The organism is Tenacibaculum sp. ZH5_bin.1 (assembly GCF_042865525.1).
GTDB lineage: Bacteria > Bacteroidota > Bacteroidia > Flavobacteriales > Flavobacteriaceae > Polaribacter > Polaribacter mesophilus.
Genome location: NZ_JBEGIO010000001.1, coordinates 520,619 through 635,961 on the forward strand (window position 1 = coordinate 520,619; position 115,343 = coordinate 635,961).

The 115,343-nt window shown below is 31.6% G+C and carries 105 protein-coding genes and 1 tRNA gene (1 of these 106 cut by a window edge); 59 read left to right on the forward strand and 47 right to left on the reverse strand.

Features of this window, described 5'->3' with window-relative positions:
- Positions 1-40: 40 nt before the first annotated feature.
- Positions 41-1,219 (forward strand): acyl-CoA dehydrogenase family protein, encoded by a 1,179-nt coding sequence (locus ABHQ57_RS02360; RefSeq protein WP_047788017.1) that lies wholly within the window; start codon positions 41-43, stop codon positions 1,217-1,219.
- A gap of 84 nt (positions 1,220-1,303) precedes the next feature.
- Here the strand turns inward: ABHQ57_RS02360 and ABHQ57_RS02365 are convergent, their stop codons facing one another.
- From ABHQ57_RS02365 to ABHQ57_RS02395, 7 genes are all read right to left on the reverse strand, one after another.
- Positions 1,304-1,438 (reverse strand): hypothetical protein, encoded by a 135-nt coding sequence (locus tag ABHQ57_RS02365; RefSeq protein ID WP_255724753.1) that lies wholly within the window; start codon positions 1,436-1,438, stop codon positions 1,304-1,306.
- A gap of 100 nt (positions 1,439-1,538) precedes the next feature.
- Positions 1,539-2,093, reverse strand: coding sequence for a pyridoxamine 5'-phosphate oxidase family protein (locus ABHQ57_RS02370; RefSeq protein ID WP_159611148.1), 555 nt, complete (start codon positions 2,091-2,093; stop codon positions 1,539-1,541).
- Between the two features lie 11 nt (positions 2,094-2,104).
- Positions 2,105-3,589 carry a glycerol kinase GlpK gene (glpK, locus tag ABHQ57_RS02375; protein ID WP_167712622.1) on the reverse strand — a complete coding sequence of 495 codons (1,485 nt, stop codon included), beginning with the start codon at positions 3,587-3,589 and terminating at the stop codon, positions 2,105-2,107.
- A gap of 711 nt (positions 3,590-4,300) precedes the next feature.
- Positions 4,301-4,978: a response regulator gene (locus tag ABHQ57_RS02380; RefSeq protein WP_167712623.1), complete on the reverse strand. Its 678-nt coding sequence runs from the start codon at positions 4,976-4,978 to the stop codon at positions 4,301-4,303.
- Positions 4,947-6,848 carry a tetratricopeptide repeat-containing sensor histidine kinase gene (locus tag ABHQ57_RS02385; RefSeq protein ID WP_167712624.1) on the reverse strand — a complete coding sequence of 634 codons (1,902 nt, stop codon included), beginning with the start codon at positions 6,846-6,848 and terminating at the stop codon, positions 4,947-4,949. Before ABHQ57_RS02385 ends, ABHQ57_RS02380 begins: the two co-directional genes overlap by 32 nt.
- 58 nt (positions 6,849-6,906) lie before the next feature.
- A complete protein-coding gene (locus ABHQ57_RS02390; protein ID WP_262886538.1) occupies positions 6,907-7,035 on the reverse strand; it encodes a hypothetical protein in 129 nt (42 codons plus the stop codon).
- Positions 7,036-7,267: 232 nt separating this feature from the next.
- Entirely contained in the window at positions 7,268-7,798 is a 531-nt protein-coding gene (locus tag ABHQ57_RS02395; RefSeq protein ID WP_167712625.1) for an RNA methyltransferase, read from the reverse strand.
- 104 nt (positions 7,799-7,902) lie between these two features.
- Here ABHQ57_RS02395 and mutS point away from each other — a divergent pair, with 104 nt between their 5' ends.
- Entirely contained in the window at positions 7,903-10,512 is a 2,610-nt protein-coding gene (gene mutS / locus ABHQ57_RS02400; RefSeq protein WP_167712626.1) for a DNA mismatch repair protein MutS, read from the forward strand.
- A gap of 8 nt (positions 10,513-10,520) precedes the next feature.
- On the opposite strand, the gene folE is transcribed toward mutS, so the two are convergent.
- Complete coding sequence (folE, locus tag ABHQ57_RS02405) at positions 10,521-11,180, reverse strand: GTP cyclohydrolase I FolE (RefSeq protein WP_167712627.1); 660 nt, start codon at positions 11,178-11,180, stop codon at positions 10,521-10,523.
- Between the two features lie 12 nt (positions 11,181-11,192).
- Entirely contained in the window at positions 11,193-11,594 is a 402-nt protein-coding gene (locus tag ABHQ57_RS02410; protein ID WP_159488638.1) for a MerC domain-containing protein, read from the reverse strand.
- Positions 11,595-11,673: 79 nt separating this feature from the next.
- Between ABHQ57_RS02410 and ABHQ57_RS02415 the strand changes: the two genes are divergently transcribed.
- From ABHQ57_RS02415 to ABHQ57_RS02425, 3 genes are all read left to right on the forward strand, one after another.
- Positions 11,674-12,051, forward strand: a complete 378-nt coding sequence (locus ABHQ57_RS02415; RefSeq protein WP_167712628.1) for a Fur family transcriptional regulator — start codon at positions 11,674-11,676, stop codon at positions 12,049-12,051.
- A gap of 71 nt (positions 12,052-12,122) precedes the next feature.
- Positions 12,123-13,457, forward strand: coding sequence for an MATE family efflux transporter (locus ABHQ57_RS02420; protein ID WP_167712629.1), 1,335 nt, complete (start codon positions 12,123-12,125; stop codon positions 13,455-13,457).
- Between the two features lie 24 nt (positions 13,458-13,481).
- A complete protein-coding gene (locus ABHQ57_RS02425; RefSeq protein ID WP_167712630.1) occupies positions 13,482-14,249 on the forward strand; it encodes an enoyl-CoA hydratase/isomerase family protein in 768 nt (255 codons plus the stop codon).
- A 73-nt stretch (positions 14,250-14,322) separates the two neighbouring features.
- Here the strand turns inward: ABHQ57_RS02425 and ABHQ57_RS02430 are convergent, their stop codons facing one another.
- Complete coding sequence (locus ABHQ57_RS02430; RefSeq protein WP_047788005.1) at positions 14,323-15,192, reverse strand: sterol desaturase family protein; 870 nt, start codon at positions 15,190-15,192, stop codon at positions 14,323-14,325.
- 265 nt (positions 15,193-15,457) lie between these two features.
- On the reverse strand, positions 15,458-16,327 hold the full coding sequence (locus ABHQ57_RS02435) for a GyrI-like domain-containing protein (protein ID WP_167712631.1): 870 nt from the start codon (positions 16,325-16,327) through the stop codon (positions 15,458-15,460).
- A gap of 155 nt (positions 16,328-16,482) precedes the next feature.
- Between ABHQ57_RS02435 and ABHQ57_RS02440 the strand changes: the two genes are divergently transcribed.
- From ABHQ57_RS02440 to ABHQ57_RS02450, 3 genes are all read left to right on the forward strand, one after another.
- The gene (locus tag ABHQ57_RS02440; protein WP_167712632.1) at positions 16,483-16,857 is read left to right on the forward strand and encodes a lipocalin family protein; all 375 of its coding nucleotides are present in this window, start codon (positions 16,483-16,485) and stop codon (positions 16,855-16,857) included.
- Between the two features lie 3 nt (positions 16,858-16,860).
- On the forward strand, positions 16,861-17,406 hold the full coding sequence (locus ABHQ57_RS02445; protein WP_073182319.1) for a hypothetical protein: 546 nt from the start codon (positions 16,861-16,863) through the stop codon (positions 17,404-17,406).
- A gap of 267 nt (positions 17,407-17,673) precedes the next feature.
- The gene (locus ABHQ57_RS02450; protein WP_167712633.1) at positions 17,674-18,123 is read left to right on the forward strand and encodes a 6-carboxytetrahydropterin synthase; all 450 of its coding nucleotides are present in this window, start codon (positions 17,674-17,676) and stop codon (positions 18,121-18,123) included.
- 31 nt (positions 18,124-18,154) lie between these two features.
- Here ABHQ57_RS02450 and pth read toward each other — a convergent pair whose 3' ends face one another.
- From pth to ABHQ57_RS02465, 3 genes are all read right to left on the reverse strand, one after another.
- The gene (gene pth, locus ABHQ57_RS02455; protein ID WP_167712634.1) at positions 18,155-18,721 is read right to left on the reverse strand and encodes an aminoacyl-tRNA hydrolase; all 567 of its coding nucleotides are present in this window, start codon (positions 18,719-18,721) and stop codon (positions 18,155-18,157) included.
- Between the two features lie 137 nt (positions 18,722-18,858).
- A complete protein-coding gene (locus tag ABHQ57_RS02460) occupies positions 18,859-19,434 on the reverse strand; it encodes a 50S ribosomal protein L25/general stress protein Ctc (protein ID WP_047788000.1) in 576 nt (191 codons plus the stop codon).
- Positions 19,435-19,455: 21 nt separating this feature from the next.
- Positions 19,456-20,397: a ribose-phosphate pyrophosphokinase gene (locus ABHQ57_RS02465; protein WP_389862168.1), complete on the reverse strand. Its 942-nt coding sequence runs from the start codon at positions 20,395-20,397 to the stop codon at positions 19,456-19,458.
- 111 nt (positions 20,398-20,508) lie between these two features.
- Here ABHQ57_RS02465 and ABHQ57_RS02470 point away from each other — a divergent pair.
- Positions 20,509-20,592: transfer RNA gene (locus ABHQ57_RS02470), tRNA-Leu, on the forward strand.
- Between the two features lie 183 nt (positions 20,593-20,775).
- Positions 20,776-23,058, forward strand: coding sequence for a catalase/peroxidase HPI (katG, locus tag ABHQ57_RS02475; protein WP_167712674.1), 2,283 nt, complete (start codon positions 20,776-20,778; stop codon positions 23,056-23,058).
- Between the two features lie 99 nt (positions 23,059-23,157).
- On the opposite strand, the gene ABHQ57_RS02480 is transcribed toward katG, so the two are convergent.
- The 5 genes from ABHQ57_RS02480 to moaA form a co-directional block, all read right to left on the reverse strand.
- Positions 23,158-24,276, reverse strand: coding sequence for an NTP transferase domain-containing protein (locus tag ABHQ57_RS02480; protein ID WP_167712675.1), 1,119 nt, complete (start codon positions 24,274-24,276; stop codon positions 23,158-23,160).
- Entirely contained in the window at positions 24,269-24,745 is a 477-nt protein-coding gene (gene moaC / locus ABHQ57_RS02485) for a cyclic pyranopterin monophosphate synthase MoaC (protein ID WP_159611128.1), read from the reverse strand. The genes ABHQ57_RS02480 and moaC overlap by 8 nt, the downstream gene beginning before the upstream one ends.
- 143 nt (positions 24,746-24,888) lie before the next feature.
- Entirely contained in the window at positions 24,889-25,128 is a 240-nt protein-coding gene (locus ABHQ57_RS02490; protein ID WP_317039771.1) for a four helix bundle protein, read from the reverse strand.
- Positions 25,129-25,162: 34 nt separating this feature from the next.
- Complete coding sequence (locus tag ABHQ57_RS02495) at positions 25,163-26,359, reverse strand: molybdopterin molybdotransferase MoeA (protein WP_167712676.1); 1,197 nt, start codon at positions 26,357-26,359, stop codon at positions 25,163-25,165.
- Between the two features lie 68 nt (positions 26,360-26,427).
- The gene (gene moaA / locus ABHQ57_RS02500; protein ID WP_082118587.1) at positions 26,428-27,417 is read right to left on the reverse strand and encodes a GTP 3',8-cyclase MoaA; all 990 of its coding nucleotides are present in this window, start codon (positions 27,415-27,417) and stop codon (positions 26,428-26,430) included.
- Positions 27,418-27,483: 66 nt separating this feature from the next.
- On the opposite strand from moaA, the gene uvrC reads away from it, so the two are divergent.
- Together uvrC and ABHQ57_RS02510 are read left to right on the forward strand one after the other, a co-directional pair.
- Complete coding sequence (uvrC, locus tag ABHQ57_RS02505; protein ID WP_167712677.1) at positions 27,484-29,280, forward strand: excinuclease ABC subunit UvrC; 1,797 nt, start codon at positions 27,484-27,486, stop codon at positions 29,278-29,280.
- The gene (locus tag ABHQ57_RS02510) at positions 29,277-31,466 is read left to right on the forward strand and encodes a patatin-like phospholipase family protein (protein WP_073182312.1); all 2,190 of its coding nucleotides are present in this window, start codon (positions 29,277-29,279) and stop codon (positions 31,464-31,466) included. Before uvrC ends, ABHQ57_RS02510 begins: the two co-directional genes overlap by 4 nt.
- 58 nt (positions 31,467-31,524) lie before the next feature.
- Here ABHQ57_RS02510 and ABHQ57_RS02515 read toward each other — a convergent pair whose 3' ends face one another.
- From ABHQ57_RS02515 to ABHQ57_RS02540, 6 genes are all read right to left on the reverse strand, one after another.
- Complete coding sequence (locus ABHQ57_RS02515; protein WP_047787991.1) at positions 31,525-33,069, reverse strand: ribonuclease E/G; 1,545 nt, start codon at positions 33,067-33,069, stop codon at positions 31,525-31,527.
- A 293-nt stretch (positions 33,070-33,362) separates the two neighbouring features.
- Positions 33,363-33,653 (reverse strand): HU family DNA-binding protein, encoded by a 291-nt coding sequence (locus ABHQ57_RS02520; RefSeq protein ID WP_047787990.1) that lies wholly within the window; start codon positions 33,651-33,653, stop codon positions 33,363-33,365.
- A gap of 136 nt (positions 33,654-33,789) precedes the next feature.
- Positions 33,790-35,028: a DUF4302 domain-containing protein gene (locus tag ABHQ57_RS02525; protein ID WP_167712678.1), complete on the reverse strand. Its 1,239-nt coding sequence runs from the start codon at positions 35,026-35,028 to the stop codon at positions 33,790-33,792.
- Between the two features lie 5 nt (positions 35,029-35,033).
- Positions 35,034-36,008, reverse strand: coding sequence for a substrate import-associated zinc metallohydrolase lipoprotein (locus ABHQ57_RS02530; RefSeq protein WP_167712679.1), 975 nt, complete (start codon positions 36,006-36,008; stop codon positions 35,034-35,036).
- Between the two features lie 10 nt (positions 36,009-36,018).
- Positions 36,019-37,506 carry a RagB/SusD family nutrient uptake outer membrane protein gene (locus ABHQ57_RS02535; protein ID WP_167712681.1) on the reverse strand — a complete coding sequence of 496 codons (1,488 nt, stop codon included), beginning with the start codon at positions 37,504-37,506 and terminating at the stop codon, positions 36,019-36,021.
- A 12-nt stretch (positions 37,507-37,518) separates the two neighbouring features.
- A complete protein-coding gene (locus ABHQ57_RS02540; protein ID WP_167712684.1) occupies positions 37,519-40,854 on the reverse strand; it encodes a SusC/RagA family TonB-linked outer membrane protein in 3,336 nt (1,111 codons plus the stop codon).
- A 210-nt stretch (positions 40,855-41,064) separates the two neighbouring features.
- Here ABHQ57_RS02540 and mutY point away from each other — a divergent pair, with 210 nt between their 5' ends.
- From mutY to gldD, 4 genes are read left to right on the forward strand one after another with little or no spacing between them, the layout of a single operon-like run.
- The gene (gene mutY, locus ABHQ57_RS02545; protein ID WP_167712686.1) at positions 41,065-42,105 is read left to right on the forward strand and encodes an A/G-specific adenine glycosylase; all 1,041 of its coding nucleotides are present in this window, start codon (positions 41,065-41,067) and stop codon (positions 42,103-42,105) included.
- Positions 42,106-42,142: 37 nt separating this feature from the next.
- Positions 42,143-42,580 carry a single-stranded DNA-binding protein gene (locus ABHQ57_RS02550; protein WP_073182306.1) on the forward strand — a complete coding sequence of 146 codons (438 nt, stop codon included), beginning with the start codon at positions 42,143-42,145 and terminating at the stop codon, positions 42,578-42,580.
- 19 nt (positions 42,581-42,599) lie between these two features.
- Positions 42,600-43,901, forward strand: coding sequence for a gliding motility-associated protein GldE (gldE, locus tag ABHQ57_RS02555; RefSeq protein ID WP_047787983.1), 1,302 nt, complete (start codon positions 42,600-42,602; stop codon positions 43,899-43,901).
- Positions 43,894-44,448: a gliding motility lipoprotein GldD gene (gldD, locus tag ABHQ57_RS02560; protein ID WP_167712688.1), complete on the forward strand. Its 555-nt coding sequence runs from the start codon at positions 43,894-43,896 to the stop codon at positions 44,446-44,448. The genes gldE and gldD overlap by 8 nt, the downstream gene beginning before the upstream one ends.
- A 1-nt stretch (position 44,449) precedes the next feature.
- On the opposite strand, the gene ABHQ57_RS02565 is transcribed toward gldD, so the two are convergent.
- Together ABHQ57_RS02565 and ABHQ57_RS02570 are read right to left on the reverse strand one after the other, a co-directional pair.
- Entirely contained in the window at positions 44,450-45,475 is a 1,026-nt protein-coding gene (locus ABHQ57_RS02565; RefSeq protein WP_167712690.1) for a heme A synthase, read from the reverse strand.
- A gap of 115 nt (positions 45,476-45,590) precedes the next feature.
- Positions 45,591-45,959 carry a cation transporter gene (locus ABHQ57_RS02570; RefSeq protein ID WP_231128367.1) on the reverse strand — a complete coding sequence of 123 codons (369 nt, stop codon included), beginning with the start codon at positions 45,957-45,959 and terminating at the stop codon, positions 45,591-45,593.
- Between the two features lie 89 nt (positions 45,960-46,048).
- On the opposite strand from ABHQ57_RS02570, the gene ABHQ57_RS02575 reads away from it, so the two are divergent.
- Positions 46,049-46,921, forward strand: coding sequence for a DMT family transporter (locus ABHQ57_RS02575; protein ID WP_047787979.1), 873 nt, complete (start codon positions 46,049-46,051; stop codon positions 46,919-46,921).
- Between the two features lie 82 nt (positions 46,922-47,003).
- On the opposite strand, the gene ABHQ57_RS02580 is transcribed toward ABHQ57_RS02575, so the two are convergent.
- Positions 47,004-49,058, reverse strand: a complete 2,055-nt coding sequence (locus tag ABHQ57_RS02580) for an insulinase family protein (protein WP_159611117.1) — start codon at positions 49,056-49,058, stop codon at positions 47,004-47,006.
- A 21-nt stretch (positions 49,059-49,079) separates the two neighbouring features.
- Positions 49,080-50,396 carry a pitrilysin family protein gene (locus ABHQ57_RS02585; RefSeq protein ID WP_073182303.1) on the reverse strand — a complete coding sequence of 439 codons (1,317 nt, stop codon included), beginning with the start codon at positions 50,394-50,396 and terminating at the stop codon, positions 49,080-49,082.
- 206 nt (positions 50,397-50,602) lie between these two features.
- Here ABHQ57_RS02585 and rplU point away from each other — a divergent pair, with 206 nt between their 5' ends.
- The 4 genes from rplU (at position 50,603) to ABHQ57_RS02605 (ending at position 54,410) form a co-directional block, all read left to right on the forward strand.
- The gene (gene rplU, locus ABHQ57_RS02590; protein ID WP_047787976.1) at positions 50,603-51,088 is read left to right on the forward strand and encodes a 50S ribosomal protein L21; all 486 of its coding nucleotides are present in this window, start codon (positions 50,603-50,605) and stop codon (positions 51,086-51,088) included.
- Between the two features lie 22 nt (positions 51,089-51,110).
- Positions 51,111-51,371, forward strand: coding sequence for a 50S ribosomal protein L27 (rpmA, locus tag ABHQ57_RS02595; RefSeq protein ID WP_028891690.1), 261 nt, complete (start codon positions 51,111-51,113; stop codon positions 51,369-51,371).
- Positions 51,372-51,749: 378 nt separating this feature from the next.
- Positions 51,750-52,487 carry a LytTR family DNA-binding domain-containing protein gene (locus tag ABHQ57_RS02600; protein ID WP_047787975.1) on the forward strand — a complete coding sequence of 246 codons (738 nt, stop codon included), beginning with the start codon at positions 51,750-51,752 and terminating at the stop codon, positions 52,485-52,487.
- Positions 52,488-54,410: a tetratricopeptide repeat protein gene (locus ABHQ57_RS02605; protein WP_159611116.1), complete on the forward strand. Its 1,923-nt coding sequence runs from the start codon at positions 52,488-52,490 to the stop codon at positions 54,408-54,410.
- Here ABHQ57_RS02605 and dinB read toward each other — a convergent pair.
- The 4 genes from dinB to ABHQ57_RS02625 form a co-directional block, all read right to left on the reverse strand.
- Entirely contained in the window at positions 54,407-55,489 is a 1,083-nt protein-coding gene (gene dinB, locus ABHQ57_RS02610; protein WP_159611115.1) for a DNA polymerase IV, read from the reverse strand. The genes ABHQ57_RS02605 and dinB overlap by 4 nt on opposite strands.
- 73 nt (positions 55,490-55,562) lie before the next feature.
- Positions 55,563-55,793, reverse strand: coding sequence for a ferredoxin (locus tag ABHQ57_RS02615; RefSeq protein WP_047787972.1), 231 nt, complete (start codon positions 55,791-55,793; stop codon positions 55,563-55,565).
- On the reverse strand, positions 55,793-57,040 hold the full coding sequence (locus ABHQ57_RS02620; RefSeq protein ID WP_167712692.1) for a peptidase U32 family protein: 1,248 nt from the start codon (positions 57,038-57,040) through the stop codon (positions 55,793-55,795). The genes ABHQ57_RS02615 and ABHQ57_RS02620 overlap by 1 nt, the downstream gene beginning before the upstream one ends.
- Positions 57,040-58,071 carry a rhodanese-related sulfurtransferase gene (locus tag ABHQ57_RS02625; protein ID WP_159508813.1) on the reverse strand — a complete coding sequence of 344 codons (1,032 nt, stop codon included), beginning with the start codon at positions 58,069-58,071 and terminating at the stop codon, positions 57,040-57,042. The genes ABHQ57_RS02620 and ABHQ57_RS02625 overlap by 1 nt, the downstream gene beginning before the upstream one ends.
- Positions 58,072-58,296: 225 nt before the next feature.
- Here ABHQ57_RS02625 and ABHQ57_RS02630 point away from each other — a divergent pair, with 225 nt between their 5' ends.
- Together ABHQ57_RS02630 and ABHQ57_RS02635 are read left to right on the forward strand one after the other, a co-directional pair.
- Positions 58,297-59,304 carry an aspartate-semialdehyde dehydrogenase gene (locus tag ABHQ57_RS02630; protein ID WP_167712694.1) on the forward strand — a complete coding sequence of 336 codons (1,008 nt, stop codon included), beginning with the start codon at positions 58,297-58,299 and terminating at the stop codon, positions 59,302-59,304.
- A gap of 65 nt (positions 59,305-59,369) precedes the next feature.
- Positions 59,370-60,023, forward strand: a complete 654-nt coding sequence (locus ABHQ57_RS02635; RefSeq protein WP_167712696.1) for an HD domain-containing protein — start codon at positions 59,370-59,372, stop codon at positions 60,021-60,023.
- A gap of 199 nt (positions 60,024-60,222) precedes the next feature.
- Here the strand turns inward: ABHQ57_RS02635 and ABHQ57_RS02640 are convergent, their stop codons facing one another.
- Genes ABHQ57_RS02640 through ABHQ57_RS02655 form a run of 4 tightly spaced genes read right to left on the reverse strand, consistent with a single transcriptional unit; the run spans position 60,223 to position 64,100 of the window.
- A complete protein-coding gene (locus tag ABHQ57_RS02640) occupies positions 60,223-61,005 on the reverse strand; it encodes an enoyl-CoA hydratase/isomerase family protein (RefSeq protein WP_167712698.1) in 783 nt (260 codons plus the stop codon).
- A gap of 7 nt (positions 61,006-61,012) precedes the next feature.
- Positions 61,013-62,425, reverse strand: coding sequence for an ATP-binding protein (locus ABHQ57_RS02645; protein ID WP_167712700.1), 1,413 nt, complete (start codon positions 62,423-62,425; stop codon positions 61,013-61,015).
- Positions 62,426-62,475: 50 nt separating this feature from the next.
- Positions 62,476-62,946 carry a hypothetical protein gene (locus tag ABHQ57_RS02650; RefSeq protein WP_047787965.1) on the reverse strand — a complete coding sequence of 157 codons (471 nt, stop codon included), beginning with the start codon at positions 62,944-62,946 and terminating at the stop codon, positions 62,476-62,478.
- 2 nt (positions 62,947-62,948) lie between these two features.
- Positions 62,949-64,100: a DNA polymerase III subunit delta' gene (locus tag ABHQ57_RS02655; RefSeq protein WP_167712702.1), complete on the reverse strand. Its 1,152-nt coding sequence runs from the start codon at positions 64,098-64,100 to the stop codon at positions 62,949-62,951.
- 119 nt (positions 64,101-64,219) lie between these two features.
- Between ABHQ57_RS02655 and ABHQ57_RS02660 the strand changes: the two genes are divergently transcribed.
- The 3 genes from ABHQ57_RS02660 to ABHQ57_RS02670 all read left to right on the forward strand — a co-directional run bounded on the left by ABHQ57_RS02660 (position 64,220) and on the right by ABHQ57_RS02670 (position 67,274).
- A complete protein-coding gene (locus tag ABHQ57_RS02660) occupies positions 64,220-64,444 on the forward strand; it encodes a FeoA family protein (RefSeq protein ID WP_047787963.1) in 225 nt (74 codons plus the stop codon).
- A gap of 3 nt (positions 64,445-64,447) precedes the next feature.
- Positions 64,448-66,553, forward strand: a complete 2,106-nt coding sequence (gene feoB / locus ABHQ57_RS02665; RefSeq protein ID WP_196781599.1) for a ferrous iron transport protein B — start codon at positions 64,448-64,450, stop codon at positions 66,551-66,553.
- A gap of 217 nt (positions 66,554-66,770) precedes the next feature.
- On the forward strand, positions 66,771-67,274 hold the full coding sequence (locus ABHQ57_RS02670) for a DUF3575 domain-containing protein (protein ID WP_159508821.1): 504 nt from the start codon (positions 66,771-66,773) through the stop codon (positions 67,272-67,274).
- A gap of 80 nt (positions 67,275-67,354) precedes the next feature.
- Here the strand turns inward: ABHQ57_RS02670 and brnQ are convergent, their stop codons facing one another.
- Entirely contained in the window at positions 67,355-68,641 is a 1,287-nt protein-coding gene (gene brnQ, locus ABHQ57_RS02675) for a branched-chain amino acid transport system II carrier protein (protein ID WP_167712704.1), read from the reverse strand.
- Between the two features lie 39 nt (positions 68,642-68,680).
- Here brnQ and ABHQ57_RS02680 point away from each other — a divergent pair, with 39 nt between their 5' ends.
- Both ABHQ57_RS02680 and upp read left to right on the forward strand, forming a co-directional pair.
- Positions 68,681-69,454 carry an alpha/beta fold hydrolase gene (locus tag ABHQ57_RS02680; RefSeq protein ID WP_167712706.1) on the forward strand — a complete coding sequence of 258 codons (774 nt, stop codon included), beginning with the start codon at positions 68,681-68,683 and terminating at the stop codon, positions 69,452-69,454.
- Positions 69,455-69,496: 42 nt separating this feature from the next.
- Positions 69,497-70,150, forward strand: a complete 654-nt coding sequence (gene upp, locus ABHQ57_RS02685) for a uracil phosphoribosyltransferase (RefSeq protein ID WP_167712708.1) — start codon at positions 69,497-69,499, stop codon at positions 70,148-70,150.
- A gap of 1 nt (position 70,151) precedes the next feature.
- Here the strand turns inward: upp and ABHQ57_RS02690 are convergent, their stop codons facing one another.
- Positions 70,152-71,057 (reverse strand): DUF6427 family protein, encoded by a 906-nt coding sequence (locus tag ABHQ57_RS02690; protein WP_167712710.1) that lies wholly within the window; start codon positions 71,055-71,057, stop codon positions 70,152-70,154.
- A gap of 42 nt (positions 71,058-71,099) precedes the next feature.
- On the opposite strand from ABHQ57_RS02690, the gene ABHQ57_RS02695 reads away from it, so the two are divergent.
- The 20 genes from ABHQ57_RS02695 (at position 71,100) to ABHQ57_RS02790 (ending at position 90,612) form a co-directional block, all read left to right on the forward strand.
- A complete protein-coding gene (locus ABHQ57_RS02695) occupies positions 71,100-71,321 on the forward strand; it encodes a hypothetical protein (protein WP_047787956.1) in 222 nt (73 codons plus the stop codon).
- 12 nt (positions 71,322-71,333) lie between these two features.
- The gene (gene trmB, locus ABHQ57_RS02700; RefSeq protein WP_167712712.1) at positions 71,334-72,005 is read left to right on the forward strand and encodes a tRNA (guanosine(46)-N7)-methyltransferase TrmB; all 672 of its coding nucleotides are present in this window, start codon (positions 71,334-71,336) and stop codon (positions 72,003-72,005) included.
- A gap of 200 nt (positions 72,006-72,205) precedes the next feature.
- A complete protein-coding gene (locus tag ABHQ57_RS02705) occupies positions 72,206-72,529 on the forward strand; it encodes an MGMT family protein (protein WP_073182287.1) in 324 nt (107 codons plus the stop codon).
- Entirely contained in the window at positions 72,526-73,071 is a 546-nt protein-coding gene (locus ABHQ57_RS02710) for a DUF4269 domain-containing protein (protein ID WP_389862199.1), read from the forward strand. Before ABHQ57_RS02705 ends, ABHQ57_RS02710 begins: the two co-directional genes overlap by 4 nt.
- A gap of 175 nt (positions 73,072-73,246) precedes the next feature.
- Positions 73,247-74,377, forward strand: coding sequence for an Mrp/NBP35 family ATP-binding protein (locus ABHQ57_RS02715; RefSeq protein ID WP_047787952.1), 1,131 nt, complete (start codon positions 73,247-73,249; stop codon positions 74,375-74,377).
- Positions 74,378-74,383: 6 nt separating this feature from the next.
- Positions 74,384-74,620: a NifU family protein gene (locus tag ABHQ57_RS02720; RefSeq protein WP_047787951.1), complete on the forward strand. Its 237-nt coding sequence runs from the start codon at positions 74,384-74,386 to the stop codon at positions 74,618-74,620.
- A gap of 182 nt (positions 74,621-74,802) precedes the next feature.
- Entirely contained in the window at positions 74,803-75,858 is a 1,056-nt protein-coding gene (locus ABHQ57_RS02725) for an NAD(P)/FAD-dependent oxidoreductase (protein ID WP_253679353.1), read from the forward strand.
- A 2-nt stretch (positions 75,859-75,860) separates the two neighbouring features.
- Complete coding sequence (locus tag ABHQ57_RS02730; protein WP_073182285.1) at positions 75,861-76,757, forward strand: sterol desaturase family protein; 897 nt, start codon at positions 75,861-75,863, stop codon at positions 76,755-76,757.
- Positions 76,758-76,763: 6 nt separating this feature from the next.
- A complete protein-coding gene (locus tag ABHQ57_RS02735) occupies positions 76,764-77,096 on the forward strand; it encodes a 2Fe-2S iron-sulfur cluster-binding protein (protein ID WP_073182284.1) in 333 nt (110 codons plus the stop codon).
- Between the two features lie 168 nt (positions 77,097-77,264).
- Positions 77,265-78,773 (forward strand): aspartate aminotransferase family protein, encoded by a 1,509-nt coding sequence (locus tag ABHQ57_RS02740; RefSeq protein WP_047787947.1) that lies wholly within the window; start codon positions 77,265-77,267, stop codon positions 78,771-78,773.
- Positions 78,774-78,778: 5 nt separating this feature from the next.
- Positions 78,779-80,101, forward strand: coding sequence for a lysine N(6)-hydroxylase/L-ornithine N(5)-oxygenase family protein (locus ABHQ57_RS02745; protein WP_167712718.1), 1,323 nt, complete (start codon positions 78,779-78,781; stop codon positions 80,099-80,101).
- Positions 80,088-81,281 carry an MFS transporter gene (locus ABHQ57_RS02750; RefSeq protein ID WP_231128368.1) on the forward strand — a complete coding sequence of 398 codons (1,194 nt, stop codon included), beginning with the start codon at positions 80,088-80,090 and terminating at the stop codon, positions 81,279-81,281. Before ABHQ57_RS02745 ends, ABHQ57_RS02750 begins: the two co-directional genes overlap by 14 nt.
- A gap of 3 nt (positions 81,282-81,284) precedes the next feature.
- Positions 81,285-83,702, forward strand: coding sequence for a GNAT family N-acetyltransferase (locus ABHQ57_RS02755; protein WP_167712720.1), 2,418 nt, complete (start codon positions 81,285-81,287; stop codon positions 83,700-83,702).
- A 2-nt stretch (positions 83,703-83,704) separates the two neighbouring features.
- Positions 83,705-84,295 (forward strand): GNAT family N-acetyltransferase, encoded by a 591-nt coding sequence (locus ABHQ57_RS02760; RefSeq protein WP_159611090.1) that lies wholly within the window; start codon positions 83,705-83,707, stop codon positions 84,293-84,295.
- Positions 84,285-86,105, forward strand: a complete 1,821-nt coding sequence (locus tag ABHQ57_RS02765; protein WP_167712721.1) for an IucA/IucC family siderophore biosynthesis protein — start codon at positions 84,285-84,287, stop codon at positions 86,103-86,105. Before ABHQ57_RS02760 ends, ABHQ57_RS02765 begins: the two co-directional genes overlap by 11 nt.
- A gap of 1 nt (position 86,106) precedes the next feature.
- The gene (locus tag ABHQ57_RS02770; RefSeq protein ID WP_159508839.1) at positions 86,107-86,691 is read left to right on the forward strand and encodes a nitroreductase; all 585 of its coding nucleotides are present in this window, start codon (positions 86,107-86,109) and stop codon (positions 86,689-86,691) included.
- Positions 86,692-86,694: 3 nt separating this feature from the next.
- Positions 86,695-87,804 (forward strand): heparan-alpha-glucosaminide N-acetyltransferase domain-containing protein, encoded by a 1,110-nt coding sequence (locus ABHQ57_RS02775; protein WP_047787941.1) that lies wholly within the window; start codon positions 86,695-86,697, stop codon positions 87,802-87,804.
- 2 nt (positions 87,805-87,806) lie between these two features.
- On the forward strand, positions 87,807-88,832 hold the full coding sequence (locus ABHQ57_RS02780; RefSeq protein WP_167712723.1) for an alpha/beta hydrolase: 1,026 nt from the start codon (positions 87,807-87,809) through the stop codon (positions 88,830-88,832).
- A gap of 7 nt (positions 88,833-88,839) precedes the next feature.
- Positions 88,840-89,769 (forward strand): sterol desaturase family protein, encoded by a 930-nt coding sequence (locus ABHQ57_RS02785; RefSeq protein ID WP_196781600.1) that lies wholly within the window; start codon positions 88,840-88,842, stop codon positions 89,767-89,769.
- Between the two features lie 12 nt (positions 89,770-89,781).
- Entirely contained in the window at positions 89,782-90,612 is an 831-nt protein-coding gene (locus ABHQ57_RS02790) for a crotonase/enoyl-CoA hydratase family protein (RefSeq protein ID WP_231128369.1), read from the forward strand.
- Position 90,613: 1 nt separating this feature from the next.
- Here the strand turns inward: ABHQ57_RS02790 and ABHQ57_RS02795 are convergent, their stop codons facing one another.
- The 7 genes from ABHQ57_RS02795 to ABHQ57_RS02825 all read right to left on the reverse strand — a co-directional run bounded on the left by ABHQ57_RS02795 (position 90,614) and on the right by ABHQ57_RS02825 (position 100,044).
- On the reverse strand, positions 90,614-91,576 hold the full coding sequence (locus ABHQ57_RS02795) for an AraC family transcriptional regulator (RefSeq protein WP_167712725.1): 963 nt from the start codon (positions 91,574-91,576) through the stop codon (positions 90,614-90,616).
- Between the two features lie 49 nt (positions 91,577-91,625).
- Complete coding sequence (locus ABHQ57_RS02800; RefSeq protein WP_167712727.1) at positions 91,626-93,689, reverse strand: PepSY domain-containing protein; 2,064 nt, start codon at positions 93,687-93,689, stop codon at positions 91,626-91,628.
- Positions 93,689-93,991, reverse strand: coding sequence for a hypothetical protein (locus ABHQ57_RS02805; RefSeq protein WP_047787938.1), 303 nt, complete (start codon positions 93,989-93,991; stop codon positions 93,689-93,691). Before ABHQ57_RS02805 ends, ABHQ57_RS02800 begins: the two co-directional genes overlap by 1 nt.
- Before the next feature lies 1 nt (position 93,992).
- Complete coding sequence (locus ABHQ57_RS02810; RefSeq protein ID WP_047787937.1) at positions 93,993-94,322, reverse strand: hypothetical protein; 330 nt, start codon at positions 94,320-94,322, stop codon at positions 93,993-93,995.
- Between the two features lie 88 nt (positions 94,323-94,410).
- The gene (locus tag ABHQ57_RS02815; protein WP_167712729.1) at positions 94,411-96,816 is read right to left on the reverse strand and encodes a TonB-dependent receptor; all 2,406 of its coding nucleotides are present in this window, start codon (positions 96,814-96,816) and stop codon (positions 94,411-94,413) included.
- Between the two features lie 100 nt (positions 96,817-96,916).
- Positions 96,917-97,645 (reverse strand): DUF4198 domain-containing protein, encoded by a 729-nt coding sequence (locus ABHQ57_RS02820; RefSeq protein WP_167712731.1) that lies wholly within the window; start codon positions 97,643-97,645, stop codon positions 96,917-96,919.
- A gap of 50 nt (positions 97,646-97,695) precedes the next feature.
- Positions 97,696-100,044, reverse strand: coding sequence for a TonB-dependent receptor domain-containing protein (locus ABHQ57_RS02825; protein ID WP_167712733.1), 2,349 nt, complete (start codon positions 100,042-100,044; stop codon positions 97,696-97,698).
- Positions 100,045-100,403: 359 nt separating this feature from the next.
- On the opposite strand from ABHQ57_RS02825, the gene ABHQ57_RS02830 reads away from it, so the two are divergent.
- The 10 genes from ABHQ57_RS02830 (at position 100,404) to ABHQ57_RS02875 (ending at position 112,960) form a co-directional block, all read left to right on the forward strand.
- Complete coding sequence (locus ABHQ57_RS02830; protein WP_047787933.1) at positions 100,404-101,561, forward strand: homogentisate 1,2-dioxygenase; 1,158 nt, start codon at positions 100,404-100,406, stop codon at positions 101,559-101,561.
- 76 nt (positions 101,562-101,637) lie between these two features.
- A complete protein-coding gene (gene hppD, locus ABHQ57_RS02835; protein WP_253679373.1) occupies positions 101,638-102,798 on the forward strand; it encodes a 4-hydroxyphenylpyruvate dioxygenase in 1,161 nt (386 codons plus the stop codon).
- A 190-nt stretch (positions 102,799-102,988) separates the two neighbouring features.
- Complete coding sequence (locus ABHQ57_RS02840) at positions 102,989-103,906, forward strand: tryptophan 2,3-dioxygenase family protein (protein ID WP_047787931.1); 918 nt, start codon at positions 102,989-102,991, stop codon at positions 103,904-103,906.
- A 102-nt stretch (positions 103,907-104,008) separates the two neighbouring features.
- Positions 104,009-104,785, forward strand: coding sequence for a DUF3108 domain-containing protein (locus ABHQ57_RS02845; protein WP_073182275.1), 777 nt, complete (start codon positions 104,009-104,011; stop codon positions 104,783-104,785).
- Positions 104,786-104,879: 94 nt separating this feature from the next.
- Positions 104,880-106,160: a peptidoglycan DD-metalloendopeptidase family protein gene (locus ABHQ57_RS02850; RefSeq protein ID WP_159508859.1), complete on the forward strand. Its 1,281-nt coding sequence runs from the start codon at positions 104,880-104,882 to the stop codon at positions 106,158-106,160.
- Positions 106,161-106,162: 2 nt separating this feature from the next.
- Complete coding sequence (gene pgi, locus ABHQ57_RS02855) at positions 106,163-107,734, forward strand: glucose-6-phosphate isomerase (protein ID WP_159508861.1); 1,572 nt, start codon at positions 106,163-106,165, stop codon at positions 107,732-107,734.
- A 217-nt stretch (positions 107,735-107,951) separates the two neighbouring features.
- Positions 107,952-110,549: a carboxypeptidase-like regulatory domain-containing protein gene (locus tag ABHQ57_RS02860; RefSeq protein ID WP_047787927.1), complete on the forward strand. Its 2,598-nt coding sequence runs from the start codon at positions 107,952-107,954 to the stop codon at positions 110,547-110,549.
- A 102-nt stretch (positions 110,550-110,651) separates the two neighbouring features.
- Entirely contained in the window at positions 110,652-111,074 is a 423-nt protein-coding gene (locus tag ABHQ57_RS02865) for a hypothetical protein (RefSeq protein ID WP_047787926.1), read from the forward strand.
- A gap of 139 nt (positions 111,075-111,213) precedes the next feature.
- Positions 111,214-111,942 (forward strand): lysophospholipid acyltransferase family protein, encoded by a 729-nt coding sequence (locus ABHQ57_RS02870; RefSeq protein WP_389862220.1) that lies wholly within the window; start codon positions 111,214-111,216, stop codon positions 111,940-111,942.
- A gap of 37 nt (positions 111,943-111,979) precedes the next feature.
- The gene (locus tag ABHQ57_RS02875) at positions 111,980-112,960 is read left to right on the forward strand and encodes an acyl-ACP desaturase (RefSeq protein WP_047787924.1); all 981 of its coding nucleotides are present in this window, start codon (positions 111,980-111,982) and stop codon (positions 112,958-112,960) included.
- Between the two features lie 100 nt (positions 112,961-113,060).
- Here ABHQ57_RS02875 and ABHQ57_RS02880 read toward each other — a convergent pair whose 3' ends face one another.
- Positions 113,061-113,849 carry an amidohydrolase gene (locus ABHQ57_RS02880; protein ID WP_281980117.1) on the reverse strand — a complete coding sequence of 263 codons (789 nt, stop codon included), beginning with the start codon at positions 113,847-113,849 and terminating at the stop codon, positions 113,061-113,063.
- Positions 113,850-113,917: 68 nt separating this feature from the next.
- Here ABHQ57_RS02880 and ABHQ57_RS02885 point away from each other — a divergent pair, with 68 nt between their 5' ends.
- Positions 113,918-115,343 carry the 5' portion of a PD-(D/E)XK nuclease family protein gene (locus ABHQ57_RS02885; protein WP_389862222.1) on the forward strand. The gene runs 1,331 nt beyond the window's last position, so 1,426 of the gene's 2,757 nt are visible here — the first part of the coding sequence; the start codon lies at positions 113,918-113,920; its stop codon lies beyond the right edge, outside the window.

A 115,343-nucleotide genomic window follows, 5' to 3' on the forward strand; every position in this document is an offset into this window, starting at 1 on the left:
CTCTTATACAATTAGTAAAAATTAATTTTAAAACATATTTATGAAGTCTGATTTATTTCAAGCGCCAGATTATTATCAAGTAGACGATTTATTAACTGATGAACATAAACTTATTCGTGATACAGCTCGTGAATGGGTTAAGAAAAACTTGTCTCCAATTATAGAAGAATATGCACAACGTGCTGAGTTTCCAAAGGAATTAATTAACGGATTGGCAGAAGTGGGAGCTTTTGGATCTTATATCCCTGAAGAGTACGGAGGTGCTGGGTTAGACCAAATTTCTTACGGGTTAATTATGCAAGAGCTAGAAAGAGGTGATAGTGGAATTCGATCTACTGCTTCAGTACAGTCTTCTCTTGTTATGGGGCCTATTTATAACTACGGAACGGAAGCTCAACGACAAAAATATTTACCAAAATTAGCTTCTGGTGAATGGATGGGGAGTTTTGGGTTAACAGAACCTAATCATGGTAGTAACCCTGGAGGAATGGAGACTAAGTTTAAAGACATGGGAGACCATTACTTGTTAAATGGAGCAAAGATGTGGATTTCAAATGCACCAATTTGTGATGTAGCAGTTGTATGGGCAAAAAATGAAGAAGGTCGTATTCATGGTTTGATAGTAGAACGTGGTATGGAAGGTTTTTCTACACCAGAAACTCACAACAAGTGGTCGTTAAGAGCATCCATTACTGGGGAGTTAATTTTTGATAATGTAAAAGTTCCAAAAGAAAACTTATTACCTAATAAATCTGGGTTAGGAGCGCCATTGTTGTGTCTTGATTCTGCACGTTATGGCATTGCTTGGGGGGCTATTGGTGCTGCGATGGATTGTTACGATACAGCGTTACGTTATGCGAAAGAACGTACACAATTTGGAAAACCAATAGGACAGTTTCAGTTACAACAAAAAAAGCTAGCGGAAATGATTACCGAAATTACCAAAGCGCAGTTACTAACATGGCGATTGGGAGTATTAAAAAATGAGGGTCGTGCAACATCAGCACAAATATCTATGGCGAAACGAAACAATGTGGACATGGCATTAAAAATAGCACGTGAAGCAAGACAAGTGTTAGGTGCAATGGGTATTTCTGGAGAATATTCAATTATGAGGCATGCAATGAATTTAGAAAGTGTAATAACCTACGAAGGAACACACGATGTACATTTATTAATCACAGGATTGGATATCACAGGATTAAACGCATTCAAATAAAAAGAAGAAGAAGCACTCAAACGTTAAACCACTAACACATTATTAAAGAGTGCTTCTTCAATCAACTATTAAAACTAAATTTACCTACTCTTTCTTCTTGCCACCATTAACAAGAATTAAAAGAGCGGTTATTAAACCTATACAAACCAAACCGAAAATAACCATCATAATGGTTCCGTTTGTCCAAGATACCATTGGGATGTTCATTAATTGTACCATTTCTTCTTATACTTTACTGTCTCAAAAGTACAAGCATAGTTTAAGTAAAAACATGATTTTTATCAGGATTTTGAAAAAAGAAGATATTTTTTTAAATAATTTAAGAAGATGTTTCTTCTTTTAATAAAGAATCAAAGCCATCGATACTAGTTTGGTTTCTGTCATTCCAATATTGTTTAATTCCTTCTTCACCTTTTTCAATAGCCCAATCATTTAATTGATTTCGTTCTCCTTGGTATTCATAAAAAGGAATAGACATTCCACAAGAGGTTTGTACACTTTCAACAGAAACAATAAATATTTGACGAGTACCTGGAAGATTAGGAAATAACTTGACATAATTCTCCCATTTATTATAAGTTGGAAGAATTTCTTCTGCTCTTCCGTATAGTCTTAGTATGTTTGGAGCTCCTTCAAAAGCACAAAACATAATTGTTATTCGGTTATCAGCTAACAAATGTGCAGAGGTTTCATTACCGCTTCCTGTAACACTTAACCAAGCTACTGTATTTTCGTTAAGTATCCTAAAGGTATCCATTCCTTTAGGAGAAAGATTAATTCGTCCTTCTTTTGCTGCTGTAGCAACAAAAAAGAGCTTTTGTGCTTCAATAAACTGTTGAATTCTAGTTGTTATTTTATCGTAAAACTTTGCCATGATTTTTATTTTTAATCAATCCAATCTTTAGTACGTTCAACAGCTTTTTGCCAAGTACGGTATAATTTTTCTCTTTTTTGTTTAGAGAAAGAAGGAGTAAATGTTTTATCTATTTTTCTTTTGTTAACAATATCGTTTTGTTGCCAAAAACCAACACAGAAACCGGCCAAATAAGCAGCTCCCATTACGGTGGTCTCAATTTCTTCAGGACGCTCTACAGCTACATTTAAGATATCTGCCTGAAATTGCATCAGTAAATTATTAGTACATGCTCCGCCATCTACTTTTAAAGAAGAGAGTTGAAGCATGCTATCTTTTTGCATAACATCTAAAATATCTTTGGTTTGATAAGCTAATGATTGTAATGTGGCTTTAATTAAGTGATTTTTTCCTGTATCACGAGTCAAACCAAAAACAGCACCTCTAGCGTACATATCCCAATACGGAGCGCCCAAGCCAGCAAAAGCAGGAACTACGTAAACAGGGTTTTCTTCGGTAACTTCTTCAGCAAAAAGTTCACTTTCCTCTGCATTATTGATAATTTGTAGTCCATCTCGTAACCATTGAATTGCTGAACCAGCAACAAAAACACTTCCTTCAAGAGCGTAATACACTTTGTTGTTAATTCCCCAAGCAATTGTAGAAATTAAACCATTTTCAGAATATTCTAAGTTTTCACCTGTGTTCATTAACATAAAACACCCTGTTCCGTAGGTGTTTTTTGCTTCTCCTTTTTTAAAACATGCTTGTCCAAATAAAGCAGATTGCTGATCTCCTGCTATTCCAGCAATTGGAATTTGAACTCCCTCTAATTCGTAGTTTCCAAAATGAAAAGATGAGGGTTTTACTTCAGGTAACATTGAAATTGGAATGTTTAGTTCTTTTACTAAAGTTTCATCCCAACACAAGTTTTTTATGTCGTATAGCATGGTACGTGAGGCATTACTATAGTCTGTTGCATGAACTTTTTTATTGGTTAAGTTCCATAAAAGCCAAGAATCAATAGTTCCAAATAACAAATTTCCTTTTTCAGCTTCTTTTTGAGCTCCCTTTACATGATTTAAGATCCAATGAATTTTAGTTGCAGAAAAATAACTGTCAATTACCAGTCCAGTAGTTTTACGCACATAGTTTTCGAGTCCAGTTTCTTTGAGTAACTCACAAGTATCAGCTGTTCTTTTATCTTGCCAAACAATAGCATTGTATATTGGTTTACCTGTGTTTTTATTCCAAACTACAGTTGTTTCACGCTGATTAGTAATACCTATTCCTGCTATTTGTGAAGGTGATATTTGAGCCTGCTCAATAGCTTGTTGTAAGGTTTTTAACTGAGTTTGTAAAATTTCATTAGCATCATGTTCTACCCAACCAGGTTGTGGAAATATTTGTTGAAACTCTTGTTGAGTTTTGGCAATAATCTTTTCCTCTTTATTAAGAATTACGGTACGACAACTAGTTGTTCCTTGGTCTAGAGCAATAATATATTTTTGAGTCATTTAGGCATAAAATGATTGAACGCCTAATTTACAATTTTAGTAATGGTAATAAAAAAAACCTTCTAGAATTTCTAGAAGGTTTACACGTTTAAGTTTGGTTAATTAACTTTTAGTGTCTTAGAGCATATCCAGCACCTTTACCGAATTCGGCTAGAACTGAAAGTAAAGTGTTAAAACCTCTGCTCATTTTACGTAATAGTAGTTTCCCCATTTTTAAAATGATTTAATTAATTCCCCTTTAATTAATTGTCATTAAATAATGAACATGTCAAATATATGCTGATAATCAGGAGTATAAAAAGGGATTTCCGAAGTTAAAAGTGCAATTTTCCGAAATAGCATAAAAAAAACCTTCTAGAATTTCTAGAAGGTTCATTATTCCCCTTAAATGTCTTTTTCCAATTAATCTTGAAAAGAAGATGCCACAAATGTAAAGAGAGATTAAAGGTTAAAAAAGGGTATTTCCGCAAAAAAACGTGTGGTTTTCCGCAAGAGAAAAAATAAGTCAATTTTACAATAGCATATTTTAGGGCGAGATAGATAGCATAAAAAAGCCTTTAAATATTTAAAGGCTTTTTTTACATTCTCTCTCTTTTCAAGATTCTTCCCAACAATGGTTTGAATTCCATTGCGAAATTACTGTTTAGTTGTAATTTGTAAAATGGGATAACCGCAAAAATAAATGTGTATTTCCGCAAAAAGAGGTTAAGCTTAATCTATAATTCCTAATTCTTTTGCTTTTAATACCAGGTCTGTATTATTATTGGCTTGTAAGTCTGTTCTTAGTTTAGATAGTTTGCTTTCTATGGATCTGACTTTTATTAATGATCCATCGTCCTTTTTAATTAAGCCTTCTAAGTTAGAAATTTTAGAATGTTTAGGTAGCTCTTTTAAAATTTGGATGGCAATATCATCCATTTGTATTTCAACTAAAGCCCTTTTTAAGAGTTTTTGGTGAATTTCATGCGTATAGTATATTTCACCTTTTAACATTTTTTGAATAGCAAAGGTTAGTTCATCTGTGCTACACTTTCCCTTTAAAATATAGGCAGAAGGGTTTAAATTATGTATAACATTAAAAATTCTGTTTGTTTCAGAGTGTCCTGTAATTACACCTACTTTAATAGGAATTGCTTCTTTAAGTATAGATTTTATAAAAGCTTCTCCTCCATCTAAAATAACATTTTTGTTTTGGTTGTCAAAGCTCAGGTCGGTAAAAACGATATGAAATGGATTTTCGCTTAAACTTGATTTTATTTTAGAAAAAGCTTCATCGCATGAATTAGCTGTTTCAATTTCTAAGTTATCTATATCTTTTAGATATGAAAGAATTCCTTCCAAAATCAATTGATGATCATCAACTAAAAGTATTTTTGTTTGTCCAGCCATTTAAGGGTATTTGAATACTGGTTTGGGTTCCTTTACCTACTTCACTATTAATAGTTAATTTACCATTTAACTCTTCAATGCGTTCTTGTAGGTTTTGTAAACCAATTCCTTTTTTATTAACGGTGGTATTAAAGCCAATACCATTATCAATAATACCCAAATGTACGTATTTTTTACGTACAGAAAAATTGATAGTTATTTTACTCGCTTTTGCGTGTTTTTTACAGTTCTGTATACTTTCGCGAATACTTAAGTAAAGTAAACGTTTAATAGAATTATTAATTGTCGTCCAATCGTAGTTTTGCAATCCATTCACTTTTATTTTAAAATCAGGTTCAAAATAATCACTCACTAAATTGATAATTTGATTTTTAAAGGAAACTTTATCAAAACTAACACTACTTAGTTGATGTGATAAATTACGCACATTTTCTTTTACTGCATCTAATTTTTGAGCTTCCTCTAATAAGTTAGATTTCTCTAATTTACGATGTAGTAAACGTAAATCACCAGCAACCTCATCATGTAAAGATTTAGCTATTTGTTTACGTTCATGTTCTCTTGCCTGAATTCTTTCTAACTGGGCTTGATAGAGTAGTTTTCTTTTTCTGTTAAAATAAAACAGTATTCCTACTCCAAATAACAATAAACTAAGAACGAACAATAACCAACCTATAGTTTTTTGTTGTTTGTGTTGAAGTATTTCTGCTTGTTTTTGTTGATTCTCCGTTTTTAAAACTACATTTTCTTTTTCTTTCTTATCGGTTTCGTATCTAATTTTAGCAAACTGATTTTTTAACCTGCGTTCATTTTGGAATAGACTATCATTTAAGGTAATATATTCTTCTAAATATTGTTTTGATTGTTCTCCGCTAGTTAAATCTGAAAGGTTTTTTAAAGCCTCTAACCAACGTTTATTGTTATGAGTTTGTTTGGCATATTTTAAGGCTTCTTTAGAATGATGTAATGCTTTTTTAGTATGATTTAGGTCTTTATAGTAATTTGAAAGGTTAAAGTGAACCATACTTAGCCCACCAAAGTTACTTAACTTCTCCCTTATTAGTAAGACTTCTTTATATTGTAGTAATACTTTTCCTTTATTGCCTAACGAATAATTACTAAAGGCTAAATTTTCTAATAGTAAACTATATTGTAAGGAAAACTTTTCTTTAATACTGTCTAGAGAAAGACCTTCATTAAAGTAAGTAATGGCTTTTTTATGTTGATTCTGACTTTGAAATAATAAACCTAAGTTATTTGTAATGTATAAATATGTTAAGTATTTCCTCTCTGTTTTTTGGGTTAATTTATTTTTCAGTAGAGCGTTTTTGTAATATTTAAAAGAATCGTCCACATTATTTAATTCACGGGACACAAGACCTAAATTATTATAAACACTTTCTAAATAAATGGTAGAATTAATGGGCTCTAGATATTGTAAAGCTTCGATTGAACTTACTTCACTACCTAAAAAATCTTTGGCTTCACGTTGCAAATTAGCTAAACTAAGCAAACGTCTTCCGACTGCTAAAGAATCATTTATTTTTTTAGAGATGTCTTTTGAAAGATGGTAATAATAAAAAGCACTGTCATTAGTATAAGTAAGCTTATTTTGTAAAGCTTTAAAATGATAATATTTGGCAAGTAAAATAGAGTCCTTTGTTTCTTTGTAAAAAGAATCGATATGTGTGGTGATTTTTTTTAACAGAGGAAGTTTATTATTAAAGTAAGCTTGTCTTCCAGCTTCTATTAGCGAGTCTCTCTTAGAGAAATAGTCCCTGTTTTCTTGAGCAAAAAGAAAAGAAGAATAAAACAGGAGAATACAAAGAATACTTTTCATTGCTAATAAAATAAAACCATTACTTTTCAAAAGTAATGGTTTTAATCATATGTTGTATGTAAAGTTAGTCGACTAAGTAATTTTACACTTAATCACCACCAGTATTTCCTCCATCATTTCCGGTGCCGCCAGTGTTGTTTCCACCACCAGTTGTAGGGTTGTCCACTGTATCAGGGCTTAAATTCATTGCTGTTTCTTTTAAGTGCTTGTTTTCCATGTTAAATAGGGTTTTTAATTACAAAATAACTTTTGGGGATGGGGGTAATCAAGTGTCTAATATAGTAGGTTTTTAGGATAAATTCAAAAATTTAACACTCTACTTTAAAAGAATGATATTGTCATTGCGAATCTTTCGACTGTCGCTCAAGACAGGCTAAAGTGAAGTAATCTTTGAATTATGAACTCTAAATAAGTAAATTACTTAGTTATTATTGTTGCTAATAATGATGTTACTTTTTCATTTTGGTAAACAAATCCCATAAAACCACACCGCAACTTACCGAAATATTTAACGAGTGTTTGGTTCCTAATTGCGGAATTTCAATACAGGTGTCGGAAGCAGAAACAACCTTTTGTTGTACACCTTTTACTTCATTTCCAAACACTACTGCGTATTTTTGGTCAGTTTCAGGGGTAAAAGTATCTAACATTGTACTATTTTCAGCTTGTTCCACAGATAAGACCTTTACATTTTCTGCTTGTAATTTTTCAACCAAGTCTATAGTATTTTCAACATATTCCCAATCTACAGATTCAGTGGCACCTAAAGCCGTTTTATGAATTTCTTTGTTAGGGGGCGTAGCAGTGATACCACACAAGTAAATTTTTTCAATTAAAAAAGCATCCGAAGTTCTAAAAACAGAACCTACATTATTCAAACTACGAATATTATCCAATACTACAATGATGGGAGTTTTGTTAGTTTGCTTAAACTCTTCAACTGTTTTCCTGCCTAGTTCGCTGTTTTTTAATTTTCTCATAAAGTGGTTTTCAGGTTCAAAAGTTTAAAGTTGTGGATAACTTGAAACAAAAGAAACTCTAAACTTTTCTATCTTCGCAAAACTAACCCAAAAAATCTAGAAACTTGGCAAAAACAAAGGCAAAAAAGGTAACTCCATTAATGCAGCAGTATAACGGAATCAAGGCAAAATATCCGGATGCGATGTTATTATTTAGAGTAGGCGATTTTTATGAAACCTTTGGAGAAGATGCTGTAAAAGCGTCAGAAGTTTTAGGTATTATTTTAACCAAAAGAGGAAGTGGCAGCGAAAGTGAAACAGCATTGGCAGGGTTTCCGCACCATTCTTTAAATACGTATTTGCCTAAATTAGTAAAATCTGGATTGCGTGTTGCTATTTGTGATCAGTTAGAAGATCCAAAAATGACTAAGAAGATTGTGAAACGGGGAGTGACGGAACTGGTAACTCCTGGAGTTGCGTTGAACGATGAGGTATTACAATCGAAGTCGAATAACTTTTTAGCAGCAGTTCATTTTGGGAAAAAGCTATTAGGAGTTTCGTTTTTAGATGTGTCTACTGGAGAATTCCTCATCGCACAAGGAAATGAAGAGTACATCGATAAGCTTTTACAAAACTTTGCGCCAAGTGAAGTTTTGGTAGAAAAAAAATACAAGCAACGATTTTTAGAAGCTTTTACCAATCGTTTTCATGCTTTTTATTTGGATGATTGGGTGTTTCAAAAAGAATATGGTGATGAATTACTTCGAAATCATTTTAAGGTAAAAACGTTAAAAGGATTTGGAGTTGAAGAGTTAGAATATGGAATTGTGGCAGGTGGTGCAGCAATGTACTATTTATCGGAAACACAACACAACAAAATAGAACACATACAATCTATTAGCAGAATTGCTGAGGATAAGTATGTGTGGATGGATCGTTTTACTGTAAAAAACTTAGAGTTATACGGAGGTAATTCTGTGAATTCGGTTTCATTATTGGATGTAATTGATAAAACGATTTCTCCAATGGGAGGGCGTTTGTTAAAACGTTGGTTAGCCCTTCCGTTAAAAGATTTAGACCAAATTCAGCAGCGACACGAATTAGTGAAGTTTTTAATTGATAACGATACTTTTTCTGAAACTGTAACCTACCAATTAAAACAAATTTCTGATATCGAACGATTGATATCGAAAGTTGCGACAGGAAAAGTATCTCCAAGAGAAGTCATCTTGTTAAAAAATTCGTTAAAAGCGATTCTTCCGATAAAAGAATCCGCAGAAAGCAGCGAAAACGCTGCCGTTAGGTTATTAGGAGAAAAAATTAATACTTGTGATGAATTAATTGATAAAATTACCGAGACTGTTTTAGAAGAAGCCCCTGTAAATATAAATAAAGGAAATGCGATTGCAAACGGAGTTTCAGAAGAGTTAGATGAATTGCGTAACATTTCAAACTCTGGAAAAGAGTATTTAGATACGATGCTAGCTCGTGAAACAGAACGTACAGGGATTCCGAGTTTAAAAATTGCGTTTAATAATGTTTTTGGATACTATATTGAAGTTAGAAATACGCATAAAGATAAAGTTCCTGAAGAGTGGATTCGTAAGCAAACTCTAGTGAATGCAGAGCGTTACATTACTGAAGAATTAAAAGAATACGAAGCAAAAATTTTAGGAGCAGAAGAGAAAATTCAGCAATTAGAAACGGAGATTTTTGCCAAGTTAGTACAGTACATTATAGGCTTTGTACAACCAGTACAACAAAATGCACAAAATGTAGCTAAGATTGATGTGTTGCAATCTTTCGCAACCTTAGCTACCGAGAATAATTATGTGCGCCCTTTAATGGACGATAGTACCGATATTGAAATCAAAAATGGTCGCCACCCGGTTATTGAAAAACAATTACCAATAGGCGAAGAATACATAGCGAACGATGTGGTGCTGAACCGTAATCAGCAACAAATTATAATGATCACAGGTCCTAACATGTCGGGTAAATCGGCAATTTTACGTCAAACAGCTTTGATTGTATTATTGGCACAAATGGGAAGTTATGTTCCTGCTCAAAATGCTCGAATAGGTATGGTGGATAAGATTTTTACCAGAGTAGGTGCGAGTGATAATATTTCGATGGGAGAGTCGACATTCATGGTTGAAATGAATGAAACTGCATCGATCTTAAATAACATTTCAGACCGTAGTTTGGTGTTATTAGATGAAATTGGAAGAGGAACGTCTACTTATGATGGAATTTCTATTGCTTGGGCAATTTCGGAATACTTACACGAACACCCATCGAAAGCAAAAACACTATTTGCAACGCATTATCACGAGTTAAACGAAATGACTTCCACGTTTGAACGTATTAAGAATTTTAATGTATCGGTAAAAGAGTTAGATAATAGTATTATTTTCTTACGTAAGTTAGTAGCTGGAGGAAGTAATCATAGTTTTGGAATTCACGTGGCGAAATTAGCAGGAATGCCAAGTATGGTAATTCATAGAGCAAACAAAATTCTAAAAGAGTTAGAAAACTCACATTCACACAAGGAGGTAAAAGAAACCTTGAAAGAAGCACAGCATGAAGATATGCAAATGAGCTTTTTTCAGTTAGATGATCCGTTGTTAGAAGATATTCGAGAAGAAATTTTAACTACAAACATCGATACACTAACACCTATTGAAGCTTTAATGAAGCTGAATGAAATAAAACGAATGTTAACGAAGAAGTAATAGGTTAATTATTCTCTATTTTCAAACTCACAAATTTTAAAAAACTCATTACGAACAGCTAAATCATTAAAACTTCCTCCGTACTCAATAGTTGTTGTGTAACTATTCTTGTCTTTAATTCCGCGAGAAGAAACACATAGGTGCTTTGCATTCACCAGTACAATTACATCTTCCGTTTCCAAAGTTTCTTGTAAATCTGTTAAGATTTGTAAACATAATCGCTCTTGTACCTGTGGTCTGTGTGAATAATAATCTACTAAACGATTAATTTTCGAAAGCCCGATAACCCTATTTTTTGGAATATAACCAATATGTGCATAGCCACTAATAGGAAGAAAATGGTGTTCACATGAAGAATCGATAGTAATGTTTTGTTCCACTAACATTTTACTATAACCGTATTTATTATCAAAAGTAGAAATTTTGGGTTTATTAGCTGGGTTCAATCCATAAAACAATTCTTTAACATACATTTTAGCAAAACGATAAGGTGTCCCAGACAAACTATCATCTGTTAAATCCAAACCGAGCTCCTCCATTATTTTTGCAAAATGACCTTGAATATTTACAATCTTTTCTTCGTCTGATTTATCAAAAGCGTTTGGTGTTAAAGGTGTTTTAATATTTGTTAAAATGTGATTATCACCTATGTAATCATGCTTGTTCATTACTTAAACTATTTAATTATTAGCGCAACAAGTGTTGTTTGCACATTGACAATACTTTCTATTATATATATGTAGAAACACTAAACCTAATGATGGTACATAAATACTTTCTTCAGGTAATTTCATGGCTTGTGTATATTCGTTTAAAATGATTATAAACAAAATCAAAAACGTAATCCAAAGAGCATACTGCATCCATTTTTTTGAAGTAGTTTGAACGGATTTTTGAATAGCAAAAAATGAAATGACTAGAAATAAAACGTCTATACTTTTCCACCAAAAAGGAACTGCTTCATGACTACAACAAGCAGCATGAGATTGTATAACAAACAGAAAAGGTGTAAATACGCAATGTACCAAACATAGACCGCTCGACAAAGCTCCTAATGTATCTGATTTTTGTTTGAGTACCATTGATTTTCTTAATTTAGTATTTTGAAAAGCAAAAGTACGTTATTTTTTTAATTGCAACAATGTTGCATTAATTAGTTTTATGGGAGTTATTAGGAAAACAAAAGCAGTAAAAAAATTATTAAGCTTATTTGAGTCTGGAGTCTCAGCAATTGCTGCTGTTGATTTAGTAAGTAAATTAAATGACGAAATGAATAAAACTACGGTTTATAGAGTTTTGGATCGTCTGGAAAACGATGGCGTTATACATTCTTTTATGGGGAAAGGAGGTGTAAAATGGTATGCTAAATGTACTAGTTGTTCTTCGCATCATCATAATGATATACATCCTCATTTTCAATGTACTGACTGCAAAAAAGTAACATGTTTATCAGTTGATATTTCAATTCCTCAGGTTGAAAATCATATCATAGAGAGTGCTACTGTTTTTTTAACAGGTAAATGTGAGATTTGCTCTTAAATAACATTAATAAAACAATACACTGCAATTTCATTTTCCAACTTCAATAATAGTTATTTTTGTTAACTATTATGCAACACAACATTAGTTTTAAACACATAAATAAATTAGCAATGCCTGCATTAATTGCAGGTGTTGCTGAACCGTTACTTTCTACCACAGATTTAGCCATCGTAGGTAACATTGAGCACAATGCTACCGAAAGTATTGCTGCGATTGGTATTGTAGGGGCTTTTTTATCCATGTTAATTTGGGTATTTGGGCAAACACGTAGCGGAATTTCTTCTATCGTTTCTCAATATTTAGGAGCTGATAAACTTGACGAAATAAAAAACCTACCAGCACAAGCTATTGTTATTGTGTTAGGAGTAAGTGCGCTTATTTTAGGAATCAGTTACCCTTTTGCAAAAGAAATTTTTGAGTTGTATAATGCTTCAGGAACCATTTTAGACTATTCTATTTCGTATTACAAAATTCGTGTTTTCGGATTCCCGTTTACGCTTTTTACGATTGCTGTTTTTGGTACGTTTAGAGGGTTGCAAAACACGTATTATCCGATGGTAATAGCACTCATAGGTACGTTTATTAATATAGGGTTGGATGTTGTATTGGTATATGGAATAGAAGGCTTGATTCCTGCAATGCATATTCAAGGTGCAGCCTATGCAAGTGTTGTAGCACAAGCTACTATGGCAATAATTTCGGCGGTATTATTGTTAAAGAAGACAGATATTCCATTAAGGTTCAGCCTGCCTCTTAATGCTGAAATACCAAAGTTTATAAACATGGTTTTAAATTTATTTGTGCGAACTATAGCGTTAAATGTTGCTTTATATTTTGGTACTTCCTATGCTACTGATTATGGCGACGCTTATATCGCAGCTTATACGATTGGTTTCAATTTATGGCTTATGGGCGCTTTTATGATTGACGGCTACTCTTCTGCAGGAAATATATTATCAGGAAAATTATTAGGAGCAAAAGCATATAAAACCTTAGTCATGTTAGGAAATCGATTAATTACATACGGATTCCTTTTCGGACTCTTACTCACAGTTGTAGGTTTTGTTTTATATCAATTTATAGGAAAAGTATTCACGAAAGAACCTGAGGTTTTACAACAATTTTACAATACTTTTTGGATTATTTTACTCATGCAGCCTGTATGTTCTATCGCTTTTATTTATGACGGAATGTTTAAAGGTATGGGAGAAATGAAGTACTTACGAAACGTTTTATTATTAGCAACAGGATTCGTATTTGTCCCAACCTTATTATTTTTTGATTCACTAGATTATAAACTGTATGCTATTTGGATTGCTTTTTTCCTGTGGATGATTGCTAGAGGAACTCCATTAATTATAAAGTTTAGAAGAAAGTTTTTACCACTTGCTCAAAAAACGTAATTTTGAGCAAACAACAATAAACAAATGACTACAACTAGAGAAAACGGAAGTTTATATACACATATTGAAAATAAGATTGCTACGGTTGAATTTGGGCATCCAGCAAGTAACTCCTTTCCAAGTGTGTTATTAGAACGTTTAGCAAATGAATTTGATAAGCTTTCAATTAATAATGAAGTTTCAGTAATTGTACTAAAATCAGAAGGAGAACGAGCTTTTTGTGCTGGAGCTTCTTTTGATGAATTGGTAGCAATTGATAATTTAGAAGATGGGAAAGCTTTTTTCTCAGGATTTGCGAATGTTATTAATGCGATGCGACGTTGTTCGAAGCTAGTTGTTGGTAGAGTACAAGGAAAAACTGTGGGTGGTGGAGTTGGATTAGCAGCTGCTTGTGATTATGTATTAGCTACAGAGCACGCTTCTATTAAACTTTCTGAGTTTACGATAGGTATTGGTCCGTTTGTAATTGCTCCTGCCGTAGAACGCAAAATAAGCGTAAGCGGATTGGCAGAGTTAACCTTAGATGCAACGAGCTGGAAAAATGCGTATTGGGCGAAAGAAAAAGGGTTGTATGCGCGTGTTTTTGAAACACAAAGTGAATTAGATAAAGAGGTTGAAATCTTATCAGAAAAATTAGCTTCGTATAACCCAGAAGCATTGGTTGAAATGAAAAGAGCGTTGTGGATTGGAACGGAACACTGGGAAGAACTGTTAATAGAACGTGCAGAGACTTCTGGAAAGCTTGTTTTATCCGAGTTTACCAAAAAAGCCTTAGAAAAATTTAAGAAGTAAAAAAGTACGGTATTAGGTATAAACTTTAAACTAACTAATACCGTTCCAAATATATAGTAAGCTTAAGCTGAACTTATTTACTTTTAAAATAATCAGGCTTCCAAATTAGGTTTCCAAAAATTATTTTTAGCTTATGTTTTAGTGTTTTACATCTTTTTACTTCTTTGTAAATATTAATATATTCTATAAAATTAATTTTAATAGGGTTGTTAGTTTTTATATTCTTTGTAAGCCCATAAACTACTTTTTCTTGTTCTCTTTGAAATGTTCCAAAAAGTTTATCCCATATAATAAAAACACCTCCGTAATTTTTATCTAAATACTTTCGGTTAGATCCATGATGTACTCTATGATTGGATGGTGTGTTGAATATTTCATCTAACCACCCTAACTTACCAATTCGCTCCGTATGAATCCATGTTTGAAATTGTGCGACTAATATTAATCCTACAATAGCCTGAAATGGTGAAAAACCTATCAGTACCATCGGTATTAAAAAAGCCCATTCAAACAATCCTTCTACAATACTTAATCGCATAGAAATAGTTAAGTTATAATCTTCTGAAGAATGGTGAACACTATGGCTAGCCCATAATATTCGATGTTCATGCTCTAAACGATGCATCCAATAATACGTTACATCTGCTATAATAAAAGCTAGGATCCATGTATATACATTACTAGGAATCGTTATTGGTGTTATCCAATGAAAAGGCATTAAACAAATTACACCAATCGATCCTATAATTGTTTTTTCTATAAGTTGATTCATAAAAAAAATAGATATATTGGCTAAGGTATCTTTCCATTTTCTCTTTTTTCTAAACAGCACATCAATAATTATTTCTAATACTATTAAACTTGTATTAAATAAAAAAAAGTAACCGATATACAACATGATTGTAGACTCTTCAAAAAGTGATATTAATTTAGCAAAACTCATTTCTTAACTTTTTTAGTTATGTATTCAGGAATAGGACAAGAAAACCAAAATAGAATTGTTTCCTTGAGAAAAGCCAATTATACAAGCCCAGAAGAAGATAAAAATCTATGTACTAATACTTGTGTAATTTGTAACTTTTCATGTGTTTTATTTGTTTAATAACACAAAAGTAGGCTGGAAAATGTAGGTGTGTTTGTTTATTTAGGACAAAGAGGAAGTATAAATTTCAAAGAAAAAATATTAATTTTTATTTGTTGGTTTTGCGTTAAACAATAGGAATGTAAATTTCTGTAATTAATTCTTCTTGAGGAGTATTTTTATCGTCATTTAAATAAAACTCTAAAATTGGTGCGTCCGAAAACTCTAATTGTATATCATACATCCAATGTGAATAAATTGTATTGTATGTTTCAAAACAGCTTTCATGACTTCCTTTATGAACAAACTTGGCATATTTTTGAGAAGTAACTTCTTTAACTTTAAACATTCCTTTAACTTCAATTTTTTGTACTTCTGTAAGCATAATCCCTGCATTATACCTACAATTAACAAATTCTGTTATTTCATCATCATCCAAAATTTCACCAACAATAATAGTTTTATCAGTTAATAAATCATGCTTATCAGCATACTTTAAAAGCTGTTTCCATGTTCTTTCAATCCCTTTTATATCTTCATAAGTTCCTTGATATTGTAAATACAACATTTGAAATGATGGTATAATTTCAATTTCAAATTGTAATAAAGAATCATTTTTTTTATTAGGTTCTTCTAAAATTTGATTCGTAATTTTTTGTTGAAATGTATAAGAGCTTTTAAAGCTAGAAGGTGTACAGCGAAAATGTTTTTTAAAAGCTTTACTAAAAGCTGCCACATCACTATACCCAACTTCTAGGGCAATATCTGAAATTTCAATATCTGAAAATTTTAAATACTGTGCAGCTTTTTCTAGTTTTCTTCTTTTAAGAAATTGACCAATAGTTTCATGTTGTAACGCTAAAAATATTCTATTGATATTTCGATAAGAGTAAAAGGAAATATCTTCTATTTCATGTGTGTGAATTGATGTTTTAAAACGCTTTTCTAAAAAATCTAACAACTTATTATATCGCTCTATTTGTGTTGAGTTTTTCATTTGTGATGCTTTATCCATCAAAATTACAATAGGTTCTTACTTTATAGTTTGTCTATTTACGACAAAAGGTAATAAAATAATCATTGTCTTAAATAAACAAACTCACATTTTACTTGCCTTATACTTTTACCTGGAATTTAATAACCACTTGTAATATGTATCGAATTGTTTTACTTGTCTTCTTGTTTTTAATATCTCTATCTCTTTTTTCTCAAAAAAGTCTAAAATCTAAATTAATTGGAAAATGGCGCATTCAAAACTATGAGGTATTTGGTGAAGTGCATCAACCTTCTTTAAAAGAGAGTAATGATTATATCTTATTTAAAACTAACATGTTTTTTGAAGCCTTCTCTGAAGGATATCATGATAAAGGAACTTGGAGACTAAACGGGGAGACTAAAATATCTCTGATAGTAGATAATAATGAAATTTTAGATGCTACTGTATTACAAATTACCTCAGATTTTTTAACTATAAAGTACAACACTAAAGAATTAAACTACATTATTTTTCACTATAAAAAACAATAAAATATGCGTTGCTTATTTTGGTTAATTTTTTTTGTTAGCTTCGTTCATGCTCAAAACCCTAGCATAAGTAATAAAAAAGCTCCAAGAACTATTCATATACTTTCTTACAATACTGTTTTTAGTAAACACTATAAAGGATTTAAAATAAAATACTCTGAGTTTTCAGATACAGAGGAGGATTTTATAATTCCAACTGTATTTTCATTCAATAACTATCAATTAAAACCCAACCTTTTAAAGAGTAAGGGGTATAAAAGTTTTAATCAGTTTTTATTAGGAGCTGGTTTAGATGGGTTTATTAAATTTTACAAAGGTATTTATGTAGGTGTTGGTATAAATGTTCCTTTTGGATATGAAACAACTAGGGGTCTGAATAACGAAAAAAAATCCAAACTCTTAATTGGGCTTGAATCTAAACAAGGAATAAGGTTAATTCCTTGGGAAGAGCTAGGTATAGTTTTAGGTATAAATTACAAACAGCATTTTATCAATTCTAACGTATTAAATAAAGAATTTAACCTTGAATTGGAGTTAGGTGTTAATTTTTAAAGATTTTATTCTCTAGAGAGTGAAAAAATAATAGCATTTAAAATCAAATTCGTACTTTCGGCGAATAAAAGTAAAATATTATGGGTGGAGATTATTTATTTGCCATTTTAGCGGCGGGTGTAGCTGTAGTTTATTTCTTTAATAAATACAGAGCAAACAAAAAGTTTAAAAGAAAATAAGAGTCAATACACATCTTTAGTTGTCATTTAAGGCAGGTTAAAAGAGAAGTAATTTTTTAAGTTTATTTCACTTTAGAGATAGATATTTATGAGTAAGATTCGAATTACCAAGCAGTTTACTTTTGAAACTGGACATGCGTTGTATGGTTATGATGGAAAATGTAAAAATGTTCATGGGCATAGTTACAAGCTTTCGGTTACTGTGATAGGCTCTCCAATTACTGATACATCCAATGTGAAGTACGGAATGGTAATTGATTTTGGAGATTTAAAGAAGATTGTAAAAGAAGAGATTGTAGATGTATTTGACCATGCTACGGTATTCAATAAGAATACTCCCCATGTAGAGTTAGCTAAAGAGTTAAAAGACCGTGGACATCATGTTATTTTAGTAGACTATCAACCAACAAGCGAAATGATGGTGGTTGATTTTGCTAAGAAAATTCAAAAAAGGCTTCCAGAAAACATAAAATTACACGGCATTAAGCTACAAGAAACAGATACTAGTTTTGCTGAGTGGTATGCTTCTGATAATTAATTTTTGAATAAGTTAACGGTGTAAAACGTAATTATTTTCCGTTAAACTCATTCATGGTATTAGCTAAACCAGCTGTAATAAAAGAAGTAATCGCTTTTACAGAAAAAGGAATACGCTCAATCATTGCGCTTTCTTCATCAGGATTCCATTTGCCTAAAACGTAATCTACTTGACGACCTTTACTATATTCAGCTCCTACACCGAAGCGAAAACGAGGATAAGCACCTGTATTAAACTTATCTTGGATGTCTTTTAGACCGTTATGTCCGCCAGAACTTCCTTTTCCTTTGATACGAATTTTTCCAAAATCAATATTTAGGTCATCAGTAATAATTAACAAGTTTTCAACTTGAATGTTTTCTTTTTGCATCCAGTATTTAACCGCTTTACCACTTAAATTCATATAAGTATTAGGTTTTAAAACAAGTACTGTTTTACCCTTAATTTTAAGTTTAGCTATATCTCCTAACTTTTCGGTTTCAAAAGAGCCTTCATGCTCTTTAACAAAAGCATCTGCGATTTTAAAACCTATATTGTGACGTGTATTGTCATATTTTTCGCCAATATTACCTAAGCCTACAATTAAAAATTTCTTCATAGAATCGTCTTCTTTATCTGTTAATTGTTTTGTAGAAAAACCAAATAATTGTTTAAAAAAAGGTGTAATAATCATACATCAAAAATAAAAAAAGCGCTACACATGGTAACGCTTTTGTATGATTATTGTTTTGCAGTCTATGCTTCAGCCTCAGCTGCTGCTTTAGCGGCGTTACGAGACATACGAACTTGAGCAACCACTGTGTTATCTGGGTGTAATAACGTATAGTTGTCATTCTTTAACTCAGTAACATATAATTTATTACCAATTTCTAACTCAGTAATATTAGCTTCAATAAAATCTGGTAAGTTAGCTGGTAATGCTTTTACTTTTAATTTACGTAAGTTGTGACGTAAAGCACCACCTACCATAACACCTTTAGAAGATCCTACTAAACGTACAGGAATATCCATAGTCACAGCCTTGTCTTCAAATAATTGGTAAAAGTCTACGTGTAAAATGCTATCATTTACTGGGTGAAACTGTATGTCTTGTAATACAGCGCTATATGTTACACCATCTAATTCAATCGTAGCAGTAAATACGTCTGGAGTATATACTAATGGCTTGAACGATTTTTCTTCAGCTGAAAAGTGAACAGGCTTGTCTCCTCCGTATAATACGCAAGGAACCTTTCCAGCATTACGTAAGGCTTTTGTTGCTTTTTTACCTACGCTTTCTCTTTGAGATCCTTTGATTGTAATTGATTTCATTACTTTGTTTATTAAATTTATTTACATTAAAAACTTATCGCTAATAGATGTATTGTCTTGAACTTTATGCATCACATCAGCAAATAAAGCGGCGCAAGATACAACTTTTATTTTAGAAATACTCTTTTTTAAAGGAATTGTATCTGAAACGATTAGCTCTGTCAACTGTGAATTTTGAATTCTTTCGTAGGCATTTCCTGAAAGAATTGGGTGTGTACAAATAGCACGTACACTTTTTGCACCACGTTCCATCATTAAATCGGCTGCCTTTGTAAGTGTTCCTCCTGTATCAATCATGTCATCAACAAGAATTACATTTTTACCTTCTACTTCACCAATGAGTTCCATATGAGCAATTACATTGGCTTTTTGACGCTGCTTGTAGCAAATAACAACATCACTTTCCAAGTATTTGGAATAAGCATAAGCTCTTTTTGAACCTCCCATATCAGGAGAAGCAATCGTTAAATTATCAAGCTTTAAACTTTTAACATATGGTAAAAAAATTGTAGAAGCATATAAATGATCTACTGGCTTTTCAAAGAAACCTTGAATTTGATCAGCATGTAAATCCATGGTCATAATTCTAGTTGCACCTGCAGTTTCTAATAATTTAGCCACTAATTTAGCGCCAATTGCTACACGAGGCTTGTCTTTTCTGTCTTGACGAGCCCAACCAAAATAAGGCATTACAGCGGTAATATGTCTTGCCGATGCACGTTTTGCAGCATCACACATTAATAACATTTCCATTAAGTTATCAGTAGAAGGAAAGGTTGATCCAACGATGAAAACTCTTCTTCCTCTGATTGATTCTTCAAAAGCTGGTTGGAATTCACCATCACTAAAATGTGTGGTAATTACATTTCCTAGTCTGGTTCCGTAGGCACTGGCAATTTCCTCTGCTAGTTCAATACTTTGTGAACACGCAAAGATTTTTGGGCTTAATTGATTTGTAGCCATTTACAAAAAAATATTTTTAGTTAGTGTTGTTGTTGGGGCAAAAATAAAACTATTTTAAGAGTTTAAAAGATATTTTAAATGAAATATTTTATAGATTTGCACTCACCAAAAGCCAAAGTGGTGGAATTGGTAGACACGTCGGATTCAAAATCCGATGCTCGCAAGGGCGTGTGGGTTCGAGTCCCACCTTTGGTACAAAAGCACACTATTTTTTAAAAAAATAGTGTGCTTTTTTTATGCGCCTAATTTAAAAGTAGAGAATTACCACTTGCTCAAAAATAAATCTAAACTACATTAATATAAATTATTTCTATTTAAAATCTAAAAAACATAATTATTTCAAATATAGATTTGCTGAAAATCAATTAATAATTTATAATGAAAAAAATAATCTTAAGCGTAGTAACAGCTTCTTTGCTTTTTTCTTGCAGTGGTAAACAAAACCATGGAGAAGAAAAAGAAAAGGGAGGATGTCCTTTTGGTTTTGACAAAGGACACAAAAAAGAACAGTTAAAAGAAACTAAGTCAAACAAAGATTGGTGGCCCAATAAGTTAGATTTAGATGTACTTGCACAAAACTCGGAATTATCGAATCCGATGGGTGAAGAATTTAATTATGCTGATGAATTTAATAAGCTAGATTATGTAGCGTTAAAGGCAGACCTAACTAAGCTAATGACAGATTCTCAAGATTGGTGGCCTGCTGATTACGGACACTACGGACCTTTATTTATTCGTATGGCGTGGCATAGCGCCGGAACATACCGTACAGGAGATGGTAGAGGAGGAACCCGTATGGGAATTCAGCGTTTTGCTCCACAAAATAGTTGGCCAGATAATGCTAACCTAGATAAAGCTAGAAGATTGTTATGGCCTATTAAACAAAAGTACGGCAAGAAAATTTCTTGGGCTGATTTGATGATTTTAACAGGAAATGTAGCTATAGAGTCTATGGGATTAAAAACTATAGGGTTTGCAGGAGGAAGAGAAGATGTTTGGGTACCACAAGAGGATGTGTATTGGGGTTCTGAATCAGGCTGGTTAGAAAGCAGAAGGTTAAATGAGGATGGAGAGCTAGATTTAGAAGTAGAAAACCCTCTAGCAGCTGTACAAATGGGATTGATTTATGTAAACCCTGAAGGTCCAGATGGAAACCCAGACCCAGTAGCATCAGCAAAAAACATACGTATTTCATTTGGTAGAATGGGAATGAATGATGAAGAAACAGTTGCTTTAATAGCAGGGGGACATACCTTCGGAAAAACTCATGGAGCAGGACCAGCTGATAACGTAGGGCCTTCACCAGAGGCTGCTGGCATTGAAGAACAAGGATTAGGATGGAAAAGTAGCTACAAATCAGGAAAAGGGAAAGACGCTATTACTTCTGGGTTAGAAGTTATTTGGACGCCTACGCCTACTCGTTGGAGTCATGCTTTTTTAAATACGTTATTTGATAATGAATGGGAACTAACCAAGAGTCCTGCAGGAGCACATCAATGGGTAGCAAAAGACGTTGGAGAGGTTTTTCCAGATGCTTTTGATAAAAATAAGAGACATAGACCTACGATGTTAACTTCAGATTTAGCTTTAAAGTTTGACTCTGAATATAAGAAAGTTTGTGAGAAGTTTTTAGAAGACCCATTATCTTTTGATAAAGCCTTTGCTCGTGCATGGTTTAAATTAACCCACAGAGATATGGGGCCTAAAACAACATACTTAGGATCAGATATTCCACAAGAAGAATTTATTTGGCAAGATCCTATTCCTATACGTACTCATAAACTGATAACCGAAGCAGATATCAATTCTCTTAAAAAAGAAATTTTAAATTCGGGAATTCCTTATAATCAGTTAATAGAAACAGCTTGGGCTTCAGCGTCTTCTTATAGAGGTTCAGACAGAAGAGGAGGAGCAAATGGAGCTCGTATTCGTTTAGAACCACAAGTTAATTGGGAAAGTAATAATCCAGCGCAATTAAAAAAGGTGTTGGCAGTTTATGAGAAAATTCAAAATAAATTCAATGAATCGTTAAAGGAGAAAAAAGTTTCCATGGCTGATCTAATTGTTTTAGGAGGATCCGCAGCAGTAGAAAAGGCAGCAGAAAGAGCAGGATTTTCAATAAAAGTTCCTTTTAATCCTGGTAGAATGGATGCTACGCAAGAACAAACCGATGTAAAATCTTTTGCTGTTTTAGAACCAATGGCTGATGGTTTTAGAAACTATCAAAAAAAGAAATACACACTTAAACCAGAAGAATTGTTAGTTGATAAAGCACAATTATTAACTCTAACAGCTCCTGAAATGACGGTGTTGGTTGGTGGTATGCGAGCTTTAAATGCAAATTATGATAGTTCAAAAAAAGGAGTTTTTACAACCCAACTAGGAGTGTTGACAAACGACTTCTTTATAAATCTGTTGGATATGAATACGTATTGGGAGCCTATCTCTGAAGAACAATTAATTTTTGAAGGAAAAGATAGAGTTACAAATGAGGTAAAATGGACAGCAACTAGAGCAGATTTAATTTTTGGATCTAATTCTGAATTAAGAGCTTTAGCTGAGGTATATGCGAGTAATGATGCAAAAGAAAAGTTTGCAAAAGATTTTATTGCAGCTTGGGTTAAGGTGATGAACCTAGATAGGTTTGATTTGAAGTCTTAAATAATACAGTACAAGAAGGAAATATTATAAATATATAAACCTATACCAAGATGTTTCTGGTATAGGTTTTCTTATTAAATCTAATTTTGTTTGTAGCTTTTAAGAGTTAACCTCTTTTATAGCTTCTTTATAATCTTCTGGAGTGTTGATGTTTCTAATTAAATTATCATCAACCTCAATAATTTCAACATCAGAATTAATTAACATTTTACGAGGACACGAATAACCTTGTGCTAAATAGGCTAATAATTTTCCGTAAGCTTTTGGTTCGTATATTGTGATTAAAGGTTCAGGAAATTCTTTGTTTTTTCCTTTAACTGTAGTTGCTATTTTAGATGGATTTCTTTTTTGTAATAATAATTGAATAAGCTCATTATTTACAAATGGAATATCTGTAGCCATTACCAACCATGCTGAGTTTGGATTTTTTTGAAAAGCAGAACAAATACCTCCAAAAGGTCCTAGATTTAAAAAGGTATCGTGAATTTCCTTTGTCGTTTCTGGTGAGGTAGATAAATCTCTTACAGAGTAAAAAGTTTCTAAATTGTTGTTTTCTAGTAACTCTTTTACATGTTCTTTTTGAGGCTTTTTATAGTACAATAATTCCGATTTGTCACGACCCATTCGAGTACTTTTCCCGCCTATTAAAACCAACCCTTTTACAGGAGCAATATTTTCTTTAATGAGATTATGTATATGATTAGATATTTTATCAATCTCATTAATCGTATAAGAGGTGCTATTTTTGATGTTTGGAAAACGTTCTAACAAACAATCAAAATATCTTGAGTTTTTATTCAACTTAACTATAAACTGAATGTTTGTTAATTGATCTAACCTTTTTTTTACAGAAGCTTCTTTCTCATCATCTAAAATCAAAATTTGTTTCGCCCCTTGGTAATGATTTCCATTAATAAAGACAAAATCGTGATTGTAAAACTGTAAACGTTGTTCGTACTTGTTTACAGGTGAAGAAGTGTTTATTTGTAAATTTCCTTCATGATGAAAGGTATATTCAGCTAACGTATTTTGTTCGACATCTTTAGCATGTGAAACATCAAAATATCCTAAATTGTATTGTGATAATTTTGCAGAAACTTTATGAACCAAATCAGTAATAATTCCACATTTGGTTCCTAAGATAGCTACTTCATTAGGCGCAAAATTATCATTATACTTCTTAACTAAATTTGTATGTTTAGTATGTTTTTTATCCATTTTTAATATCCGATTTACCACCAGTTTTCTCTACCAATTTCACTTCTTGAATCACCATTTTTTGACTAATAGCTTTACACATATCGTAAATGGTTAAACAAGTTGCAGAAGCTCCTGTAAGCGCTTCCATTTCTACTCCTGTTTTTCCTTCAATGGTTACTTTACAAAAAACCACTACATACTCATCGTCTACAATATTGATGTCGATATCCACTCCATTGATTAACAAAGGATGACACATTGGAATAATATCAGAGGTTTTTTTCACTGCTTGAATTCCAGCAATGATAGCGGTTTGAAAAACAGGTCCTTTTTTAGTGATGAGTTCATCATTTTTAAAATGACTCACAATTTCTGAACCTAAAAACATAGTAGCTTTAGCAATGGCTGTACGTTTCGTGATTTTTTTATCAGAAACATTTACCATTTTAGGTTGATTTTGTTCGTTTATATGGGAAAAGTTGCTCACTCTGTATAAATTTTAAATGTTGAGTTTTTAATTTTTAGTTAAACTCTGTTGTGATGTTTTTACAATTGCTGTTAATAGCCTAATTAGCTCGTGAATGTCCGAAAGTATATCTGTAATATCAATATTTGTTAAGTCACTTTCTTTTAATAAACGTAACCAATATTAGTTTCTCTAGCTTCTTTTGAAGAAATAGACATTTTAGAAATAAAGTCTCTCTTACTTTGACCAGCTAAAGCCTCTTCTATATTTGCTCCTATTGAAGTTCCACTTCTTAAAAGCTGTTTTGAAATTATAAACTCTTTTTCTTGTTGTAGTTTTTTGTACAGAGAAATTATTTTTAAAGAGAATTGAAAACTCTTGCCTTGAACAATACTTTCCTTCATTTTAAATTTTTAACTCAAAACTAAACATTAATAATTAAAAACCCCGATACGTTAGTATCGGAAAAACACTTCCTTTTTTAAATTCTATCTCTTCAGTTTTTGAGAGTTCAATAAAACTATCAGCTTCAACCAAACTAGCTAAATCACCAGAACCATTTCCTTGTATTGGAGTTGCATATACTTGTCCGTTTTCCGAGGTTAATTTTACTTGTAAAAAACAGCTTAGATTAGGTTTAAAAGTAATGTTTTTTGCTAAAGTTGCTGTTTGTTTTTCTTGTTGTACACCTATAGATTTATAATACCAAGGATAAAAATAGACCAAACAATTTACAAAGGTTGAAACTGGATTTCCAGGAAAAGCAAACACTTTGCAGTTATCGGTAACACCAGCCCAAAAAGGTTTTCCTGGTCTTTGTGAAACTCTATGGAATAATTTTTTAACACCCAATTCATCTAAAACTTCGGGTAAAAAATCAAACTTACCTTTACTAACAGCACCACTAAATAAAAGCACGTCATATTCTTGTAGAAAAGACGCTATATTTTCTTTTAAAATTTGTTTTTCATCAGTAATATGAGCTGTATCTGCTGGGATTTTTAAATCGTTCAATAAGGAAACTAATGTGTATACATTGCTTCTACGAATTTGGTGGTTTAACGGATATTCATTTACATCAACCAATTCATCACCTGTAGAAACAATCATTACTTTAGGTTGTTTGGCAACTTTAACAGTGGCTTTACCTACAGTAGCTAAAACCCCTATTTCAGCAGCAGAAATTATAGTGTTCTTTTTTATTAGAATTGTACCTTCACTTTTATCAGAACCCTGTATGTGTATGTTTTGTCCTTCTTTAATTTCATCAATAGTAATAGTAGCTACTAGCGTATTAATATCAACATCTTCATAGCGAATTACCGTATCAGTATTGTTAGGTAATACAGCTCCTGTCATTACCTCATAACAGTTGGCGGCATTATCTAGTGTTTGTTGTGGACTTCCAGCAGCTTGGATTCCTTCAATTTTAAAATCGCGAACACCGTGCTCAAAAAAACGATGATTGATAGCAATACCATCCATTGCCACTCGGTTGAATGGAGGAAAATCTCTATCAGCAACAATATCTTCCTTTAAAACTCTTCCGACAGCTTCTAAAAAAGGAATTTCTTCAATTCCGAAATCTTGTGTGTTTTCTAAAACTATATGTTTGGCTTCTTCTACTGTTATCATATGTTAAAGTGTAACTGTTAAAAAGTTTAATTGTTACATTTTCAAATTATCTAATTGATACATTGAAATTACCCCCCAATGGTACTCATACTTTCGGTTACGTTTCCTTTTCTATTTGCTTCAGCCACAAAACCATTTTCAGGCTTTTCTTTTATCAATGATAAAAACAAGGCTTTTAAATCTTCATTGCTTGCACCATTTCTAATAAAGTCACGTAGGTTGAAAACGCCATCATCAAACAGGCAATTTTTAAAAGTTCCTGTTGAGGTAATCCTAATTCGGTTGCAATCATTACAAATAGTACGAGTGAATGCAGGGATTATCCCTATAGTTCCCTTATGATTCTCTATTGAAAAATTTCTAGAAGTAGATGATTTTTTTGAGGGGAGCTTAGTTACAGTGAACTGAGACTGGATTTCATCTAAGATTTTGTGGTAGTTCCAAACTTCTTCTGCATTTCGTTGTCCTTTTCCATTAAAAGGCATTTCTTCAATAAAACGAACTGCAATATCCTTGTCTTTAGTAAGCTGCACAAAATTGTTAATTTCATCAGTGTTAAATCCAGACTGAACAACTACATTCAGTTTTAAATTCAACGAACTTTTTTCTAATAACTCAAAGGTTTTATATACTTCTGGGAAAACATCTCTACGGGTAATTTTAGCAAACTTTTCAGGGTGTAAACTATCAATGCTTAAATTGATATTCTTTACCTTTTTAAGGTTTTCTATCGTTTTGATGTGTTTGGAAATAAGCGCTCCGTTGGTCGTGATATTAATATCCTCTAACAAATCATTATACGATAACATTTCTAAAAAAGAAACAAAATCTTTTCTAACAAAAGGTTCTCCACCTGTTAAACGAACTTTGTTAACACCCAACTCAGTAAGTACTCGAATTATTCGGTACATTTCTTTGTAGGTAAGTAGCTCTTTTCTTGGAACAATATCAATTCCTTGAGCAGGCATACAATATTGACAACGTAAGTTACAGCGGTCGGTTACTGCTAAACGAACGTAGCTAATTTGTCTTCCAAAATTATCTATGAGTTTGCTCATATTGTAAAGGTAGTAAAACTAAAAATCATACCCTTTTAAAAGGGTAAAAAATCGTATTTTCGTAGTATGCCAACATCACTCGAACTTCAAGTACAAACACTACCGAACTCGCCAGGAGTTTATCAATATTTTGATAAAGATGATACAATTATTTATGTTGGAAAAGCGAAGAATTTAAAGAAACGAGTTTCATCGTACTTTACTAAAAATCATGAGAATGGTAAAACACGAGTTCTAGTAAAAAAAATTGTTAGAATAGAGCATGTGGTGGTTGATACTGAAACAGATGCGCTACTTCTTGAAAATAATCTTATAAAGAAGTATAAACCTAGATACAATGTTTTGTTAAAAGATGATAAAACATATCCGTGGATTTGTATAAAGAAAGAGCGATTTCCTCGTATATTTTCTACAAGAAGAGTTGTTAAAGATGGATCGGAGTATTTTGGACCTTATACTAATGTACGAACTGTATATGCATTGTTAGACTTGATTAAAGAACTATATCCGCTACGCACTTGTAATTATGATTTAAGTCAAGAAAAGATTGATGCTGATAAGTATAAAGTTTGTTTAGAATATCATTTAGGTAATTGTAAAGGCCCTTGTGAAGCATACCAAAGTGAAGAGGATTATTTAGAGGACATCAGAGCAATTCGAAATATCATAAAAGGAAATTTTAAAGAAAGTTTACAGCAGTTTGAAAAAATAATGTTTGATTTAGCTGCAGATATGCGATTTGAAGAAGCACAAAAAATCAAAGAAAAGTTAGCTTCTTTACAAAACTATCAAGCTAAATCAACTATAGTAAATCCATCAATTAATAATGTAGATGTGTTTTCTATTATTTCTGACGAGTCGCATGGATATGCAAACTTTTTCAAGATAATGAACGGTTCAATTGTACAATCCTATACCACAGAAATTAAGAAAAAACTAGAAGAGACAGATAAAGAACTTTTAGAGTTGTTTATTATTGAAACTCGTCAACGATTTAACTCGTTATCAAGAGAAATTTTTGTTCCTTTTAAAGTAAATGTTGGTAAAGATATTAAAGTAACCATACCTAAATTAGGAGACAAAAAGCGTATTGTTGAATTGTCTGAACGTAATGCAAAGTTTTATCGTCAAGAACAGTTTAAGCAAATAAAGATTGTAGACCCTGATCGTCATGTAAAAAGAATCATGGCACAAATGCAAAAAGATTTAAGACTAAGAAAAGAACCACGTCATATTGAATGTTTTGATAACTCAAACATACAAGGAACAAACCCTGTTGCTGCGTGTGTGGTTTTTAAAGATGGAAAACCGAGTAAAAAAGACTATCGTCATTTTAATATTAAAACAGTTGAAGGCCCTGATGATTTTGCTTCTATGGAAGAAGTCGTATATCGAAGATATAAACGATTATTAGATGAAAATCAACCACTACCACAGTTAATAGTGATTGATGGAGGTAAAGGACAGTTATCTTCAGCCTTAAAGAGTTTAGATGCTTTAGGTTTAAGGGGTAAAATAGCTATAATTGGTATTGCAAAAAGATTAGAAGAAATTTTTTACCCTGGAGACCCTATTCCGCTATATCTAGATAAAAAATCAGAAACACTTAAAATAATTCAGTACCTACGTAACGAAGCTCACCGTTTTGGAATTACTTTCCATAGAAACAAAAGAAGTAAAAGTGCTATACAATCAGAATTAGAGCAAATTCCAGATGTAGGAAAGCAAACTATTACAAACTTACTACGTAAGTTTAAATCAGCTAAAAGAGTAAAATCAGCTACTTTTGAAGAATTAAAAGAAGTGGTTGGGAATGCTAGGGCTCAAAAAATATACAAACACTATCATAAAAAAGGGAAATGAAAAAGTTATTAATTTTATTACTGCTGCCAACATTTATGTTGGCGCAAAACCAACCTAAAGTAGGACTGGTATTAAGTGGTGGAGGTGCAAAAGGGATTGCGCACATAGGGATTTTAAAAGAGCTTGAAAAAGCAGGTGTACAAATAGATTATATAGGTGGTACAAGTATGGGGTCTATAGTAGGAGGCTTATATGCTTCTGGTTATACAGCCAAACAAATAGAAGAGGCTGTCTTAGAAACTAATTTTATAGATTTATTACAAGATAAAGTTTCTAGAAGACAAAAGCCTTTTTTTAATAAAGAACATGGAGAAAAATATGCTGTTTCGTTACCTATAAAAAAAGGAAGTTTAGGCTTGCCTTTGGGTTTGTCAAAAGGGCAAAACGTGTTGAATTTTTTAACAGAGTTATTAGCGCCAGTTGATGATATTACAGATTTTTCTAAACTACCAATACCTTTTTATTGTATAGGAACAAATATAGAAACAGGTGAAGAAGAAGTGTTAGAGAATGGCTCATTACCGTTGGCTTTAAGAGCAAGTGCTGCTTTTCCTTCGTTGTTAAATCCAGTAGATATAGACAATAAATTATTGGTTGATGGCGGTGTAGTTAATAACTTTCCTGTTGATGTAATGAAAAAGAAAGGTGTTGATATAATTATTGGAGTTAGTGTACAAGGAGAATTATTGAAAAGAGAAGAATTAACTTCTGTGGCCTCTCTGTTAATGCAAATAATTAATTTTCAAATGTATCAGAAATCAGACCAACAGGTTAAATTGTTAGATGTTTACATAAAACCAAATGTAATTGACTACAGTGTTATTTCGTTTGATGCTAAGAAAGAAATTTTAGAAGAAGGAGAAAAAACAGCTAAAATGTATAGAGTGGTTTTTGATAGTATTGCTAAGATGCAAACCAAAAAGAATAGAAGACTAAAAATATCACCAAAAAGAAAAAGGTTTTTAGTTGATAGAATTATTATAAAGGGTAATAAAAACTATACTAATAATTATATTTTAGGAAAGCTACAGCTACGTGAAGGAGATAGTGTGTCTTACAAAGAAATTTCTAAAAAAATAAACACATTAACAGCTTCAAAAAACTTTAAAAGAATAGATTATCATTTTGAAAAATCTTTTCAAGGAAAAAAATTAGAGATAACTGTAAAGGAAGAAAAAATACAATCTTTTTTAAGACTAGGTTTACATTATGATTTACTATACAAATCAGCAGTACTACTTAATTATAATCATAAAAAGCTGCTTTTCCAGAATGATGAACTTTCATTAGATGTAGGAGTTGGTGATAAAATAAGGTATAATTTAGAGTATTTCATTGATAATGGGTTATCTCCAAGTTATGGAATAAGAACAAGGTATAATACTTTTAATAGTGATTTTTTATATAATAAAGGGATTATAAATGGAAAGTATAGAGATTTTTCAACCTCTTTATATTTGCAAACAACATTTGATAAAAAGTTTGCAATAGGTGTAGGAACAGAACATAAAAACATTAATGCAAGAACAAAAAACATTTCTACTGAAGGAAAAGAAGATTTTTTTGATAAAAGCAATTATATAAACACTTTCGCTTTTTTAAAATTAGACACCTATAACAAAGAGATGTTTCCAACAAAAGGGTTTTATGCAGATATAGGTTTTAAGTGGTTTATATGGTCTGATAGAGATAATAGACTGGATGAATTAATACAAGGTAGTGAACCTTTCCATCAGTTTTCACAATTGGGTGGTACGTTGGGGTTTGCAACTACTTTTTATGATAAATTGACATTTCAATATACTTCACAAGCAGGATATACACTCGGAAAAAAATCGTTTGAAATATTTGACTATCGTTTGGGCGGATATAATCAAAATTATATTAATAATTTTATTCCAATGTATGGATACGATACAGGTGGGCTAAACAATCAGTCTTATTTAAGATCTGAATTTAACTTACGCTATGAGGTTTATAAAAAACATTATGCAATGTTTATAGCAAATTATGCTCGTGTTGAAGAAGATATATTTGAGGATGGAGATTTGTTTAAAAACACCAAATCAGGATATGCTATAGGGTACAGTGTAGAAACATTTTTAGGTCCTATAGAATTAAAATACACATGGTCTCCTGATCATTCAGATCATTATTGGTTGTTTAATTTAGGTTTTTGGTTCTAAAAATAAAAAAATCCCATATCAAAACGATATGGGATTTTTATTTCATAATAAGATTGCCTTACTTACTTTTTTTGTTTTTTTTCAAATAAAACTTATACTGTAAGTATTGGTAAGCATCTCGAGGTAATATTTTAATCCACTTTTTGTGTTGAATAAACCACTTAAAACGAATTGAATTAACGCCTTTTGTTAAATAGGCAGCTATAAACGGATGAACATTTAATGTGATTTCTTTATATTTTTTGCCGCTATTAAGTATACGTTCTAATTCTGATTCTATTTTATCTAATAAAACAATAGGAGCTTCAACTTCTCCGTTTTTATTAGGGTTTGGTTCACGTGTTTTTATTTCTAATTCAGGTCGTACACGTTGTCTTGTAATTTGTACTAAGCCAAACTTACTTGGAGGTAAAATTTTATGTTTAGTACGGTCTAAAGACATTGCATCTTTTAAATGTTGATATAGTTTTTGTCTATTTTCTGCAGACTTCATATCAATAAAGTCAACAACAATAATTCCACCCATGTCTCGTAATTGTAATTGACGAGCTATTTCACTGGCAGCAATTAAATTGACTTCTAAAGCAGTTTCTTCTTGGTTTAAGGATTTGTTAGAGCGATTACCGCTATTTACATCTATAACATGTAAAGCTTCTGTATGCTCAATAACTAAATAAGCTCCTTTACTCATTGAAACTGTTTTTCCAAACGATGTTTTAATTTGTCGTTCAATACCATATTTTTCAAAAATAGGAACATCAGAACGATGATGTCTTACAATATTTTCCTTTTCAGGATATATTTCTTGTAAGTACTCTTTAATTTCAACTTTTAAGGTTTCATCGTTGGTTACAATACTTGTAAAAGAATCGTTCATAACATCTCTTAAAATAGAAGATGCTCTGTTTAATTCGCTTAATATTTTTGTAGGAGTATTATTATTAGCTATGCGTTTGCACATAGTTTTCCATCTATCAAGTGAGTTTTGTAAATCTTTGTCAAGTTCTGCTACCTTTTTACCTTCGGCAACAGTACGTAAAATAAGTCCAAACCCTTTTGGTCTGATACTTTTTGCTAATTTTTTTAAACGTTCCTTTTCTTTCGGATCTGCTATTTTCTGTGATACCGATATGCGGTTAGAAAAAGGAACTAAAACTAAAAACCTACCTGCAATAGAAAGTTCCGAACTAATACGCGGACCTTTGGTAGATATTGGTTCTTTTACAATTTGTACTAATAAATTTTGACCTGATTTTAGTACATCGTTAATACTTCCGTCTTTATTGATATCTTCTTCAAAACGAAAGTTTTTTAAAGTGAATTCTTTGTAATTACCTGTGCTTACTTTTTTAATGAATTTATTTAAAGATTGTACTTGTGGACCTAAATCGTGATAGTGTAAAAAACCATCTTTAGGATAACCAACATTTACAAAAGCGGCATTTAAACCAGTCATTACCTTTCCTATTTTAGCAAGGAAAATATCACCGACTGAAAAATTATGATCGCTCGTTTCTTTGTTTAACTCAATAAGTTTACCATCTCTAAGTAAGGCGAAATCAATATCAGAAGAATTGGAACGAATTATTAATTCTGTTTTCATTCTGAATATGGTTTTGTGCCATCGTAAATTTTTACGAAGACGGATTAAAATTTGTAAACAGGTATGTTGTTTATACCATTTAAGGTGTTAAAACCTTAATGTCAATGAACGTAATTTATAAAAGCAACGAAAAAGTAAGCTACTGCTTACTTTTTCTTATGGCGATTTGCTCTTGCTCTTTTCTTTCTTTTGTGTGTAGAGATTTTAGCTCTCTTTCTTTTTTTACCACTTGGCATAGTTAAAATGTTTTGTAAAACCTTTTTATTGAAGGTTTTGGGTTAATACTTTTTTAATTATTTTACAGCTACTTTTGTTTTTACCCCTTCGGTAAATACTTTAGAAGGCTTAAAAGCAGGTATGTTGTGTGCAGGAATTTTGATAGTTGTATTTTTAGAAATGTTTCTACCAGTTTTTTCTGCTCTAGTTTTAATAATGAAGCTACCAAAACCTCTTAAATATACATTGTCACCATTCTCTAATGCATCTTTTACCTCTTCCATAAATGCTTCAACAGTGGCTAAAACATCTGCTTTTTCAATTCCGCTCTTATCTGAAATCTTAGATACGATATCTGCTTTTGTCATTATAAATATATTTTGTTTGTTTTCTTTTAAAAAATTGAGGGTGCAAATATATGATAATTAATTCATTCCGGAAAAAATAAGAATAAAAAACCCAAAAAACAATTGTTTTTTGGGTAAGTTTAATGAGAACAAGCTTTTATTTAACTATTGTAAACACAAAGTTAGGGTCGCCATCACTTGTTAAAATGGCAGTATCAGGGTTTATTAACTGCACTTTATAAGGAGATTTATTCACTAATAAATCAACTAGAGGATTTAAATGTGGTAGTAAACTCCAGTTTCTACCAGGGGCTAATTTACCTATAGCTAATAAATCTTTATTGCCTAAGACACCAGAAAAAGACATGCCATGTACACCAGAAGTAGAGCCTATTAAAAATGTAATCTCACCTTCACCAAGAAGATATATGTCATTTAAAGGGAAAGAAGGAAATAACGAGTCGTGGATAGGTTTTACTGTGTTAAAAGTATCAATAAATTCTTGATTACTAAATGCAGGTCTAGCAGCTGTAGTCCAAGTAACAGTCATGTCGATAGGACTAGACACTATAGAAATAGAAAAGCTTCCATCAGCCGAAGTGTATTTATTTTCCGTTTCATTTAATGTAAACTCAGAATATTTTGTTCCGTTAACATCAATCGCCGGTGAAATTTCGATGCCACTAGACGTGAAGCCTACTCCGAAGTTCAACGAAGAATTACCTTCAAGGTTTGTAGCAAACCTTATTTCATCGTTTCCGATATAAGAAAAATTGTGAACAGTTCCATTATTTTCATAAGCTAAATGACCAGAAGAACTATTAAGGAAATCTTTCATGTCTTGGTACTTTTGAAAATCTGTCCAATCTTCTGCTGTAGCTTTTTTAAATCTCACCTCAACAAAATCTCTAGAAGTTCTAAAAACAATTTCATCGTTTTCAACACCGTAGTACATAAAGTTAAAATCACCTTTATATCCACTACCACCAAAATTAGGCAATGGAGCTGAGTTACCAGAATCTGATAATTCATGAAGTTCACTTTTTGTTGTGAAAATTAAAGTTGTTGTAGTGTTTAAACCTATGGTATATTCACTTTCAACTGGTGAAATATTATTATTAAAGTTACCTATTGTTCTAACTCTAGATTCATCTAAAAAATCAAATAAGAAAGTATATCCTCCTAGGTTATTATTATCAGTAAAGTATACTGTTTTCCATCCGTGTTCTGAAGAAAGAAGTAAATCTCTTAATTCTTTCTCTCTTTGATTCATACGTTCGGTTGGCGATTGATTAAATAACTCCTCTTCTTTATTTTCATTACAAGATGTAATAAAAAGAGATAGAGTAAATAAAGCCAAAAGCACACGTATTTTAGTTATATGTTTTTTTATCATTTTAATTATTTAGTGAATTCATCAACATTTTTTGCTACTAACTCTTGTAGTTCATACAAGTCTATATTAAAATTATCTTTGTAGTATTTAACTACAATAGCTTCTTTTTGTTTGATTAAGTTTATTACTTTATCTCCTTCTGGAGTAGCAACAGTAATAGCCGCATCAGTTGCTATTTGTATTTGTAGAGGTGTGGCACCAGCACCAAGAGCAGCAACAGCTTCCTGTATAGCTTTATCTACAATACCTTTTTTAATACCATTTATTAAATCATTGTATTCTGTTGGTGAGTTTGATAACATAGCGTTTATCATTTCAGCAAAATCTTCATGTTCGTTTGCTCTTGCATAAGCAGAAATAAACCCTAATTCTCTAGCCTCAGCATCAGATATCTCGAACCATTGCCCTGTGTAATCAGACGGAGTAATGTTTCTATAAGCTATCTCATCAAAGGGAATTCTTTGGTTTAAAATATGTATATATTCATGTTGAATTGTTCCAATGAATTGTATTAATTGATCTTTGTTTTTATAGTCTTGATTATCTACTTCAAAAAACACGATTCGCATTCCACTTTCGGCTAAACCTAAAACAGAAGTTGCTCCACCTGGGTTTATGTTTTGTCCACCCACTAAAAGAATTTCTCTAGGTGCTATATTTTTAATAAAGTTTTCACCTCCTAATTGTGAGTAAGGTTCAACCCAAACTGCTTTAATAGCCTCCATTGCAGGTCTAACATTCTCTATCTTAGGTGGGTGTAAATATCTGTTTAAATCAACTTTCCCTGGTCCCCATTTGTAAGAAACCTCTATGTTATAGGGTGTAGTATAATTATCTCGTAACCACTTGTCGGTTTCATTCAGTACAGGTGTAGAGATATTTATATTACTTGAACCCAAATCTTCCTCCTTTGTTGTGCATGATGAGCAAATTAATCCCAGCACGCCAATACCTAATAATAATTTGTTTATTTTTTTCATACTGTTTGTTTTATCTTGGATTTTGCTGTAAACCTCCGTTTTGAGCTGTTAAAGGTATTTGTAATTGTTTTCTTAAATCCTGTTTTTCAAGCACAACATTTGAACCATTATCTAGTTCGTGTGTAATACTTAGGTTAAAACGTCTTACATCGAACCAACGGAAGCCTTCGTGGTAAAACTGTCTTCTTTTAAATTCAGCTATAGCTTTAATGAAAGAGGTTTGCTTATCATTTAAGCCATAAGCAGGTGTGTACTCATTAGCAATAACAGGATATTCTGACTGAATTAAACTTTCTGTCAACATATCGCTATTTGGATCGTAATCTTGTGTTTTATTTGCTATATATGCATTTAAATACATTAAAGCATCACTGTAATTTTCTAGCATAGCAGATGCTTCTGCTCTATTTAGTATTACTTCATCTTTATCAAACATTGTTTGTGCTAAAAAAGGTAAGCCTATACCAGCACTTTCATTTGTATACTTAAAATATTCGTTATACTTAGGAGTGAAATAAGTGTATTGATTTCCTCTGTATAAATCATACGCCCAATTCTTTTTAAATGGGTTTGATGATCCTGTAAATAATTGAGGTCTTATTTTGTCTACCGATAACCCAAATCGTGAAGATCTATGTCTTCTTGCCCATATTGAGTTTGTAGAAATGATTAATAAATTGGCAGGCTCGTCAACACTATTATATAACATTCTTATTCCTGTTAAATTCATATTTCCATAAGCAACCATATTTCTAGCTTCAGAAACAGGATTGGTAACTACTTTATCTGCATGCTCAATTACTTTATCCCATTGACCTTTGTATAAATAAAATCTAGCAGCAAAGGCATTAGCAGCATCTTTAGTGAAATGAAACTTAGGAGAGTTATAATTATCACCAACCATTGAAAGTCCTTTAATTAAATCTTTCTCAATAAGATCGTATACTTCTTGAACTGTATTTCTTTTGTAGGTTTTAAAAAGAACAGTTTCAGGTTCTAATACGTAAGGAATTCCTAGGTCGGTAGAAGCTGTATTAGCATCATAGTGTTTTGCCCAAAAATTAACTAACATAAAATGAGCATAAGCTCTAGCAATTAAAGCTTCACCTTTTTGAGCATTTAAGTCAAACTTATTTTTTAATTCTTCAATAGAAGCTAATGCTTGGTTTGCTTGTGAAATTGCTTCATAACAAGAATTCCAATAGTTAACAGGAGAGCCTCTTTCTTCTAAATTAGAGTCTTGCCATTGATATAGTTGTAGATCTAATTGTTCAACATTTGAAACATTACCTTTATCATCAGCATTGTCAGACATTATTTCTGCCATTAGTGCATAATCTTGATCTGGATATGCTGCTGTAATTAATTGAGAAACTTTATCAGGAGAATCAATTAATGTTCTGTTATCTGGTAATTCAGATAAGTATTCACTACATCCTACAAAAGTAAAGGCTAATGTAGCATATAGTATAACTTTGTTTATTTTATTTTTAATCATACTATTATTTTGTTAAAATCCTAAATTTAATGAAAAAGTATATTGCCTAGTAATTGGTAATGCAACTCCACCTGTTTGATAGAATTCTGGATCTTGACCGTTAAGTTTAGAGTCAGAGTATAATAAAAACAAGTTTGTTCCTTGAAATTTAACTTTTAAATGTGAAAGGCCTAGTTTTTCAACTAGTTCATTATTAAACTTATATCCTAATGAAATGTTTTTCATACGTAAAAAATCCCCATCTGCTACTCGCTCAGTAGAATAGTTGTAAGCATTATAAACCGTTCTTAAGTTTGAGTTTCTTTGAAAAGCAGAAGGGTCTGGTAATACAGGGATGTTGGTTATATTCTCATCTCCAGGGTTAAGCCATCTGTTTACATGGCTCTTAGAAAAAATGCTTGTATCAGAATAAGTAGAGCTAAATACAGGGTTTAACCTTACTTTATTTCCTCCGCTACCAGTTATCAATACTCCTAAATCCCAGTTTTTGTAAGTGAAATTGTTAGAAAAACCAACTGATATATTAGGGTTTACGGAACCTTCGTGTTTTAAGTAGTCAGTTAAGTTTTCGTTGTTTTGAAAGTCTAAAACAGAAGCTACTTCACCATCTTTATTTATAAACTGTGGTAATCCTTCGTTATTTAAACCTGCAAATTGAAAAGAAAACATTGAGTTGATAGGGTACCCTACAACATTACCTCCAGTTTGATCTACTAAATCAAAGGCAATAGGTGTATTGTCTAATTTTGTAATTTCTTGATCAAAATATGAGAAATTAATGTTAGAAGACCATGTAAAGTTATCTGTTACTATGTTTTTAGTGTCTAAAGTAAATTCTATACCATAAGTTTCAACATCTGCGTTATTTCCTTGTTTTATAAATTGCCCACCGATACCAGAAGTTCTTACAAAATCAATATTATCAAATATATCTCTTTTGTAAACATCTGTTATTAAATTAACTCTATTGTTGAATAAGCCTAAGTCGACACCAAAGTTTAATTCATATTGCTTTTCCCATGTTAACTCAGAATTTTGTAATGCAGTTATATTTAAGAAGTTTTCTCTATCTGCTGGTAAAAGTCTGTCTGCTATTTGACTTGTAAATATAGCTAATGCATTTGTTGCGTTACCAGGAGTCGCCACTAAACCATATGAAGTTCTAAACTGTAAGTTACTAAAAGTGTTAGAGTTTTCTAAGAAAGACTCTTTACTAGCGTTCCATTTAGCACTAACAGTTCCTGTTGGTAACCACCTTGAGCTACTACTGCGCCCTTGTCTGTTAGACCCGTCATATCTTCCTGTTAAAGAGAAAACATATTTATCGTCATAAGAATAAGTTGCCTTACCAAAGAAAGCTACTGTTCTTTCTCTTTCTTTAGTTAATCCAAAATAAGCTTCGCCTCCATTTATCAGTTTTTCAAGAATTCTAGGGTCTGTGAATGCTGTTAAACCATTGTCGTATTGTAATCCATATCCTGTAAACCTGTCTGAATTTCTATTTACAAATCTTATCTCTTGACCTAACAATGCATTAAAATTATGTTTTTCATTAAACGTATTGTCGTACTTAAAACTATTTCTAGCATAAAAAGTCGTTAAGTAGTCGTCGTTTTTAAAATAGATACCACCGTTTGGTAAAACCGCAACAGGTAAAGCATCAGGATCTGTAGGGTCTTGATATAAGAATATATTATCATCTCTTAAAACAGTTGAAGAATCAGCATTATAAGCTCTTACAACATTTGAATTTTCTCTAACGTTATGTTCTCTTACGGTATTAACAAAACGACCAGCACCATTAAAATCGTAAGTGATGTTGTCTGTTATTTTATAAGATGCATCTAATTGGAATCGAATATCTCTTTGGTTGATGTCAATAGAGTTGTTAGCTAACTCTTCTAATATATTAAAGTCAGCCCAGTTGTTTCTATAATACTCATAACCTCCAGTATCGTTATATGGTCTTAATGTTCTGGAGGTATTAAGAGCGTAACTAAAAGGGTTGATATCAAATTCACGAGATATGTCTCCTGTTACTGGATCTGATTCTCTGCTGAATGTACCTGGTGCTTTTTGTTTTCTTATGGATGCGTTAACAGCAAGAGTAGCATTAAACTTATCAGAAAAATAGAACGTATTTTTTAAGTTAGTTGTAAAACGAGTTACCTTGTCAGCAATCGTCCATCCCGGATCATGCAAAAGACTCACAGAAGCATAGTAAGAATTACTTTCACTACCACCAGAAAGACTTAAAGAGTGGTTTTGCATTAAAGAGCTATTTCTAAATAATGTTTTAAACCAGTCAGTATTAGCAAGCTCATACTTACGTAAAAAAGCTTCTCTAGCTTCAGGAGTATTTCCTAGTTCAAACATTCCAGTAGATTCATTGTAATTATCTAAAGCAGTAGCTCTAATATAATAAACACCACCATATCTGCCTCTAGAAACGCTAGGTAATTGGAAAAATCCTCTACTTTCATTTTCTCTAAAAATAGCCATACTTTCTTTAGAGTTTAATAAATCAAAATTACTATACGAAGGTATGTCGCGTATTGTTTGTTCTAGGTTATAATTAAGTTTTAAAGGAGAATCTTTTCTACCAGACTTAGTAGTTATTACTACTACACCATTTCTTGCTCTAGCACCATAAATAGATGTAGCTGAAGCATCTTTTAAAATATCTATTTTTTTAATATCATTGGCATTTATACCTGCTATAGATGAGCTGATTAAGGTTGAAGGGTCACCAGATGTTAATTGATCTAGGTTTTGTTCAATAACATCTTCTTGTACCACACCATCAATTACATACAAAGGTGTGTTGTTTCCAAAAATAGAAGAAGACCCTCTAATGGTAATGTTTGGAGCAGTACCGAATGTTCCTGAAAGGTTTTGAATGTTAACCCCTGCAACTCTACCTTCTAACATGCGAGTTACATCTACAACTCCATCTAATTTAAGATCATCTATCCCTACAGAGACGGCGGAACCCGTAAAGGTTTTTTTGTTTATTTTGTCGTAACCAGTAGCGATAACTTCTACTTCATTAAGAATGTTGGCGTCATCTTCTAATACTAAATTAATTACGGATTGGTTTAGTACTTTTACTTCAGTAGTCTTTTTTCCAATAAAACTGAAAACAAGTACATCTCCTTGATTTACTCTAATGGTATAATTTCCATCAAAATCTGTTTCTGTTCCTTTGGCTGTGTTTTTAATTAAAACAGTAACACCAGGAAGAGGTCCAGTTGTGTCGGAAATTGTACCAGAAATACTTTTTTCTTGAGCGTATGTTATTCGCCCAAGTAACACTATAAATAGTGTTAGCATGAATTTAGATTTCATTAATTAAATTATTTAAATTAGTACCCGGAAAAAAATAAATTTTCCCCTTCATTATCAGGATTAATAACAGTTTAAAGTATTTTTACCCTACTTTTTTTTAATAAAAAACTAATTAAGTTGTGTTTTTTGTTGTTTTTTGTTGTTTTAAGTAGTGATAATGTAATTGTGTTTTATTTGTTGTGTTTTTTTTAATTTAAATAGTGTTTTTTTTTGGTTTTTAAATTGATTTGTTGGTATGGTGAGAATAAAAGGAGTCTTCCTTGGAGAGAGACAAAGAATCCTTATTTTATTTGGTTGAGTGAAATAATGCTACAACAAACCAGAGTAGAGCAAGGTTTGCCTTATTACTTAAAGTTTACAAAGGCATTTCCAACAGTGTTTGATTTAGCAAAAGCAGATGAAAGTGAAGTGTTAAAATTATGGCAAGGTTTAGGTTACTATTCTAGGGCGAGAAATTTACATTTTACAGCTAAATTCGTGGCAAATGAATTAAAAGGTATGTTTCCTAGTTCGTACAAAGAGTTGATTAAGTTAAAAGGCGTGGGAGATTATACGGCTTCAGCTATTGCTTCCATTTGTTTTAAAGAACCAGTTGCTGTTGTTGATGGTAATGTGTACAGAGTTCTTTCTCGTTATTTCGGCATAAGTACCCCTATAAATTCTACTAAGGGAATTAAAGAGTTTAAGGAGTTGGCGCAAACACTTATTGATACCTCACAACCGGATGTGTATAATCAAGCTATAATGGATTTTGGAGCGATGCATTGTAAACCTCAAAATCCTCTGTGTAATAAATGTCCATTAGCTAATGGCTGTGTGGCTTTAGCAAAAAATCAAATAAAAGAGCTTCCAGTAAAAGAGAAAAAAACAAAAATAAAAAAAAGATATTTTAATTATTTGGTTCCAATAACAGAAGAAAATAAAACTGTTTTAGAAGAGCGAAAGGGTAAAGGTATTTGGCAAGGATTGTATCAATTTCCTTTAGTGGAGACACAAAAGAAAACAAGCGAAGAAGAATTAGTGAAAAATAAACAGTTTACAATGCTTTTCCCAGAAGAAACTACAATTTCTCTTTTTAATACTGAAGATATTATTCATAAACTATCGCATCAACACTTAATTACTAAGTTTTGGATAGTAAAAACTAGGAAAGTTAATGAACAAACGATGGATTGGGCTGTAGTAAAAAAATATCCAGTACCAGTGTTAATTGATAAGTTTTTAGAGAAATATTTAAGCAAAGAATCTTAAAATTTGTATATTTGATTTTACGCAAAATTATAATGCTATGGCAGGAACAATAAATAAAGTCATTTTAATAGGGCATTTAGGCGATGAGGTAAAAATGCATTATTTTGAAGGAGGAAACTCAATAGGGCGATTTCCTTTAGCAACCAATGAAACCTACACCAACCGACAAACAGGAGAAAGAATAACAAATGTTGAATGGCATAATGTAGTTGTACGTAATAAACTAGCAGAAATTTGTGAAAAATACTTAACTAAAGGAGATCGAGTGTATTGTGAAGGGCGTATAAAAACACGACAGTATGAAGTTGATGGACAAAAAAGGTATACAACCGAAATTCATGTACAAGACATGACGTTTTTATCAACGAAAAAAGATCCAAACAATGCACAACCAAATGTGGTGCCTACTCAAGTAGCTCCTAATCATACACCACCAAATGTAGGTAATGAAGAAGATGATGATTTACCGTTTTAGTTTAATTAAATTTTAAAAATTGGACCCAGAACCCGAACCTTTACTTTTAGTATTATCAAGTTTTGATTGGTTGACTGCTATCAACTGTTTGTTGTTACTTTTATTACTGATTTGTTCTGCATTAGTTTCAGGAACTGAAGTTGCTTTCTTTTCAATTTCACAAACAGAATTAGATGAGTTGTCAACAAACACCAAAGAAGAAAATACCGTAGTAAAACTGCTTCAAGATCCTAAAAAGTTATTAGGGACCATTTTAATAACAAATAACTTTATTAATATTCTTATTGTATTACTCTTTGCAAGTATTGGTAGAGTGTTTTTTATTGGTTTATCAGATGTTTTGAGGTTTTTGGTAGAAGTGATTCTTGTTACTTTCTTAATTTTATTATTTGGTGAAGTGTTACCTAAAGTATATGCTAGTAGAAAATCATTACAGTTTGCAGAGTTTATGTCAAAACCTATTTTAGCATTAAACACTTTACTTACACCTTTAAGTTTACCGCTTATTAGATTAACAAGTGTTGTTGAAAACAAGCTTGGCAATAAGAATAATAACCTTTCTGTAGAGCGTTTGTCACAAGCATTGGAGTTAACATCTGATGACGCAACGACTAAAGAAGAACAAAAGATTTTAGAAGGGATTGTAAGTTTTGGGAATACTGAAACGGTACAAATTATGAAGCCTCGAACAGATGTGTGTGCAATAGCAGATGATACTAGTTACGAAGAGGTGTTACAAACTATTTTAAAAAACGGATATTCAAGAAATCCAGTATATCATGAAAGTATTGATAATATTACTGGAGTTTTATATGCTAAAGATTTATTAGAGCACTTGAGTAAGAAAACGTTTAAGTGGCAAAAGTTGTTGAGAGAACCATTTTTTGTGCCAGAAAATAAAAAACTAGATGATTTGCTAGTAGAGTTTCAAGAAAAGAAAAAACATTTGGCAATTGTAGTCGATGAGTACGGTGGTACAAGCGGAATTGTAACATTAGAAGATGTAATAGAAGAAATAGTAGGTGATATCAATGATGAATTTGACGATGAAGACCTCACTTACTCGAAACTTGATGAAAATAATTATATTTTTGAAGGAAAAATAACTATTAAAGATTTTTGCCGTGTCTTAGAAGATGAAGATGAGGAAAAATTTGAAGAGGCTAAAGGAGAAAGTGAAACTATAGCAGGTTTTATTTTAGAAGTCTCAGGTAAATTTCCAAAAAAAGGTGAAAAAATAAACTTTAGTAATTATACGTTTACTATTGAAGCGTTGGCTAAAAAACGTATAAAACAAGTAAAAGTTACCCGAAATGCGTAAACTCTCTTTGCTGATATCAGCAATATTTTTAATAAGTTGTGGTGAGGAAACCTTACCTAAGCCAAAAGGTTATCTAAGTTTAGAGTATCCTGATAAGGTTTATAAAAAAGAAAATTTAAACAAACCATATGCGTTTGAAATAGCTCAAATAGCTCAAACCAAAGATTTACCGAAAAACTGGATAAAAGTTGAGTATCCAAGTTTAAAAGCATCGGTAGATATCACATATCGCCCTATTGAAGGAAATTTAAGAGAATTATTAATAGAATCTGAAAAACTAGTATTTGAACATGCTATTAAAGCAGATCAAATTACTGCTCCAGTAGAATATGCAAATCCAAATACAAAAGTTTACGGAAGTTTATACCAAATTTTAGGGAATGCTGCATCACAAGTGCAGTTTCACGCAACAGATAGCTCTAAACACTTTTTAAAAGGGTCTCTATTCTTTTATACCAAGCCAAATTACGATTCAATTTTACCAGCAGTTGAATATATTAAAAAAGATATGATTCATATGATGGAAACGCTTGAATGGAAAGATTAAGCTATTGAATCGTTACTTTCCTACTCTGTAACCACAAATAAAATTGTAATCCGAATAAAATAGCACCTGATAATAAGTGTACAGCTTGCGTGCCTAAAGGGAATTCTGCATAGTACATTAAAATACCTGTAATCGTTTCTAAAAAGATTAAGAAAACTATCCAATTTACTAGTTTATATCCTAAATTTTTTACCTGATTTAAGTAAAATAATCCCAAGTTTACTAATACAATTGCTATGGTAAAGGAACGGTGGATGTAGAACTTTATATTCGGATCCATCAAACTATAATGTTTGTTTTCAAAGCCATGTAACTTTACTTGTTCGTCAATAAATTGGCGTACCTGAGTTCCTAAAGCAATTTGAATTAGCGAAAATATAGCTGAAAGAATTACTAACTTACTAAATAATGAATTGTATTTGTAAGATGTTTTCTTTCGATCGGAAACGATGTAAAGCAACCATAATAACAAAGCAACAATAACTAAACCACCAACCATATGAATGGTGATAATTGTTGGTTTTAAATTAGAGTCTACAACAGTTTTTCCTAGCCAAGCTTCAAACAACATTAAAAAGAAAGCTCCAAATGATAAAAGAGTTATTTGTTTGTTTTCTTTCCAAAACTTAACAGAAACAAAAATTAAAAACAAAAAAGGAATTCCTGCCAAAGCAGAACTTAATCGGTTAATATACTCTGTCCAAGTATGAAATTTGTTGAATTTAGCGTAATCGTGTTTGGTGTACTTTTCCCAGTTGTTAGCGTTAAACTCATCAGTAGTTTTAATATTATGGTCTGCGACAAATAAGGCTTCATCTTTTACGATAATCATCCCTTTTTTATACTCAGAGTTAGGTTGCCAAGTAATTTGTTCTTCAGAAGTTGGTGGGATGTAATACCCGAAACATTTTGGCCAATCAGGACACCCCATTCCTGAACCTGTCATACGAACAACAGAACCGGCTAGAAAAATAACATATACAGCAATCAACGAGATTTTTACAATGAGAGGAAAATGTTTCTTCATCTGACGAAAAGTTTTAGCAAAGATACTTAAAAGGCATAAAAAAAGCTCCTTATTAAGGAGCTTTCGATATTGTTTAAATTGAATCTTATTTACGCTAAATTAAGATGTAGCAAGGTTATTCTTCTTCTTTTTTTGTAATCTCTGAAGCCTTGTACATGTCACCGCTACCAATTCCTTCAACAAAAGCAATTAAATTAGTTTTGTTTGTTTTGTTAGCATCATATTTAATAGTTGCAATACTATCATTAAAAACAACGTTTGCTTCTAAAACGCCTTCTTTCTTACTTAAGTCAGAAGCTATTTTTCTAGCACATCCTATTTCACAAGTCATTCCTGAAATACTTAAAGAAAGTTCTTTAGCATTAGCAGCAATTTCAGTTTTTTGTTCTTGAGTAACCTCCTCTTTTTTAGCTTCATTTTTACATCCAACAGCTAAAAAACTTACGATAACTAAAGCAAATAGTATTTTCTGAATTTTCATCATTTTTATTTATTGAGTTATTCAGCAAATTTATCAATAAAATCAAAATTAAAAATAGAAATAAACGACTTTTGTGCTTAAAATTATTGAAAATGAATAATCAACAACAAAAATGGTTGTTTTTAATTGTGCTTTCGCTAGTTTGGGGAAGTTCTTTTATTTTAATGAAAAAAGCCTTGATAGGATTAACTCCAATTCAGGTAGGTGCTTTACGAATGTTAATTACAGCATTTTTTTTATTGTTAGTTGGGTTTAAGAGTTTAAAAAGAATTCAAAAAAAACACTGGAAGTATGTGATAATTACGGCTGGTTTAGGAACTTTTTTTCCTGTATTTCTATTCGCATTTGCAATACAGGGAATAGATAGCTCAATAGCTGCTATTTTAAATTCGCTTACCCCTTTTAACACTTTTGTTTTTGGAGCATTAGTTTTTGGGTTTTCTTTTAAAAAGAAACAATTAGTTGGAATTTTAATAGGCTTAATAGGTACTTTAATTTTAATTTTAAAAGGAGCAGAGTTAAATCCTAACCAAAATTACTGGTATGCATTATTAGTAGTAGTTGCGTCAATAGGTTATGCTTTTAACGTTAATACAATAAAAAAATACTTATTTGATTTGGATGCTTTAGCAATAACAGTTGGACATTTTGTAGTGCTTACTGTTCCAGCATTTATCGTTTTAGCGTTTTCTGGCTTTTTTTCAACTTTTGCAATAACAGCAGAAACAACTTCTGCATTGGGTTATGTAGCAATATTAGCTGTTGTAGGTACAGGAGTAGCAAAAGTGTTATTTAATAAAATGGTGCATTTATCATCTCCTGTTTTTGCAGCTTCTGTAACATATTTAATTCCAGCAGTTGCTGTAATGTGGGGAATTATTGATGGAGAAAAATTAAGTTTAATTCAGTTGTTAGCGGGAGGAATTATTCTGCTTGGAGTTTGGTTGGTAAATAAAGCAAGATAATTTTAAAAATGACTTAAATAAAAAGAGCTAAAATATTATATTTTGGCTCTTTTTTTAGTTTTTATAGATTTAAGTCTAACTATTATTTAAAATCAGCGTCAGAAACCCCTTCATTAATTTTAATTTCTTTCGTGATGAACTCAAAAGTCATTGGTCCATTCTTTTGAATCATTTTATGAGGGAATTTAATTCCATTTACTTCTTTGTAATCTGAAAAAACAACAGGTACTTTCATTTCTCCTTGTGGTCCTTTAGCGGTTTTAACCTCTTTAACCTTTAACCCAGATTTTACATCATAAAAGATTTCTTTTTTACCATGTTTAATCACATAAGCATTGTTTCCGTCTATAGGCTCAATTCTGTCCAAAGTGCCTGTTTTATAAGCTTTGTCAGCAAAAGGAGCAGCAGTGTTTTTAACTTCTTCTAAATCTTCACCTGTCATTTCTTTTTTCTGACCTTGAACTTCTTGATATCCTTTAGTTCCGTCAAAAATTACTTTTTGCATTACGTTGCCCATCATAGAAACAACTACAGAAGATTTATTAGGTGTAGCGCTTTTTTGGACTAAACTTAATTGCATTCCTTGAACTTTTGCTTCAGAAGAAATCATTAAAGAATTCACGTTTCCTACTTTATCTAATCCTCCAATAGCCTTAAAGTAATTGTTAATAACTGAACTTGCTGTAGTTCCTTCAGGAATAGGTAAACTCATTTCAGGTTTTTTAGTAGGGTTAGCATACGCATCAAAATAATTTATTTTATATTCTGATGTTTTTTCTAAGTTCTTTAAAACATCAATTCCTTTACCTGTAATAATTATACGAGCTTTATCTCCTCTGAAATGTTTAATTGCTGCGTTTTGTACATCGTCTAAAGTAACAGAGTTGATATTTTCTAAATATTTTTCATAAAAATTGTTTGGTAAATTATAACGAGCAATATTTAATGCAAAATTCGCTGCTACAGATGGTTTTTGAACATTACGTACAAAACTACCTATATATTCAGCTTTTGAATTTTTTAATTCTTCAGGTGTTACTTTTTGATAACGAATTTTATTAATTTCTTTTTGAATTTCTACAACAGCACTATCTGTAACTATATTTCTTACAGCTGCACTTGCTTTAAAAACACCAGCATTTTTATTTTTATCTTGTGAAAGATTCGAATAAGACCCGTATGTATAGCCTTTATCTTCACGTAAGTTCATGAATAAACGTGCAGTACCACCGCCTCCTAAAATATTATTTGCTAATAGAGCTGCGTAATAATCTTTATCACCTAATGTTAAATCAACTGTGTTAATTACAGCTACTTGAGATTGTACTGCATTTGGCATGTTTATAAAATTAATTTCAGTAGTTTCAACATTGGTAGGTACATTGTAGCTAGTGGTAGGTATGGTTCCTTTTTTCCAATCGCTGAATAAATTCTTAACTAATTTTTTAGTCTCAGTAGGGTTAATATCTCCAACTATTACAAGGTATGCGTTATTTGGCTTGTAGTAGGTGTTATAATTGTTTTTTGCATCTTGTAGTGTAATATTTTTAATACTTTCTTTAGTTATGAACTCGCCATACGGATGATTTTTACCATATACTAAAGCATCTTCAACCCTTCTAGCAACAGCTTCTACACTTTTTTCGTTAGATTTAATTCCTTCTAAAGTACGTTCAATTACTTTATCGAATTCTTCTTGTGTAAATTTAGGGTTTTTAACCCCGTCAGCCATTAAGCCTAAAACCTCTCCAAAGTACTTTGTTAATGATCTTACTGAGGCTCCATTGCTTCTAAAAGAAACATTTGCTCCAAGGTAATCAACCCTTTCATTAAACTCATCTTTAGGCATATTTGTTGTGCCGTTACCTAGCATGTCTCCCATAACCTGAGAAACACCTGTTTTATCACCTTCTAAATAAATAGGGTTATCAATTGTTAATGAAGCAGAAACCCTTGGTAATTTATGGTTTTCAACCATAATTACTTGTAAACCATTGTTTAATTTGAACTTTTCGGCTTTCCCTAACTTAATTTTAGGAGCTGGCCCTGGCTTTGGTTGTACACTTCTATCTATTTGAGCATTTACAGCAAAAGACATGCTTACAACTGCTAATGCTGCTATTATTATTTTTTTCATATTGAATGTCTTATTACTGAATTATTTTTTTGATTCTGGTAAATATTCCATTACCAAACGTTGGTTAGTGTTTAAGTATTTTTTTGCTACGTCTCTAATTTCCTCACGTGTAATTGATCTATAAATATCAATTTCAGTATTTATTAAATTAGTATCACCATACAATACATTGTAGCGAGCTAATGAATTAGCAATACCTTCTACACTTGAGTTTGCATTCACAAAGTTGTTTTCAAATTTATTTTGTAGCTTTTGATAATCTTTTTCTGAAATTAAATTTGTTTGAAGTTTTACAACCTCTTCATCAATTTCTTTTACTAAACTTTGTAAAGAGTTATTTCCTAGCGGAAGTGCAAATAAAATATAGGTCCCATAATCTTCTTGACTTAGGTTTATTGCACCAGCCTGTAAAGCCATTTTTTTAGTATCAACTAATTTTTTATAAAGTACAGAGCTTTTTCCACCACTTAAATAAGTAGAAATCATATCTAACACTCTAGCATCTCTGGTTTTCATAGAAGGAGTTCTATAAGCAGCCATAATTGCAGGTATTTGAATGTTAGGGTCGTAAGCTTTGGCAAAAAACTCTTTTGTAATAGGGTCTTCTTTCGGAAAATTTCTTACTATATCTTTACCTCTAGGTATAGGCTCAAAATAATCTTTTATAAGTCGTTTAGCTTCTTTAAGCTCAAAATCTCCTGCAACTACCAAAGTAGCATTGTTTGGAACATAATATTTTTTATTAAATGCTAAGAATTCTTCTAAGGTAGCAGCATCTAAATGCTCCATCTTACCTATAGTAGTTCCCTTATATGGATGTTTTTTAAACATGTTTTTCTTAACATTTTCTAAAAAACGAGAGTAAGGTTGGTTGTCTACACGTAAGCGCTTCTCTTCTTTTACAACCTCATTTTGTGTATCTACACCTTCTTGACCAATAATTGGGTGTAATAAGCGTTCAGACTCCATCCATAAGCCTAATTCTAAATTATTAGAAGGAAAAACCTCGTAATAATAAGTTCTATCATCGGTAGTGTTAGCATTATTAGTACCTCCATTAGAGGAAACTATTTTAAACCACTCTCCTTTTTTTATGTTTTTTGTACCCTCAAATAATAAATGCTCAAAAAAGTGAGCCATTCCTGTCCTATTTGGTTGCTCATCTTTCGCGCCTACATGGTACATAACAGATGTTGTTACTACTGGTGCTGTATTATCTTGATGTAAAATAACATGCATTCCATTGCTTAAATCATACTCTTCAAAATCAACTTTTTGAGCATACGTAAAATGAAATGCTATAAAAGCTGAAGCTAGAGTGATAACTCTTTTTCTCATTGATTAAAGTTTAATTTTTAATATTTTCGTGTATGTGACGTGAAGTTATAGTAATTGTTACACTCAAAACAATAAAAATTAAACTTTTTTATCTTAAAAGAGTAATTTTCTGAGTAATACATTTTTTTTTGAAGTAAAAAATGTATATTTGCACCCGCATTTTTATTAAGAAAGTGTGAATAAAGTATAAACGCAAAACAAATAGTATGTACGCAATCGTAGAGATAGCAGGGCAGCAATTTAAAGTAGCAAAAGACCAAAAAGTATACGTACACCGTTTACCAGAAGCAGAAGGATCAAAAGTAACTTTTGATAATGTAATGCTTATTGAAGATAAAGGAAACGTAACTATTGGCGCCCCAGCTATAGAAGGTGCAGGAGTAACTGCAAAGATTTTAGGTCACTTAAAAGGTGATAAGGTAATCGTTTTCAAAAAGAAAAGAAGAAAAGGTTACAAAAAGAAAAATGGACACAGACAGTATTTAACTGAAATCCAAATCGAAGGAATTTCTGCATCAGGAGTTAAAAAGGCAGCAGCTAAAAAAGAAACTCCTAAAACAGAGGTTAAAGAAGAATCGACAGATTTAAGTTCAATGACTGTTGCAGAATTAAAAGCTTTAGCTAAAGAAAAAGGTATTTCAGGATACACTTCTTTAAAGAAAGCAGAATTAATTGAAGCATTAAGTAAATAATTAACTTTAAAAACTTACAAAGATGGCTCATAAGAAAGGTGTCGGTAGTTCGAAGAACGGTCGTGAATCAGAATCGAAACGATTAGGAGTAAAGATTTTTGGAGGACAGGCTGCTATTGCAGGTAACATTATTGTTCGTCAAAGAGGAACTCAACACAATCCAGGTGAAAATGTTTACATGGGAAAAGATCATACTTTACATGCTAAAGTTGATGGTGTTGTAAAATTCCAAAAGAAAAGAGATAATAAATCATACGTTTCTGTTACTCCATTTGAGGCTTAGGAAACTAACTGATTAGGATAAGATAAAAAGCTCAACTAAATTTAAATTTAGTTGAGCTTTTTTTGTGCATGTAAATTAAACGAACATTGAAATTTATATATAAAAAAACACCACTTTAAAGTGGTGTTTTTATAACTTAATATCATTATTGATTAATCCCCCAATTTATCAATATGATTCCCCTTGTGTATTACACTACAAATATCATATAAAAGAATCTTTTTTAGAGTAAAGGATGTATAAATGGTGTGCTTTTATGTGTAAATGGTAAAAAATATATACAGAAATCATTTAGCTTTAATTTTTTGTAACAAAAGCTATGCTTGACATTTCTTTTTTAAAATATTATCTGTTACATTTGGTACAAATGTATATAAAATGTTGAGAGCAGTTATAGTTGATGATGAACCTAAAGCAATACAAGGACTTTCTTGGGAATTGTCAACCTTTGAAAATGATATAGAAATCATAGAAACATTTACAATAGCAGAAAAAGCAATTAAATTTATTAACGAGAATACTATCGATTGTCTTTTTTTAGATATTGAAATGCCTACGATGGATGGGTTTCAATTACTAGAAAAATTAGAGAATAAAAATTTCGCTATAATCATTACTACAGCATATAATGAGTATGCTATAAAGGCTTTAAAAAACCAAGCTATAGATTATTTGCTGAAACCTATTGATTCCGATGATTTGGAAGAAACAATAGGAAGAATTAAACAACATTATAAGAAGAATAATAATACTGAAAAGGTAGAAAAAATATTATCAAGTTTTAATAAAAAATTTAATAGAAGAAAGATTACCATTAATACTGATGGAAAATTAGTTTTTCTAGCTCAAGATGAGATTTTATTTGTAGAATCTGACGGTAATTATTCAACAATATATACTACAGGAACTAATAAAAAAATAGTAGTAACAAAAAAACTAAAAGAAATAAATCAATTACTCCCCGAAGATCATTTTTTTAGAATACACAACTCATATATTATTAACTTGAATAAAATAAAAGAATTTTTGAAGTCTGACGGCTATGTTGTGTTAGAAAATAACCATAAGATTCCTGTTTCTAGACAGAGAAAATCTGATTTTCTTGAGAAGTTTTAAATGAAAAAATTAATAATTACAACCTTTTTATTTTTCATTGTTTTTTTGGGGTTTTCACAAAGAGACAAAAACACAATAGATAGTTTAATTAAATTAGCTACTGAAAAAAAAATAGATAATTATTATGACTTACAGCGCCTTTTTAAACGTAAAAACTTTGAGGAAGAAGAAATAACTTTTCTTTTAAATAAAAGTAAAAAAGTAGGTTATAAATTAGGGGAAATACATGCCTATAACTTGTTAGGTAAATATTATCGAAATAATTCTTTTTTTGATAGTTCTATAAAAAGCCATATTAGAGCACTTGATTTATCAAAAGAAATTAAGGATGTAAACGCAGAAATTGTTACCTTAAATCAAATAGGCGTAGTATATCGACGACAAGATAAGATTAGGAGTGCATTGAATTATCATCAAATGGCACTGGAGTTAGCTGATAAGATTGAGTTTCCTGATGTTGATACTAAAATTAGTATTAGTATATCAAATAATAGTATTGGTAATATATACTTAGCTCTTAAACAATATCAATTAGCATTAGAAAAGTTTAAAAAATCAATTTTAATTCAAGAAAAAACAAATGATAAAAGAGGTTTAGCTATTAATCATCAAAATATAGGGCTTGCTTTCCAAAACCTTGGTGATATAGATGCTGCTTTGGAACATTATAATAAATCATTACAATATAATGTTGAAAATAATTCGAGTATAGGTAAGGTAATTTGTCATACTAGCATTAGCAAGGTTTTATTATTACAGGGTAAATATAAGGAGGCATACAAATACATAAACGAAGTAGTATCTGTTTCTGAAGGTATTGGTAATCATTATTATACTTCAGATGTCTATGTTACATTTGGAAACGTATTATTAAAATTAGATAGTTTAGATAAAGCAAAAGTATACTTAGAAGAAAGTTTAGAAGTTGCTAATAAACATAAAATTCCATCAGGAGTAAACCATTCTAATCTATATTTATCTGAATTATATGAAAAAAAGAAGAATTATGAAAAAGCATATAGCTTTTATAAAAAAGCTATAGAAGGAGAGAGAAAAACATTTAACGATAAGAACATTTTATACGTTAATAACCTTATTAATAAGTATGATAATGAAGTAAGTAATAATAAAATAAAGAGTCTAGCAAAAGAGAATGAAATAGCTAAATTAAAACTATTAAGAAATAGAAATGTTTTAATTATAGCATTAGTTTCAATAGCTTTATTAGGGGTGTTATTATACTCAATTTACAGGCAACGCTTATTGAATAATGATAAGAAAATACTAATGTTAGAGCAAGAAGCTCTAAGAATTCAAATGAATCCACACTTTGTGTTTAACGCATTAAATTCAATAAAACTATACGTTATTAATAATGAGCAGAAAAATGCTGTATATTACTTAAATAAGTTTTCAAAACTAATTAGAAGTATTTTAGAATCTTCATCTGTAAAGGAGGTAACATTAAGTGAAGAACTAAAAACAATGAATTTATATATGAGTATTGAAAATATTCGATTATCTAACGAAGTAAACTATATAGAAAAAGTAGATGAAGGTGTAAATATTGAAAGAATAAAAGTTCCACCACTTATATTGCAACCTTTCTTAGAAAATTCTATTTGGCATGGACTTTCATCTAAGAAAGGAAAAAAAGAAGTTTCGTTGTCAGTTACAAAAATATCAGACGAATTTATACAAATTGATATTGTAGATAATGGAATTGGTAGGGACGCGGCTATGAAAATTAGAAAAAACAAGTCGCTAAATCGCAGATCTATAGGTATAGATTTAACCAAAGAACGATTACGAAACTTTGCCAACGAATATGCTAATAATTATTCATTAATTTATACAGATATAATTGACAAAGAAGGAAACCCTAAAGGCACCAAAGTTTCGTTGAAAATACCAATACTTTAAAAATCAAATCGTAACTGTACCCAAACAGGTTCAGTTTTCTCTGTGTTTAAATTACTAAAAGAAATTCCTAATAACCTAACAGAGTTATTAAGTGTATCTTGGTACAATAACTCTTTTACAATAGGGTAGAACTCTTTTTTTAATTGTAGGTAATGGTTGGTAGTTTTACTACGTGTTTGTTGCGTAAAATCGCTGTATTTAATTTTAAGAGTTACGGTTTTTCCCTTAGTATTTGATTTTTTCATTCGACGTTCTAATTCGTCAGCAATTTTATCAAGACGTTCTAACATAAAAACCTCTGAAGATAGATTTTCTCTAAAAGTAGTTTCAGCAGCGATTGATTTTCGAATTCGATTAGGTTTTACGGCTGAATTATGAATACCTCGAACAATATTGTAATAATGTACTCCCGATTTTCCAAACAACTTGGAAAGCTCTTCTAATGATTTTTGTTTTAAATCTAGGCCTGTAAAAATACCAAGGTTATGCATTTTTGCAGCGGTAACTTTACCTACTCCATAAAATTTATTCACAGGAAGTTGCTCTAAAAATTCAAGAACCTCTTCTGGATTGATAGTTTTTTGTCCATTAGGTTTATTAATGTCTGAAGCTACTTTGGCAATAAATTTATTAATGGAAACTCCTGCCGACGCTCGTAGTTCTAATTCTTCCCAAATTCGTTGTCGAATTTCTTGGGCAATCATGCTAGCCGACGGATTTCCTTTTTTGTTTTCAGTAACATCTAAATAGGCTTCGTCTAGAGATAGAGGTTCTACCAAATCGGTATAATCGTAAAATATTTTCCTGATTTTAGAAGAAATTTCTTTGTAGCGATCAAATCTTGGAGGAACAAAAATGATATGCGGACATTTTTGTTTAGCCAACACACCACTCATGGCGGAACGAACTCCAAATTTTCTAGCTTCGTAACTGGCAGCAGAAACCACACCTCGAACTTCGCTACCACCAACAGCAACAGGTTTTCCTCGTAATTCAGGATTATCCAATTGCTCAACAGATGCATAGAAGGCATCCATATCCACATGAATAATTTTACGAAAAGGAGGTTGTAATTCCATTCTGTAAAAATAATAAAAGCCCTCTTAAGATTAAGAGAGCTTTATAAGATGTCTTTGTTTTTTTGGTATAAAGTTATACTTGTTTTACCTCAATAATTTTAACTGGACATGCTTTCTTGGCTTCGTGTGAAGCTTCAAAAATACTATCGTCGTGTGATTTTATGGTAAAGAAACCCTTTTTCTCAGTTGAATGCAGTAAAACAGATTTTCCGTCTTTTTTAGACATTTGAAATTGCGCGGGAGCTAACTCTACACAATAATTACAACCAATACATTTATTTCTTTGTAACGTAATTACAACCATTAGTTTTTCGCAAATTCGGTTTTTACAATTTTGTATAACTTGTCTGATGGGCGAATTCTGAAGTCTATTTTCATAGTAACTTCATCACCCTTGGTAGCAGTTTGTGCTTCCTTATCATTTACAAACATGCTTTTTAATTCCATTTCTTGAGCACCTGTAGTAGGTCCTGTGATTAGAATAGTATCGCCAATTGCTAAATCGTAGGCTTCAATCTTAAACTCTCCAACTTCTGCTTTAGGAAAATAATGCATTCCCTTTCCTAAGTATACTTTCTTTTGAGTAGCGTGTGAACCAGGTTCTTTACTCCATTCTCCTAATTTTTGTCCCAAGTAATACCCGTTCCAGAAACCACGATTGTACACTTTTTCCAATTCTTGCATCCAGCTAATCACCTTCTCTTTATCGTAAGTTCCATTATATAAACTGTCAATAGCGTCACGGTAACATTTAATTACTTTGGCAACATATTCAGGAGCACGACCACGACCTTCAATCTTCAATACTTTAATCCCAGCATCGGCAACCTGATCTAAGAAATCAATCGTACATAAATCTTTTGGAGACATGATGTACTCATTATCTAATTCCATTTCAAAACCAGATTCTTGATCAATCACTGTATATTTTTTACGGCAATTTTGTTTGCAGGCTCCTCTATTTGCAGATGAGTTGTGTGAGTGCAAGCTCATATAACATTTCCCAGAAACCGCCATACAAAGTGCTCCGTGACCAAAAATTTCAATTTCTAACAAACGACCAGAAGGTCCTTTGATTTCTTCTTTTTCAATCTGTTCAGTAATCTTTTTTACTTGACGTAAGCTTAATTCTCTACTCAATACCACAGTGTCAGCAAACATGGCATAAAACTTAACCGTTTCTATATTGGTAATGTTAATTTGAGTAGAAATATGGACTTCCATACCTTCTGCTCTTGCCATGGCAATTACAGCTTGATCCATTGCAATTACCGCAGTAATATTAGCTTCTTTGGCTCTTTTGATTAAGGTTTTTACGATCGATAAATCATGATCATAAACAATCGTATTTAAAGTCAAATAGGTACGAACATTTTTTTCTGAACATCTACGTGATATTTCTTCTAAATCATCTAAGGTAAAATTAATAGATGCTCGAGCACGCATATTTAATTGCTCTACACCAAAATATATAGAATCACATCCATTGTCTAAAGCTGCCTGTAACGATTCAAAATTACCAGCAGGAGCCATTAACTCAATCTTTTGCATTACTTTTTAAATTTTAAAGCTTCTGAACGTCCTTTTTTAAATATCTTATTGCTTGCGTGTTTTCCTTTACGCAATTCTTTTTGCTTTTCGTAAGGTAAATGAATGATGTCTTGGCATTCAGGAGAACAGGTGTTTTCCATTTTCTCAGCACATTCATCACATTGAATGAATAATAAGTGACAACCTTCGTTAGCACAATTGGTATGTGTGTCGCAAGGTTTTCCACATTGATGACAATTGGCAATTACATCATCAGAAATTTTTTCAGCTCTTCGGTGGTCAAAAACAAAATTCTTACCTAAAAATTTGTTTTCTAAACCTTCTGATTTTACCTGACGAGTATATTCAATAATTCCACCTTCAAGTTGGAAAACATTTTTAAAGCCTTTATGTTTGTAGTAGGCAGAGGCTTTTTCACATCGAATTCCACCTGTACAATACATTAATAAGTTTTTATCTTCTTTATGGTCTTTTAAATCTTCTTCAATAATATCTAACGAGTCTCTAAACGTATCAACATCTGGGGTTACTGCACCATCAAAATGTCCAATTTCACTTTCGTAATGGTTACGCATATCTACACAAACCGTATTTGGATCTGCTAGCATTTCATTAAACTCTTTTGCATTTAAATGAACTCCTTTGTTAGTAACGTCAAAAGTGTCATCGTTTAATCCGTCAGCAACAATTTTGTTACGAACTTTTACTTTTAGTTTTAAAAACGATTTATTATCGTGCTCAATAGCTACGTTTAAACGAATTCCATTTAAAAAAGAAATACTATCTAGTTGTTTTTTTAACGCTAGAAAGTTTTCTGAGGGAACAGATATTTGAGCATTGATTCCTTCGTATGAAACGTATGTTCTTCCTAAAACATCTAGTTCGTTCCATTCAAGGAATAATTTATTTCTAAATAAAGTTGGGTTTTCTATCTTATGATATTGATAGAATGAGATAGTGATACGGTCTTTACCCGCATCATCAATTAATTTAGCGCGTTCTTCTGCGCTTAACTTGTTGTACAGTTGCATGCTATACTTATTTAAGTTAAACAAAAATGTTGTGGTTTTTCTAGAAAACGGTGCAAATGTACTGATTTTTTGAGTTTTACTGTTTAAAACAATACTATTTAAGCCTAAATGGTATATTTTTTAAATTTTAACGTATTTTTTCTAACAAAAGAGATACAACCAATTTGTTTTTTTTAAACCTTTGTAGCATACAAACAATAAATTTTATACTCAAAAATCAAAAAAATGAGAGTAGCAGTGGTAGGAGCTACCGGAATGGTAGGTAATGTAATGTTACAAGTATTAGCAGAACGTAATTTTCCAGTAACAGAATTAATTCCTGTTGCGTCAGAGCGTTCAGTAGGAAATCAAATTGAGTTTCAAGGAACAAATTATACAGTAGTAGGTTTAGAAACAGCAGTAGCTATGCAACCAGATATTGCATTGTTTTCGGCTGGTGGAGATACCTCTTTAGAATGGGCTCCTAAATTTGCTGAAGTAGGGACAACGGTAATTGATAATTCTTCAGCGTGGAGAATGGATCCAACGAAGAAATTAGTTGTTCCAGAAATTAACGGAGATGTATTAACCAGTGAAGATAAAATCATTGCAAACCCAAATTGTTCTACGATTCAATTGGTAATGGCATTAGCTCCGTTACACAAAGAGTATAAAATGAAACGTGTGGTAATTTCAACGTATCAATCAGTTTCGGGAACTGGTGTTAAAGCGGTTCGTCAATTAGATAATGAAGAAGCGGGAGTTGAAGGCGAAATGGCATATCCGCACCCTATTGGAAGAAATGCATTACCACATTGTGATGTATTTTTAGAAAATGGATATACTAAAGAAGAAATGAAGCTGGTAAAAGAACCTAAAAAGATTTTACGAGACGATTCTTTTGCAGTAACAGCTACAGCGGTTAGAATACCAACAGCAGGAGGACATTCTGAAGCTGTAAATGTTCAGTTTGAAAATGATTTTGAATTAGATAAAGTACGTAAGTTACTTACGCAAACTGAAGGTGTTATTGTACAAGATGATGTACAAAATAATGTATACCCAATGCCTATTTTAGCAAATAATAAAGATGAAGTTTTTGTAGGTAGAATTAGAAGAGACGAATCTCAGCCAAACACGTTAAACATGTGGATTGTTGCTGATAATTTACGTAAAGGAGCGGCAACTAATACAATTCAAATAGCAGAATATTTAGTAGCTAACAATTTAGTTAAGCCATCGGTTACTGCTTAGTTATAAATTATAATAATACGTTTAAAATCCTGTGCTTGTAAGTGCAGGATTTTTATTTTTGAAATATGAACAGAGAACAAATAATACAGAATACTACTGAGTTTGTAAAAGAGACCTTGAAAGGAGCAGAAGGAGGGCATGATTTTTTTCACATTGAACGCGTATATAAAAACGCCTTATTAATTGCAAAAGATGAAAAGGTAGATGTGTTTGTGGTTTCTTTAGGTGCATTGTTGCATGATATAGCCGATAGCAAATTTTATAATGGTGATGAAACTGTTGGTCCGCAAAAAGCAAGAACTTTTCTTGAAAGTCAACAAGTATCAGAAGAAATAATTACTCATATAGAAAAAATTATCACCAATATCTCTTTTAAAGGAGGAAACTTTAAACAAAGTTTCACTTCTCCTGAGTTAAATGTTATCCAAGATGCAGACCGGTTAGATGCCATAGGAGCTGTTGGAATAGCTCGTTGTTTTAATTATGGTGGATTTAAAAATAGAGAATTGTACAATCCAGAAATTCCTCCTAATTTAAAAATGACAAAAGAAGAATATAAAAAATCAACAGCACCTACTATTAATCATTTTTATGAGAAATTATTGCTGTTAAAAGATAAAATGAATACTACAACAGGAAAAGCAATCGCGGAGCAAAGACATGCTTATATGGAAGGTTTTTTAGAACAATTCTATAAAGAATGGAATGGAATTATTTAGTATTTATTGTGTTTAGAATGTAAAATATATGTTATTTTAATAAAAATTTTATGTTAAAATTTGGATGTTGTTGAATTTAGTATATATTTGCTTCAGTTAATAACCCCCATTTTATTAATGTAATCCCCTTATTGTAAAAATAGCATCTAAGTTTTAATTTAGATGCTATTTTTTTGTAGTTGTTTCTTTAGTAAAAAAATTACTTTCCTGGAAATTCAGGTTTACGTTTTTCTAAAAAAGCAGTAGTCCCTTCTTTAAAATCTTCAGTTCCAAAACAGTTTCCAAACTCTGTAATTTCGCTTTCAAAACCATTCACACCGTCTTTAAAATTATCATTTACAGCTTTAATTGCTGCACTAATGGCAACAGAAGAGTTACGCATAATTTTTGAAGCTATTTTTTGAGCTAAAGGTAATAATTCTTCTTGCGAAGTTACATGGTTTATCAATCCAGTTTCTTTAGCTTCATCAGCAGAAATCATACCTGCTGTCATAATTAACTCCATGGCTTTTCCTTTACCTACTAATTGAGGCAAGCGTTGTGTTCCGCCATAACCAGGGATAACTCCTAAAGAAACTTCAGGAAGTCCCATTTTAGCATTGTCTGAAGCTACTCTAAAATGACAAGCCATTGCTAATTCTAGTCCGCCACCTAAAGCAAAACCATTTACAGCGGCAATAACAGGAGTTGATAAATTTTCAACAAAATCAAATAAAATTTCCTGCCCTTTTCTTGCTAACATTCCTCCTTCTTCAACAGAGAAATGTGCAAATTCAGAGATGTCTGCTCCAGCAACAAATGCTTTTTCTCCACTACCTGTGATAATAATTACTTTAATACTAGCATCTTCTTCCAAGGCTTTAAAAGCATTATGAAGCTCTTCAATAGTAGCTTTGTTTAAAGCGTTTAATTTTTTTGGTCGGTTAATGGTAATAGTTGCCAATGCGTTAGTTTGTTCAACTAAAATATTTTCAAAATTCATACTATGTTTATGTTTTAGGTAATATTACAGTAAAAACAGTTCCAACTCCTTTAGTTGAAGTAAAGGATATTGTACCGTCATACGCTTCAATTATATTTTTTATGATAGATAGTCCTAAGCCCATTCCACTAGTTTTAGTAGTAAATTTAGGCTCGAAAATTAACTCCTTATTTTCTTCACTAATACCTTTTCCGTTATCAGAAACTGTTATTTTAACACTATTTCCTTCAGAAGCAACTTTAACTTCTATTTTAGGATTTTTATCAGTGTCTTTTATTGCCTGAATTGAGTTTTTAACTAAGTTGGTGACAATTCGTATCAACTGTGTTTTGTCTAAACTTGCATACAGCTCTCTCTCTTGAGGGAAATAATGTATGTAATCTTCAGTAAAAATATCTAACGAGTGTTTAACGATATCAACTACATTCAATTTTTCTCTACGCTGTGTAGGCATTTTAGCAAAATCAGAAAAAGCAGAAGCAATAGAACTCATTACATCAATTTGTTGAATAAGCGTTTCGCTGTACTCAGACATTTTTTCTTTGATATTAGGATCTTCTGGATTGAATTTTCTTTCAAAACTTTGTACTGACAAGCGCATAGGTGTTAACGGATTTTTAATCTCGTGAGCTACCTGTTTGGCCATTTCTCTCCAGGCTTGTTCTCGCTCACTTTGCGCTAGTTTTACAGCACTTTCTTCTAACTGGTCAATCATGTTGTTATAAGCGGCAACCAGCGAATTGATTTCTGAACTAGCAGAGTTTAAAGTAATTTTTTCGTTACGCTTATTTAAACGGGTCTCGTTTATTTTTTGCGAGATGGTTTGAATGGATCTAGTAATATAAGTTGATAAAAAGTAAGCTAAAACAATGGCAATAATGAGCATTAGCAAATAAACTAATGATAGACGAGAAATAAACTCTCGTAGTTCATGTTTTTGCTCTTCATTATCTTGTGCAATTTGTAATTCTAAAATTCCAATCCTTTTAAAACGAGGGTCGTTTAAGTAAGTGTATGAAGATTGGTAAGTGATACCTTTTTCAGTTCTACTTTTTAAAATTTTATGATTTGAGTTGTTGGCTAAATCTTTAACAGTTTCATTAGGAAGGTTTTGTCCTTCTTTTTTATCAAAATTATAAGGAATGGAAGATTTTAGCAACTTTCCATCCATATCATACATAGAAATTGTAAGTTTATGAACGTATGCTATATCGTAAATTCTATCTTGAAAAATTTTAGCTAAATTCTCAGTAGTTACTGGATATGTGGTTCTGCGTTTGAGTTCTATTTCAATGTCTTGTTTTGTAGAAAACTCTTTACGTTCAAAACGTGCAGTATTATAATCTTTTGTTTGCTCATCGTATTGGTATATGGTAACCATTACAATTAAAATTGATGCCAATAGCACTAAAAGTATCATTGACAGGAAAATTCTAATTCGAAGTGATATGTTATTGAAAATACGCAATTTTATAATTCAATTTTTTTAGTTCTCATAAGCAAAGTATCATCTGTTTCTCCATCATTATCCCAGTCATAAGTAGAGGTAGCGCTAAAACCATTGTTAGTTTGTGTAATTTTATACCAAGCTTGTACTTGCTTTCCTAAATACGGATAATCAACAAATAAACTATCTCCACTAGTTTTCCACTTACCGTTAGTTTCACCAACTTTTTTCCCATCGGCTTGTACAAACCATGCAGAAAAAGTACCATCGCTGTTATAGGTAGATTGTGCTTTTCCTGAATTAGGTTTGCTAAAATCGTCTTCAAAAACAGAAGTGCTATCGGTTTCGTTGGCAGTTAAATATTCAATTTTCAAATATGTTGTTTCCCAATTTCCAACCAAATATTCTTGTAATTGCGGTCCTTTTTTTTCTTGTTTACAAGCAACAAAAAGTATTCCGAAAATAAGTGCGGTAATTATGTGTTTTGTTTTCATGATTAAGATTGGATTTTTTCTTCTTTGGTGTGTAGAAGACGCGTTAGTTTAATAGATAAATCTAACAAAATAATTTTAGCATTTCCGTTTCTTTCAATATGATACTGTGCGTCACTTACTTCTTTTTCTATGATTAAGATATTAGCACTATGAATAAACGGAGCAAATTTTGCGAGTTCGAAGTTTGCAGACTGAGTTTCTAAAAAAACTAAATCTGGCGTTCCGTAATTTAGAAGTAAAGCTTGCCTAAAAAATTGCAAACAATACTGTAAGAATTGTTTTTGAGTTTCTCTACCAGATTTAGCAATTTCTTCAGACCAACCAATTAAATCTTGAATAACAGCGGCATTTCCTTTGGCTCTAAATGCAGCCCTAATCCAAGTAATAAACCATTGTTCAAAAACTAAATCGTTTGAATTGTTGTTTAAAATGTGTAGAGCCTTGTTATAATTCCCTTCTGATTGATGAGCAATCTTTATTGCTTCGTTCTCTGATATTTCTTTTTGTTGTGTTAGAGCATTGGCTATGTCACTTTCACTTAGTGCTGGGAAGTGCAATGCCTGACATCGAGATTTTATGGTATTAATAATTTGCTCTTCATCTTCAGTAATAAGGATGAAAATAGTTTTACTAGGTGGCTCTTCAATCAGTTTTAATAATTTGTTAGAGGCGGCAATGTTCATCTTTTCTGCCATCCAAATAATCATTACTTTAAAACCACCTTCGTATGATTTTAACTGTAATTTTTTTACAATGTCTTCCGCTTCATCAACACCAATTTGTCCTTGTTTATTTTCAACACCAATATGTTGTAACCAATTAAACAAACTTCCATAAGGTTGCTCCTCTATAAAAGACCTCCAATCATCTAAAAATAAATTACTAACTGGGTGCTTTTTAACAGAATCATTTGTAGTTACAGGAAACGCAAAATGTAAATCTGGATGCTGTAGTTTGCTACATTTAATGTTGCAGGCTTCTACATTATCGGAGAAGTTACATAATAAGAATTGAGCGTAGGCAATTGCCATTGGTAAAGTACCACTACCTTCTTTACCAACAAAGAGTTGTGCATGCGGAATTCTGTTATTTTCAGCCGATTGCTGTAGGTGGTTTTTTATATGTTCTTGCCCAAGAATATCGTCGAAAGTCATACTACAAATATAAGACATCAAATAGAGAGAGCAACCTATTAAATAAATCATAATATTGTGTTGGTATACTGTTTAGAACGATTCTATTTTAGTATATTTGCAAGCTAAAAATATATCTTTTGAGTACTATCGCATCGTTACATTTAGGGGAAAAAGGAATTATATCTGAAGAGTGCTTGGATAAAATTCCGTTGAAATTATTAGAAATGGGGTGTTTACCCGGAAGTGAAGTAGAGTTGCTTCAAATAGCTCCATTAAAAGACCCAATGTATATATGTGTAAACGGAAGTCATTTAGCGATTCGAAAAGAAACAGCTTGTCAAATTTCAATTATAAAACTATAGCTGATGAGTAATCGTATTAATGTAGCCTTAATTGGAAATCCTAATACAGGTAAAACATCATTGTTTAATCAGTTAACAGGGTTAAACCAAAAAGTAGGAAATTACCCTGGTGTTACGGTTGACAAAAAACAAGGAGTTTGTAAATTGCCTAATGATAAAAATGCAACGATTACTGATTTACCTGGTACTTATAGTATTAATCCCACCTCTATAGATGAAAGTATTGTTTTAAAAACTTTGATGACTACGCATCAAGAAGAAAAACCAGATGTAATTGTTGTAGTTGCTGATATTGAAAATTTAAAAAGGAATTTATTACTCTTTTCGCAAATTCAAGATTTAGAAGTTCCGACGATTTTAGCGTTAAACATGGCTGATCAACTAAAGCGAAAAGGGATTTCTATAGATGTGCCAGCCTTAGAAAAAGAACTACATACCAAAGTAGTGTTAATGTCGGCAAGGACTAACGAGGGAGTTGATGACTTAAAAAAAGAAGTAGCTAATTATAATTCGTTAAAAGTACACTCAACTTTCAACGAATTATCTCAAAAGATTGATAGTGCTTACTTTGAAAAGTTAGCTAAAGTAAGTAATGAATTTACAGCTTATGAGTTGTGGATGATGCTTACAAAAAATCATAAACCATTACTTTCTTCCTCAGAAAAAGAAGCAATAAAAGAATTTGAAGGAGAAATTACAAAGCAAAAAAAGTATCAACATAAAGAAACTATATATAGATATCAGCAAATAAATGCTGTTTTAAATAAAACCTACAAGGTAGATGCTTCTCAAGCTACGGATGTACGTAGTAAACTAGATAGAGTTTTTACTCATAAAATATTTGGGTATGTTATTTTCTTTGGATTGTTATTATTGATATTTCAATCTATTTTCGATTGGGCTTCTACTCCCATGGATCTTATTGATGGTTTATTTGCTGATATCGCAGAGTTTACTAAAGCGCAACTACCTGCAGGAATGTTCACCGATTTATTAACTGACGGAATTATTCCTGGAGTAGGTGGTGTAGTAATCTTTATACCTCAAATAGCTATTTTATTCTTGTTTATATCTATTCTTGAAGAAACAGGTTATATGAGTAGAGTAGTATTTTTAATGGATAAAATTATGCGTCGCTTTGGAATGAGTGGTAAAAGTGTAATTCCATTAATTTCAGGTACTGCATGTGCTATTCCAGCAATTATGGCAACTAGAACTATTGCTAGTTGGAAAGAACGATTAATCACTATTTTGGTAACACCCTTTACAACCTGTTCAGCACGATTACCGGTGTATGCAATTTTAATAGCATTAATTATTCCTGATACTAAGTTGTTTGGTTTTTTAAGTTTACAAGGGTTTACTTTATTAGCATTATATATTTTAGGTTTTGCTGCAGCAATTATCGCAGCATATATTTTGCATAAAACATTGAAAATAAAAAACAACTCACTTTTTGTGGTTGAAATGCCTAATTATAAGATACCATCAGTAAAAAATGTGTTTTTTGATGTCTTAGATAAAACAAAAGCATTTGTTTTTGGAGCAGGAAAAATCATTTTAGCAATTTCAATAGTACTTTGGTTTTTAGCGTCTCATGGACCATCATCTTATGAAAATGCTGAGAAAAGTGTTATAGAGAATACTGCAAATAAAAATCTTTCAGAAGAAGATTTAGCTAAAAAAATAGCATCTGCTAAGTTGGCAAACTCATATATAGGAATTGCAGGAAAAACAATAGAACCAGTTGTTAAACCATTAGGTTATGACTGGAAAATAGGTATTGGACTAATTAGTTCTTTTGCAGCAAGAGAAGTGTTTATAGGAACATTAGCTACTATCTATAGCGTAGAAGACGATGGAGAAGATACAACGACTATAAAACAAAAAATGAGGTCAGAAATAAACCCGGAAACAGGAGAAAAAAGATTCAACCTTGCTACGGGAATTTCTTTATTGTTATTTTATGCGTTTGCAATGCAATGTATGGCAACACTAGCAATAGTAAAAAGGGAAACAAAAAGTTGGAAGTGGCCAATGGTTCAACTAGTAAGTATGGGAGTTTTGGCTTATTTATCAGCATTTATAGCCTATCAATTTTTAAGTTAATGCAAGAAGTTTTAACATATCTAGTCGTTTGTGGAGCCGTTATTTTTTTAGTGAAAAAGTTCTTTTTTAAGCCTAAAAAAAATAGCAGCTGTGATACAAATTGTAACTGTTCTTAAGCATGAAATGATAAATAACCAAACTGTTTTTTACAAAAGATGTATGTTTGTGGTATCATCCTTGTAGGAAGTAGATAAATTATAATTAGTAAAAAATTAAAATGAAAAAAATAGTATTAGCAACTGTAGTTTTTATCAGTTCTCTCACGTATGCACAGCAAGAGGTAAAAGTAGATTTACTAGACGCATTGGCTTTTAAAACGCTAGAGGTGTCTTACGAGTATTATACAACTGATCGTTCTTCGGTTGGTATTTCAGCTTTGTTTAACTTTGAAAAAAAATCAGCAGATTTTAGATACAATGAAGAACGAATGTTTACTCCTTTTTTTCGTCATTACTTTACAAACAATAGCAATTGGAACTATTTTGGAGAAGTTTTTATGGGAATAAATACTGGAGAAAGAAAAGTTGAAGTTCAAGGGAGTACAATAAAAAAATATAAGGAATATACTGACGGAGCTTTAGGTTTAGCCTTTGGTTCAAAATACGTATCGTCTGGAGGATTTGTACTTGATGTATATGGAGGTTTAGGGAGGAACCTATTTACTTCAGAAGCTCGATCAATTGTGCCAAGAGTAGGAATAAATTTAGGGTATCGTTTTTAAGGTGCTCAACTTAAATAAAAATAAAAAGCTCGTTATTACGAGCTTTTTGTTTATATATAATATATCATTCATTAAGTAACTTATTCAGTTGGAATTTGCTTTTTGCTTTTAATCAAATTAGCAAAAACAAAACTCAATATAGCAGGTAATACCCACCCTAAATTATGATTAGCAAAGGGAATGTTGTTTTTTATTTCAACTAAGTAATTAGGATTGATAATAAAGCCTAAAAAATCTGGAATGCTAAATAAAAAGGTTACTGCTACTACACTTTTAAAAACTAAAGTTGAAGTATATTTTTCAGGTAGTACATTTAGTACAATTAAAACAATAGTAATTGGATAAATAAACATCAAAGAAGGTAGTGCAATATTGATAATATATTTCACATCAAATTGGCCAACGGCAATTCCTAGTAAACAGCTAATAATAGCAGTAATTGTAAAGACCTTTTGAGAGTTATTGCTAATTCCTTTAAAATAATCGGCAGTTCCAGTAATAATTCCAACCGCTGTTGTAAAACAAGCCAAAGCAACTAAAACACTAAGAAAAATACTTCCAATATTCCCTAAAGTTTGATTGCTCAGAGAGTTTAAGATTTCTGTTCTATTAGCACTTTCAGAAAAGGTAGAACTAAATAAAACACCGTTGTAAATAAGGCCAGCATAAATAATTAATAAGCCTATACCAGCAATAAAACCTGCTTTGGTAATAAGCTCTTTTTTCTCTTCAAAAGTTGTATTCGTGTTAAAATTCATTGAAATGACTAAGACACCACCAACAACTATGGAAGCAATGGCATCAAAAGTTTGATATCCTTCTAACAAACCATCAACAAATGGAGCTTTAAGGGTAGTTGGAGCAATCATATCAGGAGCTGTAAAAAAACCAACGAAAATAATAGCTAATAAAATGATTATAATAAGAGGTGTTAAAAACTTGCCTAGTAGGTTTAACACTTTTGACCGGTTCATGGTAAAAAGAAAAACAAGTCCGAAATAAATTGTACTAGTAACTAAAGAACTACTGTTGCTAAAGTAAGGAGCAATGGCCATTTCATGAGTAACCGAAGCAGTTCTAGGTGCAGGTAAAGCAATACAAATAGTGTATACAACAAAGCAATATATAAGACTAAAAATTGGAGAGACTTTTTTGCCAAAATCATACATAGTACCCTGTAGTTTGGCATGGGCTAAAATACCTATCATAGGAATAATAACAGCAGTAATAAAAAAGCCAATAGTTACCCAAAACCATAAGCTTCCAGCATTTTTTCCTAAAAATGGAGGTAAAATTAAATTACCAGCTCCAAAAAACATTGAAAATAAAGCAAATCCGTTTATAAATATCTCCTTAGTTTTGTGCATTGCTTAACAAATTAGTAAGCGACGAATATACATTAAAAAATGATTGCAAAATTTAAGGAAACCACTGTTTTTTATACAGATACTGGTAAAGGAAGTAGTATTGTTTTATTACACGGGTTTTTAGAAAATAGGACTATGTGGAATGAGGTGGTTGATGAGTTATCCAGAAAAAATCGCGTGATTTGTATTGACTTATTAGGGCATGGAAAAACAGGATGTGTTGGGTATATTCATACGATGGAAGAAATGGCAGAAGCAGTAAAATCTGTTTTAAGAGAATTAAAAATTCGTCGAGCTACCTTTATTGGACATTCCATGGGGGGATATGTTGCTTTGGCATTTACAGAAAAATATCAAAAAAATGTAAAAGGAATTTGTTTGATGAACTCTACCTCTCAAGCAGATAGTGAAGAACGAAAAAAGTTACGACTCAGAGCTGTTGAAATGGCTAAGGAAAATTACGAAACATTGGTAAAAATGTCAATTAGCAACTTGTTTGCAGAGAATATGCGTTTACAGTTATCCGAAGAAATAGAAAAAATAAGAGAAGAAGCCTTAAAAACACATGTTAGAGGATATATTGCAGCAACAGAGGGAATGCGTTTGCGAGAAAACAAGGAAGTTGTTTTACAAACAATAGAAAAGAGATTGATGATAGCAGGAAAAAATGACCCAATATTAAATTATACTACTGTTGAAGAAGAAGCAAAGAGAACTAATACCTCATTAATTGCAATACCAAACGGACATATGAGTCATGTTGAAGCAAAAGAAGAACTATTAAAAGCACTAACCAACTTTATAAAAGCTTGATAAAATCTGTTACTTTTGTAGCGTACAAAAAGAATACACCTCATGAAAACTCATCATTTAGCCAAACAAAATTCTATTCTTAATAAATTCCTAGCTGAACTCAGAGACACATCAGTTCAAAAAGATTCAATGCGTTTTCGTAGAAATATCGAACGAATAGGTGAAGTGATAGGATACGAGTTAAGTAAAGAGTTACACTATAAGGTTAAAGAAATAACAACGCCTTTAGGAACAAAAAAGGTAGAATTGCCAGAAAATGATATAGTATTGTGTTCTATTCTTAGAGCAGGGTTACCACTACACAATGGAGTTTTAAACTATTTTGATGATGCAGAGAATGCATTTATATCAGCATATCGCCATCACCCAAACAATGACGAAGAGTTTGAAATCGTGGTAGGGTATTTTGCTTCGCCTTCAATAGATGGAAAAACATTATTACTTATAGATCCTATGTTGGCAACAGGCCGTTCAATGGTTGAGGTTTATGAGGGCATAAAAAAGTATGGAACTCCAAAAGAAATAATAATAGCTTCGGTTATTGGTTCAGTTCAAGGTGTAGAATATGTAGCTAAACACTTACCAGAGAGCACTACTTTATGGATTGGTGATATTGATGAAAAACTAAATGATAAAGGCTATATAGTGCCAGGTTTAGGAGATGCAGGTGATTTAGCTTATGGAGCAAAAATGTAGTTTATGCAATAGCACTCATTGTAAAAGACACTATTAAGAATAAGAGAATAATAACATCAGCATACCATTTTTTTTGAAAAAACTCAATTCCATTAGCTAAAATAACAGAAACAGGGAATAATACATATAAAAACTCACTTCCAGAACCGTCTTGAACTAAAAGTAAAATAGCTGTAGTGATTACAAGATGAGTAAGAATTAATATCCAGTTTTTTCTAAATTTATTTTTAATAGCAAGTGCCTTTGGGCTTTTTAAAAAAATAGAAGCTATTAAAAAAAAGCTTATGAAAAGAATAGGGAACAAATACTTTTCATGAGAATAAAAGCTTAAATCAGGGTAAAAATCCCAATCAAAAAGTAACCAAAATTTTTCAAGGTTATCATACCAAAAATAGTAGGTGAAGTATAAAAAAACAGGAGAGCAAAAAGCAATTATAGGAGTTAATAATGTTTGATAAGTAAATCGTTGATGCAAAAATATAGATAGGTAAAGTAATATTAATAATAAAGGAGCATAAGGTTCTATTAAAAACGATACTCCAAGCCATAAACCACCATCAAACAATTTATGCAGCATGTTTTTTGAAGACTGTAAACTGTATACTTTTCGTAAAAAAAGAAGTATAGTTAAGTTAGCATAAAAAGTTTTATTTATCTGTATAGTATCAGGAAAAAAACCTATTAGTATAACAAAAAACAAAAAAGCAAAAGAATTATCATAAGTCAATAAATTCTTGGCAAGAATAAAGTTGTATACAGAAAAAACAACTAAAAACCAACCAAGTTCTTTAATTAAATTAAAAGATAATTGCTTAGAAAAAATACTTAAAACAAAATACCCTAAAAACAGTACAAACAGTACAATAAAATTTATAGGCTTAGATTTACCGAAAAAATTGGCTAACATTGTTTCTTTTTATATTTTTGCAGCTGTAAAGATACTTAAGATATGATAGCAGGCAATATTTTTAGATGGATTGGTAGTTTATTTACCGACTTTTTATTTGCACCATTCAATTGGTTACGCTTAACGTTAGCTAAATCAGATGCAGGTTGGTGGACTTCAAACGCTGTAAACTGGTTCTTTTTATTAGTGTTATTAGTGTTATTTGCATATTGGATGAAAGAAGCTGCTCGTTTTAAAAGAGAAGGAACAGAAGATAGAGCCTAATTTCTACACACTTTGGGAAGCAAAAATAAATTAAAACGTTTCAAAGAAAACGAAACGTTTGCTAACGTTATTCAACCAACACGCGAAGAAGTAATTAACGATTTTTCTTATAAAGGAAAATGGAATACTTTTTTTAAAAACGACAATCCAATAGTTTTAGAGCTAGGTTGTGGTAAAGGTGAGTACACGATTGCTTTAGCAGAAAAAAATCCTGATAAAAACTTTATTGGAATTGATATTAAAGGCGCACGATTTTGGCGTGGAGCTAAAACAGCGCTAGAAAATAACATGGAAAATGTAGCTTTTATTAGAACACAAATAGAGTTAGTAGATTATATTTTTGCTGAAGATGAAGTTTCTGAAATTTGGATTACTTTCCCAGATCCTCAAATAAAATATAAGCGTACTAAACATCGTATGACGAATTCTGAGTTTTTAAAGAAATACCATGGTATTTTAAATTCAGAAGGAACAGTCAACCTAAAAACCGATAGTGAATTCATGCATGGTTACACTTTAGGTTTATTGCATGGAGAAGGTCACGAAATTTTGCACGCTAATCACGATGTGTATAAAAATGTGTACAGTCCAGAAGAGGTAACCAGTACGCAAACATTCTACGAAAAACAATATTTAGAAATCGGAAAACCGATTACTTATATAAAATTTAAACTTAATTACTAATCCTGCTTTTTGCAGGATTTTTTGTTTTTAGGCGTTCCCCTTCGGGTCGCGCTTTCCGCGTTACATGGTAATTTGCTACAATCGCTAACGTGTTAGGTTTGTGAAAATGTCCGTTCGAGTGATTTTCAAGATTGAAATGAGTGAAAATTGTATCGAGAACCATATTCGTATATTTTTTAAAAGAACCCTATTTTTACCACATGGCAGATAAAAATTTCTTCGAAAAAGTGTACGAAGTAGCGCGTTTAATACCACATGGAAGAGTTACAAGTTACGGAGCTATAGCAACCTATTTAGGAGCAGCTCGTTCAGCAAGAATGGTAGGTTGGGCAATGAATAACTCTTCAGAAAAAGAAGTACCAGCACATCGAGTAGTTAATAGAAAAGGATTATTAACAGGAAAACATCATTTTGACGGAACAAATCTTATGCAACAATTGTTAGAAAGTGAAGGAATAGAGGTGGTTGAGAATCAAATTCAAGATTTTGAAAAGGTATTTTGGAATCCAAGTGAAGAATTGTGATAAACTTCAGAGATATAACATACTTAAAAGAAGGAACTGTCCGTCAAAAAGAAGCTCATAAAGTATTATTAGAGCTGAATATTTTTGAACTATTAAAACACTTCAATCCTATTTTAGTGGGTACTATACCCATAAATATTGATGTAGACTCAAGTGATTTAGATATTATTTGTCAAAGTGATAATCATGAAGAGTTTGTAAAAGTTGTGAGCGAAAACTATGGAGAGTTTTCAAGGTTTGAAATAAAGACGATACCATCATACAAAAACTTAAAAACAACAATTATTACATTTGAGTACAAGGCTTTTCCAATAGAGATTTTTGTGCAGAATAAACAGCCAGAAAAGCAAGACTCATATCTACATATGCTTATCGAATATCAAGTATTGTTAAAAGAAGGAAAAGAATTCAGGTCTAAAATTATAGCTCTAAAACAACAAGGATTTAAAACTGAACCAGCGTTTGCGCAACTTTTAGGTCTAGAGGGTAATCCGTATGAAGTGTTATTAACATACGGGTTTGAGAAAGGTTATATTTCTTGATTTTTTCTAAAAAAATCAAGTTTAAAATCATCTATAAAACCAACTTATCAACCTATAAATATTACCAATCTAAAGACTTTATTTTCTGAGGGCTAAAACGTATCTTTGCAGTTAAGATTAAATAAAAATAAGCAACAAGCTTGTCGCTTGCTGTTTAAAGCATATAGCATAAAACATGAGTTTTAAAAAACAAGATATATACAAAGCGTTAGAAACCATAACGGCACCAGGAGAAGGTAAAAGTTTAGTAGAAAACGAAAATATAACAAATGTAGTTACATTTGGAGATGAGGTTATTGTAGATGTTACTATTTCAAATCCATCATTACAAGCAAAAAAGAAGGTAGAAGTTGAGATAATGAAAGCAATTCACCAACACGTTGATCAAAAAATCGATGTAAAAGTGAATGTGAAGGTGGAAGTTCAACAAAAAGAAAATCCAAATCAAATTAGAGGGAAAGAAATTCCCAATATTCAAAATATCATAGCTATAGCTTCAGGTAAAGGTGGAGTAGGAAAATCTACCATTACCTCAAACATGGCAGTTTCATTAGCTAAAATGGGCTTTAAAGTAGGAGTGTTAGATGCCGATGTTTATGGACCATCACAGCACTTAATGTTTGATGTAGAAAGAGAAAAACCATTAGCGGTAAACGTAAATGGGCGTTCAAAAATGAAGCCGATTGAAAGTTATGGAGTAAAACTATTATCATTAGGTTTCTTTACAGATCCAAGTCAGGCAGTGATTTGGCGTGGACCAATGGCTTCAAAAGCGTTAAATCAATTAATTTTTGATGCAGATTGGGGAGAGTTAGATTTCTTATTAATAGATTTACCTCCAGGAACAGGAGATGTACATTTATCAATAGTGCAAGCAGTACCAATTAACGGTGCGGTCGTGGTAAGTACACCTCAAAACATTGCCTTAGCAGATGCTAAAAAAGGAGTGGCAATGTTTAAACAAGAAAGTATTAACGTACCAGTATTAGGTATCGTTGAAAATATGGCGTATTTTACACCAGCAGAACTTCCTAACAATAAATATTATATTTTTGGAGAAGGAGGTGCTAAAAATTTAGCAGAAGATATTGAAACTAGTTTCTTAGGAGAAATACCATTAGTACAAAGCATACGAGAAGCAGGTGATGTTGGACACCCAGTAGCGTTACAAGAAAATACACCACTAGCAGAAGCTTTTACAGAGGTAACTAAAGAAATGGTTTCGCAACTATTAAAAAGAAATGCAAACTTACCACCAACAGAAGTAGTACGAATTACTACTATGAGTGGTTGTAGCTCAAAATAAGCAGTTATGGCAACAGAAGACATAAGAAATAACGTAGAAAAAGCGTTGGAAGAAATCCGCCCTTTTTTAGTAAGTGATGGAGGTAATATAAAATTATTATCTATAGAAAACAGTACAGTAAAAGTACAATTAGAAGGAGCTTGTAGTGGATGTTCTGTTAATCAAATGACTCTGAAAAATGGAGTAGAGGCAACAATAAAAAAATACGCACCAGAAATTAAAGAGGTAATTAATGTTGAATAACCTGATTTATATCAGGTTTTGATTAACAAAAGTATCATATTTTTGAGTTTTAAGCGTTTCCTTTACTTATTTTTTTATACAATAAGTAACACTTAAACAGGCCTTTCAATTATTAACACATACAATTCCTGCCTTATTTTTAAGGTGGGAATCTCAATATAAAAAGAAAATTTTGTTACAAAATGATAAATACAGATATACTTATTATTGGAGCAGGGCCTACTGGGCTTTTTACTGTTTTTGAAGCAGGGTTGTTAAAATTACGTTGCCATTTAATTGATGCCTTACCGCAACCAGGAGGGCAATGTTCAGAAATTTATCCCAAAAAGCCAATTTACGATATTCCAGCATATCCAGAAATTTTAGCAGGTGATTTAACCGATAAATTAATGGAACAAATTAAACAATTTGAACCAGGTTTTACACTAGGTGAACGTGCTGATACTATTGAAAAGCAAGAAGACGGAACGTTTATTGTAACTACTAATAAAGGAACAAAGCACCAAGCACCCGTAGTAGCAATTGCAGGAGGCTTAGGAAGCTTTGAACCACGTAAACCACCGATTCCTAATATTGCAGATTTTGAAGACAAAGGAGTAGAATACATGATTAAAGAACCAGAAATTTATCGTGACAAAAACGTGGTAATTGCTGGAGGAGGAGACTCTGCTTTAGATTGGTCTATCTTCTTAACAGATGTGGCAAAATCTGTAACGTTAATTCACAGAAGAAATGAATTCCGTGGAGCTTTAGACTCTGTTGATAAAGTACAAGAGTTAAAAAATGAAGGTAAACTAATGTTAATTACACCGGCAGAAGTTAAAGGTATTGTAGGAGAAGAAAAGGTAGAAGGCGTAGTAGTAGAGCAAAAAGATCAAGAACCATTTACATTACCTTGTGAACATTTTATTCCGTTATTTGGATTGTCTCCAAAATTAGGTCCTATTGCAAATTGGGGATTAGAAATTGAGAAGAATGCCATAAAAGTAAATAATGCATTAGATTATCAAACAAATGTAGAAGGAATTTATGCAATTGGAGATGTAAATACATATCCAGGAAAGTTAAAATTAATTCTATGCGGATTCCATGAAGCAACCTTAATGTGCCAGAGTGCTTACAAACGTATTCATCCAGATAAAAAATATGTGATGAAGTATACGACGGTAGGTGGTGTTGATGGATTTGATGGTACTAGAAAAGAAGCCCCAAAAGCAGTAGTTAAAGCGATTAATTAAGCATGACATTAACTGAATATATACAGCAGTTATCAGAAGATAAATTATTGTACTTCGCCTTACCTGTATTTTTCATTTGCATGTTGGTAGAATACCGAATAGCAAAAGAAAAATACCATGGTAAAGACACTGGAGTATCAATGCTAATGATGGTATTTTCTGCTATTGTTGAGTTTATTCCGAAAATTTTAGCCTTCATAGCGTTTTTCTATTTGTATGAGATGAGTCCGTTAAAAGGTATAGTTCAACGTCAATGGTGGGCATGGATTTTATTGTTATTGGCTGATGATTTTGCTTATTACTGGTTTCACCGATTAAATCACGAAGTACGTTTGTTTTGGGCAGGTCATGTACCACATCATTCATCGGTGCATATGAATTTAGGAACAGCATTGCGTCAAGGAGTCGGTGAACGTATCCATAAATTTTTCTTTTGGATGTGGATTCCTTTATTAGGATTTGATCCATTAATGATGTTTACTATGATGGGAATCAGTTTAATTTATCAGTTTTTTGTGCATACAGAATTGGTAGATAAACTTCCAAAGCCTATTGAGTTAATTTTCAATACACCATCACATCATAGAGTACATCACGCATCTAATATTCGTTATTTAGATTGTAATCATGCAGGAATTTTAATTATTTGGGATCGTATCTTTGGTACTTTCTCTGAAGAATTAAAAGAAATTGATAAACCAGTATATGGATTAACCGTAAATATTGAAACGTTTAATCCAGTAAAAGTGGCTACTCATGAATATGCTGCAATTTGGAAGGATGTTAAAAGAGCTGATACATGGAGTGATAAGCTAAATTATATCTTTAACTCACCCGGTTGGACACATGATGGAGAAGATAAAAGAGCAAAAACACTTCGAAAAAAAATGAACCTGTAAAATAAAATGGAACAAGATATTACTATAAAAATTACTGATCGTGACGGGGTAACGCATGAGATACAAGCACCCACAGATATGGCAATGAATTTGATGGAAGTGGTTCGTTCGTACGAATTAGCTCCTGAAGGAACTATTGGAATTTGTGGTGGAATGGCAATGTGTGCTTCTTGTCAATGCTATGTAAAATCAGATCATGAATTGCCAGAAATGGGAGATGATGAAGAAGCAATGTTAGCAGAGGCTTTTTATGTAGAAGATAATAGCCGATTAGGGTGTCAAATACAAATGACTCCAGATTTAGATGGTTTAGAAGTTGAGTTAGCTCCAGAGAGTTAAGAACAAAAGAATAAAGTTTTTAAAGCGCAGTATTTAGTGTACACTAAATACTGCGCTTTCTTTTTATAAAGTATACCACTTACGTCATTTTAAATTCCATTTGCGTCATTTAATTTGGTTGGTCTAAATATATTTTTGCTTCAAATTATTAAGACTAAATAAAAATAAATGATTCTAAAAACTCCCCCTTCATTAAAAGAATTGTCATTAAATAGTTATTTGTTTAGTGATGAGTCTGTAAAGTTATATGAAGAATACATTCAAAAAACATTTTCTTATATAGAGCGGTTTTTATCTAACAGAACTTTTTATAAAGGAGATGAGCTTGCAGAAATTCTAAAAAACAAAGAACAAGCTAAGCTAATAAATATTGAGGAAACACAAGCGATAGATAGTGTTTTAGAAGAGCTAAACAATTTATATATAAAAAATGCTATTGCTTTTCACAATCCAACTTATGTAGCACACCTAAATTGTCCAATTACACTCCCTTCTATTGTAGCAGAAATGATTGCAACTACAATTAATACAGCCGTTGAAACATGGGATCAGAGTACTTCGGCAACTTTTATAGAAGAAGAAGTAATTCAATGGACTTCAAAAGTATTTAATATGTCTGATAATTCAGATGGAGTATTCACAAGTGGAGGAACACAGTCTAACTTTATGGCAATGTTAATGGCCAGAGACGATTATGCTTTCAAACATTTTGGCATAAACATTAAGCAACATGGGTGGAGTAATGAAATAAGTAAGTTTAGAATTTTTTGTTCTGAAAAAGCCCACTTTAGTATTCAAAAGAGTGCAGCTCTTTTAGGTATGGGATATGATGCTGTTATTCCAGTAAGAGTAGATGAAAGAATGCAAATGGATACTAACGAGTTAGTCTTGGCTATAGAAAAAACAAAACAAGAAGATAATATTCCAATTGCAATAGTAGCTACATTAGGAACTACCGATTACGGTAGTTTTGATTCAATTAAAATCATAGGGAAAATTGCTAAAGAAAATCAAATGTGGCTACATGCAGATGGGGCATATGGAGGAGCCTATGCACTTACGAACACGCATAAAGAATATTTTAATGGTATTGAAATGGTTAATTCAATAACGGTTGATTTTCATAAAACTCTGTTTCAACCAGTAAGTTGTAGTGCTTTTTTGGTAAATAATAAACAATATTTTAAGTACGTATCATATTATGCAGATTATTTAAACCCTATTGAAGAGAAAGATTCTCAAAGACCAAATCTTATAGAAAAATCTATTCAAACGACACGTCGTTTCGATGCCTTAAAAGTTTGGTTAACTTTAAAAACTCTAGGAACAAAAACAATTGCTAACTACTTAGAAGAAGTACATTACCTAGCTAAAAATGTATACTTAGAAATTAAAGATAAAGACTGTTTTGAAACTGTACATGAACCAGAATTAAGCACACTAGTATTTAGGTATAAAGCACAAGGTATTAAAGAGAACAGGATTCATGATGCTATAAATTTATATATAAAGAACACTTTATACAAAGCAGGAAAAGCATCCATAGCAAGTACCAAATTAAATGGTAACATATATCTAAAATTTACGCTACTAAACCCTAAAAATACAATTAACAATCTCCTATACATTATAGAAATGATTCAAACTACAGGAGAACAATACAAAATAACAAACTAGAAAAAATGAAGAATAATACAGTTGATTTTATAGCCATAGGTTTAGGACCTTTTAACTTAGGTTTAGCTTGCTTATCAGAACCAATTGAAGATTTAAATGGAGTGTTTCTTGATAAAAAAGAAAAATTTGATTGGCATCCAGGAATGTTATTAGAAAATACAACTTTACAAGTTCCTTTCATGGCAGATCTAGTAACTCTTGCTGATCCTACAAATCCTTTTAGTTTTTTAAATTATATTAAAGAACAGGGCAGAATATATTCTTTTTACATACGAGAAAATTTCTTGTTACTTAGAAACGAATACAATCATTATTGTCAGTGGGTAATTAGTAAACTTTCTAATATATATTTTAATACAGAAGTAACGAATATAGACTACGATCAAAAAGACGGCATTTATGTAGTTACTAGTGTTTGCACAAAAACACAAGAAATTAAAATTTATAAAGCAAAAAAACTGGTTCTAGGAACAGGAACACAACCTTACATTCCTGCTTGTTGTAAAAAGCTAAAAGATGCTGCTGTTCATTCATCACAATACTTACCTAACAAAGAGCAACTACAAAATAAAAAAAGGATAACAGTATTGGGAAGCGGACAAAGTGCTGCTGAAATATTTTTTGATTTATTACAAGAAATAGATACTAAAGGATATGAATTGAATTGGATTACCCGCTCACCACGTTTCTTTCCTTTAGAGTATGCTAAGCTAACATTAGAAATGACTTCTCCAGAGTATGTAGATTACTTTTACAACTTACCAGCATCCAAAAGAGATGCACTCATTAAAAATCAAAAGCATTTATACAAAGGTATAAATCAAGATTTAATAGGAGCTATTCACGATACATTATACGCAAAAAGAGTCCTATCAAAAGAATCATTAAAAGTTTCATTACGTACTAACTCTGAATTGAAAACTACCAAGGTATCAGATGAAGGCATTAAACTAGAACTTCACCAAGTAGAACAAGACAAATATTTTGAACATGAAACAGATGGACTTGTCCTTGCTACAGGATATGAATATAAATTACCAGAGTTTATTGAAGGAATTTCAAATAGAATTCTATGGGATGTTAAAAATCGATTTGATGTACAGCGTAACTATTCAATTGATGAAAATCATAATGAAATTTTTGTTCAAAATGTAGAATTATATACACATGGATTTGTTACACCAGATTTAGGGATGGCTGCTTACAGAAATTCTTATATAATCAAAGAAATAACAGGAGTAGAGCATTATCTTATTGAGCAAAAGATAGCATTTCAGCAGTTTGAGGTTACACAAGAGGAAGAAATAGAGCTCAATGTCTTTGCATAAAGGTATGAAGTTAAAAACATTTTTAATAGTAATGACGTTGGTTGCAGTAGTAAGTGATTATTTACTGCATCCATTTTATCCACAATTTTTTGAGCTTCGTTTTGGAATGACAAACCCTAAAAATGTAGGATATTACTTTGCAGCCATCTGTTTTATGGTAATGATTGCATTTCCATTTTGGGCATATATTTCTAAAAAAATATCAGAATTAAATATTCTAGTGTACACCCAAGCAGTTGCAGGTGTATTAGCATTGTATTGTTATTACACTACATCGTACATTAATTTTTGGGTAGTATCTCTTATCATGGTACTATTTAAAGGAAGTTATTTACTGGTATATCCGTACATTTTAAAAATCATTACAAAAGAAGAACATCCAAGTACAATCGGATTGCTTTCAGTAGTGGTACATTTAGGAGGTATTTTAGGAGCTGTGCTTGGAGGTATAACGGTAGATTATATAAACCCAAGTAGCATTTTTTTAATAATGGCAGCAGGAGATTTTATTCAAATGGCTATGAGTGGTTATTTATTAAAAAGTAAAAAGTATGCTACCGATTTAATCATTTCAGAAGAATCTACCGCTACTGATAAAAAGATAATTCCGAAAGGATTTATCTTGAAATTAGGACTAATTACGTTGATATTATACTTCAGCGACTTTTTAATTAGGCCTTTCTTTTCATCATATTGGGAAAGTTTTTCAACGTACAAAAGCAAATTGGTTTCAGGTACTATATACGCTATCCCGGGCTTTGTAGCCTTAGTAGCCTTGTGGATTAATAATAAGCGAAAATCAAAAGGGCATGAAGGAATTATAAATGCCTTGTTTATAGGGTTAATTGGACTTACGCTACAAGGAATACCCAATGAATTAGTGGTTGTTTTAGGGCGAATTATTTATGGCTGGGCAATTTTTCAAGGAGTTGTGAAATTCGACATTTTATTATTTGAATTAAGCACGCCAGAATCATACTCGGTTGATTATAGTAAAATACATTTCTTCCAAAACTTAGGCGTATTACTAGCTTCTTTAAATGTAGGAGTTATAGTCGATAGTTTCGATTTACGAATGCCTTTTATTATTGCATTAGGCGGATTTACACTCACATTGGTCTTGTACTTTATTGTATTTAAATCGGTAAGAAAAGTACATAAACAACTAGCTAAAACCTAAATTATGATAACAACTGATGCCATAGTTTTTTCAAAAGAGTATAAAGGTTTAGGAACAATAACCATTCGTCCTTTTCAAATAAAAAAAGACAGTGTTTTTTTACAGCAATGGGTAACTCAAGAATATGCTGTTTTTTGGGGGATGCAAAACGCAACAGTAAAAGAAGTTGAAGAAGAATATACCCAACTCATAGCCCCAGAACATTACGATGTTTTTGTAGGAATGTTTAATGGCGAACCGGCATTTATAGTAGAACGTTACAACCCGCAATTAGATATTATTAATGGTTTTTATAAAGCTAAAATATCCGATTGTGGTGTACATATTATTGTAGCACCGCCAAAAATCACTAAAACACCAAACTTTACGTGGTTTATGTTTCGAGCAATTATGGATTTTGTTTTTACAAACCCAACTATTAACAGAATAGTAGTAGAGCCAGATATTCGAAACAAAAAAATGTTTGCGCTGTGTCAACGCATAGGTTTTCAACTGGGAAAGGTGATAGAACTTCCTAACAAAACAGCACAATTAGCATTTTTAACCAAGACCAATTACCAACAAAAAATCCAATCCTTTTCACCATTTAAAAGAAGTGCCATGAATACCTTAGATAATGTGGTTTCTCCACAACAATCAACACAACATATACAACCAAAAGTGTGGCAAAAAGCCAACTTATTACTAGTGAAAAAAGCATTGTGTGAGTTTTCGCATGAACTATTAATACAACCAGTAATAATTCAAGAAGTAGATAATGGATATAAACTGTATAAAGTTTATGCAGATGACACAGAAATTCAATATGAGTTTAAAGCAAAACCAATGGCTTTGAATCATTTGATGATTGATGAAAACTCCATAAGAAAATATATAAAAGAAGTTGAAGAAGAAATTGATGCAATTACATTTATAAAAGAATTTAGAAAAGCGTTAGGAATTGCTGATGAAAAAATGCCTGTGTATTTAGAAGAAGTTATAAGTACACTATACGGAAGTGCATTTAAAATTACCAAAGGAAACCCTACTGTAGAAGAATTAGCAACGGCCGATTTTCAAACGATAGAACAATCTATGACCGAAGGGCATCCAGGGTTTGTAGCAAATAATGGTAGAATAGGGTTTGACAGCAGCGATTATCGTTCTTATGCACCAGAAGCGGGAAATTCTTTTTCGTTATTATGGTTGGCAGGACATAAGTTAAAAGCAGTTTTTTCAGCGATAGAAGCATTGCCTTATGAAAGCCTAATACGTCAGGAATTAGATGTTGATACCATAGCACAATTCAACAAAATAATTGAAGAAAAAGGCTTCAGTCCAAAAGACTACTTGTTTATACCTGTTCATCCATGGCAATGGTTTAACAAACTAGCTACAATTTTTGCTTCAGAAGTAGCCAAAGGAGATTTAATTTGCTTAGGATACGGACCAGATCAATACTTAGCACAACAATCAATTAGAACGTTATTCAATATAAGCAATCCGCAGAAATTTTATACCAAATCGGCATTATCTATTTTAAACATGGGTTTTATGAGAGGATTGCCTTTATACTACTTAGGAACAGCTCCAAAAATGGCAGTTTGGTTAGAAAACCTATTATATAACGATGCTTATATAAAGATAAATGGATTTAGAATGTTAAGTGAAATAGGTTCGGTTAGCTATGTGAATCCATATTTTGAAGAGTTTGGACCACATAACGATTACAATAAAATGCTAGCTTCATTATGGAGAGAAAGTCCATATTCTGTGGTTAAAGAAAACCAAAAACCACTAACGATGGCAGCATTATTACATATAGATCATTATGGAAAAGCATTGTTGCCGGAAATGATTAAAGACTCAGGTATTTCAATAGATAATTGGTTACGTAGCTATTTAAAAGCGTACTTAAGCCCAATGTTACACTGTTTTTACTATTACGATTTAGTGTTTATGCCACATGGGGAAAACATTATTTTGGTATTAGAAAATAACATTCCTGTATATGCTTTACTAAAGGATATTACAGAAGAAGCATGTATTTTAAATCCTGAAGTTGAGCTACCAGAAGAGTTAAAAAGAATGTATGCGCCAGTACCAGAAGATGTCAAGTTACTATCCATATTTACAGATATGTTTGATGGGTTATTTCGCTTTTTAGCCCCAATTTTAGAAAAACATGCGAATTATGGAGAGCATCGTTTTTGGGAACTCGTAGCAGAAAATATTCATGAATATCAAGAGCAGTTTCCTGAACTGTCAGGCAAGTTTAAACAGTATGATTTGTTTGCTGAAGATTTTAAACTTTCGTGTTTAAATAGGTTGCAATTAAATAATCATAAACAAATGATTGATTTAGATGACCCTGTTGCCCTACTCCAATTTGCAGGAAAGTTAAAAAACCCAATAGCGGTATTTAAAAACCAAGAAGTATAATTATGGTTCAAACGTATCAAAAAATATTTAGTAAAGAAATTATTGGATTGGGGGTAATCAACATTCGTCCATTTCAATTAGAAACAGATACACCAATGTTACATCGTTGGGTAACTCAACCCTATGCAAAATACTGGGGAATGTTAAATAAGTCTGTAGAAGAAGTACATGCTGAATACCAAGAAATAGAAAATAATCCGCATCATTATAGTTATGTAGGAATGATAGGGAGTACCCCAGTGTTTTTAATGGAGCGTTACAAAGCTTCAAAAGATAACATAGCAGACTATTACGATGTACAAGAAAATGATTATGGTATGCATGTTTTAGTAGCGCCTGTAGAAAAAAGAATACCACAGTTTACATGGCATGTGTTTTCAACTATTATCGATTATTTTTTCAGTTTACCACAAGTGGAAAGAATTGTTGTAGAACCCGATGTGAATAACGAAAAAATTCATACGCTAAATAAAAAAGCTGGTTTTAAATACCAAAAAGAAATTGAGTTACCTCATAAAAAAGCAGCCTTAGCTTTTTGTACAAGAGAGACGTATCAATCAGCTTTAATTAAACTAGAACAACATGACAAATAATATAGCCCATTTACAACCAAAGGTATGGAGTTTTGTAAATCGTCAATTAATAAAAAAAGCAATCAGTGAATTTTCACATGAGCTTATTTTAACTCCTGAGTTTATTTTAGAAGAAACAGATGGCTGTATATACCTGATTACCTCAGATAATAATGAGTTCACGTATCAATTTAAAGCAAAAAAGTATGCTCTCGATCATTGGTTGGTTGATGAAAAAAGCATTATTAAAAAAAATAATATATCGAATGAAGTTTATTTAGATGCACTACATTTTATAACAGAGTTTCAAAATACTCTTGGTATTCCTGATGAGTTTTTAGCAACTTATTTAGAGGAAATAACAAGTACACTTTCAGGAGCAGCATATAAGTATGTTAATGAGAAATTTTCAGCTAATGAATTAGCTGAAAAAACCTTTCAAGAAATTGAACACGCGATGACTGAAGGTCACCCCTGTTTTGTAGCGAACAATGGGAGAATAGGGTTCAATATTAAAGATTATCAAAAATATGCACCAGAAAGTAATCAATCGTTTAAACTTTTATGGATAGCAGCTCATAAAAAATATGCTACCTACACGGCTGTTAAAAATTATGAGTATGAAAAACTTTTAGAGAGCGAATTAGGAAAAGAAAAATTAGCATCATTTAAAGAAGTTGTAAAGAAGCAAAATGTAGCTACTGAAAATTACATTTTTATGCCTGTGCATCCATGGCAATGGAAAAACAAAATTGTAGCTGTTTTTGGAGCAGATATTGCTCAAAAAAATATCATCTTAGTAGGAGAAAGTGATGATGAATTCTCTGCGCAGCAATCTATTAGAACACTTTTTAATGCGTCACATCCAGAAAAGTTATACACAAAAACAGCTCTGTCTATTTTAAACATGGGCTTTATGCGTGGACTTTCTCCATATTACATGCAAAGTACGCCGCATATTACTCAATGGATAACAGATTTGTTAGCAGATGACATTTACCTACAAAACAATGGGTTTACCATGTTAGGAGAAGTGGCAACAGTGGGGTATCACAATCATTATTATGAAACTTTAGGAAAAACGAATCCGCATAACAAAATGTTATCAGCTTTGTGGCGTGAGAGTCCGTTTACAAAAATAAGCTCTAATCAACGCGTGTTTACGATGGCTGCTTTATTGCATATAGATTACCAAGACAAATCATTGTTAACGGCTTTAATAGAAACTTCACCTTATAACACAACTACCTGGATTCAACGTTATTTAAAAGCCTATTTAGTACCTTTATTACACTGTTTTTATAAGTACGAATTTGTGTTTATGCCACATGGAGAAAACCTAATTCTAGTGCTAGAAGAAAATACACCAGTACATGTGTTAATGAAAGATATTACAGAAGAGGTTATTGTTTTTAACGAAACAATGTACTTACCTGAGCATGCTAAAAGACTGTTTGTTAAGACTTCAGATAAAATGAAAGTGCTTTCAATTTTTACTGATGTGTTTGATTGCTTCTTCCGTTTTATGGCTCAACAGTTAGATTGTTATTCAAGTTTTTCAGAGGATAATTTTTGGCAATTAGTGGCAGATTGTGTGTATGAATATCAAGAACAACATCCTGAGTTTTCAGAAAAATATAAGCAATACGATTTATTTGTTAAAGAATTTGATCGCTGTTGTTTGAACAGGTTGCAGTTAAGTAATACCAAGCAAATGCTCAGTTTAGCTAATCCGATAGAAAGTCTAAAGTTAGAAGGAGTATTAAAAAACCCACTTGCAAGGTTTAAAAAAGAAACAGTAAAAACGGTACAATCTTTAGAAAGTATTTAATATGAGTTTTAAACAGATAACTAAAATTATACAAGAACGAAAAACCACCTACGCGTATGATTTTTCGGATAGAAAAATAGAGAAGGAAACGATTGAAGCAATTGTAACCAATGCGCTATGGGCACCAACTCATAAATTAACCCAACCCTGGAGGTTTGTAGTGTTAGAAGGAAAACATAGAGAAGCATTAGGTGAGTTTATGGCTAATTATTATCGAAAAATATATTCAGAAGAAGAATTTTCTAACGAACGTTATAAAGAAACAAAAAGGTATGCCAGTAAAGCCAGCATGATAGGAGTGATTTTTAAACCTAGTAAAAGAGCACAACTCCCGGAATGGGAAGAAATTGCAGCTATTTCAAGCGCAGTACAAAACATGTGGTTAAGCTGTACAAGTCTAAATTTAGGAAGCTATTGGGATACCAGTATAGCAACTATAAAGTATGGTGAAAAAGAAATTAGTTTAGAAGAAAATGAACAATTTTTAGGTGTTTTTTTTATAGGACATGTAAAAGAAAATCTTCCTAAAGTAAATAGAAAACGAAAGCCACTATCTAAAAAATTAAGCTGGCATTTTAAAGAATAAAAAATGGAACAAAAAAAGAGAGTATTAGCCATAGATATGGCAAGAGGAATTAGTGTTTTATCTATGATACCTGTTCATTCCATGATTATATATTCGACAATGGATACTTGGAACAATTCTTTTTTAGGGAAGGTAGCTCAAGTATTAGAAAAAGGAACTCCTATGTTTTTAGTCGTGATGGGGTTTTCTTTTGTGTTTTCAAGTAAGTTAAGCATGTTTAAAATCTTTAAAAGAGGAATAAACATTTTAGCAAAAGGGTATTTACTTAATATTTTAAGATTTGCAGTACCCATGTTGTTATTTGGAGGATTCCCTAGAGCTTTTATAGAAGGTAATGGGCTAACTCTAGGAGATTCATATAATTATCTGTTTTTTATTTTATTGGGAGATATCTTGCAGTTAGCTGGGATTTCCTTGATTATAATGGGAGTTATAATCAAGTTTATTAAAAACAAGTATGCAGCTTTAACCTTAGCATTACTTATTGTTTTTTTCACAGGAGAATTAAGTGGTTATAAACCTAACATTGTTGGGGTAGATTATATATGTGATTTATTATGGGGAAAAACCTACAATGTTTACTTTCCTGTATTTCCATGGATGTCGTTTATTTTAATAGGATTATTCTTTGGAATGTGGTATCAAGAAAGTAATAATAATATTGTTTTAACATATAAAAGAATGCTAGTTTCAGGTGTTTTATTTATGTGTATAGGTGTAGTATTATGCTATTATAATTATGAATATCATTTTGGTGATTACTATCATTTAGGGCCAGGAGGAACCATAGCTTTTATTGGAGTGAATTTATTTTTAGTTTGGTTTGGGCATATATTAGTAACCTGTATTCCACACAATAAACTGTACGATGTAATTTATTACTCAAGTAAAAATGTAACAACATTTTATTTAGTACAGTGGGTACTTATATACTGGGGAGTATTGTTTTTTGGATATTCATCACAAACAAGTCAGTTAAAACTATTAGCAATTATTATAGGAATTACATTGCTAACATTTGGTGTTCTTTGGACAAAGAAAAGAGCAATTAAACTAATAGCAAAGCAAAAACAATCTTCATCTACAAAAAGAGTAAAACAAGCAATTACATAGTTATGAAAAAAATAGTTATGATACTAAGCTTGTTTATAGGAGTAAAAACGTATACACAAGTAAACTTAGCAGGAAGCGATGGCTTAGATTTATATGTTCAGGAATTTTTAGAAGTTATTCATTCTTATCAAGGTCCACCGTTGCAGGAATTACCTTTAGAGATAGGAAGGAATGCCATGGAAAACATGCAAAAAGATTCCACATTAACCTACGATAAAGTAACCTTTACTAAGGTTTCTTTTAAAGAACAAGATAAACAAGTAAATACAGTAATTGTAAAGCCAAAAAAAACAAAAAAATTATTACCTGTATTACTTTATTTTCATGGAGGTGGATGGGTGTTTAATAGTTTTAAAACGCATAAACGATTAATGCGAGACTTAGCTTTAAAAGCAAATGTAGCAATTGTTTTTGTAGAGTATTCAAGAGCACCAGAGGTTAAATACCCCATAGCAAATGAAGAAGGATATGCGGCAACTTTGTTCATTTCAAAATATGGAAAACAATATGGGTTAGATACAAATAGAATTATTGTTGGTGGAGATAGTGTGGGAGGAAATATGGCAACAGTTGTAGCTATGATGGCAAAACAAAAAGGAACTCCTAAGTTGCTAGGACAACTATTATTGTACCCAGTTACGGATACCAATTTAAATACGAAATCGTATGAACAATTCTCAAAAGGGCATTATTTAACGAGAGCAACAATGAAATGGTTTTGGAATGTTTACGTACCAGAAAAAAAATTATACTCATTAGCAACAGTAGCTCCGTTAAAAGCAACTTTAGAAGAGCTTAAAAACTTACCTAAAACACTTTTAATAACTGCAGAATATGATGTTTTAAGAGACGAAGGAGAAGCCTATGCAAGAAAATTAAGAATGGCAGGTGTACCAGTAGTTTCAACTAGATATGGGGGAACAATACATGATTTTATTGTACTGAACTCCTTGCGAGAAACAGTAGCATCAAAGGCAGCAGTAGCACAAATAGCTACGTTTTTAAAAAAGAGTTTTTCTAAGAAATAGTTTAAATATGAATTTATCATCTATAGAAATACTTGCAGGAAAACTAGAACATATGAGTCTAATAGTACTCGTTTTAATGCTTGTTGAATGGGGAATACTAATTGTAACAAGTTATGTTGAAAAAAATAAAGAAGGAGTCGTAAGTATTGTTTCGTATCTAATACAAAGTATTCCTTACTTCTTATTATCAAAAATATTTATTGTTGGCACTATGTTTTGGTTATATGAAAACAGAATTTTTACTCTAGGTTTTCAATGGTATATATGGATTGTCGCATATTTGTTGTATGATTTTACAGTGTTTTTTATTCATTTTTTAGGACATAAAGTTCGAGTTTTATGGTGTATTCATGGAGTACACCATACGGCTGAAGAAATGAATTTAACCGTGGTTGCTAGAGGATCAATTTTTGATGTGTTTTTCACTCCGTTCAACTTTATATGGCTTCCAATATTAGGTTTTCACCCATTAATGATTTTTGTAATTGAACCCATTGCACGCCTTTATGCAACACTAACACATGTAAATGAAAAAGTTATAGGAAAGCAAAAATGGTTAGATAAACTATTAATAACACCTTCAGTCCATAGAGTACATCATGCAAAAAATCATATTTATTTAGATAGAAATTATGGTGAAACCTTTAGTATTTGGGATCGTTTATTTAAAACGTTTCAAAAAGAATTGGATAATGAAAAAATAGTCTACGGAATCATGCATGAGAAACTTAATAGTGAGAACTTATGGCATGTGCAGTTTTTACTATGGAAAGAATTATGGTTGGATATAAAAAAAGCTCCTACCTTACTAGATAAAGTAAAATACCTTTTTATGCCCCCAGGCTGGAATCACATTGATGGAGGAAAAAAAGCAAAAGAATATAGAGACGAAGCATGGAAATTTAGGATTAAAAAGAACTCATTAAGTACACGCTAAAAATAAAAAAGGATGATAAAGCAATATGAAAATTTTAAAGTAGACTATTATCCAGAACATGAGATGATTGTTTGGAGTATTAAGTCAAAAGGAGTTCCTAATTTTTCACCAGAAATATTATGGGAGTTTAAAGACTTTGCTAAAGACTTAAAAATGATGTTTGCAGACAAGGTGTATCCATTAAAATATATTGTATCGGCATCTACACATAAAGAGGTATATAATTTAGGAGGAGATTTACCCTATTTTTTAAAAAACATCAAATCTGAAAATAAAGAAGCATTATCAGAATACGCTAATTTATGTATAGACGCTATTTACAACATATATAATACTTTTGGGCTGCCCGTACTAAGTATTGCTTTGGTTGAGGGAAATGCTTACGGAGGAGGTTTTGAATGTGTAATGGCACATGATATTATACTATCTCTTAAGTCAGCTAAATTTTGTTTACCAGAAAACAAGTTTCATCTTTTTCCAGGTATGGGAGCTTATAGTTTTTTATGTAGAAAATTAAATATAAAAGCAGCTCTTAAAGTGTTATACACAGGAAACATATACAAGGCCGAAGAATTAGAAGAAATGGGTTTGGTAGATTGTGTTTTTAATGAAGAAACGGGAATATCATCGGTTATAAATTATATGGAAAAATCAAACTTTAGCTTTCAATACAATCACTATAAATGTATAAAAAGAGTTTTTCCTTTACAAAAGAAAGAGTTGAAAGACATTACTGCGATGTGGGTAGATGCTTGTTTGAATTTAGAAAGTAAGAGTTTACGTAGAATGGAATTAGTTATAAATGCACAATTAAGAAAGTTAAAGTATGAGTTAAAACCCTAATTTAGGATTTGTAAGTATAATTTTTCCGAAATTCTTTTGGGGTTGTTTTTTCAAATTTTTTAAAAGCAGCTGTAAAATGTGTAGGGTTTTTATATCCAACTATGTCAGCTATTTCATAAATAGGTTTTTGAGTATAAGCTAATAAGTCTTTTGCCTTATTCATTCTTAAATTTTTGGTGTAATTAAAAATAGTTTCACCAAACAATTTCTTAAATTCATTTTTTAAAACATTTTGATTCAATAGTACTTTACGAGCAAGTTGCTGAATTGATATTTGCTCATGAATATTGGTTTGGAGTATAGCTTCTACTTTATATATTTTTTTAAGAACTTTTTCATTAGAACTATTTCCTTTCTTAGAATGAATGTTTAGTTGTAGATGTGTTAATTCTAATACTTTTGATTCTAAAAAAAGACGTTTTAACAATCCTTTTTGCGAGTTAGTGAGCATATCATTAACTATTCTTTCCATATTTGAAGTTAGCTGCTGTGTAGTACTTAAGTTAGAAACTTTGTTACTAGAAAAAAGTGCTTGCATTTTATGTTTTTTAATAAATGAATCATGCATCTTAATTTTAACTTCATTTATATGCTTATTTCTGTAAAAAACAATTTTATCATCACCATTATCATGTAATAAATAACTTTCACTTTTTTCGATAATAAGATCATTTTCTAGATTGGAAAAACGAATAATTTTTTCCCCATCTATTAAAACAGAAAGTTCTAAAGTATTAAAACTATTACTATTGTTGCTAGAGATAAAAAGAAAATCTTCTTTGAGTTTAGCGTTAATCAAATTGATTAATAAGCCATCAAAATAATAACTTATTATCGTCCCTTTACCATAAAGAGAATTAATAGTATAGACTGAAGTTTTTATACCACAGTCCATACTTTTTATTTTAAGGCACAGAAATTTTTTTAACTGTGACTTTTTATTGTTGGCAGTAACTATTTCCATAAATACGGGGGATATAGGAAATGGGGAATGAGCCTATACTAAGAAGGAATTAATCTTTAATCCACTTATAAATATTAATAATTAAAAATATACTAGCTATTGCTACCAAAAGAAGCATAAATATCTCAGATATATTATTAGCTTCATGAAGAATAGCTTCAAAGAAATGGTACACATTATATAAACCGGCAATACTCGCCCAAACCAGTGAAGTTATCTTGAACCATTTTTTAGAAAGCTCAATAGTTAGCAAACCAAAAAGTAAGCACATTCCTTCAAATAAAATACGATATAAGTGATGTACAATAGGAGCTTCACCTGTTGCACCCTCCATTACTAAAGTTTCATTGTAGTATATATTGAATAGCCCATATATATGGTGAACTATCCAGCCAATTGCTAAAAATATCCAAAGGATACTAATTTTTGTTCTCATCGGTATGTGGTTTTTATCTTTTAATAATTTATTTTTTTCTGTAGTTTGAGCCGTTTTTTTAGCCTCCTCAGCTAACAGTTTTTTACGGTTTTTATAATCTATAGGATGTTTTGTAAAAGCACTTTTAGTCTTTACTTCAGGTTTAATTTTAAGGTATATAAATAATGCAGTAATTGAGATGGCTATCCATAATAAATCAACTGTAAGAATGTCAAACTGCTTAGCTTTGTAGGTGTTCCAAACCCAGTTGTTAGAAACAACACCATTAACAATAGGAATTAAAAATCCAAGGATAGCGCCTGCTAACAAAGTAGTTTTATTTGTGAAATAATTATCTCGTTTAAATCTAAAAAAGAGGGTTGCTAATAACCAAACAACAAAAAACCAAGTGTATAAAATACTCATTTTTTGAGTTTGATATGCTTCGGGTAGTAGCTTAACAATCAAGAAAAATAAGGCTGTTACAGGATACAAAGACAAGCAAATAGCAAGATAAATGTGCCCTATTTTCGCAGTATATAAACGTTGTTTTAAGGTCATACTTTTCTTATTACGAGCTTCAATCCAAATCAACACACCAGTTATAATAACAAAGCATGTAATAAGAGCTAATACAAAATAAATAACTTTTACAGCAATTCCTCCAAAGTCTCCATAATGAAGACGCCCTAAAGAAAGCTGCACATCGTCGGTATATTTACTTTCATTGGGGTTTCTTATTACTGAAGTTTTATTGGTTTCTAAATCATAAATTGCCATTCCCGAACTTAAAAAACGTTCTTTATGATCCAACTCTCCAATAAGAAAGTATTTCATGTTGGTACCTCCATAATTTTTAATTAAAACATAGGTAGGGTTAAAATGAGACCATCGGTTGGTGTTTTCTTTTACAAATTCATTTACACTAGGAAGCGTTTTGTTAGTTTCAGCAGCCCATTCATAAGTTTTGCGGTCGGGACGTAAATCATTCATTAATTTTGTTTGATCACCACCGTATAAAAAATTAGCAGGAAGTAAAACAAAAAGACTAAGACAAAAATAAGTTGCAGTAACAGCATACATAAACTGAAAGGGAAGTCCAATAATACCTAATGCAGTGTGTGCATCTGTCCACACTCTTTTTAAAGCAATTTTGGGATTGAACTGATAAAAGTTTGAAATTATTTTTTTCCAGTGAACGATGACTCCGGTAACAATAGCAAACAAAAAGAATAAAGAAATAAAACCAGCGAGGTAAATTCCAATAGTAGGTATTTGAGTAAAGAAATGTAGACGATATAAAAACTCTCCTAAGCTATATTTTTCTACATAAGAAGCAGTTTCTCCAGTATGAATATTTATTGCTTGATAATTTTGATACTTAGCCTCATTAGGGATATTTACTGTGTCTTTTGCAGGATAAGTTAATACATATATTTCATCGTTTTTATCTCCTAAATAAAAACGAATATCTCTACTAGTTAAATGATAATTTTTAGAGAGTTTTTTTAATAAAAAATCATAATCTATATGTTCTCGAGCAATATTTTTTGAGTGCTTACCTTCTTCCCAAGAAGCAATTTCATCTTTAAAAAGGGCAAATGCGCCTGTAAAAAAGATAATATACAAAGCTACACTTATAACAATACCGCTAACTGTATGTGTGTTAAAGAACACATTGTAATTTCTATTACTCATTATATAAACGGATTTTGTTGGTTTCCTAAATAATAAATTACATATAAGATTATTGAAATTATGAGATATATAACCCAAGCTTTCCATCCATTTTTAAATAGGTAAGGAACAATTAGTAAAGCACCCCAAACAATAAAAATGGTGTAGATAGATGTGATTAGTATTCCTTTTGGGTTTGGTAGCCATAAAACTAAGCACATATGTAGTAAGGCACTTATTACGTATCCACCAATGAGACCTGCAGATATTTTTGCAAATTGTTGCCAAGGGGATTGGTTTAAATATTTGGAATTAGCAGGCATATTAAAAAATGAGTTCTATTAAAAAAGTTAACATAAATAAAGCAGTTAGAAAAGCGTAGTTTATCACTCTTAATGGAGTGATGAGTACGATAAGGCTTAAAAACAAAGAGGCAGCTACAATCCATGTAATAATTCCAGCAGAAAGACCAAAAAAGGTTATTGATAAGAGCAAACTTATCAATAATGTAATTGTTCCAATTATCTTGGTATTACGTTTATTATTATGAAACCATTTTTGTAAGCGGGTGTTCTTAATTAACAATGCTTTTTCAGAAGTGCTGTATAAGGCATAACATCCGATGAAAATAAGGAAAAGAGTAACTGTTTTCATAGTAGTTCAATGAAATAACAAAACCCTGAACATAAAAGTTCAGAGTTTTGTGTTTGCAACATTTAATAATTCAAATAGATATTCATATTTAAAACTTATAACTTATAGTTCCTAGAAAGGCTCTTGGATTTTGAGGAGTAATGGTACTCCATCCTGTATAATATTCTTCGTTTGCTAAATTATTTCCTTTTACACTAATTCTAAATTTATCAACTTCATAATAAATTGAGGCATTAAAAATAGTATAGGCAGGCAGGTAAAAATCACCTGCAGCAGGATAACCTACCATAGTATTATATTTACTTGCACCGTTTAACCCAAAACCTAATCCTACATTTTTAATAGCTCCTTCTTGGAATTTATAATCAGCCCAAAAATTATAAGAAGTTTCAGGGCCTGCTTCAGCTAAACGTTTATCAACTAAATCAGGTCTAGATTTTGATTTTGTTACTTTAGCATCATTATAGCTAATACCACCACGTAAGTTTAATCCGTCAACAGGGTTAGCATTCATTTCTAGCTCAAAACCTTTACTTTTAACAGTAGCGTCTTGTTGTTTATTAGCACCGAAACCCATAACTTTATCTTTAACTGTTATGTCATAATAACTTAAAGTAGTTTCCAGTTTATTATTAAATAAATTTGTTTTTATACCAAATTCTAATTGGTTTGCTTGTTCTAAATCATAAGATTGTAACTTAGAATCTCCGTCAGGGTTGGCTATGTCAACTGGAACTCTTTCTGGATTTACATAAGAAAAACCATTTTGATAATTAGCAAAAACAGATAGTTGATCTAAAATTGGTTGGTAAACAATTCCGAATTTAGGAGAAAAAGTAGACTTAGTATATTCTTTTTCATCGTCACTTGGGTCGTTTGCATCACCTTTATAATTAAATCTATCATAACGAACCCCTGCCATTACCGATAGTTCTGGTAAAATGTTTATAACATCAGAAATATAACCGCTAAGAATATTTTGATTGATATCAGAATTAGCTCTTGAAGAGTTGGCTAAAACAGTATCAATATTTGCTCTTGTAGTTGGTAAATTAGGAAAACCAAAAGCAGGTGGTACAGGAATTAATTGCCCTTGAGGGTTTACAACATTAATCCCTTTTGGATCTGTACTATTGTCTAAAACTTGAGAGTCTAAATAATCGACACCAATAACTAACCTGTTTCTTAAAGAACCTAATTTAAAATCACCAGTAAAGTTTTGTTGTAATGTAAGTGTATTTGTTTCTGCATCTGATTTTATAGCATACGTTCCAAACAAATCATTTTGAACATTGTACAAATATGTATAGTATCCTTTAGATTTAGCATTACCGCCAGCTATAATTGTTTGAGAAGACCAATTGTCAGTAATTTTATAAGCTATTTCCCCTCTGTAGTTTTGCGTTGGATTTTTAATAGAGATATCATTATTTGTAAATGATTTATTTCTATCGTAGTTTAATTCTTCTAAATTTTTATAGGTAAGCGGGGCTGACCTGTTTAAAAATAAGAAAGCTTGATTTGTTTGATCTGTTGAAGAAAGTTCATAATTAAAGTTTAAAGTTAACCTATTATTTACTTTGTAAGAAACAGATGGGGCTAAAAATAATGCTTTTCTAAACCCAGCATCTTGAAAGCTATCTTGTGTTTGATATCCAGCGTTTAATCGTAATGAAATGTTTTCATTATCTTCTAAGTTTGTGTTAAGATCTACTGTTAGTTTTTTAAACCCGAAAGAACCTCCACCAACGGTAATATTTCCTCCTGTTCCTTTGTATGGTTTTTTAGTGACAATATTAATTAAACCACCGTAAGATGTTACAGTACTCCCGTATAAGGTAGCAGAAGGCCCCTTTACAACTTCAATTCTTTCAACATTGTCTGGGTTTATAAACCCATTTGTAATTCCAGGAACACCGTTTACTAATTGTGGTTGAACAGAAAAACCGCGGATAGAGTAAAAACCTGCTCCATCACCACCTCTACCAGTAGATGACCATAATTTTTCAACACCTGTTGTATTTTTTAAAGCTTCTTCAAAACTAGTAACAGACTGTGATACTAGTAGTTGATTGGTAACTGTACTATATACCTGAGCATTTTCAATATTTTTCAAAGGTAATTTAGCTACATAAGCTGTTTTCTTTCTTGAGAATTTATTTTTTCTATGAGTGTCAATAGTAACTTCATTAAGTATCTCGTTACCCTCATATAAGGTAATTACTAAGTTTTTTGTACCACTATTAGTACTTATGTTTTTCGTTTTAAAGCCAACATAAGACACTATTAATGTTAATTCTCCCTTTGTATTAGATAATGTAAAGTTACCATCAATGTCAGTTTGTACTCCATTTTTTGTCCCTTTAACAATAATATTAACCCCTACCAAAGGTTCATTGTTGTTGTCTAGTACAGTACCACTAATATTTCCCTCTTGTGCTACTGTGTTTACCATTACTAAAAATAATAGAATGGTAGTTAATAAGCCCTTCATTTTTTTCTTATTTAGATTTAATAAATATAATTAAGCAAATGTATTTTAAGAAAAATTAACACCAAAATTTATTTAGAATTATTTTAAATAAATTTTAATACTAGTTTTTTATACAATAAGTCGCACAATGCCAAATAATGTTATAGTTAACATTGTTGTACGTACCAGGTGTCTTTTCTTCATGTGTAGCTTCTAAGGTATAAGTAGTCTTTTTAGGTAGTTTAAATGTTACTAATCCTTTTTCATTGGTTTTTTCTTTTACCGACCATTTTCCTTGAGTGAATAAAGTAATTTCTCCTTTTTTAAGGGCAGTGCCTTTGTACAATACTTTCAAGATAACTTCATCAGCATTTGTATGGTGTTTTGGAGTAATATCAATAATTTCAATTCCATCTGGGTTTGTACTTTTTAATTCTGTTATTGATGTACCTACGACAACTCTAGCTTTAGCATGATATTCGGGTTTAAAGGTTGTGTAATCGTATTTTGTAAAATCAAACACTTTTATATTTTTATTGTCAAGTGCAATGGTATATGTTCCTTTTTGTTTAGGAACGAAAGAGGTACTATAATAATCGTCTTTAGCTATTGTTTGTAAAGTTGTTTTAGTTCCATCAGGAGCGATTAACCAAATAGTAAAGTTTTTTACATTGTTATAGTTTTCTCCGCCTACTTTTTCAATTACACCTTCCGAAAACTCTCCAAAACGAACTTTTACTTCGTGTTCGTTGTTTAATGTTCCTGTAGAGCTAGTTTCAATCCAAATATAATGAGCAAAAGAATTGCTAAATACAGCTAAGAATAATAAAGTAAGAATTGATTTTTTCATTTTTTAATAATTTATAAAAACCACCTAAATTTTAGGTGGTTTTTGGGTTGTTAGAATAAGTTATAGGTAATAGAAATCCTACCATTGATTCCTGGTTCAGATTGCCAATAAAGAAATTTATCGTTTTTGGTGCCAGAATATAAATGTTTATTTAAAATATTATTAATATTTAAAGCAATACGAAGTTTATTATTTTTCCAATGCACTCCACCATCCATTCTAAAATAGTCAGGAAGTTCTGCCTTATTATTGGCCCCTATTGTCCATGAAGTTCTATCTACTAAGTATTGATATCCTAAAGAAATTCCAAAGCCTTTTAAGGCAGAATTTTGATTAAAATTATAGTTTAACCAACCATTGGTAATATGTTTAGCGTGTCCTGCAATTCGAGTTCCTACTGCGTTTGATATGTTTGATTTTGCGATTTTCACATCTGTGTTAGCGTAATTTAATAATAAGTCTAATTCACTTGTAATGTGCGCTTGCATATCAAACTCAAAACCTTTTGATTCAACCTCACCAAGTAAAATACTAAACTGACGAGTAGGGTCGGTAGGATCGCTAGTAGTAATGTTATTCTTATTAATAATGTAAGCACTTAAAGAAGCGTTTATTTTACCATTTAACCAATTGGTTTTTAAACCAGCTTCGTAAATAGTTCCTTCAATAGGGTCAAACCTCTTTCCTGCATTATCAATAGCATCATTTGCTAAGAATGATTGGTCATATAATCCATAAGCGGTAATTTGTGGAGTTATATCAGCACTCAAACCAATTCTAGGAGTAAATTTTTTAGTTGTAATATCTCCTTTAGGAGTTAACTGAGTGTATCTACCCGCTAATGTTAAACGTATTTTATTCTCTAAAAATCCTATTTCGTCTTGAGCATATATAGAGTTTATTTTTGTTCCATAAGAGTAAGAAGGTGTACGGTCTTTTAAAGGTGTACTTCTATCAAATACAGGAAAAATACGATCTCCGTAAGTTGGATTGTATATATTAAAAGGGTTTGTAGGAGTGTCTACTGCACCACCTTGATAAAAATCAGCAAAATACTCTTTATCCGTATAATCAAACCCTCCCATAACTTTATGGGTTACTGCTCCGGTATTAAACTTTCCGTTAGCATATAATTGAAAATATTCACTTTCAGAAATAGCATCCCAAATACTTACACTTCTAATAGCATCACCATTATTTTGCATACTATTTAACCAAGCAGAAGCTCCTTGTTGAGTATACAACATAGTAACATATTTTGCTTCTACTGACCAGTTATTATTAAAGCGATGTGTTAGTTGGTTTAATAAACTAACTTCTTTAATATCAGTATCAGGAAAATTACTGTCAACCATAGAAAAGTTCTTAGGAAGACTCCCAAATCCTTTATCTAAAGGAGCAAAAATATAAGCAGCTCCTAAAAGAGTGTTTAGTTTTTGAAAAGAAAACTCAGTTAAGAAGTCTGTTTTATCACTTATTTTATATGATAATGAAGGAGCAACACCAATACGTTCACTATCCTCAAACTTTCTATGACTTCCAGTGTTTTGATATAAAACGTTCAAACGAGCTAGTAAACGCTTATCACTTGTTAAAGATCCACCAAAATCTGCCGCAGCTCGATATGTATCAAAACTGCCTGCCATTAAGTTTATAGACCCTATTTTTTCTTCGGTAGGTTTTTTTGTAACCACATTATAAAAACCACCAGGTTCACCCGCAGCCATCATAAAGCCTGAAGGTCCCTTGACAAATTCTATACGATCTATCATAAAAGTATCTTCAGACAAAGGCCCCCAAGAGTCTTGAATATTTACACCATTCCTAAAAGCTGGTAATCTAAACCCACGCATGTTAATACGTGCGAAATTCCCCCAATGTTCTATGTTACTAACCCCACTTACATTCCTAAAAGCTCCTTCGAGCATATTTGTAACAAGTTGATCTTGTAAAACCTCTGAGCCAACTACCTGAATGTTTTGAGGTAGTTGTTTAATAGGTGTTTGTAAGCGTAAAGAATTAGAGACCTTCTTCTTAGCGTATCTGTTTTTTACTCCATTAATGGTGATTTCGTCTAACTCATCGATAGCTTCTTTAAGAAGAATCCTACCAAGATTTTTAGATTCATTATTTTTAAGTCTTACTGTAATTGATTTTTTCTCAAAACCAACCATTGATAAATTAATTACATACTTACCTTTTTTTAAGCTTTTAAACTCAAACTCTCCTTTTTCATTACTAATAATTCCATGATTTGTAGAACTTAAAGTTATATTCACAGAAGAGAGGGAGTTATTGTTTTCTGATACAATAACACCCTTAACAGAGCTGTTTTGAGCGACTATTGATGTTGTAATAAATAAAAACAATACCAACAATATGGGTATGATTTTTTTCATTTTTTATTATTATTTAGATTTAATAAAGTTATTTTATGAAGCAAAAGTATTTTAACAAAACTTAACGTCAAAACTTATTTAGATTAATTTTAAATAAAAAAATCTAAAATTTTGAAATTTAATGAGATATCAACATCTTTTTAATTTTGGTATATTTGTAAAGCACAACTAAAAACCTATTTAAAATGCATTGGAAAGACCTTTTAGCGCATTTAAAGTTCATGATAAAAAGGAACCCGGAATAGCTATTGTTGTTTGGTTTTGAAGTTTAGCTACTATTAATATAAATGATAGGCTAAATAAAGAAAGAGAGTTAATTATATAATTAACAAATTGTTGAATAATCAAATTAATTAAAGATGCCTTTTTATCATAAATTAGGAAAAATTCCACATAAGCGACATATCCAGTTTCGTAAAGAAGACGGAAGTTTATATTACGAACAATTATTTGGTACAATTGGTTTTGACGGAATGTCAACCAATAGTTATCATGAATATAGACCAACAATGGTTAAAGAAATTCGTAAGCAATACTCTATTGCTCCGAAAGTAGCAAAAGAAAATAATATCCAATCGTATCGTTTTAGAGGTTTTCAAGTTCCGCAAGAAAATGATTACTTACAAAGTAGAAAAGTAGTACTTACCAATTCTGACTGTAACATCATCTTATCGGCTCCAAAAGAATCTACTAAAGACTATTTTTATAAAAATACGGATGCAGATGAGGTAATTTTTATTCATAGAGGGACAGGGAAATTACGTACAATGCTTGGGAACTTAGATTTCAAGTATGGAGACTATTTAGTAATTCCTCGCGGAGTTATTTATAAATTGGATTTTGATACAGAAGACAACAGGTTGTTTATTGTAGAATCGTATCGTCCAGTTTACACCCCAAAAAGATACCGTAACTGGTTTGGTCAATTATTAGAGCACTCGCCATTTTGTGAGCGTGATATTCGCAGACCAGAAGAGCTAGAAACACATAACGAAAAAGGAGATTTCATTATCAATGTAAAGAAACAAAACGAAATTATTGAAATGGTATACGCAACACATCCTTTTGATGTTGTTGGGTATGATGGATATAACTATCCTTATGCTTTTTCAATTCATGATTTTGAACCAATAACAGGGCGTATACACCAACCGCCACCAGTACACCAAACATTTGAAACGGATGCTTTTGTAATTTGTAGTTTTGTTCCGAGGCTGTATGATTATCATCCAGAGGCTATTCCTGCACCATACAATCATAGTAATATTGACTCTGACGAAGTATTGTATTATGTTGATGGAGATTTTATGAGTAGAAATGATATAGATGCAGGTCATATTTCTTTACATCCAGCAGGTATTCCTCATGGGCCACATCCAGGAGCCACAGAAAGAAGTATCGGAGAAAAAGTAACTGAAGAACTAGCGGTAATGGTTGATACTTTTAAGCCATTAAAAGTAACTGAAGAAGCTATGAAAATAGCAGATGAAGATTATTATAAATCTTGGCTAGAGTAATTGAGTATATTAATGTGACAATTTGAAAATGTGTCAAATCAATTTTCAAATTATCAAATTTTCAAAATAGAGAGAAATGTCAAAAGAAATAAAATCAGTAAACTACGGTTTAGAAAAAATATTTGAAGGAGCGCAAGACTTCTTACCACTTTTAGGAACAGATTATGTTGAGTTTTATGTAGGAAACGCAAAACAAGCAGCACATTTTTATAAAACAGCTTTTGGTTTTCAATCACACGCATATAAAGGTTTAGAAACTGGTTCTACAGAAGAAGTAAGTTATGTGTTAAAGCAAGATAAAATTAAATTAGTTTTAACAACACCATTAAATAGTAAATCTCCAATTAATGATCATATTGTAAAACATGGTGATGGAGTTAAAGTAGTAGCGCTTTGGGTAGAAGATGCAAGAAAAGCATACGAAGAAACAACTTCAAGAGGGGCGAAGTCATATATGGAACCAACTGTTGAAACAGATGAACATGGAGAGGTTGTAAGAGCAGGAATTTACACGTATGGAGAAACAGTTCATATGTTTGTTGAGCGTAAAAACTACAACGGAACATTTTTACCAGGTTTCCAAAAATGGGAATCAGATTATAATCCACCAGCAGCAGGATTAAAATATATCGACCACATGGTAGGTAATGTTGGTTGGAATCAAATGGATGTTTGGGTAAAATGGTATGAAGATGTAATGGGGTTTGAAAACTTCTTATCATTTGATGATAAACAAATTCATACAGAATACTCGGCTTTAATGAGTAAGGTAATGTCTAACGGAAACGGAAGAATTAAATTTCCAATTAACGAGCCAGCCGAAGGGAAAAAGCGTTCTCAAATTGAAGAGTATTTAGATTTTTATGAAGGAGCAGGTGTGCAACATATTGCAGTAGCAACTGATGATATTATAAAAACTGTGAGTCAACTAAAATCTCAAGGAGTAGAGTTTTTATCAACTCCGCCAGAAGCATATTACCAAGCAGTTCCTGGTAGATTGGAAGAATTTAGCCATGAGTTAAGAGAAGATATTGAAAGGCTAAAATCATTAGGAATTATGATTGATGCTGATGAAGAAGGATACTTATTACAAATCTTTACAAAACCAGTAGAAGATCGTCCTACATTATTCTTTGAAATCATTCAGCGTATGGGAGCTCGTGGTTTTGGAGCTGGAAACTTTAAAGCATTGTTCGAATCAATTGAAAGAGAACAAGAATTAAGAGGAACTCTGTAAAAACTTATTTTTATAAGATAAAGCAAATTAAAAACCAAGATTCAAGACAGTATAAATTGCCTTGTTTCTTGGTTTCTTAATTATTTATATAATGAATCAAAATAGGTATTTGAATATAAAATCTCCTTTCTCATAAAACTTACTTTATGTTAAGAGTAAGAATTTAGAGTAATAATAAAAGAACAAACAAATGAGTAAAGAAGAAATATTAAAAGCGATAGAAGAAAAATATGATAAATTAGGGGTTCCTGTTGAAGCAATGCTAGAAGGATTGCTTTGGAGTGAACCTATAACCTATTGGGATTATATACAAACAGATGCACTTTTAGGATTGCAAATCCCTAGAACTACGTTGCCAGATGAAATGGTTTTTATTATGTATCATCAAGTAAACGAATTGTTGTTTAAAATGATTTTGTGGGAAATTGACCAAGTAGCAAAAGCAGAAGAAATTACACCAGATAAATTCTCAAAGCATTTAATGCGCATTAGTCGCTATTTTGATATGTTATGTAGTTCGTTTACAGTAATGGGTGATGGAATGGATGTAGACCAATACTTAAAATTCAGAAACACATTAACTCCAGCAAGTGGTTTTCAAAGTGCACAATATCGTAAGATTGAATTTGCGTCTACCGATCTTATTAATTTGATAGATGCTCGTTATCGAGATACAATTGATAGAAATTCATCATTTAAAAATGCCTATGATCATTTATATTGGCAAGCAGCAGGTAAAAATTATACAACGGGTCAAAAAACAACATTATTAAATTTGTTTGAGAAAAAGTATATGGGTGAATTTATAGATTTTATGGAAGATTATAATGACTGTAACCTTTCAAAAAAATTCAAACAATTACCTGAAGAAGTTCAAGCAAATGAAGAACTAATAAAAGCAATGCGTCACTACGATTATACAGTAAATGTAAAATGGGTAATGGCTCATTACAATGCAGCAGGAAAATATTTAGGAGGAACTGATGGGGATTTGGAAGCCACAGGAGGAAGTAATTGGAGAAAGTATTTACATCCAAAGTACCAAAGAAGAATTTTCTTTCCATACTTATGGAGCGAAGAAGAATTAAAAAATTGGGGAACTTTTTAAATTCTAGTAACAAGAAGATAAAAGAAGCATAATGTTCTGTTAAACAGTTTTTTTAATTTTTGGAATGGTAATTGTCTATCAATTTTCATAAGTTTGAACATTATGAGAAAAAGAATATTGTTTTTTACATTTTTAATCGTTGCACAAAGTTTTTTTGCACAAAGTCAACCAAAAGCATACAAAAGCGGAGAGTGGCTTCGGTTTGATATGAGTTATAGTGGTTTTTTAAAAGCAGGAACAGCTGTTTTACAACTAAAAGAGAAGAACCTAAATAACCAAAAAGTACTACATGCTATAGGAACAGGTAAAACAACTGGTGTTATTAGTTGGTTCTTTAAAGTTGATGATAGATATGAAAGTTACTTTGGAATTGACAAAGTTGAGCCCTACTTATTCAAAAGAAAAATAGATGAGGGCGGACATAAAAAAAATCGACATATAACCTTTAATCACAAGAAAAAAACAGCGTACGTACAGGATTTCCGTAAACAAAAAGATACGTTAATTTCTATTAAGTCTCCTCAAGATATGATTTCTACGTTCTATTTTTTAAGAAGTCAGAACACAAAAAAATTAAGAAAAGGAGATGAAATTAAGCTTGATATGTTTTTTGATAATAAAAGTTATCCTTTTAAATTACGTTTTTTAGGCTATGAAACATTAAAAACAAAATTTGGTAAGGTTAAAACACAAAAATTTAGACCATTAGTACAAGCAGGTAGAGTTTTCAAAGCTAAAGAAAGTGTTACCATTTGGATTTCGGCAGATGATAATAAAATACCAATAAAAATGAAAGCCTCTTTAGCCGTAGGTTCTTTACGAGCAGAATTAGATGCTTATAAAGGATTAGCAAATCCTTTTGAAATAATTGTTGATTAAAAAAATATAAGCTGTTTAAGAATTGTTAAAGTGAGAGAAAAAATACTATTTATTTGTACTTTTGCGCATAAACCCAAATTTAAAGCAGCTTTTTTTGAAAAAAATCATTTTTACATTTATTCTTTTATGTCTGTTCTTTTCGTGTAAAAAAGAAAAGAAAGTAGTCGTGCAAGAGCCCGTTAAAATAGAAAAACCTAAACCTGTTATAGCTTACGGGTTTAATTTAGATAATTATAAGGTTATTAACGATACTATAAATAATGGAGAAAGCTTTGGTGTTATTATGGATAGACATCACGTAATGTACCCTAAAATTAATGAGATAGCTACTAAAATTAAAGATACTTTTGATGTAAGGAGAATACGATCTGGAAAGGCGTACACAATTTTAGCTTCAAAAGATAGTTTAGATCAGGCTCAAGTTTTTATTTACAAACATAATAAAGTAGAAGCTACAGTTATAGATTTTAAAGACTCAATAATCTCTGCATATAAACATAGAAAAAAGATAAAAACCGTAGAAAAAGAAATAGCTGGTGAAATTTACTCTAATTTATCTGTAACAATGGATAGCCTACAATTAAAGCCAACGCTAACAAATACTGTAGCAGATATTTATGCTTGGACTTTGGATTTTTATCGTTTGCAAAAAGGAGATACATTTAAATTGATATATGAAGAAAAATTTATAAATGACACTACCTTTGTTGGCTATGGTAAAGTCAAAGCAGCTATTTTTAAACATAACGGAGAAGATTTGTATGCTTACAGATATGTAGCCGATTCAATAAAAAAAATTCCAGAGTATTACGATCAGGAAGGAAATATGCTAAGAAGAGCTTTTTTAAAATCACCAATTAAATTTCAATATCGAATTTCCTCAAGATATAATTTAAGAAGACGAATTAAGTTATATGGTAATAGAGTGAGACCGCATAAAGGAACTGATTTTGCTGCTAGGTACGGAACTCCTATTATGACAACAGCAAGTGGTACTGTTGTAGAATCAGCAAGAAGAGGAGGAAATGGTAATTATGTGAAAGTCAAACATAATAGTACCTATACAACACAATACTTACACATGAAAAGACGTAATGTTAGAGTAGGAGATTATGTGAAGCAAGGAGATATTATAGGTTGGGTTGGTATGACAGGTAACACAAGTGGTCCGCATGTTTGTTATCGTTTTTGGAAAAATGGACGACAAGTAGATCCATTTCGTGAAAAATTACCATCAGCAGAACCTTTAGACCCTAAAATAAAACCAACGTATTTAGAGTATATAAAACCACTTAAAAGACAGTTAGATAATATAAAATTACCACAACCTGAACCACTTTCATTTAAAGAAAAAGAAATTTTAGCTACTAATTAATTATGCCCTTACAAAATATAAACCCAAGAAAGACAAATGCTTGGGAGAAGTTAATAAAACATTTTAATGAAGCGAAAAATTATGAGCTAAAAGAACTGTTTCGTAAGAATAAAAACAGAAAAGATAATTTTTCTATTTTGTTAGATGAATTAAGTGTTGATTATTCTAAAAATAGAATAACTCAAGAAACAATCGACTTATTAATTTCTTTAGCAGAAGAAGTCGAATTAAAAGATGCTATTGAAAAATATTTTTCAGGAGACAAAATTAATGCTACGGAAAACAGAGCAGTATTGCATACAGCTTTAAGAAGTAGTACAGACCTACCCGTTTTTGTAGGAGGAAAAGATGTAAAGCCTAAAATTAAAACAGCTTTACGAAAAATGAAAGCTTTTAGTAATAAAGTTATTTCAGGAAAATGGAAAGGGTACACAGGGAAGTCAATAACAGATGTTGTTAATATAGGTATTGGAGGGTCTGACTTAGGTCCAAAAATGGTTACAGAAGCATTACAGTTTTACAAGAATAAACTGAACATACATTTTGTGTCAAACATTGATGGAGACCATGTCTCAGAAATTCTTAAAAAAATAAACCCAGAAACAACACTTTTTATAATAGTTTCCAAAAGTTTTACAACACAGGAAACAATTAATAATGCTAATACAATAAGAGATTGGTTTTTAAAACATGCAACTGTTTTTGATGTTTCTAAACATTTCGTTGCAGTCTCTTGCAATACTGAAGCTGTTGATAGTTTTGGGATTGATAAAAAAAATATATTTCCAATGTGGGATTGGGTTGGCGGACGCTTTTCTCTCTGGTCAACCGTAGGTTTATCAATCTCTCTGTCTATAGGGTTTGAAAATTTTAAAGAATTATTAAAAGGAGCCGAAAAAATGGATGACCATTTTAAAACTGCTGACTTTAATAAAAATATACCAGTTGTCTTAGCTCTTTTAAGTATTTGGTATAATAATTTCTTCGATTCTGAAACCGAAATGGTATTGCCATATAGTGAATACTTAGAAAAACTTCCACCATATTTACAACAAGCGGTGATGGAAAGTAATGGTAAAGATGTTGATAGAAATGGAAATAAAGTTGATTATCAAACAGGAACAATTGTTTGGGGTGGAACAGGTGTAAATTCTCAACATGCCTTTATGCAATTATTACATCATGGAACTAAGTTAATACCTGTTGATTTTATTGGATTTAAAAAATCATTACATGGTTTAGAGGAGCATCAAGAGAGGTTATTAGCTAATTATTATGCGCAACAAGAAGCACTTGCATTTGGTAGAACAAAAGAAGAAGCACACTTGGATTTAAAAGCAAAAGGTCAGTTAAGTCAAGTAAATACACTTTTACCTTACAAAGTATTTAAGGGGAATCGCCCTAGTAATTCTATAGTTTTTAAAAAACTAACTCCTTATTCTTTAGGAATGCTTTTAGCTATATATGAACACAAAATTTTTACTCAAGGAGTTATATGGAATATATTTTCATACGATCAATTTGGTGTAGAATTAGGAAAAGAACTAGCTCAAAAAAAACTTACAAACGATTAAGCTCTAGTTAATCGTATCTCTTATACTTTTTTTAACTTATATATAGATTTTGTTAACGATAACTTTAGGGGTTAAATTGTTGTTGTTCAGTTTTTAGAGTCTTTTTTTAGATATGGCAAGATCTTAATTTCTTGTTAAAACTTAACATTAAGTTAATATTAGCACTAATGAAAAGCAGGATATTTGCACCTGCATTTAATAACAATTAGATTAAAAAATGAAAACATTTAAAAATGTATTACTTGTAGCTTTGTTCTTTGTAACGGCTACGGTTTTAGGTCAAACAAAAATTACTGGTACAGTAGTTGACGAAATGGGGGAACCATTGCCAGGAGCTAATGTTGTAGTAAAAGGGACTACAAACGGATCTGCTACTGATTTCAATGGAAAGTTTATGCTAAACGCTAGTTCTAATTCAGGAATAGTAATAGTGTCATTTGTTGGGTATACTAACAAAGAAGTGTCTTTTTCAGGAGGGTCAGACCTAGGAAATATCGCTTTGGAACCATCTAACACTTTAGATGAAATTGTAATTATTGGTAAAGGAGTTATCGATTTAGCAGGGGGCAGGAAAACACCAGTTGCTGTTTCTACAATTAAGGCAGCAGAAATCCAAAAGAAGATAGGAACACAAGATGTTACTATGGCTTTAGTAAATACTCCTTCGGTATATGTTGCAGGTCACTCAGGAGGTTTTGGAGATTCAAGAATTTCCGTACGTGGATTTGATCAAACAAATACGGCGTTCTTATTAAACGGACAACCAATTAACGGTATGGAAGATGGTAAGATGTATTGGTCTAACTGGTCAGGAGTTAACGATATTGCTTCTGCAATACAGATTCAGAGAGGTTTAGGAGCTTCTAAATTAGCTATTTCTTCTGTTGGTGGTACAATGAACTTTGTAACTAAAACAACTGACAAGAAGGAAGGAGGATATTTTTATGCTGGTACAGCAAACGATAATTACTACAAGGTATCTGCTGTTTACAACACAGGTATGAGTGAAAGTGGATGGGGAACAAGTGTAATGCTTTCTCATTGGCAAGGAGATGGGTACTTTGATGGTACTAAAGGTCAAGGTCAAACTTATTTTATCTCTGTTGGTTATAAGCCAAATGATAAGCATAGTTTTAACTTCTTACTTACAGGAGCACCACAATGGCATGATCAAAATTTTGCTCAAAGTATTGAAACTTACTTAGATAAAGGAGTGAAATATAATAATAACTGGGGTACTTATAATGGTAAGTACATGACAGAGAGAAGAAACTTTTATCATAAGCCAGTTCTAAACTTAAACTGGGATTATAAAATATCAGAAGTGTCAAATTTATCTACTGTTTTATACGCTTCATTTGGTAGAGGTGGAGGAACAGGAAATAGAGGAGCTAGACAAAGAACTGCTGAGGGGCTTATAGATTATGATGCAATTTATGCAAATAACGCTGCTGCGGGAGGTGTAGGAATGTTTGGTAATGATACTTATATTACTAGGTCATCAGTTAACAATCATGCGTGGTATGGTTTAGTATCAAACTTCGAACATGATATTAATGATAATCTTACTTTCAATATAGGAGCTGATCTTAGAACATATTATGGAACTCACTTTAGGCAAGTAGCTGATTTTCATGGTTTAGACTCTTGGACTGAAGATAGAGATTTAAAAGATAATACTCACAATAGAGTTGGTCCTACTGTAGCTGTTACAGCTACTGAAAGCTTTGGTACTAACCCTTGGTCTGCAATGTTTAACGGAGCTGAGGAGAATCAGAGAATTGATTATGATAATAGTGAGAGAATTACTTACGGAGGAGTGTTTACTCAACTTGAATACTCAAATGATAATATGTCTGCTTTCTTTCAAGGAGCTATCTCTAATCAACAACACCAAAGATTTGATAGATACGATTATTTACCAGAGCATGAAGAATCTAAGAAAATTAACAACTTAGGCTATAATTTAAAGGCAGGACTTGGTTTTAAAATGTCTGAAAAAGGATCTTTCTACTTTAATACAGGTTATTACTCACGTCAACCTTACCATGATAATATTTTTAATAACTATGATAATTCTATCAATCCAAGTTCCCAAAATGAAGATATTTTTGGTTTAGAAATGGGGTATAGCTTTAAATCAGAATTCTTTAGTGCAAATGTTAACTTGTATAACACTATCTGGAAAAATAGAGTTGAAGCAACATCACGTTTAAGTGGTGGTGTTCTTACAACTACTGAAACAACAGGTCAAAGTCAGTATCATAAAGGAATTGAATTAGATTTTGTAGCTAAGCCATTACAACAATTAGATGTTAGAGGTTTTGTTTCATTAGGTGATTGGATATATTCAGGAGAGGTTACAACTAGAACATTAGATGAAGATAGAAATGTAACTGGAGCTAGTACAGTTGTAGATGTAGATGGAGGTAAAGTAGGTGATGCAGCACAGTTCACACTAGGTCTTGGTTTTGACTATTCTATTACAGAAAATTTAAGTATAGATTCAGATTATAGATTCTATGATAAATTATACGCCAACGTTGGTGCGGTTAAAGAAAACTTAGAGTTACCTTCTTATGGTTTATTAGATGCAGGAGTGTCTTATAAATTAAGATTAGGTGAAGGAACTAAATCTTTAGACTTTAGAGCAAACGTTAATAATGTTTTAGATAAAGAATATCTTACAGAATTAAGAACTAACAATCCAGTTGGAGCGGGAACAACTAATACATATAAAGGTATTGATACTAGTAACCAAGGTTATTTTGGTATGGGTACTACATGGAACTTCTCAGTAAGATATAACTTCTAATTATTTCAAATTAGAAATAAATTGAAAACCACCTCAAAAGAGGTGGTTTTTTTATGCAGAAAATTCAGTACTTTTACAAGTACAAAAAATTAACAAATCATGATGAAAAATTTGCACTCTTATTGGGCATATATTGTATTAGCAGTTTTAATATTTACGGTAGTAAATGCTATTATAGGCTTAGTACAAAAAAAAGAATTTACCCATAAAGAGTTCCGTTTAGGTTTATTTACTTTAATCACAACTCATATTCAATTATTAATAGGCTTAGGATGGTATTTTATGTCTCCTTGGTATCAAGCATTAAAAGCTAATGGAGGAGAGGTGATGAAAGAACCAGCAGCAAGATTATTGGCAATTGAACACCCATTAACTATGATTATTGCTATAGTGTTAATTACGATAGGATGGTCTAAACATAAAAAACAAGTAAAAAGCGAAGCCAAGTTTAAAACCTTTGCTATCTTTTACGGATTAGCGTTGTTATTAATTCTCTCAAGAATTCCTTGGAATAATTGGTTTTAAGATAAAATTATAGTCCCGCTTCCGCGGGATTTTCTATTTTTGCGGACTAGTAAAGTTTTAATAATGAAATCGGTATGTTTTTGTAACGGTTTTAGTTAGTAAAAAAAGAAACTAGTAAACAACAAAACAACTAAATAGAATGAAGGTTTTAAGTTATATTTTATCATCAATCTTTGCATTGGTGTTTTTTTCTTTACTATTAATATTTCATCCAATACAGTGGTTGGGGTTAAAACTTTTTGGTCAAGAAGGACATCAAAAGGTAGTAAATATCATGAATTGGTTCCTAATAAAATCTTTATTGATTTTAGGAATTCGTGTTCAGTTTGAAAATAAACATGAGTTACCAGAAAATACTACCTTAATTTTTGTAGCTAATCATCAAAGTACATTTGATATTCCGCCAATAATTTGGTACCTTAGAAAACACTACCCAAAATTTGTATCAAAAAAAGAGCTAGGGAAAGGAATTCCCAGTATCTCTTTCAATTTAAAATATGGAGGAGCTGCTTTAATTGACAGGAAAGATCCTAAGCAAGCCTTATCTGAATTAGGCAAGTTCGCCAAACGAATTAATAAAAATAAATGGTCTGCCGCGATTTTTCCGGAAGGAACAAGAAGTAGAACAGGAAAACCAAAGGTATTCTCTGTAAATGGGCTTAAAATGATAGCTAAATACAATCCACAAGCTTATATCGTTCCGTTATCAATAAATAATTCGTGGAAAGTATTTAAATACGGAAAATTTCCATTAGGAATAGGAAGTCCTATAAAGATCCAGACTCATGAACCTATAAAAGTAGATAGCTTACCGTTTGATGAGTTAATTACCAAAGTGGAAACAACAGTTAAATCTGGAATACACTAAAAACAAACAACAATAAATATAACCCTTAAATTTTATTATGTCATTACAAAACATACGAAAGGAAGTAATGCAAACGCTGGAAAAAAATATAGACAGTTTTGTAGACAAATTCTTAATGCCAATTGAAAAAATTTGGCAACCAACCGATTTTTTACCTAATTCTCAAAAAGATTCTTTTATCGATGAAGTAAAAGAAATTCAAGAAATTTCAAAGGAGCTTGACGATGATTTTTGGGTGGTTTTAGTAGGTGACACAATCACTGAAGAAGCTTTACCAACCTATGAATCATGGTTGTTAGATTTAGATGGAGTAACACAACAACCAGACAATGGTTGGGCAAAATGGATTCGTGCTTGGACAGCTGAAGAAAATCGTCATGGAGATGTGTTAAATAAGTATTTATATCTTTCAGGAAGAGTAAATATGCGTGAGGTAGAAGTATCTACACAGCATTTAATTGCTGATGGATTTGATATCGGTACAGCAACAGATCCGTATAAAAACTTTGTCTACACTAGTTTTCAAGAGCTAGCAACGTATATTTCGCACTTAAATGTAGCAAAAATAGCGAAAAAGAAAGGGCACAAAGCTTTGGCAAAAATGTCTCGAATTATTGCGGGAGATGAAATGCGTCATCACCTAGCGTATACAGAGTTTGTAAAGGAAATCTTCAAGATTGACCCAAGTGAAATGATGTTGGCATTTCAACACATGATGAAACACAAAATAGTTATGCCTGCAATGCATTTAAGAGAATCATTTGGGGAGAAAGGAAGTCTGTTTGACGATTTTTCAACCGTTGCGCAACGAATAGGTGTATACACCGGCTTTGACTATGTTGATATTGTGAGAAAACTAAATGAAGCTTGGGAAATAGATAAGATTACTAATTTAACTCCAGAAGCAGAAAAAGCACGAGATTTCTTAATGAAGTTACCAGATAGAATGTATCGAATCACAGAACGTATTGTAGTACCAGATACTAAGTTCAATTTTAAATGGATGATTCCTGCATAAACTGATTAAGTAGCGTCATTACGAACGGTAGTGAAGTAATCTTCTGGTTTATGGTTATTCTACAAACAGATTACTTCGTCATAAACTCCTCGTAATGACGTTATTTTTTAATAACAAAGGCATCTCTGTCATCTAAAAAACAAAAACGCTTGCGTGTTTCTATTTGTTTATCTTTATCTAACTCAACAATTAATATTTCCTCAGTTCCTTGGTTATTTTTAGCTAAACAATTGCCTAGAGTATCGTAACAAACCGTATTTCCAATATATTCATAACCGTTAGCGTCTACACCTACTCTATTTACTCCAATCGTATAACTCATATTTTCAATAGCACGCGCTTTTAATAAGCTGTCCCATGCTTCAATACGCGGTTTAGGCCAACTTGCCACATAGAGTAATAAATCGTAATTTTCAGTATTTCTGGCCCATACAGGAAAACGTAAATCATAACATATCAACGGATAAATTCTCCATCCTTTATAGTCAATTATAATTCTTTCAGTTCCTGCAGAAAATACTTCATGTTCGCCTGCCAGCGTAAACGTATGTTTTTTGTTATACGAATCTATTTTTCCTGAAGGATGCACAAACAACAAACGATTGTAAAAACAATCATTTTCACGAATAACAATACTGCCTACAATAGCTGTGGATTTTTTTTGAGCCAAATATTGTAGCCATTGAACAGTTTCACCCTCCATAGTTTCAGCAACAGTTGAAGCATTCATAGTAAAGCCAGTAGTAAACATTTCTGGTAAAACGACTAAATCAATTTCATCTGACAAACTATTGATTTTTTTTTTAAATCGTTTTCTGTTTTCTGTTGGATTTTCCCAAACCAAATCCGATTGAATCAAAGCTACTTTTAAAGTATTCGTTGTGTTCATAATCATATATTGTCTGTACTATCAAAAGTAGGATAAAAATTGTACTTTGCTTACAAGAAAACCAAGGTATGCAGTCTTTTATCTCAGAAACGTTAGATACTATTTTACAAAACACCAAATCGTTTGAAAATGTTGTGTTTATATTGCCTTCACAAAGGGCAGGAGTTTTTGTAAAAGAAACGTTTAAAAAGAAAATTTCAGCAGGTTTTTTACCAGAGATTATCAATATTGGTGATTTTGTTGAAGAAATTTCAGAAATGAAAAAGGTAGACTCCGTCCAGCTCCTTTTTCATTTTTATACAATTTATAAAAAACAAGAAGAAGCCCCAGATTCTTTTGATGTGTTTTCATCATGGGCATTTACGGTGTTGCAAGATTTTAATGAGATCGATCAGCATTTGATTAACACACGAGAAATATTTGTGTATTTGCGAGACATTCATCGCTTACGAAAATGGTCAGTAAAGGGAGAGTTTCAAGAAACTGAACTGATGAAAGATCATTTTGCTTTCATGGAAAAGTTGAATAAATATTACGATGCTTTTTATCAGTTTTTACTTGAAAATAATATCGGATACCAAGGGGTTTTATATAGAGAATCAACTAAAAAAGTAACGGATTTTATCCATAGAAATCAACAGAAAAAATACTTTTTTATCGGGTTCAATGCATTAAATGCAGCGGAAGAGTTCTTGTTTGAACAATTTTTATTAAACGGAAAAGCAGAAGTTTATTGGGATATTGATAAAACGTTTTACGAAAGTCAACACCAAGCAGGAAGCTTTTTAAGGAAGTACAAAACTCGATGGAAGTATTATCAGCAGCACCCAATTCAAACTATTAAAGAATATTTTTCTGAAAAGAAACATATTGAGGTTATCGGAGCTTCAAAAAACATCACGCAGATAAAATATGCAGGAGAGATTTTAGCTAAACTTCCTAATTACAACAATACAGCATTGGTTTTGGCAGATGAAACTTTGTTGCCAATTACCTTAAATTCATTACCCGCAACTGTAAATGCAGTTAACATTACAATGGGATACCCTTTAAAAGATGTGCCTACTACAAGTTTAGTATTTGCTATTTTCCACCTATTTATAAATCAAGAAAAGTTAGAAAAGAAGAAAGAAAATCTTTTTTATCATAAAGATGTAATTCGATTAGTAAAAGATACCACCATTTATCGATTATTACAGATTGATGAGCAAACTAATATAGCCGATACACTTTCAGAAGCGATTGCTAAAGAAAACAATACGTTTGTTGGTCAAGAAGAGGTTGTAACATTTTTGTCTGTTGTAAGTGAAGAAATAAAGAAAACTATAACGACAATTTTTAATCCGTTAGTATCAATTAGTGAGTTTTTAAACAGAATTATAGAGTTAATTAACTTGTTGAAGGAAAATACTAACGAGTTAGAAAAAGAGTACTTATTCCGATTTTATACTGCATTTACTCAGTTACAAAACTTGCATAATGAGTTTGGTTATG

What these genes read in the sequence shown, in the direction of transcription:
- ABHQ57_RS02465 (WP_389862168.1), bottom strand. Translation starts at nt 20,397, where the DNA reads ATGGCTACAAATCAATTAAGCCCAAAAATCTTTGCGTGTTCACAAAGT.
- ABHQ57_RS02725 (WP_253679353.1), top strand. Translation starts at nt 74,803, where the DNA reads ATGATAAATACAGATATACTTATTATTGGAGCAGGGCCTACTGGGCTT.
- ABHQ57_RS02650 (WP_047787965.1), bottom strand. Translation starts at nt 62,946, where the DNA reads ATGAAAACAAAACACATAATTACCGCACTTATTTTCGGAATACTTTTT.
- ABHQ57_RS02600 (WP_047787975.1), top strand. Translation starts at nt 51,750, where the DNA reads ATGTTGAGAGCAGTTATAGTTGATGATGAACCTAAAGCAATACAAGGA.
- ABHQ57_RS02360 (WP_047788017.1), top strand. Translation starts at nt 41, where the DNA reads ATGAAGTCTGATTTATTTCAAGCGCCAGATTATTATCAAGTAGACGAT.
- ABHQ57_RS02580 (WP_159611117.1), bottom strand. Translation starts at nt 49,058, where the DNA reads ATGAAAAAAATAATAATAGCAGCATTAGCAGTTGTAAGCATGTCTTTT.
- gldD (WP_167712688.1), top strand. Translation starts at nt 43,894, where the DNA reads ATGCGTAAACTCTCTTTGCTGATATCAGCAATATTTTTAATAAGTTGT.
- ABHQ57_RS02535 (WP_167712681.1), bottom strand. Translation starts at nt 37,506, where the DNA reads ATGATTAAAAATAAAATAAACAAAGTTATACTATATGCTACATTAGCC.
- ABHQ57_RS02645 (WP_167712700.1), bottom strand. Translation starts at nt 62,425, where the DNA reads ATGATACTTTTAGTGCTATTGGCATCAATTTTAATTGTAATGGTTACC.
- ABHQ57_RS02690 (WP_167712710.1), bottom strand. Translation starts at nt 71,057, where the DNA reads ATGTTAGCCAATTTTTTCGGTAAATCTAAGCCTATAAATTTTATTGTA.
- ABHQ57_RS02605 (WP_159611116.1), top strand. Translation starts at nt 52,488, where the DNA reads ATGAAAAAATTAATAATTACAACCTTTTTATTTTTCATTGTTTTTTTG.
- ABHQ57_RS02720 (WP_047787951.1), top strand. Translation starts at nt 74,384, where the DNA reads ATGGCAACAGAAGACATAAGAAATAACGTAGAAAAAGCGTTGGAAGAA.
- ABHQ57_RS02480 (WP_167712675.1), bottom strand. Translation starts at nt 24,276, where the DNA reads ATGGATAAAAAACATACTAAACATACAAATTTAGTTAAGAAGTATAAT.
- ABHQ57_RS02490 (WP_317039771.1), bottom strand. Translation starts at nt 25,128, where the DNA reads ATGAAGGAAAGTATTGTTCAAGGCAAGAGTTTTCAATTCTCTTTAAAA.
- ABHQ57_RS02430 (WP_047788005.1), bottom strand. Translation starts at nt 15,192, where the DNA reads ATGAGTTTTGCTAAATTAATATCACTTTTTGAAGAGTCTACAATCATG.
- ABHQ57_RS02575 (WP_047787979.1), top strand. Translation starts at nt 46,049, where the DNA reads ATGAATAATCAACAACAAAAATGGTTGTTTTTAATTGTGCTTTCGCTA.
- ABHQ57_RS02370 (WP_159611148.1), bottom strand. Translation starts at nt 2,093, where the DNA reads ATGGCAAAGTTTTACGATAAAATAACAACTAGAATTCAACAGTTTATT.
- ABHQ57_RS02760 (WP_159611090.1), top strand. Translation starts at nt 83,705, where the DNA reads ATGGTTCAAACGTATCAAAAAATATTTAGTAAAGAAATTATTGGATTG.
- ABHQ57_RS02435 (WP_167712631.1), bottom strand. Translation starts at nt 16,327, where the DNA reads ATGAAAAACTCAACACAAATAGAGCGATATAATAAGTTGTTAGATTTT.
- ABHQ57_RS02780 (WP_167712723.1), top strand. Translation starts at nt 87,807, where the DNA reads ATGAAAAAAATAGTTATGATACTAAGCTTGTTTATAGGAGTAAAAACG.
- glpK (WP_167712622.1), bottom strand. Translation starts at nt 3,589, where the DNA reads ATGACTCAAAAATATATTATTGCTCTAGACCAAGGAACAACTAGTTGT.
- ABHQ57_RS02445 (WP_073182319.1), top strand. Translation starts at nt 16,861, where the DNA reads ATGCGTTGCTTATTTTGGTTAATTTTTTTTGTTAGCTTCGTTCATGCT.
- ABHQ57_RS02800 (WP_167712727.1), bottom strand. Translation starts at nt 93,689, where the DNA reads ATGAGTAATAGAAATTACAATGTGTTCTTTAACACACATACAGTTAGC.
- ABHQ57_RS02635 (WP_167712696.1), top strand. Translation starts at nt 59,370, where the DNA reads ATGAACAGAGAACAAATAATACAGAATACTACTGAGTTTGTAAAAGAG.
- ABHQ57_RS02755 (WP_167712720.1), top strand. Translation starts at nt 81,285, where the DNA reads ATGATAACAACTGATGCCATAGTTTTTTCAAAAGAGTATAAAGGTTTA.
- ABHQ57_RS02585 (WP_073182303.1), bottom strand. Translation starts at nt 50,396, where the DNA reads ATGAGAAAAAGAGTTATCACTCTAGCTTCAGCTTTTATAGCATTTCAT.
- ABHQ57_RS02510 (WP_073182312.1), top strand. Translation starts at nt 29,277, where the DNA reads ATGAAAAAGTTATTAATTTTATTACTGCTGCCAACATTTATGTTGGCG.
- folE (WP_167712627.1), bottom strand. Translation starts at nt 11,180, where the DNA reads ATGAACAAGCATGATTACATAGGTGATAATCACATTTTAACAAATATT.
- ABHQ57_RS02830 (WP_047787933.1), top strand. Translation starts at nt 100,404, where the DNA reads ATGCCTTTTTATCATAAATTAGGAAAAATTCCACATAAGCGACATATC.
- dinB (WP_159611115.1), bottom strand. Translation starts at nt 55,489, where the DNA reads ATGGAATTACAACCTCCTTTTCGTAAAATTATTCATGTGGATATGGAT.
- ABHQ57_RS02775 (WP_047787941.1), top strand. Translation starts at nt 86,695, where the DNA reads ATGGAACAAAAAAAGAGAGTATTAGCCATAGATATGGCAAGAGGAATT.
- ABHQ57_RS02630 (WP_167712694.1), top strand. Translation starts at nt 58,297, where the DNA reads ATGAGAGTAGCAGTGGTAGGAGCTACCGGAATGGTAGGTAATGTAATG.
- ABHQ57_RS02365 (WP_255724753.1), bottom strand. Translation starts at nt 1,438, where the DNA reads ATGGTACAATTAATGAACATCCCAATGGTATCTTGGACAAACGGAACC.
- brnQ (WP_167712704.1), bottom strand. Translation starts at nt 68,641, where the DNA reads ATGCACAAAACTAAGGAGATATTTATAAACGGATTTGCTTTATTTTCA.
- ABHQ57_RS02825 (WP_167712733.1), bottom strand. Translation starts at nt 100,044, where the DNA reads ATGAAAAAAATCATACCCATATTGTTGGTATTGTTTTTATTTATTACA.
- ABHQ57_RS02680 (WP_167712706.1), top strand. Translation starts at nt 68,681, where the DNA reads ATGATTGCAAAATTTAAGGAAACCACTGTTTTTTATACAGATACTGGT.
- ABHQ57_RS02415 (WP_167712628.1), top strand. Translation starts at nt 11,674, where the DNA reads ATGGGAGTTATTAGGAAAACAAAAGCAGTAAAAAAATTATTAAGCTTA.
- rpmA (WP_028891690.1), top strand. Translation starts at nt 51,111, where the DNA reads ATGGCTCATAAGAAAGGTGTCGGTAGTTCGAAGAACGGTCGTGAATCA.
- upp (WP_167712708.1), top strand. Translation starts at nt 69,497, where the DNA reads ATGAAAACTCATCATTTAGCCAAACAAAATTCTATTCTTAATAAATTC.
- ABHQ57_RS02705 (WP_073182287.1), top strand. Translation starts at nt 72,206, where the DNA reads ATGGCAGATAAAAATTTCTTCGAAAAAGTGTACGAAGTAGCGCGTTTA.
- ABHQ57_RS02640 (WP_167712698.1), bottom strand. Translation starts at nt 61,005, where the DNA reads ATGAATTTTGAAAATATTTTAGTTGAACAAACTAACGCATTGGCAACT.
- ABHQ57_RS02735 (WP_073182284.1), top strand. Translation starts at nt 76,764, where the DNA reads ATGGAACAAGATATTACTATAAAAATTACTGATCGTGACGGGGTAACG.
- ABHQ57_RS02525 (WP_167712678.1), bottom strand. Translation starts at nt 35,028, where the DNA reads ATGATAAAAAAACATATAACTAAAATACGTGTGCTTTTGGCTTTATTT.
- ABHQ57_RS02655 (WP_167712702.1), bottom strand. Translation starts at nt 64,100, where the DNA reads ATGACTTTCGACGATATTCTTGGGCAAGAACATATAAAAAACCACCTA.
- ABHQ57_RS02515 (WP_047787991.1), bottom strand. Translation starts at nt 33,069, where the DNA reads ATGAAAACAGAATTAATAATTCGTTCCAATTCTTCTGATATTGATTTC.
- katG (WP_167712674.1), top strand. Translation starts at nt 20,776, where the DNA reads ATGAAAAAAATAATCTTAAGCGTAGTAACAGCTTCTTTGCTTTTTTCT.
- ABHQ57_RS02420 (WP_167712629.1), top strand. Translation starts at nt 12,123, where the DNA reads ATGCAACACAACATTAGTTTTAAACACATAAATAAATTAGCAATGCCT.
- moaA (WP_082118587.1), bottom strand. Translation starts at nt 27,417, where the DNA reads ATGAGCAAACTCATAGATAATTTTGGAAGACAAATTAGCTACGTTCGT.
- ABHQ57_RS02530 (WP_167712679.1), bottom strand. Translation starts at nt 36,008, where the DNA reads ATGAAAAAAATAAACAAATTATTATTAGGTATTGGCGTGCTGGGATTA.
- ABHQ57_RS02770 (WP_159508839.1), top strand. Translation starts at nt 86,107, where the DNA reads ATGAGTTTTAAACAGATAACTAAAATTATACAAGAACGAAAAACCACC.
- ABHQ57_RS02495 (WP_167712676.1), bottom strand. Translation starts at nt 26,359, where the DNA reads ATGATAACAGTAGAAGAAGCCAAACATATAGTTTTAGAAAACACACAA.
- ABHQ57_RS02425 (WP_167712630.1), top strand. Translation starts at nt 13,482, where the DNA reads ATGACTACAACTAGAGAAAACGGAAGTTTATATACACATATTGAAAAT.
- ABHQ57_RS02570 (WP_231128367.1), bottom strand. Translation starts at nt 45,959, where the DNA reads ATGATGAAAATTCAGAAAATACTATTTGCTTTAGTTATCGTAAGTTTT.
- ABHQ57_RS02790 (WP_231128369.1), top strand. Translation starts at nt 89,782, where the DNA reads ATGATAAAGCAATATGAAAATTTTAAAGTAGACTATTATCCAGAACAT.
- ABHQ57_RS02670 (WP_159508821.1), top strand. Translation starts at nt 66,771, where the DNA reads ATGAAAAAAATAGTATTAGCAACTGTAGTTTTTATCAGTTCTCTCACG.
- ABHQ57_RS02730 (WP_073182285.1), top strand. Translation starts at nt 75,861, where the DNA reads ATGACATTAACTGAATATATACAGCAGTTATCAGAAGATAAATTATTG.
- uvrC (WP_167712677.1), top strand. Translation starts at nt 27,484, where the DNA reads ATGCCAACATCACTCGAACTTCAAGTACAAACACTACCGAACTCGCCA.
- ABHQ57_RS02520 (WP_047787990.1), bottom strand. Translation starts at nt 33,653, where the DNA reads ATGACAAAAGCAGATATCGTATCTAAGATTTCAGATAAGAGCGGAATT.
- ABHQ57_RS02750 (WP_231128368.1), top strand. Translation starts at nt 80,088, where the DNA reads ATGTCTTTGCATAAAGGTATGAAGTTAAAAACATTTTTAATAGTAATG.
- ABHQ57_RS02810 (WP_047787937.1), bottom strand. Translation starts at nt 94,322, where the DNA reads ATGAAAACAGTTACTCTTTTCCTTATTTTCATCGGATGTTATGCCTTA.
- pth (WP_167712634.1), bottom strand. Translation starts at nt 18,721, where the DNA reads ATGAAGAAATTTTTAATTGTAGGCTTAGGTAATATTGGCGAAAAATAT.
- ABHQ57_RS02390 (WP_262886538.1), bottom strand. Translation starts at nt 7,035, where the DNA reads ATGGAAAACAAGCACTTAAAAGAAACAGCAATGAATTTAAGCCCTGAT.
- ABHQ57_RS02865 (WP_047787926.1), top strand. Translation starts at nt 110,652, where the DNA reads ATGAAAAATTTGCACTCTTATTGGGCATATATTGTATTAGCAGTTTTA.
- ABHQ57_RS02565 (WP_167712690.1), bottom strand. Translation starts at nt 45,475, where the DNA reads ATGAAGAAACATTTTCCTCTCATTGTAAAAATCTCGTTGATTGCTGTA.
- ABHQ57_RS02820 (WP_167712731.1), bottom strand. Translation starts at nt 97,645, where the DNA reads ATGAAAAAATCAATTCTTACTTTATTATTCTTAGCTGTATTTAGCAAT.
- ABHQ57_RS02460 (WP_047788000.1), bottom strand. Translation starts at nt 19,434, where the DNA reads ATGAAATCAATTACAATCAAAGGATCTCAAAGAGAAAGCGTAGGTAAA.
- ABHQ57_RS02625 (WP_159508813.1), bottom strand. Translation starts at nt 58,071, where the DNA reads ATGCAACTGTACAACAAGTTAAGCGCAGAAGAACGCGCTAAATTAATT.
- ABHQ57_RS02870 (WP_389862220.1), top strand. Translation starts at nt 111,214, where the DNA reads ATGAAGGTTTTAAGTTATATTTTATCATCAATCTTTGCATTGGTGTTT.
- ABHQ57_RS02740 (WP_047787947.1), top strand. Translation starts at nt 77,265, where the DNA reads ATGATTCTAAAAACTCCCCCTTCATTAAAAGAATTGTCATTAAATAGT.
- rplU (WP_047787976.1), top strand. Translation starts at nt 50,603, where the DNA reads ATGTACGCAATCGTAGAGATAGCAGGGCAGCAATTTAAAGTAGCAAAA.
- ABHQ57_RS02550 (WP_073182306.1), top strand. Translation starts at nt 42,143, where the DNA reads ATGGCAGGAACAATAAATAAAGTCATTTTAATAGGGCATTTAGGCGAT.
- ABHQ57_RS02440 (WP_167712632.1), top strand. Translation starts at nt 16,483, where the DNA reads ATGTATCGAATTGTTTTACTTGTCTTCTTGTTTTTAATATCTCTATCT.
- hppD (WP_253679373.1), top strand. Translation starts at nt 101,638, where the DNA reads ATGTCAAAAGAAATAAAATCAGTAAACTACGGTTTAGAAAAAATATTT.
- ABHQ57_RS02715 (WP_047787952.1), top strand. Translation starts at nt 73,247, where the DNA reads ATGAGTTTTAAAAAACAAGATATATACAAAGCGTTAGAAACCATAACG.
- ABHQ57_RS02620 (WP_167712692.1), bottom strand. Translation starts at nt 57,040, where the DNA reads ATGCAAAAGATTGAGTTAATGGCTCCTGCTGGTAATTTTGAATCGTTA.
- ABHQ57_RS02875 (WP_047787924.1), top strand. Translation starts at nt 111,980, where the DNA reads ATGTCATTACAAAACATACGAAAGGAAGTAATGCAAACGCTGGAAAAA.
- pgi (WP_159508861.1), top strand. Translation starts at nt 106,163, where the DNA reads ATGCCCTTACAAAATATAAACCCAAGAAAGACAAATGCTTGGGAGAAG.
- ABHQ57_RS02745 (WP_167712718.1), top strand. Translation starts at nt 78,779, where the DNA reads ATGAAGAATAATACAGTTGATTTTATAGCCATAGGTTTAGGACCTTTT.
- ABHQ57_RS02845 (WP_073182275.1), top strand. Translation starts at nt 104,009, where the DNA reads ATGAGAAAAAGAATATTGTTTTTTACATTTTTAATCGTTGCACAAAGT.
- ABHQ57_RS02450 (WP_167712633.1), top strand. Translation starts at nt 17,674, where the DNA reads ATGAGTAAGATTCGAATTACCAAGCAGTTTACTTTTGAAACTGGACAT.
- ABHQ57_RS02880 (WP_281980117.1), bottom strand. Translation starts at nt 113,849, where the DNA reads ATGAACACAACGAATACTTTAAAAGTAGCTTTGATTCAATCGGATTTG.
- ABHQ57_RS02815 (WP_167712729.1), bottom strand. Translation starts at nt 96,816, where the DNA reads ATGAAGGGCTTATTAACTACCATTCTATTATTTTTAGTAATGGTAAAC.
- ABHQ57_RS02410 (WP_159488638.1), bottom strand. Translation starts at nt 11,594, where the DNA reads ATGGTACTCAAACAAAAATCAGATACATTAGGAGCTTTGTCGAGCGGT.
- ABHQ57_RS02795 (WP_167712725.1), bottom strand. Translation starts at nt 91,576, where the DNA reads ATGGAAATAGTTACTGCCAACAATAAAAAGTCACAGTTAAAAAAATTT.
- ABHQ57_RS02805 (WP_047787938.1), bottom strand. Translation starts at nt 93,991, where the DNA reads ATGCCTGCTAATTCCAAATATTTAAACCAATCCCCTTGGCAACAATTT.
- ABHQ57_RS02540 (WP_167712684.1), bottom strand. Translation starts at nt 40,854, where the DNA reads ATGAAATCTAAATTCATGCTAACACTATTTATAGTGTTACTTGGGCGA.
- ABHQ57_RS02695 (WP_047787956.1), top strand. Translation starts at nt 71,100, where the DNA reads ATGATAGCAGGCAATATTTTTAGATGGATTGGTAGTTTATTTACCGAC.
- feoB (WP_196781599.1), top strand. Translation starts at nt 64,448, where the DNA reads ATGAGTAATCGTATTAATGTAGCCTTAATTGGAAATCCTAATACAGGT.
- ABHQ57_RS02380 (WP_167712623.1), bottom strand. Translation starts at nt 4,978, where the DNA reads ATGGCTGGACAAACAAAAATACTTTTAGTTGATGATCATCAATTGATT.
- ABHQ57_RS02785 (WP_196781600.1), top strand. Translation starts at nt 88,840, where the DNA reads ATGAATTTATCATCTATAGAAATACTTGCAGGAAAACTAGAACATATG.
- ABHQ57_RS02615 (WP_047787972.1), bottom strand. Translation starts at nt 55,793, where the DNA reads ATGGTTGTAATTACGTTACAAAGAAATAAATGTATTGGTTGTAATTAT.
- ABHQ57_RS02765 (WP_167712721.1), top strand. Translation starts at nt 84,285, where the DNA reads ATGACAAATAATATAGCCCATTTACAACCAAAGGTATGGAGTTTTGTA.
- ABHQ57_RS02395 (WP_167712625.1), bottom strand. Translation starts at nt 7,798, where the DNA reads ATGAGAAAATTAAAAAACAGCGAACTAGGCAGGAAAACAGTTGAAGAG.
- ABHQ57_RS02860 (WP_047787927.1), top strand. Translation starts at nt 107,952, where the DNA reads ATGAAAACATTTAAAAATGTATTACTTGTAGCTTTGTTCTTTGTAACG.
- ABHQ57_RS02840 (WP_047787931.1), top strand. Translation starts at nt 102,989, where the DNA reads ATGAGTAAAGAAGAAATATTAAAAGCGATAGAAGAAAAATATGATAAA.